110 protein-coding genes (2 of these 110 cut by a window edge) are annotated in these 111,411 nt (G+C 67.4%); 45 read left to right on the top strand and 65 right to left on the bottom strand.

Going from position 1 to position 111,411, the window contains the following annotated elements:
- Window positions 1-855 carry the 3' portion of a L,D-transpeptidase family protein gene (locus tag D1604_RS00835; RefSeq protein WP_119411803.1) on the top strand. Its footprint begins 192 nt before the window's first position, so the window shows 855 of its 1,047 coding nt (coding positions 193-1,047); its start codon lies beyond the left edge, outside the window; its stop codon occupies window positions 853-855.
- On the opposite strand, the gene D1604_RS00830 is transcribed toward D1604_RS00835, so the two are convergent.
- From D1604_RS00830 to D1604_RS00790, 9 genes are all read right to left on the bottom strand, one after another.
- Window positions 852-1,304, bottom strand: a complete 453-nt coding sequence (locus D1604_RS00830) for a nucleoside deaminase (RefSeq protein WP_119411802.1) — start codon at window positions 1,302-1,304, stop codon at window positions 852-854. The genes D1604_RS00835 and D1604_RS00830 overlap by 4 nt on opposite strands.
- Window positions 1,305-1,309: 5 nt before the next feature.
- Window positions 1,310-1,951 carry a guanylate kinase gene (gene gmk, locus D1604_RS00825; RefSeq protein WP_119411801.1) on the bottom strand — a complete coding sequence of 214 codons (642 nt, stop codon included), beginning with the start codon at window positions 1,949-1,951 and terminating at the stop codon, window positions 1,310-1,312.
- Entirely contained in the window at window positions 1,941-2,840 is a 900-nt protein-coding gene (locus tag D1604_RS00820; RefSeq protein WP_119411800.1) for a YicC/YloC family endoribonuclease, read from the bottom strand. Before D1604_RS00820 ends, gmk begins: the two co-directional genes overlap by 11 nt.
- Window positions 2,837-4,045: an endolytic transglycosylase MltG gene (gene mltG / locus D1604_RS00815; protein ID WP_119411799.1), complete on the bottom strand. Its 1,209-nt coding sequence runs from the start codon at window positions 4,043-4,045 to the stop codon at window positions 2,837-2,839. Before mltG ends, D1604_RS00820 begins: the two co-directional genes overlap by 4 nt.
- A gap of 1 nt (window position 4,046) precedes the next feature.
- The gene (gene fabF, locus D1604_RS00810) at window positions 4,047-5,327 is read right to left on the bottom strand and encodes a beta-ketoacyl-ACP synthase II (protein ID WP_119411798.1); all 1,281 of its coding nucleotides are present in this window, start codon (window positions 5,325-5,327) and stop codon (window positions 4,047-4,049) included.
- 118 nt (window positions 5,328-5,445) lie between these two features.
- On the bottom strand, window positions 5,446-5,685 hold the full coding sequence (locus D1604_RS00805) for an acyl carrier protein (RefSeq protein WP_003165440.1): 240 nt from the start codon (window positions 5,683-5,685) through the stop codon (window positions 5,446-5,448).
- A gap of 186 nt (window positions 5,686-5,871) precedes the next feature.
- Window positions 5,872-6,612, bottom strand: coding sequence for a 3-oxoacyl-[acyl-carrier-protein] reductase (fabG, locus tag D1604_RS00800; protein ID WP_119411797.1), 741 nt, complete (start codon window positions 6,610-6,612; stop codon window positions 5,872-5,874).
- 107 nt (window positions 6,613-6,719) lie between these two features.
- Window positions 6,720-7,664, bottom strand: coding sequence for an ACP S-malonyltransferase (fabD, locus tag D1604_RS00795; RefSeq protein ID WP_119411796.1), 945 nt, complete (start codon window positions 7,662-7,664; stop codon window positions 6,720-6,722).
- A 214-nt stretch (window positions 7,665-7,878) separates the two neighbouring features.
- Window positions 7,879-9,306 carry a purple acid phosphatase family protein gene (locus D1604_RS00790; protein WP_199683603.1) on the bottom strand — a complete coding sequence of 476 codons (1,428 nt, stop codon included), beginning with the start codon at window positions 9,304-9,306 and terminating at the stop codon, window positions 7,879-7,881.
- A gap of 301 nt (window positions 9,307-9,607) precedes the next feature.
- Here D1604_RS00790 and rpsF point away from each other — a divergent pair, with 301 nt between their 5' ends.
- The 8 genes from rpsF to alr all read left to right on the top strand — a co-directional run bounded on the left by rpsF (window position 9,608) and on the right by alr (window position 17,409).
- Window positions 9,608-9,985, top strand: a complete 378-nt coding sequence (rpsF, locus tag D1604_RS00785) for a 30S ribosomal protein S6 (protein ID WP_024353035.1) — start codon at window positions 9,608-9,610, stop codon at window positions 9,983-9,985.
- An 11-nt stretch (window positions 9,986-9,996) separates the two neighbouring features.
- Window positions 9,997-10,272 (top strand): 30S ribosomal protein S18, encoded by a 276-nt coding sequence (gene rpsR, locus D1604_RS00780; RefSeq protein WP_003167100.1) that lies wholly within the window; start codon window positions 9,997-9,999, stop codon window positions 10,270-10,272.
- A 1-nt stretch (window position 10,273) separates the two neighbouring features.
- Complete coding sequence (gene rplI, locus D1604_RS00775; RefSeq protein ID WP_024353036.1) at window positions 10,274-10,858, top strand: 50S ribosomal protein L9; 585 nt, start codon at window positions 10,274-10,276, stop codon at window positions 10,856-10,858.
- Between the two features lie 385 nt (window positions 10,859-11,243).
- Window positions 11,244-13,649 (top strand): TonB-dependent receptor plug domain-containing protein, encoded by a 2,406-nt coding sequence (locus D1604_RS00770; RefSeq protein WP_119411795.1) that lies wholly within the window; start codon window positions 11,244-11,246, stop codon window positions 13,647-13,649.
- Window positions 13,650-13,821: 172 nt separating this feature from the next.
- Window positions 13,822-14,196, top strand: coding sequence for a hypothetical protein (locus D1604_RS00765; RefSeq protein ID WP_024353038.1), 375 nt, complete (start codon window positions 13,822-13,824; stop codon window positions 14,194-14,196).
- Window positions 14,197-14,245: 49 nt separating this feature from the next.
- The gene (locus D1604_RS00760; protein ID WP_024353039.1) at window positions 14,246-14,647 is read left to right on the top strand and encodes a hypothetical protein; all 402 of its coding nucleotides are present in this window, start codon (window positions 14,246-14,248) and stop codon (window positions 14,645-14,647) included.
- Window positions 14,648-14,767: 120 nt separating this feature from the next.
- Window positions 14,768-16,270 (top strand): replicative DNA helicase, encoded by a 1,503-nt coding sequence (locus D1604_RS00755; RefSeq protein ID WP_024353040.1) that lies wholly within the window; start codon window positions 14,768-14,770, stop codon window positions 16,268-16,270.
- 89 nt (window positions 16,271-16,359) lie between these two features.
- A complete protein-coding gene (gene alr / locus D1604_RS00750) occupies window positions 16,360-17,409 on the top strand; it encodes an alanine racemase (RefSeq protein WP_119411794.1) in 1,050 nt (349 codons plus the stop codon).
- 46 nt (window positions 17,410-17,455) lie between these two features.
- Here the strand turns inward: alr and D1604_RS00745 are convergent, their stop codons facing one another.
- Window positions 17,456-18,073: a Yip1 family protein gene (locus tag D1604_RS00745; RefSeq protein ID WP_119411793.1), complete on the bottom strand. Its 618-nt coding sequence runs from the start codon at window positions 18,071-18,073 to the stop codon at window positions 17,456-17,458.
- Window positions 18,074-18,234: 161 nt separating this feature from the next.
- Here D1604_RS00745 and radA point away from each other — a divergent pair, with 161 nt between their 5' ends.
- The 6 genes from radA to D1604_RS00715 all read left to right on the top strand — a co-directional run bounded on the left by radA (window position 18,235) and on the right by D1604_RS00715 (window position 24,474).
- Entirely contained in the window at window positions 18,235-19,608 is a 1,374-nt protein-coding gene (radA, locus tag D1604_RS00740) for a DNA repair protein RadA (RefSeq protein WP_119411792.1), read from the top strand.
- A 36-nt stretch (window positions 19,609-19,644) separates the two neighbouring features.
- A complete protein-coding gene (locus D1604_RS00735; protein ID WP_119411791.1) occupies window positions 19,645-20,181 on the top strand; it encodes a CvpA family protein in 537 nt (178 codons plus the stop codon).
- Between the two features lie 81 nt (window positions 20,182-20,262).
- The gene (purF, locus tag D1604_RS00730; protein ID WP_024353045.1) at window positions 20,263-21,768 is read left to right on the top strand and encodes an amidophosphoribosyltransferase; all 1,506 of its coding nucleotides are present in this window, start codon (window positions 20,263-20,265) and stop codon (window positions 21,766-21,768) included.
- A gap of 6 nt (window positions 21,769-21,774) precedes the next feature.
- Window positions 21,775-22,116, top strand: a complete 342-nt coding sequence (locus tag D1604_RS00725) for a VOC family protein (RefSeq protein WP_119411790.1) — start codon at window positions 21,775-21,777, stop codon at window positions 22,114-22,116.
- 263 nt (window positions 22,117-22,379) lie between these two features.
- Window positions 22,380-23,141, top strand: coding sequence for an SDR family NAD(P)-dependent oxidoreductase (locus tag D1604_RS00720; RefSeq protein ID WP_024353047.1), 762 nt, complete (start codon window positions 22,380-22,382; stop codon window positions 23,139-23,141).
- 37 nt (window positions 23,142-23,178) lie between these two features.
- A complete protein-coding gene (locus D1604_RS00715) occupies window positions 23,179-24,474 on the top strand; it encodes an O-antigen ligase family protein (protein WP_233551784.1) in 1,296 nt (431 codons plus the stop codon).
- Between the two features lie 23 nt (window positions 24,475-24,497).
- Here D1604_RS00715 and D1604_RS00710 read toward each other — a convergent pair whose 3' ends face one another.
- From D1604_RS00710 to D1604_RS00680, 7 genes are all read right to left on the bottom strand, one after another.
- The gene (locus tag D1604_RS00710) at window positions 24,498-24,845 is read right to left on the bottom strand and encodes a hypothetical protein (RefSeq protein WP_119411788.1); all 348 of its coding nucleotides are present in this window, start codon (window positions 24,843-24,845) and stop codon (window positions 24,498-24,500) included.
- Between the two features lie 62 nt (window positions 24,846-24,907).
- Complete coding sequence (gene der, locus D1604_RS00705) at window positions 24,908-26,533, bottom strand: ribosome biogenesis GTPase Der (protein WP_024353050.1); 1,626 nt, start codon at window positions 26,531-26,533, stop codon at window positions 24,908-24,910.
- A 31-nt stretch (window positions 26,534-26,564) separates the two neighbouring features.
- Window positions 26,565-27,986, bottom strand: a complete 1,422-nt coding sequence (locus D1604_RS00700; protein ID WP_119411787.1) for a PQQ-like beta-propeller repeat protein — start codon at window positions 27,984-27,986, stop codon at window positions 26,565-26,567.
- 24 nt (window positions 27,987-28,010) lie between these two features.
- Window positions 28,011-28,790: a tetratricopeptide repeat protein gene (locus D1604_RS00695; RefSeq protein WP_119411786.1), complete on the bottom strand. Its 780-nt coding sequence runs from the start codon at window positions 28,788-28,790 to the stop codon at window positions 28,011-28,013.
- A 146-nt stretch (window positions 28,791-28,936) separates the two neighbouring features.
- Window positions 28,937-29,359 (bottom strand): hypothetical protein, encoded by a 423-nt coding sequence (locus D1604_RS00690; protein WP_119411785.1) that lies wholly within the window; start codon window positions 29,357-29,359, stop codon window positions 28,937-28,939.
- The gene (locus tag D1604_RS00685; RefSeq protein WP_119411784.1) at window positions 29,349-29,906 is read right to left on the bottom strand and encodes an RNA polymerase sigma factor; all 558 of its coding nucleotides are present in this window, start codon (window positions 29,904-29,906) and stop codon (window positions 29,349-29,351) included. Before D1604_RS00685 ends, D1604_RS00690 begins: the two co-directional genes overlap by 11 nt.
- A 25-nt stretch (window positions 29,907-29,931) precedes the next feature.
- Window positions 29,932-30,312, bottom strand: coding sequence for a DUF6249 domain-containing protein (locus tag D1604_RS00680; RefSeq protein ID WP_119411783.1), 381 nt, complete (start codon window positions 30,310-30,312; stop codon window positions 29,932-29,934).
- Between the two features lie 186 nt (window positions 30,313-30,498).
- Here D1604_RS00680 and D1604_RS00675 point away from each other — a divergent pair, with 186 nt between their 5' ends.
- Window positions 30,499-30,735, top strand: coding sequence for a DUF2188 domain-containing protein (locus D1604_RS00675; RefSeq protein ID WP_119411782.1), 237 nt, complete (start codon window positions 30,499-30,501; stop codon window positions 30,733-30,735).
- Window positions 30,736-30,738: 3 nt separating this feature from the next.
- On the opposite strand, the gene D1604_RS00670 is transcribed toward D1604_RS00675, so the two are convergent.
- The 4 genes from D1604_RS00670 to D1604_RS00655 all read right to left on the bottom strand — a co-directional run bounded on the left by D1604_RS00670 (window position 30,739) and on the right by D1604_RS00655 (window position 32,315).
- Window positions 30,739-31,092: an ArsC family reductase gene (locus D1604_RS00670; RefSeq protein ID WP_119411781.1), complete on the bottom strand. Its 354-nt coding sequence runs from the start codon at window positions 31,090-31,092 to the stop codon at window positions 30,739-30,741.
- A gap of 126 nt (window positions 31,093-31,218) precedes the next feature.
- The gene (locus D1604_RS00665; protein ID WP_119411780.1) at window positions 31,219-31,410 is read right to left on the bottom strand and encodes a hypothetical protein; all 192 of its coding nucleotides are present in this window, start codon (window positions 31,408-31,410) and stop codon (window positions 31,219-31,221) included.
- Window positions 31,411-31,487: 77 nt separating this feature from the next.
- Entirely contained in the window at window positions 31,488-31,829 is a 342-nt protein-coding gene (locus D1604_RS00660) for an ArsC/Spx/MgsR family protein (RefSeq protein WP_119411779.1), read from the bottom strand.
- A 27-nt stretch (window positions 31,830-31,856) separates the two neighbouring features.
- A complete protein-coding gene (locus D1604_RS00655; protein ID WP_119411778.1) occupies window positions 31,857-32,315 on the bottom strand; it encodes a hypothetical protein in 459 nt (152 codons plus the stop codon).
- A 117-nt stretch (window positions 32,316-32,432) separates the two neighbouring features.
- Between D1604_RS00655 and D1604_RS00650 the strand changes: the two genes are divergently transcribed.
- The 4 genes from D1604_RS00650 to astB all read left to right on the top strand — a co-directional run bounded on the left by D1604_RS00650 (window position 32,433) and on the right by astB (window position 37,799).
- On the top strand, window positions 32,433-33,689 hold the full coding sequence (locus D1604_RS00650; protein WP_119411777.1) for a hydrolase: 1,257 nt from the start codon (window positions 32,433-32,435) through the stop codon (window positions 33,687-33,689).
- Between the two features lie 4 nt (window positions 33,690-33,693).
- Window positions 33,694-34,701, top strand: a complete 1,008-nt coding sequence (locus tag D1604_RS00645) for an arginine N-succinyltransferase (protein ID WP_119411776.1) — start codon at window positions 33,694-33,696, stop codon at window positions 34,699-34,701.
- Window positions 34,702-34,885: 184 nt separating this feature from the next.
- On the top strand, window positions 34,886-36,304 hold the full coding sequence (astD, locus tag D1604_RS00640) for a succinylglutamate-semialdehyde dehydrogenase (RefSeq protein ID WP_119411775.1): 1,419 nt from the start codon (window positions 34,886-34,888) through the stop codon (window positions 36,302-36,304).
- Window positions 36,305-36,467: 163 nt separating this feature from the next.
- A complete protein-coding gene (gene astB / locus D1604_RS00635; RefSeq protein WP_119411774.1) occupies window positions 36,468-37,799 on the top strand; it encodes an N-succinylarginine dihydrolase in 1,332 nt (443 codons plus the stop codon).
- Between the two features lie 244 nt (window positions 37,800-38,043).
- Here the strand turns inward: astB and phhA are convergent, their stop codons facing one another.
- Complete coding sequence (phhA, locus tag D1604_RS00630) at window positions 38,044-38,919, bottom strand: phenylalanine 4-monooxygenase (RefSeq protein WP_119411773.1); 876 nt, start codon at window positions 38,917-38,919, stop codon at window positions 38,044-38,046.
- Between the two features lie 201 nt (window positions 38,920-39,120).
- Between phhA and D1604_RS00625 the strand changes: the two genes are divergently transcribed.
- Window positions 39,121-40,230: a Ppx/GppA phosphatase family protein gene (locus D1604_RS00625; RefSeq protein ID WP_119411772.1), complete on the top strand. Its 1,110-nt coding sequence runs from the start codon at window positions 39,121-39,123 to the stop codon at window positions 40,228-40,230.
- Window positions 40,231-40,237: 7 nt separating this feature from the next.
- Here the strand turns inward: D1604_RS00625 and D1604_RS00620 are convergent, their stop codons facing one another.
- The 5 genes from D1604_RS00620 to gyrA are packed head-to-tail and all read right to left on the bottom strand — an operon-like array spanning window position 40,238 to window position 46,118.
- A complete protein-coding gene (locus D1604_RS00620; protein WP_119411771.1) occupies window positions 40,238-41,122 on the bottom strand; it encodes a peptidylprolyl isomerase in 885 nt (294 codons plus the stop codon).
- A gap of 32 nt (window positions 41,123-41,154) precedes the next feature.
- Complete coding sequence (locus D1604_RS00615; protein WP_199683609.1) at window positions 41,155-41,988, bottom strand: peptidylprolyl isomerase; 834 nt, start codon at window positions 41,986-41,988, stop codon at window positions 41,155-41,157.
- A gap of 26 nt (window positions 41,989-42,014) precedes the next feature.
- Window positions 42,015-42,500 (bottom strand): pantetheine-phosphate adenylyltransferase, encoded by a 486-nt coding sequence (gene coaD, locus D1604_RS00610; RefSeq protein ID WP_024353068.1) that lies wholly within the window; start codon window positions 42,498-42,500, stop codon window positions 42,015-42,017.
- Between the two features lie 54 nt (window positions 42,501-42,554).
- A complete protein-coding gene (locus D1604_RS00605; RefSeq protein WP_119411769.1) occupies window positions 42,555-43,358 on the bottom strand; it encodes an aminotransferase class IV in 804 nt (267 codons plus the stop codon).
- Window positions 43,359-43,364: 6 nt separating this feature from the next.
- Entirely contained in the window at window positions 43,365-46,118 is a 2,754-nt protein-coding gene (gyrA, locus tag D1604_RS00600) for a DNA gyrase subunit A (RefSeq protein WP_119411768.1), read from the bottom strand.
- 156 nt (window positions 46,119-46,274) lie between these two features.
- Here gyrA and D1604_RS00595 point away from each other — a divergent pair, with 156 nt between their 5' ends.
- The gene (locus D1604_RS00595; RefSeq protein ID WP_119411767.1) at window positions 46,275-46,886 is read left to right on the top strand and encodes a superoxide dismutase family protein; all 612 of its coding nucleotides are present in this window, start codon (window positions 46,275-46,277) and stop codon (window positions 46,884-46,886) included.
- A 6-nt stretch (window positions 46,887-46,892) separates the two neighbouring features.
- Here D1604_RS00595 and D1604_RS00590 read toward each other — a convergent pair whose 3' ends face one another.
- Entirely contained in the window at window positions 46,893-47,849 is a 957-nt protein-coding gene (locus D1604_RS00590) for a DMT family transporter (RefSeq protein ID WP_119411766.1), read from the bottom strand.
- A 62-nt stretch (window positions 47,850-47,911) separates the two neighbouring features.
- Here D1604_RS00590 and D1604_RS00585 point away from each other — a divergent pair, with 62 nt between their 5' ends.
- Window positions 47,912-48,478 (top strand): nucleoside 2-deoxyribosyltransferase domain-containing protein, encoded by a 567-nt coding sequence (locus D1604_RS00585; protein ID WP_119411838.1) that lies wholly within the window; start codon window positions 47,912-47,914, stop codon window positions 48,476-48,478.
- Between the two features lie 64 nt (window positions 48,479-48,542).
- Here D1604_RS00585 and ssb read toward each other — a convergent pair whose 3' ends face one another.
- The 13 genes from ssb to D1604_RS16050 form a co-directional block, all read right to left on the bottom strand.
- The gene (gene ssb, locus D1604_RS00580; protein ID WP_119411765.1) at window positions 48,543-49,037 is read right to left on the bottom strand and encodes a single-stranded DNA-binding protein; all 495 of its coding nucleotides are present in this window, start codon (window positions 49,035-49,037) and stop codon (window positions 48,543-48,545) included.
- Between the two features lie 91 nt (window positions 49,038-49,128).
- On the bottom strand, window positions 49,129-49,551 hold the full coding sequence (locus D1604_RS00575; protein WP_119411764.1) for a hypothetical protein: 423 nt from the start codon (window positions 49,549-49,551) through the stop codon (window positions 49,129-49,131).
- 2 nt (window positions 49,552-49,553) lie between these two features.
- The gene (locus tag D1604_RS00570) at window positions 49,554-50,222 is read right to left on the bottom strand and encodes a hypothetical protein (protein ID WP_119411763.1); all 669 of its coding nucleotides are present in this window, start codon (window positions 50,220-50,222) and stop codon (window positions 49,554-49,556) included.
- Between the two features lie 81 nt (window positions 50,223-50,303).
- The gene (locus tag D1604_RS00565; RefSeq protein WP_199683601.1) at window positions 50,304-53,015 is read right to left on the bottom strand and encodes a transcriptional regulator; all 2,712 of its coding nucleotides are present in this window, start codon (window positions 53,013-53,015) and stop codon (window positions 50,304-50,306) included.
- A gap of 249 nt (window positions 53,016-53,264) precedes the next feature.
- Window positions 53,265-54,176 carry a flagellin gene (locus tag D1604_RS00560; protein ID WP_119411761.1) on the bottom strand — a complete coding sequence of 304 codons (912 nt, stop codon included), beginning with the start codon at window positions 54,174-54,176 and terminating at the stop codon, window positions 53,265-53,267.
- A gap of 137 nt (window positions 54,177-54,313) precedes the next feature.
- Entirely contained in the window at window positions 54,314-54,595 is a 282-nt protein-coding gene (locus tag D1604_RS00555; RefSeq protein WP_024353082.1) for a flagellar protein FlaG, read from the bottom strand.
- A 92-nt stretch (window positions 54,596-54,687) separates the two neighbouring features.
- A complete protein-coding gene (locus tag D1604_RS00550; protein ID WP_119411760.1) occupies window positions 54,688-55,497 on the bottom strand; it encodes a flagellin in 810 nt (269 codons plus the stop codon).
- 259 nt (window positions 55,498-55,756) lie between these two features.
- Window positions 55,757-55,936, bottom strand: coding sequence for a hypothetical protein (locus D1604_RS00545; protein WP_119411759.1), 180 nt, complete (start codon window positions 55,934-55,936; stop codon window positions 55,757-55,759).
- 4 nt (window positions 55,937-55,940) lie between these two features.
- Complete coding sequence (locus tag D1604_RS00540) at window positions 55,941-56,363, bottom strand: hypothetical protein (protein ID WP_119411758.1); 423 nt, start codon at window positions 56,361-56,363, stop codon at window positions 55,941-55,943.
- Window positions 56,360-56,743: a M15 family metallopeptidase gene (locus D1604_RS00535; RefSeq protein WP_119411757.1), complete on the bottom strand. Its 384-nt coding sequence runs from the start codon at window positions 56,741-56,743 to the stop codon at window positions 56,360-56,362. Before D1604_RS00535 ends, D1604_RS00540 begins: the two co-directional genes overlap by 4 nt.
- On the bottom strand, window positions 56,740-56,997 hold the full coding sequence (locus D1604_RS00530; RefSeq protein ID WP_119411756.1) for a hypothetical protein: 258 nt from the start codon (window positions 56,995-56,997) through the stop codon (window positions 56,740-56,742). Before D1604_RS00530 ends, D1604_RS00535 begins: the two co-directional genes overlap by 4 nt.
- Window positions 56,994-57,185, bottom strand: coding sequence for a hypothetical protein (locus D1604_RS00525; RefSeq protein WP_119411755.1), 192 nt, complete (start codon window positions 57,183-57,185; stop codon window positions 56,994-56,996). Before D1604_RS00525 ends, D1604_RS00530 begins: the two co-directional genes overlap by 4 nt.
- Before the next feature lie 4 nt (window positions 57,186-57,189).
- Entirely contained in the window at window positions 57,190-58,677 is a 1,488-nt protein-coding gene (locus D1604_RS16050; protein WP_119411754.1) for a DUF2793 domain-containing protein, read from the bottom strand.
- A gap of 215 nt (window positions 58,678-58,892) precedes the next feature.
- On the opposite strand from D1604_RS16050, the gene D1604_RS00515 reads away from it, so the two are divergent.
- On the top strand, window positions 58,893-59,843 hold the full coding sequence (locus D1604_RS00515; protein WP_119411753.1) for an endonuclease/exonuclease/phosphatase family protein: 951 nt from the start codon (window positions 58,893-58,895) through the stop codon (window positions 59,841-59,843).
- Here D1604_RS00515 and D1604_RS00510 read toward each other — a convergent pair.
- The 6 genes from D1604_RS00510 to D1604_RS00485 are packed head-to-tail and all read right to left on the bottom strand — an operon-like array spanning window position 59,824 to window position 64,716.
- Complete coding sequence (locus tag D1604_RS00510) at window positions 59,824-61,032, bottom strand: CCA tRNA nucleotidyltransferase (RefSeq protein ID WP_119411752.1); 1,209 nt, start codon at window positions 61,030-61,032, stop codon at window positions 59,824-59,826. The genes D1604_RS00515 and D1604_RS00510 overlap by 20 nt on opposite strands.
- Window positions 61,029-61,703 carry a CoA pyrophosphatase gene (locus tag D1604_RS00505; protein WP_119411751.1) on the bottom strand — a complete coding sequence of 225 codons (675 nt, stop codon included), beginning with the start codon at window positions 61,701-61,703 and terminating at the stop codon, window positions 61,029-61,031. Before D1604_RS00505 ends, D1604_RS00510 begins: the two co-directional genes overlap by 4 nt.
- The gene (locus tag D1604_RS00500; RefSeq protein WP_199683599.1) at window positions 61,700-62,260 is read right to left on the bottom strand and encodes a DUF1285 domain-containing protein; all 561 of its coding nucleotides are present in this window, start codon (window positions 62,258-62,260) and stop codon (window positions 61,700-61,702) included. Before D1604_RS00500 ends, D1604_RS00505 begins: the two co-directional genes overlap by 4 nt.
- Window positions 62,261-62,308: 48 nt before the next feature.
- A complete protein-coding gene (locus D1604_RS00495) occupies window positions 62,309-62,821 on the bottom strand; it encodes a GNAT family N-acetyltransferase (RefSeq protein ID WP_119411749.1) in 513 nt (170 codons plus the stop codon).
- A gap of 51 nt (window positions 62,822-62,872) precedes the next feature.
- Window positions 62,873-63,646: an enoyl-CoA hydratase gene (locus D1604_RS00490; RefSeq protein WP_119411748.1), complete on the bottom strand. Its 774-nt coding sequence runs from the start codon at window positions 63,644-63,646 to the stop codon at window positions 62,873-62,875.
- Complete coding sequence (locus D1604_RS00485; RefSeq protein WP_233551781.1) at window positions 63,643-64,716, bottom strand: MBL fold metallo-hydrolase; 1,074 nt, start codon at window positions 64,714-64,716, stop codon at window positions 63,643-63,645. The genes D1604_RS00490 and D1604_RS00485 overlap by 4 nt, the downstream gene beginning before the upstream one ends.
- Window positions 64,717-64,828: 112 nt before the next feature.
- On the opposite strand from D1604_RS00485, the gene D1604_RS00480 reads away from it, so the two are divergent.
- From D1604_RS00480 to D1604_RS00465, 4 genes are all read left to right on the top strand, one after another.
- The gene (locus D1604_RS00480; RefSeq protein ID WP_233551780.1) at window positions 64,829-65,758 is read left to right on the top strand and encodes a hypothetical protein; all 930 of its coding nucleotides are present in this window, start codon (window positions 64,829-64,831) and stop codon (window positions 65,756-65,758) included.
- Window positions 65,759-65,866: 108 nt separating this feature from the next.
- A complete protein-coding gene (xth, locus tag D1604_RS00475) occupies window positions 65,867-66,652 on the top strand; it encodes an exodeoxyribonuclease III (protein ID WP_119411746.1) in 786 nt (261 codons plus the stop codon).
- A 3-nt stretch (window positions 66,653-66,655) separates the two neighbouring features.
- Window positions 66,656-67,198 (top strand): hypothetical protein, encoded by a 543-nt coding sequence (locus D1604_RS00470; protein WP_003169925.1) that lies wholly within the window; start codon window positions 66,656-66,658, stop codon window positions 67,196-67,198.
- Between the two features lie 75 nt (window positions 67,199-67,273).
- Window positions 67,274-68,194, top strand: coding sequence for a cobalamin biosynthesis protein CbiG (locus D1604_RS00465; RefSeq protein ID WP_119411745.1), 921 nt, complete (start codon window positions 67,274-67,276; stop codon window positions 68,192-68,194).
- A 178-nt stretch (window positions 68,195-68,372) separates the two neighbouring features.
- Here D1604_RS00465 and recN read toward each other — a convergent pair whose 3' ends face one another.
- Both recN and D1604_RS00455 read right to left on the bottom strand, forming a co-directional pair.
- Window positions 68,373-70,070, bottom strand: a complete 1,698-nt coding sequence (gene recN / locus D1604_RS00460) for a DNA repair protein RecN (RefSeq protein WP_119411744.1) — start codon at window positions 70,068-70,070, stop codon at window positions 68,373-68,375.
- Window positions 70,071-70,165: 95 nt separating this feature from the next.
- Window positions 70,166-71,047, bottom strand: a complete 882-nt coding sequence (locus D1604_RS00455; RefSeq protein ID WP_029673162.1) for an outer membrane protein assembly factor BamD — start codon at window positions 71,045-71,047, stop codon at window positions 70,166-70,168.
- 211 nt (window positions 71,048-71,258) lie between these two features.
- On the opposite strand from D1604_RS00455, the gene D1604_RS00450 reads away from it, so the two are divergent.
- The 4 genes from D1604_RS00450 (at window position 71,259) to pth (ending at window position 74,867) form a co-directional block, all read left to right on the top strand.
- Window positions 71,259-72,194 carry a ribose-phosphate pyrophosphokinase gene (locus D1604_RS00450; RefSeq protein WP_119411743.1) on the top strand — a complete coding sequence of 312 codons (936 nt, stop codon included), beginning with the start codon at window positions 71,259-71,261 and terminating at the stop codon, window positions 72,192-72,194.
- A 107-nt stretch (window positions 72,195-72,301) separates the two neighbouring features.
- Entirely contained in the window at window positions 72,302-73,366 is a 1,065-nt protein-coding gene (locus tag D1604_RS00445) for a hypothetical protein (protein WP_119411742.1), read from the top strand.
- Window positions 73,367-73,516: 150 nt separating this feature from the next.
- Window positions 73,517-74,134 carry a 50S ribosomal protein L25/general stress protein Ctc gene (locus tag D1604_RS00440; RefSeq protein ID WP_119411741.1) on the top strand — a complete coding sequence of 206 codons (618 nt, stop codon included), beginning with the start codon at window positions 73,517-73,519 and terminating at the stop codon, window positions 74,132-74,134.
- A gap of 127 nt (window positions 74,135-74,261) precedes the next feature.
- Complete coding sequence (gene pth, locus D1604_RS00435) at window positions 74,262-74,867, top strand: aminoacyl-tRNA hydrolase (RefSeq protein ID WP_119411740.1); 606 nt, start codon at window positions 74,262-74,264, stop codon at window positions 74,865-74,867.
- Between the two features lie 167 nt (window positions 74,868-75,034).
- On the opposite strand, the gene D1604_RS00430 is transcribed toward pth, so the two are convergent.
- Together D1604_RS00430 and D1604_RS00425 are read right to left on the bottom strand one after the other, a co-directional pair.
- A complete protein-coding gene (locus D1604_RS00430) occupies window positions 75,035-76,579 on the bottom strand; it encodes a DUF4139 domain-containing protein (RefSeq protein ID WP_233551779.1) in 1,545 nt (514 codons plus the stop codon).
- A gap of 75 nt (window positions 76,580-76,654) precedes the next feature.
- On the bottom strand, window positions 76,655-78,070 hold the full coding sequence (locus D1604_RS00425) for a DUF4139 domain-containing protein (RefSeq protein ID WP_119411738.1): 1,416 nt from the start codon (window positions 78,068-78,070) through the stop codon (window positions 76,655-76,657).
- A gap of 130 nt (window positions 78,071-78,200) precedes the next feature.
- On the opposite strand from D1604_RS00425, the gene D1604_RS00420 reads away from it, so the two are divergent.
- The 6 genes from D1604_RS00420 to D1604_RS00395 all read left to right on the top strand — a co-directional run bounded on the left by D1604_RS00420 (window position 78,201) and on the right by D1604_RS00395 (window position 85,230).
- Complete coding sequence (locus D1604_RS00420) at window positions 78,201-78,587, top strand: DUF2946 family protein (RefSeq protein WP_119411737.1); 387 nt, start codon at window positions 78,201-78,203, stop codon at window positions 78,585-78,587.
- 80 nt (window positions 78,588-78,667) lie between these two features.
- Window positions 78,668-80,758, top strand: a complete 2,091-nt coding sequence (locus D1604_RS00415) for a TonB-dependent receptor family protein (RefSeq protein WP_119411736.1) — start codon at window positions 78,668-78,670, stop codon at window positions 80,756-80,758.
- The gene (locus D1604_RS00410; protein WP_119411735.1) at window positions 80,758-82,152 is read left to right on the top strand and encodes a PepSY-associated TM helix domain-containing protein; all 1,395 of its coding nucleotides are present in this window, start codon (window positions 80,758-80,760) and stop codon (window positions 82,150-82,152) included. The genes D1604_RS00415 and D1604_RS00410 overlap by 1 nt, the downstream gene beginning before the upstream one ends.
- Before the next feature lie 14 nt (window positions 82,153-82,166).
- Window positions 82,167-82,658, top strand: coding sequence for a copper chaperone PCu(A)C (locus D1604_RS00405; RefSeq protein ID WP_119411734.1), 492 nt, complete (start codon window positions 82,167-82,169; stop codon window positions 82,656-82,658).
- Window positions 82,659-82,731: 73 nt separating this feature from the next.
- The gene (gene ychF / locus D1604_RS00400; RefSeq protein ID WP_119411733.1) at window positions 82,732-83,829 is read left to right on the top strand and encodes a redox-regulated ATPase YchF; all 1,098 of its coding nucleotides are present in this window, start codon (window positions 82,732-82,734) and stop codon (window positions 83,827-83,829) included.
- 129 nt (window positions 83,830-83,958) lie between these two features.
- The gene (locus tag D1604_RS00395; protein ID WP_119411836.1) at window positions 83,959-85,230 is read left to right on the top strand and encodes an O-acetylhomoserine aminocarboxypropyltransferase/cysteine synthase family protein; all 1,272 of its coding nucleotides are present in this window, start codon (window positions 83,959-83,961) and stop codon (window positions 85,228-85,230) included.
- 75 nt (window positions 85,231-85,305) lie between these two features.
- Here the strand turns inward: D1604_RS00395 and D1604_RS00390 are convergent, their stop codons facing one another.
- The 5 genes from D1604_RS00390 to petA form a co-directional block, all read right to left on the bottom strand.
- Window positions 85,306-86,907 (bottom strand): M28 family peptidase, encoded by a 1,602-nt coding sequence (locus D1604_RS00390; protein WP_119411732.1) that lies wholly within the window; start codon window positions 86,905-86,907, stop codon window positions 85,306-85,308.
- Window positions 86,908-87,013: 106 nt separating this feature from the next.
- On the bottom strand, window positions 87,014-88,663 hold the full coding sequence (locus D1604_RS00385) for a M28 family metallopeptidase (protein ID WP_119411731.1): 1,650 nt from the start codon (window positions 88,661-88,663) through the stop codon (window positions 87,014-87,016).
- Window positions 88,664-88,808: 145 nt separating this feature from the next.
- Window positions 88,809-89,684: a cytochrome c1 gene (locus D1604_RS00380; RefSeq protein WP_024353116.1), complete on the bottom strand. Its 876-nt coding sequence runs from the start codon at window positions 89,682-89,684 to the stop codon at window positions 88,809-88,811.
- 5 nt (window positions 89,685-89,689) lie between these two features.
- Window positions 89,690-90,988: a cytochrome b gene (locus D1604_RS00375; RefSeq protein ID WP_024353117.1), complete on the bottom strand. Its 1,299-nt coding sequence runs from the start codon at window positions 90,986-90,988 to the stop codon at window positions 89,690-89,692.
- Between the two features lie 17 nt (window positions 90,989-91,005).
- On the bottom strand, window positions 91,006-91,560 hold the full coding sequence (gene petA / locus D1604_RS00370) for a ubiquinol-cytochrome c reductase iron-sulfur subunit (protein WP_024353118.1): 555 nt from the start codon (window positions 91,558-91,560) through the stop codon (window positions 91,006-91,008).
- A gap of 195 nt (window positions 91,561-91,755) precedes the next feature.
- Between petA and D1604_RS00365 the strand changes: the two genes are divergently transcribed.
- Window positions 91,756-92,211 carry a tRNA (cytidine(34)-2'-O)-methyltransferase gene (locus D1604_RS00365; RefSeq protein ID WP_119411730.1) on the top strand — a complete coding sequence of 152 codons (456 nt, stop codon included), beginning with the start codon at window positions 91,756-91,758 and terminating at the stop codon, window positions 92,209-92,211.
- A gap of 166 nt (window positions 92,212-92,377) precedes the next feature.
- Here D1604_RS00365 and D1604_RS00360 read toward each other — a convergent pair whose 3' ends face one another.
- Window positions 92,378-93,664 (bottom strand): dipeptidase, encoded by a 1,287-nt coding sequence (locus tag D1604_RS00360; RefSeq protein WP_119411729.1) that lies wholly within the window; start codon window positions 93,662-93,664, stop codon window positions 92,378-92,380.
- A 251-nt stretch (window positions 93,665-93,915) separates the two neighbouring features.
- Between D1604_RS00360 and hemF the strand changes: the two genes are divergently transcribed.
- The gene (gene hemF, locus D1604_RS00355) at window positions 93,916-94,770 is read left to right on the top strand and encodes an oxygen-dependent coproporphyrinogen oxidase (RefSeq protein ID WP_373561193.1); all 855 of its coding nucleotides are present in this window, start codon (window positions 93,916-93,918) and stop codon (window positions 94,768-94,770) included.
- A gap of 10 nt (window positions 94,771-94,780) precedes the next feature.
- Here hemF and D1604_RS00350 read toward each other — a convergent pair whose 3' ends face one another.
- Together D1604_RS00350 and D1604_RS00345 are read right to left on the bottom strand one after the other, a co-directional pair.
- Window positions 94,781-97,300: a hybrid sensor histidine kinase/response regulator gene (locus D1604_RS00350; RefSeq protein WP_233551777.1), complete on the bottom strand. Its 2,520-nt coding sequence runs from the start codon at window positions 97,298-97,300 to the stop codon at window positions 94,781-94,783.
- A gap of 70 nt (window positions 97,301-97,370) precedes the next feature.
- A complete protein-coding gene (locus D1604_RS00345) occupies window positions 97,371-98,087 on the bottom strand; it encodes a type 1 glutamine amidotransferase (protein ID WP_119411727.1) in 717 nt (238 codons plus the stop codon).
- Window positions 98,088-98,179: 92 nt separating this feature from the next.
- Here D1604_RS00345 and D1604_RS00340 point away from each other — a divergent pair, with 92 nt between their 5' ends.
- Window positions 98,180-98,488, top strand: coding sequence for an antibiotic biosynthesis monooxygenase family protein (locus tag D1604_RS00340; RefSeq protein WP_119411726.1), 309 nt, complete (start codon window positions 98,180-98,182; stop codon window positions 98,486-98,488).
- Here the strand turns inward: D1604_RS00340 and rlmJ are convergent.
- Entirely contained in the window at window positions 98,485-99,306 is an 822-nt protein-coding gene (gene rlmJ, locus D1604_RS00335; RefSeq protein ID WP_119411725.1) for a 23S rRNA (adenine(2030)-N(6))-methyltransferase RlmJ, read from the bottom strand. The genes D1604_RS00340 and rlmJ overlap by 4 nt on opposite strands.
- 108 nt (window positions 99,307-99,414) lie before the next feature.
- Here rlmJ and D1604_RS00330 point away from each other — a divergent pair, with 108 nt between their 5' ends.
- Window positions 99,415-99,759, top strand: coding sequence for a hypothetical protein (locus D1604_RS00330; RefSeq protein ID WP_119411834.1), 345 nt, complete (start codon window positions 99,415-99,417; stop codon window positions 99,757-99,759).
- Window positions 99,756-100,757, top strand: a complete 1,002-nt coding sequence (locus D1604_RS00325) for a DNA topoisomerase IB (protein WP_233551775.1) — start codon at window positions 99,756-99,758, stop codon at window positions 100,755-100,757. Before D1604_RS00330 ends, D1604_RS00325 begins: the two co-directional genes overlap by 4 nt.
- A 16-nt stretch (window positions 100,758-100,773) precedes the next feature.
- Here the strand turns inward: D1604_RS00325 and tdh are convergent, their stop codons facing one another.
- The 3 genes from tdh to D1604_RS00310 are packed head-to-tail and all read right to left on the bottom strand — an operon-like array spanning window position 100,774 to window position 103,940.
- Window positions 100,774-101,820 carry an L-threonine 3-dehydrogenase gene (tdh, locus tag D1604_RS00320; RefSeq protein WP_025978110.1) on the bottom strand — a complete coding sequence of 349 codons (1,047 nt, stop codon included), beginning with the start codon at window positions 101,818-101,820 and terminating at the stop codon, window positions 100,774-100,776.
- Window positions 101,820-103,010 carry a glycine C-acetyltransferase gene (locus tag D1604_RS00315; protein ID WP_119411832.1) on the bottom strand — a complete coding sequence of 397 codons (1,191 nt, stop codon included), beginning with the start codon at window positions 103,008-103,010 and terminating at the stop codon, window positions 101,820-101,822. The genes tdh and D1604_RS00315 overlap by 1 nt, the downstream gene beginning before the upstream one ends.
- Window positions 103,011-103,061: 51 nt before the next feature.
- On the bottom strand, window positions 103,062-103,940 hold the full coding sequence (locus D1604_RS00310; protein ID WP_119411831.1) for a DUF4232 domain-containing protein: 879 nt from the start codon (window positions 103,938-103,940) through the stop codon (window positions 103,062-103,064).
- A gap of 143 nt (window positions 103,941-104,083) precedes the next feature.
- On the opposite strand from D1604_RS00310, the gene D1604_RS00305 reads away from it, so the two are divergent.
- Window positions 104,084-106,207: a TonB-dependent receptor domain-containing protein gene (locus D1604_RS00305; protein WP_233551773.1), complete on the top strand. Its 2,124-nt coding sequence runs from the start codon at window positions 104,084-104,086 to the stop codon at window positions 106,205-106,207.
- Window positions 106,208-106,440: 233 nt separating this feature from the next.
- Entirely contained in the window at window positions 106,441-109,287 is a 2,847-nt protein-coding gene (locus D1604_RS15990; protein ID WP_119411723.1) for a TonB-dependent receptor, read from the top strand.
- Window positions 109,288-109,327: 40 nt separating this feature from the next.
- Here D1604_RS15990 and mce read toward each other — a convergent pair whose 3' ends face one another.
- Both mce and scpA read right to left on the bottom strand, forming a co-directional pair.
- On the bottom strand, window positions 109,328-109,750 hold the full coding sequence (gene mce, locus D1604_RS00295) for a methylmalonyl-CoA epimerase (protein ID WP_119411722.1): 423 nt from the start codon (window positions 109,748-109,750) through the stop codon (window positions 109,328-109,330).
- Window positions 109,747-111,411, bottom strand: the 3' portion of a protein-coding gene (gene scpA, locus D1604_RS00290; protein ID WP_119411721.1) for a methylmalonyl-CoA mutase. 507 nt of this gene lie beyond the right edge of the window; only the last 1,665 of its 2,172 coding nucleotides appear in the window; the start codon falls outside the window, past its right edge; the stop codon is at window positions 109,747-109,749. The genes mce and scpA overlap by 4 nt, the downstream gene beginning before the upstream one ends.

Raw genomic sequence — 111,411 nt, 5'->3', positions numbered from 1 at the left:
CAGCCCGCGCGGCCGGACGCGGCCACGGCGCGCGCGCAGATCCTGCTGGACCGCGCCAACTTCTCGCCCGGCGTCATCGACGGCCTGGGCGGGGACAACACGCGTCAGGCCATCGCCGCCTTCGAAAAAGCCGCCGGCCTGCCGCAGGACGGGGTGCTGGACGCCGAGGTCTTCCGCCGCTTGACCTCAGGCGACGACGGCCGCGTCCTGACCGACTACACGATCACCGCCGCCGACCTCAGCGGCCCCTTCATCGGCCAGGTTCCGGCCAGTCTGGCGGACATGGCCAAGCTGAAGACGGTCGGCTACGCCACGCCGCTGGAGATGCTGGCCGAGAAGTTCCACATGACCGAAGGCCTGCTGCAGGCGCTCAACCCCGGCGTCGACTTCGGCAAGGCGGGTCAGACCATCATCGTGGCCGCCGTCGCCCAGACCGACCTCGCGGCCGAGGTGGCCCATATTGTCGTGGACAAGGCCGAACGCTCGGTGCGGGTCTATGACGCCTCGGACAAGCTCCTGGCCTTCTATCCGGCCACCATCGGCAGTTCGGCCCGCCCGGCGCCCTCGGGCGAGCTGTCGGTCGTCGGCGTCGCGCCCGAGCCGAACTACACCTACGATCCGGACCGGGTCAGCTATGACCGGGGCGACCGCAAGGTCATCGTGCCGCCGGGGCCGAACAATCCGGTCGGCTCAGTCTGGATCGACCTGTCGCGCGACACCTACGGCATCCACGGCACGCCCGACCCGTCCAAGGTCGGCAAGACCTTCTCCAGCGGCTGCGTGCGCCTGACCAACTGGGACGCCGAACAACTGGCCTCCAAGGTCAAGCCCGGCGTGCGCGTAACCTTCCGCTAGGCGGCGTAAAGCTCCGCCGCCGTCCGTCCCGGCACGTCCAGTTGCGTCAGCGGCAACGGCGGCGGGTCCAGCCTCACGCCCAAGGCCTGATAGGTCGCCGCGCTTGAGAAACCGTAGGGCTCGGCGTCTTCATTGCTGAAGGCGTACCAGACAGCGCTGACCCGCGTCATCACGGCCGCCGCCAGGCACATGGGGCACGGGTGCCCGCTGGCGTAGAGGACCGCGCCCGATAGATCGACGCCGCCCAGCGCCGGTCCCGCCTGACGCAGGGCTTCCATTTCGGCGTGTGAACTGGGGTCGTTCGTCGCCAGCATCCGGTTGACGCCGCTGGCGACCAGCGAGCCGCCCTTGACCAGCACCGCCCCGAACGGCCGACCGCCCGCCTTGACGTTGTCCAGCGCCAGGTCGATCGCCTGAGCCAGCCAGCGGCGGTGTTCGGCCTCGCTCATGCGCGTCAGACCACTTCCTTCAACAGGGCGGCCTTATAACCGTCGACCCACAGGTTGCGGCGACGGCAGCTGCGCTCAGCGTGATAGATGTGCGCCAGTTCGGCATAGGACCTATCAAAGTCCTCATTGACCAGCACATAGTCGAACTCGTCGCAGTGCTCGATTTCGCCCTTGGCGTTGGCGACCCGGCGCTCGATCACATCCTCGGCGTCCTGAGAACGCGTCACCAGACGGCGGCGCAGTTCCTCAAGGCTGGGCGGCAGGATGAAAACCCGCACGGCGTCGCCGGGGCATTTGGCGGCCACGTCGCGGGCGCCCTGCCAGTCGATGTCGAACAGGACGTCGCGCCCCTCGGCCAGCGCCCTTTCGACCGGGGCGGCCGGGCTGCCGTAGCGGTTGCCGTGCACATCGGCCCATTCCAGGAAGGCGTCGGCGTCGATCAGGCGCTGGAATTCCTCAACCGAAACGAAGTTGTAGTCGCGCCCGTCCACCTCCCCCGGACGGATGTCGCGCGTTGTCATGGAGACCGACAGCTCCAGCCCCTTGTGATCGGCCATCAGGCGGCGGCACAGCGAGGTCTTTCCGGCCCCCGACGGACTGGCCACGATCAGCAGGACGCCACGGCGGGGGGTGCGGTTATTCGACATTCTGAACTTGTTCTCGAAGCTGCTCGATGACGGCCTTCAACTCCAGGCCGATTCCGGTGAGGGCGGTCGTAGCGGATTTCGAACAGAGGGTGTTCGCCTCGCGCATGAATTCCTGCATCAGGAAGTCGAGTTTTCGACCGGCGGGGGGTTGCTGCAACAGTGCGCGGGCCGAGGCGACGTGGGCCGTCAGCCGGTCCAGCTCCTCGCGCACATCGGCCTTGGTCGCCAGCGCCGCAGCCTCAAGGAAGACGCGCTCGTCCAGGCCGGGTGCATCGGGCGCCAGTTCGCTGATGCGGCGCGTGAAGCGGTCGCGGATGGCCTCGACCTGAGCCGACGCCTCTAGTTCGGCGCGCGCGACCAGAGCCTCGATGGTCCCGACGAAGTCGTGGATCACCGGCGTCAGTTGCTCACCCTCGCGCTGACGCGACGCCTTCAGCGCATCCAGCGCCTGTTCGACCGTGGCGGCCATGGCGGCCTCAAGGGCGGCGCGACCTTCGGCGTCCTCGTCCTCTTCGGCGACCTCGATGACGCCGCGCAGGGCCAGAAGGCCGTCGGCCGAGGGCGGGGTCGCTCCTTCCTCCGCCAACTGGTTCGCCAGCCGCAGATAGGTCGCCAGCACCGCCTCATTAACGCGCGGCGCGGGCTCGGTTCCCTCGGCGCGTTTAGCCTGAAGGCCCAGCGTCACCTGCCCGCGGTTCAGCCGCGCCTGAGCCGCGGCCTTGGCCAGCCGTTCCAGATTATCGAAGCCGTGCGGGCCGCGAAAACGCATCTCCAGCGACCGGCCGTTGACCGAGCGCGCCTCGACCGTCCAGGTCCAGCCGTCCAGCGTCCCGTCGGCCCGGCCGAAGCCCGTCATGCCCGAGATCTCGCTCGAAATAGAGTTGCTCATCGTCCAGCCTCCGTCGGCACGCGAATGACCTTGGCGCCCGGCGGAATGGCGATGGCCGGGCCTGCGGCTTCATCCGTCATCGGCGCAGGCGACGTCTCCGGCGCGGTTTCGCCCGCCGCCAGACCGGCCTTGCGGCGCTCGATCTCGCGCCAGCGGGCCACGTTCAGCAGATGTTCCTGATAGGTGCGGGCGAAGACGTGGCCGCCCGTGCCGTCGGCGACGAAGAAGACGTATTCCGAACGCGGCGGGTTCAGCACGGCCTTGATCGCCTCTTCGCCCGGATTGGCGATGGGCGTCGGCGGCAGACCGTCGATCAGATAGGTGTTCCACGGCGTCGGCTTGCGCAACTCCGACAGCAGGATGCCGCGCCCCAGCGGCCGCCCCTTGGTCACGCCGTACACGATGGTCGGGTCGCTCTCCAGCCGCATCCCCAGACGCAGGCGGTTGGTGAAGACGGCCGCCACCTCGGGCCGTTCGGAGGCGATGCCCGTTTCCTTCTCGACGATGGAGGCCAGGACGACCGCCTCTTCCGGCGTCGTGACGACCGTGGCGGGCGAGCGGGCGGCCCACAGCGTCTCCAGCTTGGTCTTGGCCGCGCGCTGCATCCGGGCGACGACGGCGGCGCGGGTTTCGCCGCGCGTGACCTCATAGGTTTCCGGCCACAGGCTGCCCTCGGGCGGAACCTCGACCTCCCCGATCAGGACCGGCTGTTTCATGAGGATGTCGACCGCCTGGGCGCTGGACCAGCCCTCGGGCAGGGTCACGTAGTGGCGAACCGACTTGCCGTCGACCAGCAGGCCCACCACCGTCGCCAGAGAGGCGCCCGACGGCACCTCATATTCGCCCGCGCGGATCTTGCGGTCGGCGCCGGTCAGGCTGATCGCCGCGCGGAACAGGTCGGTCGAGCGGATCACCCCCGCCGATTTCAGATTGGCCGCAATGGCCGGAACGCCCGCCCCGGACGGCAGGGTGACGATGGTCGCCTCCCCTTCCGCCGCCCTCGGTCCCGGCCCCCAGTAGACGGCCCAGAACGCCACCAGCGCGGCGACCAGAAACAGACCCAGCGTCCCGGCGGCGGTGATCAGCCCGACGCCCAACCCTATCTTGGGACCGCCCTTTGCGCCTCCGCCCCCGCTTCCCTTTTTCGGAACGCGCGACTTGGGAATGCGAACCTTGGGGGTGCGGCGGGACGGAGCCTTGGCCAAGTCAGTCGACCTTCTTGAAGATCACAGAGGCGTTTGTGCCGCCGAAACCGAAGCTGTTGGACATGGCGACATCGATCTTCCTGGCCTTGCCCTTGTGCGGAACCAGGTCGATCGGCGTCTCCATCTCCGGGTCGTCCAGATTGATGGTCGGCGGCGCCATCTGATCGCGGATGGCCAGGACCGAGAAGACGCTCTCGATCGCCCCGGCGGCGCCCAGCAGGTGGCCCGTCATCGACTTCGTGGACGACACGGCCAGGTCCCTGGCGTGGTCGCCGACCAGCCGCTCGACCGCCTTCAGCTCGATCCAGTCGGCCATGGTCGAGGTGCCGTGGGCGTTGACGTAGTCCAGGTCGGACGGCTGCATGCCGGCGCGCTTCAGCGCCGCCTTCATGGCCCGCAGGCCGCCGTCGCCGTCTTCCGACGGAGCGGTGATGTGATAGGCGTCGCCGCTCATGCCGTAGCCGACGACCTCGGCGTAGATCTTGGCGCCGCGCGCCTTAGCGTGTTCGTACTCCTCCAGCACCATGATCCCGGCTCCTTCGCCCATGACGAAGCCCGCATGGCCGCGATCATAGGGACGTGAAGCCTTCTCCGGCGTGTCGTTATAGGCGGTGCACAGCGCCTTGCAGGCCAGGAAGCCCGCGATGCCGATCGGCACGACCGAGCTTTCGGCGCCGCCCGCCACCATGACGTCCGCGTCGCCAAGGGCGATCATCCGGGCCGCGTCGCCGATGGCGTGGGCGCCGGTGGCGCAGGCGGTGACGACCGAGTGGTTCGGACCCTTCAGGCCGTGGCGGATCGAAATCTGGCCCGACGCCAGATTGATCAGGGCCGAGGGGATGAAGAAGGGGCTGACGCGGCGGACGCCCTGTTCCTTCAGGATGATGGCCGTGTCCGCGATGGGGCCCAGGCCGCCGATGCCCGAACCGACCATGACGCCAGTCGCTTCCTTGTCGTCTTCCGTTTCGGGCTTCCAGTTCGCATCGGCCAACGCCTCGTCCGCCGCTGCGATGGCGTACAGGATGAAGTCGTCGACGCGCTTGCGGTCCTTGGCGGACATGACCTGGTCAGGATCAAAGACGCCGGGCTGGTCCGCCTCGCCGCCGCCGCGCCCGTCGACGCTGGGCACTTCGCCCGCGATGGTGCAGCCGTAGCCCTCGGTGTCGAAGGCGGTGATCGGACGGATGCCCGAGCGGCCTTCCAGAATGCCCTTCCAGACGTGCTCGACGCCCGTGCCCAGAGGCGTAACCAGGCCGAGGCCCGTGATGACGACGCGGCGCATGGTTCGCGCTCCTTCTTGGTCAGAATCGTAACCAGAAACACTAATGGCCGCCGGACGGTCCCGCTAGGGGTCCGTCACGGCGGCCATCAGCTGGTAAGTGCGACGAATCGCAGCCGGATCAGGCGGCCAGCTTCTCGTCGATGAACTTCACCGCGTCGCCGACGGTCTGGATGTGCTCAGCCGCGTCATCCGGGATTTCGACGTCGAATTCTTCTTCGAAGGCCATGACCAGTTCGACGTTGTCGAGCGAGTCAGCGCCCAGGTCGTCGATGAAGGAAGCCTTCTCGGTGACCTTGTCCGGATCGGCGTCCAGGTGGTCGATCACGATCTTGCGGACGCGTTCGAGGGTGTCGGACATGAGTGTCTCTCTTGCCTGTTTGAAATCGCCGTGATGGCGGGTCGTGGGTTGTTTCGCCGTGTCACGGCTGCCTGCCGGGATCAAGCCTCAATGAGACTCACCCCCGAAAGACGTCCGTGCCCTTTAGCACAGGGTGCGGAAGTGGAAATAGTCTGTTGCGCGTCGTGATGACACTTCACGCTTCGATCAAATCATCGCCATGCCGCCGTTAACGTGCAGCGTCTGGCCGGTGACATAGGCCGCTTCATCCGACGACAGATAGACGGCGGCCGAGGCGATTTCGTCGCCCGCGCCCAGACGTCCGGCCGGAATCTTGGTCAGGATGGCCTCGCGCTGCTGGTCGTTCAGCACGTCGGTCATCGGCGAGGCGATGAAGCCCGGCGCGATGCAGTTGACCGTGATCCCGCGCGAGCCGACTTCCTGGGCCAGCGACTTGGAGAAGCCGATCATCCCGGCCTTGGAGGCGGAATAGTTGGTCTGACCGGGGTTGCCGGTGACGCCGACCACCGAGGTGATGCCGATGATGCGGCCCGAACGGCGCTTCATCATCCCCTTCACCGCCGCGCGGGTCAGGCGGAAATAGCTCTCGAGGTTGATCTGGATGACGGACTGGAAGTCCTCGTCCTTCATCCGCATCAGCAGGCCGTCCTTGGTGATGCCCGCGTTGGCGACCAGGATGTCCAGCGGCGCGCCCGCCGCTTCCTCCGCGCGCGCAACCAGACCGTCGACCGAGTCCGCGTCCGACAGGTTGGCGGCGGCGAAATGCGCTCGCTCGCCCAGTTCCTTGGCCAGATCGGCCAGAACGGCTTCACGCGTGCCGGACAGAACGACAGTGGCGCCTTGCGCGTGCAGGGCGCGGGCGATGGCGCCGCCGATGCCGCCGGTGGCGCCGGTCACGAGGGCGGTCTTTCCCGAAAGATTGAACATTGAAATCTCCGCTCATCCCCGCGGAGGCGGGGACCTAGGCTTTAGCTTCAAGCGCCGCATCTCGTTCCCAAAGAACTGGGTCCCCGCCTCCGCGGGGATGAGCGGCTTCAGATGGTTTTCGCGAAGGCTTCCAGCTCTTCCGCCGTATTCAACGCCAGGGCCTCGGCGTCGGGAGCGATCCGCTTGGCCATGCCGGTCAGCACCTTGCCCGAGCCGACCTCGACGAAGCGGGTCACGCCGCCTTCAGTCGCCATCCACTCCATGCTCTCGCGCCAGCGCACGCGGCCCGTCACCTGCTCGACCAGCAGGCGACGGATGACCTCGGCGTCGGTTTCCGGGCGGGCGGTGACGTTGGCGACCACCGGCACGACCGGCGCGATGATCTTAGCGTCAGCCAGAGCGGCGGCCATTTCATCGGCGGCGGGCTGCATCAGAGGGCAATGGAAAGGCGCCGAAACATTCAGCGGAATGGCGCGCGCGCCCAGCTCCTTGGCCTTCTCGATGGCCAGATCCACAGCGGCCTTGTCGCCCGAGATGACGACATTGCCCTTGTTGTTGTCGTTGGCGACGACGCAGACGCCCGCCGCCGAACCGGCCTTGGCGGCTTCTTCAGCCAGCGCCAGATCGGTCTTGGGCCCGATCAACGAGGCCATCGCGCCCTTGCCCACCGGCACGGCGCGCTGCATGGCCTGACCGCGCAACTTCAGCAGACGGGCGGTGTCAGAGAGGCTGATCGCGCCTGCCGCCGCCAGGGCCGAATATTCGCCCAGCGAGTGACCGGCGACAAAGGCCGCCCGCGTCACATCGACGCCGAACTCGACCTTCAACACCCGCGCTGTGGCGACCGAGACGGCCATCAGGGCCGGCTGGGCGTTCTCGGTCAGGGTCAGCTGATCTTCCGGCCCTTCGCGCATCAAGGCGAACAGCTTCTGGTTCAGGGCGTCGTCCACCTCGGCGAAGACCTCGCGCGCGCTGGCGAAGGCGTCCGACAGGGCCACGCCCATGCCCACCGACTGGCTGCCCTGACCGGGAAAGAGAAGCGCGAGGCTCATCCGGGATCGTCCGTCATCCGTTGAATCAAGCCGCGAGGGGTAGGCGAATCCCTCCCCTACGGCAAGAACCCCAGCGCTTTCGCGCCTCCGCTCATCCCGGCGGACGCCGGGACCCAGTCCTTTGGCTTCAAGGCGGCGCGGCTGACAGGACAGACCTCAGATTGGCGCTCTCACTGGGTCCCGGCGTCCGCCGGGATGAGCGGATATTTAGCCCTCAGTCCTTCCCGCGCGCCGTGCAGGGTCGGTCGTCCGGTCCCGCCGCGCCGTTGCAGCGACGCTGGGCCATCAACGTCTCTTCCGTTTCGACCAGACGCTTCGTCCCGTCCGCCTGCCGCTCCAGCGTGAAGGCGTCATACAGCCCGCCCGTCGCTGTGAAGGCGCGGAACGACAGACGATCCGCCTCGACATCGATCAGTTGATACAGCTCGGTGTTCTCGGCCGCGCGCACCGGCTGTGTGTCGGCCCGGTCGTTCAGCCCGTACATCTTCGACCCCGTGACCGAGACCACATAGACCGGCCCCTGCGGGCGGCCCGCCGCGCTGTCGGCGCGCGAGGCCACGGCCCCGGCCGGGTTGGAGACGCGGCCGTAGCAATGGTCGTGCCCCTGCAGCACCAGATCGATGTTGCGGGCGTCGAAGATCGGCTTCCAGGCGGCCTTCAGCTCCTCGGTGTCCTCGGGCCGGGCGCAGGTGTAGATCGGCTGGTGGAACAGGGCGACGTTCCAGCGCGCCGAGCTATCGGCCAGCACACGATCCAGCCAGCGCGTCTGGCTTTCCCCGGCGCCCAGATCGATCGCCGCCGTGCCGTCCAGCACGATGAAGCGCACGCCCTGATAGTCGACATAATAGCTGGTCGCCTTCACCCCCTCGGCGCCATTGTCCGGCAGGGCGAACTGCAGCGGCCAGTGCGGGCCCAGAACGCGCGATTCCTCGCCATTCGGCAGCACATGATCAACGTACTCATGGTTGCCGCTGGCGGGCAGTTGCGGCGTCATGGCGAAGGCGCGGCCGCCCGCCTCGGTCCATTCGCCCCATTCGTCGTCGTGAACCTTTTCCTCGCGCTGCGCCACCAGATCACCCGCGTGAACGACCAGCGCCGCCGGTCCCGCCTCCTTGAAGGCCGAGCGGATCACGCGCGAGCCGATCTCCAGAATGTCGTTCTGGGTGTCGCCCAGATAGATAAAGCGGAACGGCGCGAACTCAGCCTTCGCCGTGCGGAATGGCAGCCACTCGCTCCAGCCGTCGGCGGCGCGCACGCGATAGACATAGCGCGTGTCCGGTTTCAGCCCGTCAAAGCGCGCCTGATGATAGAGGGCGCGGCCGTTCTCATTCTCGATCGGCGCCGTGGTCCCGGCCACGGTGCGGGCGGCGAAGGCCAGCAGCGGGCCGTCGATCTCCTCGGCGATCTGGGCCTCTGCGGCGGTCTGGCGCACATCGGTGCGCCAGGCGACGGCGGCGCCGCGCGCAGCGTCGGCGGCGGGGCTCAGCACAATGCGGTCGGCCCACCCCTTGGCCGCCCAGCGCCCGTTCGGCGCGTGCAGCGGCGCAGGCTTCGTCGCCTCCGCCAGCACCATGGAGGGCGCAGCGGACAGCAGGGCGGCAGCAGCCAAGGACGCGACCTTGCAGGCGACGGACAGCTTCATGTTGGATGTATCCCCGAACCGATATGATCCCTGTTATGGATTAACGGGCCAGTGCGACGGTTCGCCGGGGGTTTTGTGAAACTCCTGCGAGGAATGCGCCGCGCACGATGCGATGGGGCCCCTGCCCGCGCCCTGCCTTGCCCTGACAGGCTTTTTCCCGTATAGGCGCGCCCTTTCCAGGGCTTCGGTCCTGCTGCGGAACGTCAAAGGGCCGGGAAACTCCCGTCCGCCGCATCAGGAGCCATCGTGGACGAACTCACCCGGTTCGTTCGCGCCGATGTCCGCCAAGGGAGAATACCGCATGGCTCTTTACGAGCACACGGTCATGACGCGCCAGGATATCTCGGCGCAACAGGCCGAAGCGCTGAACGACACCATCAAGGCTCTGATCGAAGAAGGCGGCGGCTCCGTCGCCAAGATCGAGTACTGGGGTCTGCGCAACCTGACCTACCGGGTCAAGAAGAACCGCAAGGCTCATTATTCGCTGATGGCCGTCGACTGCCCGCCGGCCGCCATGGCCGAAGTCGAGCGCCAGCTGTCGATCAACGAAGACGTGCTGCGCTGGCTGACCATCCGCGTCGAGGAACTCGACCTGGAACTGTCGCCCCTGCTGGCCCGCCGCGAACGCGAGCGTGACCGCAGCGCCCCGCGCGGCGAAGACGCCGCGGCTTCGGAATAAGGAACCGGATCATGACCGATACGACTGCCCCCATCCCGGGCGCTCCGGCCGGCTCCGGCCCGGCCCGTCGCCCCTTCTATCGTCGCCGCAAGGTGTGCCCGTTCTCGGGCGCCAACGCGCCGAAGATCGACTACAAGGACGTGAAGCTGCTGCAGCGTTACGTTTCCGAACGCGGCAAGATCGTGCCTTCGCGCATCACCGCCGTTTCCGCCAAGAAGCAACGCGAACTGGCCAAGGCCATCAAGCGCGCCCGCTACCTGGCCCTCCTGCCGTACGTGGTGAAGTAAGATGAAGGTCGTTCTGCTGGAACGCGTCGAGAACCTCGGCGCCATCGGCGACGTCGTCACCGTCAAGGACGGCTTCGCCCGTAACTTCCTCCTGCCGCGCGACAAGGCGCGTCGGGCCACGGAAGCCAACCTGAAGGCCTTCGAAATCGAACGCGCCGCCATCGAGCAGCGCAACGAGAAGAACAAGGCCGAGTCGCAGAAGATCGCCGACAAGATCGACGGTCAGAGCTACATCATGATCCGTCAGGCCGGTGAAACCGGCCAGCTGTACGGCTCGGTCGCCGGCCGCGACGTCGCTGAGGCCGTTCGCGCCGAAGGCGGCAAGGTCGAGCGCTCGCAGGTTGTGCTGAACACGGCGATCAAGACGCTTGGCGTCCACGAGGTGCTGGTCCGCCTGCACCCCGAGGTCTCGGCCACGGTCAAGATCAACATCGCCCGTTCGGCTGACGAAGCCGAGCGTCAGGCCAAGGGCGAGGACGTGATCCGCAGCCAGTTCGACGACGAGCGTCAAGCTGCTGATCAGGCCGCTCAGGAGCTGCTGGAAGGCGGCGCCGGCCAACAGGAAGGCTTCGGCGACGAAGCCTGATCCTGTCGCTTCGGCGAGATGATCCAGGGGCGCTTCCGCAGGAAGCGCCCCTTTTTCTTTGCCCGGCCCCCTGCCTGCGACAGGACGAAACCGTCGCCTACCCTTAGCTTTTCTAACTGACCTTTGAAGTAATCTCGATACCCGACGCCGTCTTCGCGCCGCAGTATCGCCGCGTCTCGTCACATTCGACGCGCCGGAGCCGCCATGTCTTCAGTCCAGTCCCGCCCGACGTGGGAGCCGCGTTCGCAGGCCGCTCCCTGTCGCGATTGTGACTGATTTCGGCCCTCGGAAACTTCTCGTTAGCCTTACCGACGCAGGCTTGGACCGTCGCGCTTTCAGTATGCGGCGCTTTCCCCGCGTCCAACCAGAAAAGCTGATCTCTCCCATGCCCATCGTTTCGTTCCGCCGCCCCGCCCTGCTGGCCGCCGCGTCCGGCGCCGCCCTCCTGATCGCCGGCGCCGCCCAGGCCCAGAGCACGCCCGACAACGCCACCTCAGTGGACGACATCGTCGTCACCGGCACCCGCGCTCCGGCCCGTTCACGCCTCGACACCCTGGCGCCGGTCGATGTGGTGACGGCCGAGACCCTGCAGAACCGCGGCACGACCGAGTTCGCCGCCGCCCTGGCCCAGACCGTGCCGTCGCTGACCTTCGCCCGTCCGACCGTGGTCGACGGCACCGACTCGGTTCGTCCCGCCACCCTGCGCGGCCTGTCGCCTGACCAGACCCTGGTGCTGCTGAACGGCACGCGCCGCCACGCCTCGGCCCTGGTCAACGTCAACGGCTCGATCGGGCGCGGCTCGGCGGCTGTCGACCTGAACGCCATTCCCAGCGGAGCCCTGGACCGCGTCGAGGTGCTCCGCGACGGCGCCTCGGCGCAATACGGTTCCGACGCCATCGCCGGGGTGGTCAACCTGCGCCTGAAGGAAGCCCGCGAGGGCGGCGGCGCCAGCGTCACCTACGGCCAATATTTCACCACCGTCGAGGCCGCGCGCGGCAAGCGCGACGAGACCGACGGCGCCACCACCACCGTTTCGGCCTGGCAGGGACTGGGTCTGGGTTCGGACGGCTTCCTGACCCTGTCGGCGGAATATCTGAACCGCGAACCGACCAACCGCTCGGACATCGACCCGCGCGCCGCCGCAGATGGCGCCATCACCGCCCGCGCGGGCGACCCTGATGTCGAGCAATGGACGGTCTTCGCCAACGCCGGCAAGCCGCTGAACGCAGACTGGGAGGCCTTCGGCTGGGCCGGCTATCAGCACCGCGACAGCGAAAGCGCCGCCTTCCCGCGCCTGCGGGACAATGTGAACAATGTGTCGTCCATCTACCCTGACGGCTTCCTGCCCAAGATCGCGGTGCAGTCGAAGGATACCTCGGCCGGGGGCGGCGTGCGCGGCGACATCGCTGGCTGGAACGCCGAGTTCAGCCTGGTCTACGGCCGCAACGCCCTGGCCTTCCGCACCGAGGATTCTCTCAACGCGACCTATGGCGCCGCTTCGCCGACCAGCTTTGATTCCGGCGGCCTGACCTATGACCAACTGGTCTTCGGCGCCGACTTCTCGCGTCAGTTCGACGTCGGGCTGAGCGGTCCGCTGAACTTCGCCTGGGGCGCTGAAGCGCGCAAGGAGAACTACAAGATCGAAGCCGGTCAGGCGGAATCATGGAACCGCGGCCCCCTCGGAACAAACACGAGCCTGGCAGGCGGCGCTCAGGGCTTCGTCGGCTTCCAGCCCTCGAACGAGGTGAACGAGGATCGCGACGCCTTCGCCCTGTACGCCGACGTTGAAATCCCCCTGACCGACAAGTTCACGGTCGAGGGCGCCGTGCGGATCGAGGACTATTCCGACTTCGGCGACGCCCAGACGGGCAAGCTGGCCGCGCGTTATGACTTCAGCCCCAACTTCGCCCTGCGCGGTTCGGTCTCGACCGGCTTCCGCGCACCGTCGCTGCAGCAGAGCTTCTTCACCTCGACCTCATCCGTCATTCAGGACGGGGCTGTGGTGGAGACCGGCACCTTCCCCGCCACCAGCTCCGTGGCCTCGGTGCTGGGCGCGCGTCCGCTGAAGCCTGAGACCTCGACCAACTACACCCTGGGCGCGGTGATCCGGCTTGGAAACTTCGACCTGACGATCGACGCCTACCGCATCGAGATCGAGGATCAGATCGTCCTGTCCGAACTGATCAACCGCAGCTTCTCGACCCAGGTCGCCGGGCTGCTTGATCCGCTGGGCATCCAGGCCGCGCGTTTCTTCCTGAACGGCGTGACGACCGAGACTGAAGGCGTCGACATCGTCGGCCGCTATCGCCTGCGCACCGAGACGGGCGGCGACTGGGACTTCACCGTCGCAGCCAACGTCAACGATGTCAGCGTGACCAAGGTCCCGACCTCCTCTTCGGTGCTCAACCCCGTGCCGACCCTGTTCTCGCGTCAGCGCATCGCCACCATCGAAGAAGGCACGCCGGATACGAAGGTCTCGGCCTCGGCCGACTGGAATCTGGGCCGCTGGGGCGCGACAGCGCGGGCGACCTATTACGCCAGCGTGCTTCAGCCCGGCTCAACGTCGGCCAGCGACTATTCGACCGGCGACAAGACCACCATCGATCTGGAAGGCCGCTTCCAGATCAGCGACCGCGTAGGCCTGGCGATCGGCGTCGATAACGTCTTCGACCAGTATCCGGATTTCGTGCCGGCCGATCTGAACAGCAACGGCGTGCTGGGCTTCCCCTACTACTCCCCGTTCGGCTTCAACGGCCGCTACGGCTACGCCCGCCTGAACCTGAAGTGGTGAGGCCGCGCGCCTGAAGGCTTCCTCCCTGGCCTTTGAGCGCGCCTCCATCGTCAGGCGCGGCGTGCGTCGCAGCCGCCGCGCCTGACGAAAACTTAATGTCCGACGGCGTTCATCGCTCATGGTTCTCTCGCTATCCGCAAGCTAGGCTTGAGCGCCTGACGAAAGGGAAGCCATGAAAGCCGCTGCAATCGCCGTCGTCGCCGCCCTGACCCTGTCGGCCCTGCCCGGCGCAGCCGCCGCCATGTCGGTTCAGGAGTTCCTGACCTCGGCCAACCGCATCCCGCGCAATCCGACCGCCCTGCTGCGTTCAGACACGCGGCGGCTGATGAACGAGATTAGAGGGGCCTTCCAGGCCGTGCGCGACGATCAGGCCGCCGCCAAGACCGCCGGCCGCCGCCCCGCGACCTGCATCCCCGACGGCAAGATCAGCCTGTCGGCAGAGCAGATCCTGGACCGCTTCAACGCCATCCCCGCCCAGCGGCGCCACATCAGCGTCAACCAGGCCGTCCGCGAATGGATGGGCGAACGCTATCCCTGCCCGGCCTGACCGGCGCCCGCACTTGCACTGCGGCGTCGGCGGGCGCATTTATTCCCTCATGTCGCGTTTCGCTCTCGCCCTCATCGCCGCGCCTCTGGCTTCGGTGACGCTGTTCGCCTCCGCTCCCACCGCCCAGGCCCAGTCGTCCGACATGACCGTCCAGCAGTTTCTGACCATCGGTCAGAACATCCCGCGCAACCGCGCCGTCGCCATGATGCGCCCGGACACCCGTCGCCTGATCCGCGAAGTCACCGGCGCCGTCAGCACGGTGAAGGCCGAGCAGGCCTCGGCCGTCTCGGCCGGTCGCCGCCCGGCCCACTGCATCCCCGCCTCCGGCACCGGCATCACCCCCGAGACGCTCGTCGCCCGCTTCGAGACCATGCCCGAGGCGCGGCGTCGCGTCACCGTGACCCAGGCCGTGCGCGACTGGATGGTCGAACGCTACCCCTGCCGCAGCTGACGGCCCCTCACTGATCCGACAGCGGTTTTCCGCGCCCGTCCACAGGCGCAGGCGACTGTCCACGACGACGACCGCGCCCGCGTCTGACGCAGGGCGCGCCTATGGCTATTGATGATGTCGATGAACGCCTTCGCCCCCCTGCCCTATGATTCCGCTAACGACCCCGTGCAGGTGTCGTCCATGCCCCATAACCTGGAGGCGGAGCAGGCCCTGCTGGGCTCGCTGATGTTCGACAACGCCGTGTTCGAACGCCTGTCGGACCGGCTGCGCGGCAGCCATTTCTACGAGCCCTTCCACCAGCGGCTGTTCGACGCCATCGAGGACCACATCCGTCAGGGTCTGCTGGCCGAGCCGACCATTCTGATGGAGCGCTTCAAGCAGGATCCGGCGTTTCAGGAATTCGGCGGCCTGCGCTATCTGGCCGATCTGGTGGACCGGGCGCCGCCCGCCGCCAACGCCCCGGACTACGCCCGCGTCGTCTATGACCTGGCCCTGCGCCGCGACCTGATCCGCATCGGCGGCGAGATCATCAAGGAGGCGCCCAACCCCGAAACGCCCGCCGACGAGCAGATCGAACAGGCCGAACAGACCCTGTATTCGCTGGCCGAGACGGGCAAGCCGTCGTCGGGCTTCGTGTCCTTCTCACAGGCCCTGTCGGGCGCTGTGGAAATGGCGGGCGAGGCCTATCAGCGCGAGGGCAAGCTGGCCGGTCTGGCCACCCGGCTGGACGATCTGGACCAGAAGCTGGGCGGCCTGCACCCCTCCGACCTTCTGATCCTCGCGGGCCGTCCCTCCATGGGCAAGACGGCGCTGGCGACCAACATCGCCTTCAACGTCGCGCGCAACTATCGATGGGAGCCGACCCCGGACGGCGGGCGCAAGACCGTCGACGGCGGCGTGGTCGCCTTCTACTCGCTGGAAATGAGCGCCGAACAACTGGCCATGCGTATTCTGGCCGACGCCTCGGGCGTATCCTCGGACAAGCTGCGCAAGGGCGAGATCGACGCCTCGGACTTCGGCAAGATTCGCGACGCCGCCATCGAGATCGGCGAAAGCCCGCTCTACATCGACGCCACCGGCGGCCTGTCCATCTCCAAGCTGGCGGCGCGCGCGCGGCGGCTGAAGCGGATGGAAAACGGTCTGGACCTGATCGTGGTCGACTACCTCCAGCTCGTCACCACCGGCGACAACAGCCAGAAGAACCGGGTGCAGGAAGTCTCCGAAATCACCGGCGGCCTGAAGGCTCTCGCCAAGGAGCTGAACGTCCCCATCATCGCCCTGTCGCAGCTGTCGCGTCAGGTCGAGCAGCGCGAGGACAAGCGGCCGCAACTGTCCGACCTGCGGGAATCCGGCTCGATCGAGCAGGACGCCGACTGCGTCATGTTCGTCTATCGCGAAAGCTACTACCTGGGCCGCGCTGAGCCGCGCGAAGGCACCGAAGAACACCTGAAGTGGCAGGAAGACATGGACCGCCTGCAGCATCAGGCCGAGGTCGTCATCGGCAAGCAGCGTCACGGCCCCATCGGCATCGTCAAGCTGGCGTTCGATTCCAACACCACCCGCTTCGGCAACCTGGCCCACGACGGCCGCTACGGCGGCGCCTATGCGGATATTCCGGAGTAAATGCTCCACCCTCCGGTCGGGGCCACACGCGTGTCGCTAGGACATAAAAGCCGGTAGCGCCGCCCGAGCAGCGGCCTATAACCCTTTTCATGACCTCCCCCGTCCTTGCTCCCGCTGTCCTCAATGTCGATCTGGACGCGCTCGTCCGCAACTATCGCACCCTCGAAACCGTGACGGGCCGTCCGGTCAATCCGGTCGTGAAGGCCGACGGCTACGGCCTGGGCGCCGCCGCCGTGGCCCGTCGGTTGATGGCCGAGGGCGCCCGCACCTTCTTCGTCGCCCGCGCCGCCGAGAGCGTGCGTCTGCGCGAGGCGATCGGGCCCGAACCGGTCATCTATATTCTGGACGGCTGCCACGGCGATGGCGCGGCCATGCTCAAGACCTCGAACCTGCGGCCCGTCATCAACCACCCGACCCAGCTTCAGACCTGGCTGGCGGCGGGCGGCGGCGCCTGCGCCCTGCAACTGGACACCGGCATGAACCGGCTGGGCTTCCGCGTCGAGGACGCGCCTGAACCGTTCGAGGGCCTCGAACTGGTGATGACCCACCTGGCCTGCGCCGACGAGCCGTCGAACCCGCTGAACCGCGCCCAGCGCGACGCCTTCGCCGCAGCGGCCCAGCGCTACCCGGGCGCGACGCGCTCGCTGGCCAACTCGGGCGGCTGCTTCCTGGGACCGGACTTCGCCTTCGACGTGGTGCGCCCCGGCATCTGCCTGTACGGCGGCGGCCCGGAAGGTCGTCCTCATGAAAAGATCGCCCCCGTCGCCAGCCTGATAGCCCAGGCGGTGCAGGTGCGCGACGTGCCCGCAGGCGAAACCGTCGGCTATGCCCAGGGCCACAGGGCCGACAGACCCATGCGCGTGGCGACTGTCGGCGCCGGCTACGCCGACGGCGTGCTGCGCTCCTACAGCCCCAAGGGACAGGTCCTCATCGCAGGCGAGATGCGGCCGATCATCGGCCGGGTGTCGATGGACGTGCTGGCCGTCGACGTAACCGGCCTGGACGTCAAGGCGGGCGATCCGGTCGAGATCTACGGCGCCAACCGCCTGATCGACGATGCGGCCACGGCGGCAGGCACCATCAGCTATGAACTGCTGACCTCGATCACGCCACGCGTGCCGCGCGTCTACAAGGGCTGAATAGCAAAGGGCCGGGGCGCACCGCCCCAGCCCTTCATCTTCAGACTTAGCTCAGGGCGAAGGCCGTCGCGCCCACGCCGACGATGACGAAACTGGCGATGACCGCTGCGACCAGCGACCAGACGATCGCCCACAGGATGATGGCCGCCACGACCACGACGATGGTGTAGCCCAGCGCCTTTTCGGCCGTCGTCTTCATCAGCACCGGCAGGCCCAGATACATCAGATAGAAGCCGTAAAAGCCGATCAGAAGCGCCAACCAGCCCAGCGTCGGGATGATGTTCAGCACGCCCGCCACCCACATGGGCGTCATGGAATAGACGGCGACCTGCATCGCCTTCACCCGGTCCTTGGTCCCGCCAAAGGTCGGCGCCAGGGCATCGATGATCATGCCCAGGATGTAAACGCTGATCAGGCTCAGCACATAGCTGAGCGCGCCCGCCAGCACCGGTCCGACCAGTCCGCGATGACCGAAGGCGATCTGGCCCACGACGGTCGCCACCGCCGGAATGGCCGCCAGAATGACGGCGTAGTTGGTGAACAGCCCCTTGATGGTCGCGCTCTCGGCGTCGATCACCGGCCATTCGAACTTGGGCCGCGTCAGGATGAACTTCACCCGCGAGACGAGGGAGGGATCGACGGCGGGGGGATTTTCCAGGGTCATTCGTTTGCCTTCCGGGCGGTTGAGTCGGATCACGGCCTTATCATGGCAGAATGACGGCTGTGTGGACGCCTGCGCAACCCCGCAGTCTCCCTATGACAGTTTTGGACGCATCGCGGTCCAACCCGCCTGCCCTCGGCCGTCTGATCTGCTAGGTCTGTCTCATGGCGCGCGACTCTCTTCTCTTCGTCTGCAAATCCTGCGGGGCGGTTCATTCCAAATGGGCCGGGCAATGCTCGGCCTGCGGCGAGTGGAACGTGCTGGTCGAGGAGTCCAAGGCCGCCCCGCCGGGCGCCATGAAGCCCGCCTCGACCGCGCGCGGGCGCGGGGTGCAGTTCGAGACGCTGCAATCCGACACGCCTGAGCCGCCGCGCATCGTCACCGGGGTGACCGAGTTCGACCGCGTCTGCGGCGGCGGCGTCGTGCCCGGCTCGGCCATCCTGCTGGGCGGCGACCCCGGCGTCGGCAAGTCGACCCTGCTGCTGGAGGTCACGGCCAAGGCCGCGCGCAACGGCGCCAGGGTCGCCTATATCTCGGGCGAGGAAGCCATCGAGCAGATCCGCGCCCGCGCCAAACGCATGGGCGTGGCCGACGCCGACGTGGCCCTGGCCTCCGCCACCGCCCTGCGCGACATACTGACGACGCTGAAGCGCGATCCGTTCGACATCGTCATCATCGACTCCATCCAGACGCTGTGGAGCGACGCCCACGACGCCGGGCCGGGCTCCATCACCCAGGTGCGCGCCTGCGCCGCCGAACTGGTGCGGCTGGCCAAGAACGGCGGTCCGGCCATCGTCCTGGTCGGCCACGTCACCAAGGACGGCCAGATCGCCGGGCCGCGCGTGGTCGAACACATGGTCGACGCCGTCCTCAGCTTCGAGGGCGAGCGCGGCTATCCCTTCCGCATCCTGCGCGCGGGCAAGAACCGTTTCGGCGCCACCGACGAGATTGGCGTGTTCGAGATGGGCGACGCCGGCCTGCGTGAAGTGCCCAACCCCTCCGCCCTGTTCCTGGGCGAAGGCAAGGACCGGGCGCCGGGCGCCGCCGTTTTCGCCGGAATCGAGGGGTCTCGCCCTGTTCTGGTGGAAATACAGGCTCTTGTCGCGCCTTCTGCATACGGAACGCCAAGACGCGCCGTCGTCGGTTGGGACTCCGGTCGCCTCGCCATGCTGCTGGCGGTGCTGGAGGCGCGCTGCGGTCTGGGGTTCGGCGACAAGGACGTCTATCTGAACGTCGCGGGCGGGATGCGGATCAACGAGCCCGCCGCCGATCTGGCCGCCGCCGCCGCCCTGATCTCATCGGCGCTGGACATGCCCCTGCCGCAGGGCTGTGTCGTCTTCGGCGAGATCGGCCTGTCGGGCGAGGTCCGCGCCGTCGGCCGGGCCGAGGCCCGCCTGCGCGAGGCCCAGAAGCTCGGCTTCGAGCGCGCCCTCGCCCCGCCACAGGCCAATGGAAAGGTGAAGAAGGGCGACGTCGCCCTGACCGTCGTCACCCGCCTGACCGACGCGGTCGAGCGAATCTCCCAGAACCGCTATTAGGGCGCGTTCCCCATCCTCCTTGAGGCCGCAGAGCGCGTGACCGGCTACGACGTCTTCGTGATCCTGGCCCTGCTGGCCTCGGGCGCCGCCGGATGGTTCCGGGGCGGCATGCGCGAGATCACGGCCCTGTTCAGCTTCCTGCTGGCGGCGCTGCTGGCCCTGATCACCCTGCCGTGGACGGCGCCGGTCGGGCGCTCTCTGGTCGATCCCGACTGGGCAGGGTCGGTGCTGGCCGTGGGGCTGGTCTTCGTCATCCTCTATTTCGGCCTGCGTTTTATCGGTTCAGCCATTTCGCAGGGCGCGCGCGGCCATGCGCTGGGCGTGCTGGACCAGACGCTGGGTCTGGCGGTCGGTCTGGTTCGCGCCCTCGCCCTGATCGGGGCGGTCCACCTGATCATCATGGGCGCCATGCAGGACAACCCGCCGCGCTGGCTTTCCGAGGCCGCCACAGCCCCCGTCAGCGAAGGCGCCGCCCGCGCCATCCAGATCGTGCTGCCGACGCTTGGAAAGGGCGCCGACGCCCTGACGCCCGTAGTCGGTTCTTCCGTCCGCGAAGGGTTTTCGTCGCAATGAGCCTTGCCCCCGACGCATTCGCAGACTACGTGCGCGTCGCCGCCCATTGAGTTATCTTCCCCCGGTCATCGGAGCCTGACGATGCGCCACCATATCGCCGAACCCGTCGTTCACCGTGAGCATTGGCGTGAGCCGGGCGATGACCAGCTTCGCCTCGAATGCGGCGTCTGCGGCGTCTGGGGGGCGCCGAAAAACGAAGCCTCGTCCATCGTCGCCCTGGGCTTGCATGCCCTGCAGCATCGCGGGCAGGAAGCCTGCGGCATCGCCAGCGTCCACGACGAGCTCTTCTATACCGAGCGGCATCAGGGCCTGGTCGGCGAAGCCTTCGGCAATGCCGAACTCAGCAAGCGTCTGCCAGGCACGGCCGCCATCGGCCACACCCGTTACTCGACCGCAGGCGGCAGTTTCCTGCGCAACATCCAGCCGATGTTCGCCGACCTGGACCAGGGCGGCATCGCCATCGCCCACAACGGAAATCTGACGAATTTCAAATACCTGCATGCGCAACTTGTCTCTGAAGGTGCGATTTTCCAGTCCACGTCGGACTCCGAGGCCATCCTCCACCTGATCGCCCGCAGCCGGAAGGCCAAGATCGTCGATCGCTTCATCGACGCCCTCAGCCGGATTGAGGGCGGCTACGCCCTGATCGCTCAGACCCGGCTGAAGCTGATCGGCGCGCGCGACCCGCTGGGCATCCGGCCGCTGGTGCTGGGCAAGGTCGGCGAGGCCTGGGTGCTGGCGTCCGAGACCTGTGCGCTGGACCTGATCGGCGCCACCTTCGTGCGCGATGTCGAGCACGGCGAGGTCGTGGTCATCGACGACGAGGGCCTGACGTCGATCAAGCCCTTCGCCGCGCGCGCCGCCCGTCCCTGCCTGTTCGAATACGTCTACTTCGCCCGCCCCGACTCGGTCGTGAACGGCCGCGCCGTCTATGAGGTCCGCAAGGAGATGGGCCGTCGCCTGGCCCGCGAACATGTGGTCGAGGCCGATGTCGTGGTGCCGGTGCCCGACTCGGGCGTCCCCGCCGCTCTCGGCTATGCGCAGGAAAGCGGCCTGCCCTACGAGATGGGCATCATCCGCAGCCACTATCTGGGCCGCACCTTCATCCAGCCCAGCCAGGGCGCCCGTCAGAAGGGCGTGCGGATGAAGCACAGCCCCAACCGCGCCGCCCTGGAAGGCAAGCGCGTCGTGCTGATCGACGACTCCATCGTGCGCGGCACGACCTCGCTGAAACTGGTCCGCGCCGTGCGCGCGGCGGGCGCCAGGGAGGTGCACCTGCGCTCGGCCAGCCCGCAGATCCTCTACCCCGACTTCTACGGCATCGACATGCCCGAGCGCTCGCAGCTGATGGCCGCCACCCACAGCATGGAAGAGATGCGCGCGGTTCTCGAGGTCGATTCGCTTGGCTTCCTGTCCATCGACGGCCTGTACGACGCGCTCGGCGCCGGGCCGCGCGATCCGGCGAGCCCGCAGTTCACCGACCACTACTTCACCGGCGATTATCCGACCCGCCTGCTGGACCGCGAGATCGAGGAAGGCGGCCGCGATCCGCGCGGGAAGCAACTTTCTCTGCTGGTGACCGCTTAAGGCTGGATGATCCAGCTCGGCTACTTCACGCTCGACACCCCTGACGTCGACAAGGCCCGCGCCTTCTATGCGGGCCTGTTCGGCTGGCGCTTCGACGACGCCTCGTCCAGCCCGACCTACGCCCATGTGGCCCAGTCCGATCCTGCATTCGGCATCACCAAGGGCGAGCAGAAGGCCTTTCCCAACCTCTATTTCCGCGTCGACGACATAGAGGCGGCCTGCGCCCGGGTGGTCGAACTGGGCGGCCGATGCGCCGTGCCCGCCGAAAGCCCGTCAGGCCTGTCCGCCGTCGTCAGCGACGACCAGGGGGTCAGCTTCAGCCTGTGGCAGCCCGCACCGGGCTACTGAAGATCAGGCTTCCCTCTCCCGGCGGGAGAGGGCTTGAGCGCACGGCGGCGCAGCCGTCGTTCTGGCGCGAAAGGGTGAGGGGCTTGTCCTGTCCGTCGGCGCAAGCCGTCGCACTACGGCCTTCGGCCGACTTATGCTGCGAACCCTCACCCTTTTGCCTTGACCAATCGCCTTCGGCTCTTGGAGGCTCAAGCCCTCTCCCATTGGGAGAGGGAAGCTGTCGCGCCCTTCCACCCTGCGTCCGGCCGCGCTATCAGCGGGCCATGTCCGAGAATGCTTCCCTCCCCCTCGCCAATCGCGTCGCCCTGGTCGTCGGCGCCTCGCGCGGCATCGGCCGCGAGGCCGCCCTCGCCCTGGCCAAGGCCGGCGCCCACGTCATCGCCGCCGCCCGCACCCAGGGCGCGCTTGAGGAGCTGGACGACGAAATCTTCGCCGCCACCGGCCAGCACGCCAGCCTGGTTCCGTTCGACCTCGTGGACGGCGGCGCCATCGACCGTCTGGGCGGCGCCCTGTTCGAGCGGTTCGGCAAGCTGGACATCTGGGTTCAGGCCGCCGCCACAATGGGCCCATCGGGCCTGACCCCGGTCGCCCACGCTGAGCCGCGCGAGTTCGCCAAGGTCGAGAAGATCAACTTCACCGGCGTCTATCGCCTGATCCGCTCGCTGGAGCCTCTGTTGCGCGCCTCCGACGCCGGTCGCGCCATCCATCTGACCACCAGCGTCGCCAGCCAGCCGCGCGCTTTCTGGGGCATGTACGCCGCGACCAAGGCGGGCGCCGAAGCCCTGGTCAAATGCTGGGCGGACGAGATCGAAAGCACGCCGGTGCGCGCCTGCATCGTCGATCCGGGCCGGATGCGGACCCAATTGCGCGCTCAGGCCTTTCCGGGCGAAGATCCCGAAGTCCTGCCTCATCCTTCAGAGATCGGCCCCCTGATGGTCGAACTGGCCCGCCCCGACTTCACCCCGCCCCTGACGGTCAGCTTCAAGGAATGGAAGCAGGGCCTGTCGGCGGCCGCCCTGGTCTGACACCCGGATGTCCGGGGGAGCGGGCGCAGAAGACCAGATGATCCTGGCCCCAGCGGAGAAGCGTCCCTCGCTTCCGCTCATCCGCGCCGCCCCTCTGGCCGATATCGTGGCGGTCATCGCCTCGATCGGCCTGATCCTGACCTATGTCGGCTTCTGGAGCGCGCCGCTGACCGGCTATGGCGCGCGATCGGCCGACTTCCTGCGCAACTTCTATTATCCGGCCTATCTGCTGGCGCTGGTGCTGGTCTGTATGCGCCCCGGCCGTGCGTTGAAGGGGATGCTGCGCTCGCCGCTGCTGATCGCTTTGCTGCTGCTGACGGCCGCGACCTATTTCTGGTCGATCATGCCGGACCTGACGGCGCGGCGCATTCCCGCTCTGGTCTTCACTACTCTGGCCGGCGTGGCGCTGGCGTCGCGCTGGAGCTGGAAAAGCCTGACCGAAATCGTAGCCGGGACGCTGGCGGTGCTGGCGGTGATTTCCTTCCTGTTGGGCCTGTTGCTGCCCGACATGGGCCGGATGCAGGAACTCTTCCCCGGCGCCTGGCGCGGACTGTGGCTGGAAAAGAATTCGCTCGGCAACGTCATGGTGAAGTCCGCCGTCTTCATGATCGCCGCGGGCATGATGGCGCCGGAACGACGCAAGCTCTGGTTCGGCCTCGCCCTCCTGCCCGTCATGCTCATCATCCTGTCGACATCGAAAACCGCCCTTGTGGTGCTGTTCCTGTCGATGGCCGCCATGGGCTTTGTAGCGATCGTGAAATCCGGTCCGCTGCGCGCCGTCATCGCTACCTGGCTGGCGGTCGTAGTGGTGATCGGCGCAGGCCTGCTGATCGCAATGGAGACGGATACCTTCTTCGCCCTGCTGGGCAAGGACGCCACCCTGACCGGCCGGACCGAAATCTGGTCCGGCATCATGCAGCAGATGTCCGAGCATCCGTGGCGCGGCTTCGGCTATGGCGCGGTGTGGGACGACCCCAGCTTCACCGGCCCCAAGGCGTGGATCGGCTATCAGGCCCACTTCATTCCCGCCGACGCCCACAGCGGCTGGCTGGAGCTCTACATCGCCCTGGGTCTGGGCGGCGTCATCCTGTTCGCCCTCTTCCTGCTGCAGATCTGGGCGCAGTCCTTCTGGGCCGCCTATACCAGCCCGGCAGGATGGCTGGTCCTGCCGATGATGACCTCCTACACCATCACCATGATGACCGAGAGCATCGCCATGAACTGGCATGAGTTGCGCTGGGTGGTCGTCGTCGCCATCGCGCTCAAGCTGGCCCTGGGCGACGAGCCCGAGGCCCCGAACCAAACCGCGCCAAGACGGCTATCGCGCAGGTAAGCTGTTACGGAATAAACGGGGCGTCAGCCCTGTATCAGACCCTCTGGCCCAGCCAGCTTACGTTCGCATATCGAATAGCGGTTGGCGGCCGCCGCATAGTCGGACAAGGCCGCCGTATAGTCGTTCAGCGTATCGACATAGGCGTTGAAGGCCTCGCCATAGGCCGCCAGTTCACGCTCGAAAGCCGCATAGACCGCCGGACGGCAGTTATGCCGCGCCCGCGCCTCATCGACACATGACGGCGTCGCAGGTCGCGTGGGCTTGACCGGGCGGATCACCGGCGGCGCTTCGGGCGCCCGGCACTCCGCTGTTACGGCCGCCGCTTCTCCGGCCTGGACGACGAGCGCCAGCATCAGAAACGCTGCAAGCATCAAACCCTCCTTCAACCCTGCAGACGCAGACCTGGCGAAGCCCGCATAAAAGAAGCGGCGCCTTAGCGCTTGGCGCCGCCCTTCTGACCCGTGCGGACGCGGCCCGAGCGCGACACCTGACGCGCCCCGCCGCGCGCGCCCTTGCCGACGAAGGCATTGGAGCCCGACTTCTTGGACGCGCTGGCCTTCAGCCCGCCCAGCGGCTTCACCTTGGGCTTGATCCCAGCCTTGGCCTTCTGCTCCAGCGCCTTGCCGGGCAGGTTGGACAGCTTCTCGGCCTTCTCGGCCTTGATCACCCGACGCGGCGCCGTCTTGGCGTCGCCCTTGAACCGTTCCGGCCCCGACTTGGCGCCGCCCGCGGCATAGGGGTTGGCCGAGCCCGACTTGACGTTCAGGCGGATGGGCGTGCCCTGCAGGTCGAAGCTCTCGCGGATCGAGTTGACCAGATAGCGCTTGTAGTGATCCGGCATCGCCTCGGCCCGGCTGGCCATCAGCACGAACGTCGGAGGACGCGCCTTGGTCTGGGCGATGTATTTGGGCTTGATGCGCTTGCCGTCCACGGCGGGCGGCGGGTGTCTCTGCGTCGCCAGGGACAGCCAGTCGTTGAGGTCCTTGGTCTTCACCTTGACCGACCAGGTGTCATAGGCCTCCAGCACGGCGGGCATCAGACGCTCGACGCCCCGACCGTTGAACGAGGACAGGGCGACAAAGGGCGAACCGCGCAGTTGCGGCAGCTTGTCGTCGGCCAGACGCTTCAGCTCGGCCAGACGCGCCTGAGGCTCTTCCTCCAGATCCCATTTGGCGGCGACATAGACCAGCGCCCGCCCTTCCCGCTCGACCAAATCGGCCAGTTGCAGGTCCTGGGTGTCGAAGGCGTCGTCCTTGTCCATCACCATGATCACCACCTCGGCGAAGGTGATGGCGCGTATGGTGTCGGCGACCGACAGCTTTTCCAGCTTCTCCTGGACGCGGGCCTTGCGGCGCATCCCGGCAGTGTCGATCAGGCGGATATTCTTGCCTTCCCAGACCCAGTCCACCGAGATGGAGTCGCGCGTGATCCCGGCTTCCGGGCCGGTCAGCAGGCGGTCATCGCCGATCAGGCGGTTGATCAGAGTCGACTTGCCCGCGTTCGGTCGGCCGATCACGGCGATGCGGATCGGCTTTTCAGGCTCGTCGACTTCCTCGATGAAGATGTCTTCGGACGCCGCCACGACCGCCTGATACAGGTCAGCCATGCCCTCGCCGTGCTCGGCCGAGATCGGCACAGGCTCGCCGAAGCCCAGGCCGTGCGCCTCGCCCACGCCGCCGCCGCTCTCGCGGCTTTCGGACTTGTTGGCCAGCAGGACGATGGGCTTGTGCACCTTGCGCAGGCGATCGGCGAAGATGCGGTCCAGCGAGGTCACGCCTTCGCGCGCGTCCATCATGAACAGGATCAGGTCCGCGTCCTCGATCGCCGCCTCGGTCTGCTCGCGCATCCGGGCTTCCAGGCTTTCGTCGGTGACGTCCTCATACCCCGCCGTGTCGATCAGGGTCAGGTCCATGTCGCCGATCACGCCGTCGGCGTAGCGGCGGTCGCGGGTCACGCCGGGGCGATCATCGACCAGCGCAAGGCGCTTGCCGACGAGACGATTGAACAGTGTCGACTTGCCCACATTGGGGCGGCCGACGATGGCGACCTTCAGAGCCATGTCGGCCTTCTAGCTTAAATCGGGGGAAAGGTCAGCGGATGCTGACCAGCTGACCCTTGTCGGTCAGGACATACAGGGCGCCGTTATAGGCGGCCGGGGCGATATAGGCGGCCGAACCCAGCTTCAGGCTGGCGGTCTGCGCGCCGGTCTTCGGATCGAAGGCCACCGCCTCGCCGTCCGAGTTTACCAGCACCAGACGGTTGGACGCCAGGATCGGACCCGACCAGACCGGACGCACGGTGCGCTTGCCGAAGCCCAGGAAGCCGCCTTCCTTGCGCACCCGGCCCTCGTTCAGGTCGCGGGTCCAGTAGACCTGCCCCGTCTCGCGGTTGACCACGGTCAGTTCGCCCGACTTGGACACCACATAGAGCACGTCGCCGACCGGCAGGGGCTGGTTCACGCCCGCCACCGGCAGGGACCACTTCGGCTGGCCGCTGCGCAGATCCATCGACTGCAGCACGCCCGACTGGCTGACGGCGTAGACCTGGCCGCGGCTGACCACCGGGCGACCGGCGATGTCGCGCAGTTCCGACAGGGCGCTGGTGCGGCTGGTGCGCGACAGCACCTGCTCCCACACTGGCTGGCCGTTCGAGGCCTGCAGGGCCACGATCTGGCCCGAGGAGAAGGGCGCCACCACCGTACCGCCGCTGACCGCCGGGCTGGAGGCGCGCATGATGCGGGCCGGCTCGGTGATGCCGCGATAGGACCAGTCCTGCTGCCCGTTGGCCACGTTGAAGGCCATCAACTGGTTGTCGACGTCGACGACATAGACCCGCTGGCCCGACACCGTCGGCGCGCCGTGGATCGGCAGATCGACCGGGGTGCGCCACAGCTCGGCGCCCGTATTGGCGTCGAACGCCGTCATCACGCGATAGCCGGACGAGACGAAGACCTTGCCGTCGCTGACGGCGAGACCGCCGCCGAAGCCGCCGCCGCCCGCCCCGCCGCCAAGGCCGACGCCCAGGATGCGACGCCCGCGATCGACTTCCTCGACCTTGACGCTGGCCTTCCAGGCCACCTGACCGGTGCCGGCGTCGACGGCGGTCACGCCCGCCTCGCCGTCCAGCACGAAGATTTTGCCGCCGTCGGCGACGACCGGCGACATCACCTGATCGGTGCGCCCCGATCCGGCGCCGATGTCACGACGCCAGGCGACGGCGAAATCCGGCGCGGCGATGACGTGTTCAACGGCGTTTTCGGCGTTGCCGCCCGGCTGGCTCCAGCTGGTGACCGCCTGCGGGCCGGGCAGGAAGAAATCGCGGCCCGACAGAGCGGCCGAAGGCGTCAACTGCTGTTCGAACTCAAGAATGGAGATCCGCTGACCTTCGCTGGCGGTCGCCACCGGATCCTTGCCGCCGCCCAGACCGAACGGCAGGGCTTTGCGAACGGTGCCGCAGGAGGCGACGGTCATCGCCAGACCGCACAGCAGAGCGACTTTCAGGGTTTTGTTCATGCGAATCGTCCCGAAGGCGTCAAATCAAGGGCGAGCGGCCGGAGCCGCAGCGGCGGGAGCGGCGTCGGCCTCAGCGACCGGCGCGGCCGGAGCCCCAGCGGCAGCCGCGGCGGTCGTCGGCAGGGCCGCAGCGGCCTTGACGATGGCGGCCAGGCTGGCCGCCGTGCCGGTGTCGATCGCCTGAACGGCCGCCTGGGCGCGCTGACGCACCGGGTCGGGCACGTCCTGCCCCAGTTGCAGTTGGACGAAGGCCTGACGCGCCTCGGCGGTCTTACCGTGCTGCAGTTGCGCCATCGCCAGCGCTTCCTGGGCGAACGGCTGCAGCGGGCGCTTGTCGCCGGCCAGCGGCTCCAAACGCTTCTGCACGTCTTCCAGCGAACCGGTGTCCATCACCAGGAAGGCGGCCTTCAGCGCGGCCATGTCCGACAGGATCGGATCGCGCGTCGCCTTGGCGGCTTCGTCGAACAGGGCGACGGCTTCAGTCGTCTTCTTCTCGGCCAGCGCCAGACCGCCCTGTTGCATCAGGGCCAGGACCTTATAGCCGCCGCCGACCTTGGCGGCCTCGGCGAAGGCGGCGTCGGCTTCGGCCGACTTGCCGGACTGCAGGGCTTCGACGCCCTTTTCATAGGCGGCCGAGGCCTTGTCGGCCTGCGAGCTCACATAGGACTGCCAGCCCCACCAGGCCAGCGCCGCGACCAGGGCGACCGCCAGAACGCCGCCCAGAACGGGCAGCCAGGTGCGGGCCAGACGCCGATAGCGTTCGGAGCGAAGCTCCTCCTCGACCTGTTCGAAGACATCAACCACGAAGCGTCGCCCCAAAAAATGCAGCCAAGGCCGAACATTAAAAACGCCGCGACCCTAGAGGTTCGGCGTCATCGCCGCAACGCAGGCGTTGGGCGCGAAACGGCTTTTTCCAGCCCTAAGCCGGGACTGGGGCGGGAAAACGGCGCTCAGATCTGTTGCGACAGCTTCACCGCCCCCGCCGCCAGCAGGGCGACCAGCACCCCGGCCGTGGCCCAGAACATCTGCATCCCGCCCATTGAGCCCATCGCGCTGAGCGCCGCATCGCCCAGTCCTGACCGCTCCAGCAGCGACTGAATCGCCAGCCCGCCCTGAGCGCCAGCCGAATCGAGCGACCCCGCGCCCGCCTCGGCGGTGAAGCTGTTCGGACCCAGATGGAAGTTGACGTTCAGCAGTTCGCGCACGGCGATCACGCCCCCCGCCAGCCCGGCCACGGACAGGGCCATTGAGCGGAACCGCGACGCCTTGTTCAACCGCGCCGCCACATCGGCTTCAAAGAAGACCGAATCGGGGAACTGCGGCGCCTGGGCGAACAGGCGCTCGATCGCAGGATCGAATTCATCAGCCGACATGGGATGCGCTCCCGAGTGCAACCGGCCCCGGCTGGAGCCGGGCCCGAAGTTTATCCAGACCACGCTTGACATGAGATTTCACCGTTCCGAGCGGCAAATTCATGGCCGCGGCGATTTCCGGGTGCGACAGCCCCGCGCCATGGCACAGGGAGACGCACAGGCGTTCAGCCTCGCTGAGCCCCTTGAGCGCCTCGTCCAGATCGACGCGGCCGATGCTGTCGACAACAGGCGCGACATGTTCCGTTTCGCTTTCAGCCACATAGCGCGCCTCCTTCGAGATACGCTTTAGGTAAAGGCGCGCGGCGATGCGCTTGATCCAGGCGGCGAAGGTGCCCTCGCCCCTGAACTCGGCGCATTTCTCGAACGCCAGCAGAAAGGCGTCCTGGGCTACATCGTCGGCCAGCGCCGGCTGGGCGCCCATGCGGCGCAGAAGGCCCCGCACCGCCGAGCCATGCCGACGAACCAGCTCGCCGAACTCGCGGCGGCCGCCGCCGGCCGCCAGCCCGGCCAGCTCGACATCGTGCAGATCGCGTAAAGGTTTGGCCATGACGGCTTCCCTGCCCCGATCCGCCTTAACCCTTGTTCTTGTTAAAGAAGCTCAGGATGATGAACGCCAGACCGATCATGCCCGGGATCGCTGCGCCGCCCGCGATGGGATAGAAGGCGTCTATCTCGGCGAAGCTGACCGCATAACCCAACAGGGCGATGCCGATCGCCACCGACAACAGGATCACCCCCGCCCGCAGGTCGCGATGCGCCGTCTGAACCGGCTTTGCATTGTCCTTGCTGATGGCCTCGATGACTTCAGGCGGCAGCGCCTGCCCCTTTTCGATCGAGGCGCGAAGCGTGGCCTGCATCTCGCGCCGCTCACGGCTCTTGAGCCACGTCGGCACCAGAACGATGCCTGCGATCATCGCAAAGAACCCGAGGGGGATGAGAATTCCAGGATTCATAATGTCGACCTTTTGGATCCCTGTTAGGCCGAACCTGATATGGCGGCCTTCTGATCACAAGAGGCGGCGATGATGGCCTACGGATGCAGTCGCGCGCATGAACTCTTCGTAATGCGTCACCACAGCGTGACTCGACACGCTCCGGGCCGCGTTCAACGGTGTCGCCAGACCCTTCGGAGGCGCCGAATGAACATCACCTATCGCATCGTCCGACACGACGGCGGCTGGGCCTATCAACTGGGCGACAGCTATTCCGAGACCTTTCCCAGCCACGCGGCGGCGCTGGCGGCCGCCTCGGCGGCGGCGCGCGAACAACGCGTGCCGGACCGCACCTCCTGGATCGAGTATGAAGACGCCTCGGGCCAGTGGATCACCGAACGCGCGGATGGCCACGACCGCCCCGACACGGTCGTCGAGGACTGACCCTCAGCCCTTCAGGGCGTCGGCGTAGATATCCGGCTTGAAGCCCAGCAGCGTCCGCCCGTCGCCCAGATCCAGCACCGGCCGCTTGATCATCGACGGCTGGGCCACCATCAGGTCCACCGCCTTGGCCGCGTCGATATCGGCCTTGTCGGCGTCGGACAGCTTGCGGAAGGTCGTGCCCGCCCGGTTCAGCACCTTCTCCCAGCCATGCTCGGCCACCCACCGCTCCACCTCGGCGCGATTTGCGCCTGCGGCCTTATAGTCATGGAAGTCATAGGCCACGCCGTTCTGATCCAGCCAGACGCGCGCCTTCTTCATCGTGTCGCAGGCCTTGATGCCATACAGGGTGCGGGTCATGGACGAACTCCAAGCGTGACAGACACCCGGGGTCTGGCATCGAAGCGCGGAGGGGTCAATTTGGGGGCGCGTGGAAGGTCGGCTTTGCGAGCCATTGCAGGCAGCCAGAGCGTCCTGTCCCTGTGACTACTGAGGCTGGTCGGACGCTCCAAAACGCTTGACCAGGATCAGCGTCGACTTGCCCGCCAGCAGCAGCCCGACCAAGCCGAGGAGGACCGCCCACTCAGAGCCTGAAATCAAGGCGTAGGCGATCAATGCCAGTCCCAGCGCGATAGCGATGAAGAAGGCCAGAGATGGGGCTCGATCTATAATGCTCATGTATCGACGATACCGAGCGCCGGTTCGGGGAGCAACGTCCGCTCCCCTCCCATAACCGACATCAGCAATTCGCGCTCTCAAAGCACCCCCAACACCGCCTCCACCGGCCGCCCGATCGCCGCGCCCTTGGGCGTCTCCGCGATCGGACGTTCGACCAAAATCGGGCTTTCGATCATCGCGGCCAGGATCGTCGCCTCATCCGCCTCAGCGGCCAGAAGTTCGGCGGCTTTCGCCTCCTTCTTGCGCAGCAGGCCCTTCAGCCCGCCGCCCGTCCCGCGCGCCAGACGGTTCAGCGTTTCGGCGTCCCAGCCGGTCTTCAGATACTCGACCACCGTCGGTTCGATCCTGCGTTCACGCAGCAGTTCCAGCGCCTTGCGCGAGGTCGAGCATTTCGGGTTGTGATAGAGGGTGACGGTCATGGACGAACTCCTGTCTGTGCTTTGGACCTAGGCCGTGGGGCCGTCTTTCGCCAGCGCCGTCGCCCCGCGCAGGCCTCCGATGTGCAGCAACAGGCACAGGATCATGGCGGCGCCCGCCACGCCGAAGCTCCAGCCCGGCAGGCCCGCCGTGCCCAGCGGCGCGCCGACCATCAGGCTGACCGACAGGGCGCTGAGCTCATAGATGGCCCACACCATGCCGAACCCCGGCAGCAGCCGGTTCGGGCGGCGCCATTGCACCCGCCCCAACAGAAAGGCGATGACGGCGAAGAAGACGGCGAAACCCGCCGTCGTCCCGCGCATGGCTTCATGCTCGAGCGCCCCCATGAACCAGACCAGGGCCGCCTGCATCAGGCCGACCGCGCCCCAGATCCAGAAGGCGATGGCGCTGCCGCGCGCCAGCGCCGCCGCCGTCTCGGCCGAATCGACCGGGGCGAAGGGTTGAGGCGGTGCGATCCGACGGTTCATGCGCGACTCCCTGACTGAGGCGGCGAAACTATCCCGCCGGGCGCCGAAATCCCAAGGGCGTGAGAGAGATATCGCCCCGCCTTCACCTTTTTCCCGCGCACGTCTAGGCTCGCCGCCATGCGGATCGAACCTCAGGATCAGGCCGTGCTGGACCACGTCGCGGCCCGTGGCGACGCCATTGTTCAACGCGCCATCGACTGGTCCAACATCAACTCAGGCAGCCGCCACGCCGAAGGGCTGGCGCGGGTTCTCGACATTCTGGAGGCGACAGCGCGCGCCGCTTTCGGCACAGCCACGGTCGAGCGCGTGCCGACCCAGGGCTCGACCACCGTCGCCGACAGCGGCGCGGTGATCGCCGAAAGTTACGCCGACTGCCTGAAGATCACCGCTCGGCCCGAGGCGCCGCTTCAGGTCGTGCTGACCGGCCACTACGACACCGTCTTCCCCGCCGACAGCGCCTTCCAGAGCGTCATCACGCGCGACGACGGAGCCCTGAACGGGCCCGGAATCGCCGACATGAAGGGCGGGATCAGCGTCATGCTGGCCGCGCTGGAAGCCTTCGAGACCCATCCCGACAAGGCCCGCGTCGGCTGGACCGTGCTTCTTTCTCCGGACGAAGAGATCGGCTCCCCCGCCTCGGCCCCCCTGCTGGCGGAACTGGGCGCGCGCGGCCACGTCGGCCTGACCTATGAGCCCGCCCTGTCCGACGGCACGCTTGCGGGCGAGCGCAAGGGCAGCGGCAACTTCCACCTGATCGTCACCGGCAAGGCCGCCCATGCGGGCCGCGCCTTCCACGAGGGCGCCAACGCCGTCGCGGGCGCCGCCATCATCGCCGCCCGCCTGCACGGCCTGAACGGCCAGCGCGAGGGCGTCACCGTCAATGTCGCCAAGATCGCAGGCGGCGGTCCGCTGAACGTCGTGGCCGACAACGCCGTCATCCGCTTCAACGTCCGCGTGCCGGACGCCCAAAGCGCGACATGGATCGACGAGGCGGTGCGCGCCATCGCCGCCGAGCCCCCCTTCCCCGGCCTGTCTCTGGACCTGCACGGCGGCATGACCCGCGCGCCCAAGCCGATGGACGCCAGCCAGACCGCCCTGTTCCACGCCGTGCGCGACGCAGGCGATCTGCTGGGCCAGACCATCGCCTGGAAGCCGTCGGGCGGCGTCTGCGAGGGCAACAACCTGCACGCCTCGGGCCTGCCCAACGTCGACACCCTGGGCGTCGTCGGCGGCGACATCCATTCGGATCAGGAATTCGCCTGGCCCGCCAGCTTCGTCGAGCGCGCCCAGTTGTCCGCCCTGATCCTGTGCAAGATCGCCTCGGGCGAGATCGACGCCCTCAAACTGAAACAGCTCCGACTGGAGACGATGTAACCGCATGCTCGTTGTTCGCCCCGCCGGTCCCGCCGACCTCCATCACCTGCTCGAACTGGCCATCCTGTCCGGCCCCGGCTTCACCAGCCTGCCCGAGGACGCCGATGTCCTGAGCGAACGACTGGAACTCAGCAAGGCCAGCTTTGAAGGCAAGATCGCGCCCGAAGAGGCCTGGTACACCCTGATGCTGGAAGACGGCGACACGGGCGACATCGACGGCATCGGCTCGGTCAAGGCGACCGTGGGGCTGAAGCGGCCCTTCTTCAGCTTCCGCGTGGTCAACAACACCGTCCAGTCGCCGTCCCTGAACGTGAAGCTGAACCACCAGACCCTGGTGCTGGTCAACGAGTGCACCGGCTGGACCGAGGTCGGCTCCCTGTTCCTGAAAGCCGACCGGCGCAAGGGCGGCGCCGGGCGTCTGCTCAGCCAGTCGCGCTATATGCTGATCGGCGCCCAGCCGGACCTGTTCGCCGACAATGTGCTGGCCGAACTGCGCGGCGTCTTCACGCCCGACGGCTACTGCCCCTTCTGGGACCATGTGGCGCACAAATTCTTCCCCATGGATTTTGACGACGCCGATCGCATGACTGGCTCGACCGACAAGCAGTTCATTCTCGACCTGGCGCCGCGCCACCCCATCTACATCGACCTGCTGCCCGAACCGGCCCGCGCCGTGATCGGCAAGGTCCATCCTCAGGGCGTGCCCGCCATGGCCCTGCTGGAATCCGAAGGCTTCCGCCCCAACGGTCTGGTCGACATCTTCGACGCCGGGCCGACCGTCGCCTGCGGCCGCGACAACATCCGCACCGTGCGCGACGCCCGCGTCCTGACCGCGTGCATCGAGAAGGAGGTCGAGGTCGACCTGCCCTCCCTCGTCTCGACCGACAGCGTCGCCGCCTTCCGCGCCGTCCGCGCCCGCGTCCTGGTCGACGGCGATCTGGCCCGCATGACTCCCGATGTCGCCGCCGCCCTGAAGATCAAGGACGGCGCTACGGTGCGGGTGAAGTCGTGACGATCCCCACCGCCTTCTCCCTTCTCCCCCCGGGGGAGAAGGTGGCTCGCGCAGCGAGACGGATGAGGGGGACGCCAGTCCCGCGCTCGACCCTCGCCGCCCTCGCGCCCGTTTCCGCCCTCCCCCTCATCCGAGCGGCTCCGCCGCCCACCTTCTCCCACAAGGGGAGAAGGGGAGAAAACGCATGACCCACTTCACCTCCACCAACCCCGCGACCGGCGAAACCGTCTGGGAGGGCGAAGCCGCCTCCGTCGAACAGGTCGGCGCCGCCGTCGAGGCCGCCCGCGCCGCCTTCCCCGACTGGGCCGACCGCCCGCGTCAAGACCGCATCGACGCGGTCAAACGCTATCAGGCCGTGCTCAAGGAACGCGCGCCCGAAATGGCCGAGGCCATCAGCCGCGAGACCGGCAAGGCCCTGTGGGAGACGAAAACCGAACTGGCCTCCATGCAGGGCAAGGTCGACATCTCGATCCGCGCCTATGACGAGCGCACCGGCGAGCGGTCGAACGACACCGCCTTCGGCCGCGCTGTCCTGCGTCACCGCCCGCACGGCGTCTCGGCGGTGCTCGGCCCGTTCAACTTCCCCGGCCACCTGCCCAACGGCCACATCGTCCCGGCCCTGCTGGCGGGCGACACCGTGGTGTTTAAGCCGTCCGAGGAAACGCCCCTGACCGGCCAGCTGATGGCCGAGTGCCTTGAGGCCGCCGACCTGCCCAAGGGCGTGTTCAACATGGTGCAAGGCGGGCGCGAGACCGGCGCGGCCCTGCTGGATCAGCCGATCGACGCGCTGATGTTCACCGGCTCGGGCGCGGCGGGCGCGCACTTCCGGCGCAAGTTCGCCGACGATCCCCACGTCATCCTGGCGCTGGAGCTGGGCGGCAACAACCCGCTGGTCGTCTGGGACGCGGCCGACGCCGAAGCGGTCGCGGGCATCGTGGTCCAGTCCGCCTTCGTCACCACCGGCCAGCGCTGCTCCTGCGCACGCCGCCTGATCGTGCCGGAAGGCGCGCAGGGCGACGCCATTGTCGAGGCCGTCGCCGCCCTGTCGGATCGCCTGAATTTCGCCCCGTGGGACAGCGACCCCGAGCCCTACGCCGGGCCGCTGATCTCGGAAAAGGCGGCGACCGCTGCGCTGGCCGCCCTGCAACAACGCATCGACGCGGGCGCGAGCGTGATCCGCGCCTCTGGCCCCGTCGACAACCTTCCGGGCGCCTTTGTGAAGCCTGCGATCATCGACGTCACCGGCGTCGCGGTCGAGGACGAAGAGATGTTTGCTCCCTTCCTGCAGGTGCTGCGCGTCCCAAGCTTCGACGTCGCCATCGCCGCCGCCAACACCACCAAATACGGCCTGTCCGCCGGTCTGGTCAGCGACGATGAGAAAAAATGGGATCGCTTCATCAACCGCATCCGCGCGGGCGTGGTGAACTTCAACCGTCCGACCACGGGCGCGGCGGGCGACATGCCCTTCGGCGGCCTCGGCGCCAGCGGCAACCACCGCCCCAGCGCCTACTACGCCGCCGACTACTGCGCCTATCCGGTCGCCAGCTTCGAGGCCGGCGCGGTCAAGAACATCGAAAGCGAGATCAAGGGCCTGCGGGGATGATCACACGCTCAACTTCTCCCTCCCCTTCATGGGGAGGGTGGCTGAGGCGAAGCCGAAGCCGGGTGGGGGCGGCGAGGCTGATCACGCGCCGCGCCCAGAACCACCTGGCCCTCCCCACCCGGTCGCTGCGCGACCACCCTCCCCATGAAGGGGAGGGAGAGGGTTGACCGCCATCGAAGCCAACGCCGACGGCCTGATCGGGCCGACGCACTCCTACGCCGGGCTGTCGCCGGGCAATCTCGCCTCCAGCCTGAACAAGGGCGAGGCGTCGAACCCGCGCGCGGCCGTCCTTCAGGGCCTCGACAAGATGAAGACCCTGGCCGACCTGGGCCTGCCCCAGTTCGTCCTGCCCCCGCATGAGCGGCCGAACATTCCCTTCCTGCGCGACCTCGGCTTCTCCGGGTCCGACGCCCAGGTGCTGGAGCGGGCGTGGAAGGACGCCCCCTCCTTCGCCGCCGCCGCCTGTTCGGCCTCGCCCATGTGGGCCGCCAACGCCGCCACGGTGACGCCCAGCGCCGACGCCGCCGACGGCCGCGTCCAATTCACGCCCGCCAACCTCGTCACCAACCTGCACCGCAGTCTGGAGCACGATCAGACCAAGCGTTCGCTGGACGCCCTCTTCCCCGACGCCAGCCGTTTCGCCGTTCATGACGCCCTGCCCTCGGTCGCCCATCTGGCGGACGAAGGCGCAGCCAACCACGTCCGCCTGTGCCGCGATCACGGCGAGGCGGGCGTCAATCTGATGGTCTGGGGCCGCGAGGCCTGGGAGCATTGGGACGGTCCCTACCCCGCCCGCCAGACGCGCGAGGCGTCCGAGGCGATCATGCGCCGCCACGCAGCGTCCGGCGCCATTCTGGCGCGTCAGGGCAAGGCCGCCATCGCCGGAGGAACCTTCCACAACGACGTGGTCTGCGTCGGGGCGCTGGACACCCTCTTCTTCCATGAGCAGGCGTTTGAGGACACAGACGCGACCAAGGCCGCCATCCGCGCCGCCGCCGTCGGCTTCGAGCCGCAGTTCGTCGAGGTGTCGGCCGTCGACCTGCCGCTGGCCGACGCCATCAGCTCCTATCTGTTCAACTCCATGCTGATCCGGGTTCCGGGCCAGGACCGCCTGACCCTGATCTGCCCGACCGAAACGCGCGACAACCCGCGCAGTCATGCGGTGGCGCAAAGCCTCGCCGCTTCCAACGGCCCGATCGGCCATGTCGAATACGTTGATGTGCGCCAGTCGATGCGTAACGGCGGCGGCCCCGCCTGCCTGCGTCTGCGCGTCGTCCTGACCGAGGCCGAACTGGCGGCGACCAATCCCGCCATGCGCCTGACCGACGCCCTGCACGCCCGCCTGTCCGACTGGAGCCGCCGCTGGTATCGCGACAGCCTGACGGCGCGCGACCTGGCCGACCCCGCCCTGCTGGACGAGACGCGCGGCGCGCTGGACGAGCTGACGCAGATCCTCGACCTGGGCGGCGGCTTCTACCCGTTCCAGCGCACTTAAGCCCTTAGCCCACAATCGGAGACGGAAGAGGCGACAGAGGCGCCTGCAGCCATCGCAACACGGCCTCCCAATCCCTGAAAAACATGGGCTTTGCGGGCGTCCCGGAGGCCTTAGCCCGCCCGCCCTTCACCGCGCGCCATCATCGCCTCCCCGCCCGCGCCGCGAAGGAGATTTCAGACGATTCAGACGAATTGGACTCTGTTTTTTCTCCCTCCCCTTCATGGGGAGGGAGAAGATGCGCCGTCTATGCCGCGAACCGCCCGCCCTTCCTGGCGTAGGCCTGAGTGCCCTGCGTGAAGACCTTGTCCGTCGGCAGCACAGCCTCGATCGGCAAGGCCTCGGCGCCCTTCAGCCGCTCATAGACCGGTCCGAAGTCCTGCAGCGTCACCGTTTTCAGCGCCTCGATGCTGTCGATGACGAAATAGACCTGCTGGAAGTCGTCGATGCGGTACAGGGTCTTCATCACGCGCTCCAGGTCGAAGCCCAGCCGGTTCGGCGAGGGGTCGTCAAGGCTGAAGACGCTCTCGGTCGCCGACGACACGATGCCCGCGCCATAGATGCGGAGTTCGCCCGCCTCCTGCATCAGACCGAACTCGACCGTGTACCAGTACAGGCGCGCCAGGTTCGGCAGCATCCCCAACGACGCCGCCCGCTGCCCGCCCTTGCCGTAGGCCTCCATATAGGCGGCGAAGTCAGGGTCGGTCAGCATCGGCACATGGCCGAACACGTCGTGGAAGATGTCCGGCTCCTGCAGGTAATCCAGTTGATCCGGCTTGCGGATGAACTGACCCGAGACGAAGCGGCGGTTGGCCAGGTGGTCGAAGAAGACCTCGTCCGGCACCAGTCCCGGCACGCAGACCACGGTCCAGCCGGTCAGGGCCTGAAGCTTGGGATTGATAACGTCGAAGTCGGGGATGCCGCCCGCGTTCAGGTCCAGCGCGTCCAGACCGCGCAGGAAGGCTTCGCTGGCGCGACCGGGCAGGATCTTCATCTGCCGCTCGTACAGGGTGTTCCAGGTCTGGTGCTCGACCTCGGTATAGGCCGACCAGTTCTGGGGGATGGTCCAGTCGGCGGCGGCGCCTTCCGGCGGCTGCTCGAAAACGTGCTCGAAGTCGGACATGGAACGCTCCTCACGGCTCTGATGGCCTTTCGGGGTAGATTAGCGCGGCGGTTCGCAGTCGTCACGCATGACTGTTGCAACGCTGGACCAAGCCGCCTCATTCGTCACCGCATGCGACGACGGACTGGCGCGACAGGGAGTCGCGGTCTAACCTGTCGGGGACGGGCGCCGCTTCGGACCGCCCACATGAAAGCTCGGCCCATGCCGGAGACCCCTGGCGCGCCTGAACGGCGCGACTCGCGGTCCCTGCCTCGGCGTTCCCGCAGCGGCGGGAGCATCGATCGAGACGCCCCTCTGTACGGCGCGCTCGACCTGGGGACCAATAATTGCCGCCTGCTGATCGCGCGTCCGGCGCGTGACGGATTTCGCGTGGTGGATTCCTTCAGCCGCATCGTGCGCCTGGGCGAAAGCCTGTCGCGCACGGGCCGTCTGGACGACCGGGCGATGGACCGGGCCTATGACGCCCTGGCCCTGTGCGCCGAGCGTCTGGTGCGCAAGGGCGTCGACCCCAAACGCCTGACCGCCGTCGCCACCCAGGCCTGCCGCATGGCCGAAAACGGCCCCGCCTTTGTCGAGCGCGTGCGGCGCGGCACCGGCCTTCGCCTGCGGATCATCGACCCTGCAGAGGAAGCCGCCCTGTCGGTCGCGGGCTGCCTGAACCTGTTCGATCCGCGCGCCGAGGCGGTGCTGGTGATCGACGTCGGCGGCGGCTCGACGGAACTGTCCTGGCTGATGAAGGGCGCGCGCGGGATTGAAACCGTGGCGTGGATGTCGGCGCCGCTGGGCGTCGTAAGCCTGGCCGAACGCCACCCTGAACCCAAAGACGGAACCAGCGAATGGTATGAGGCCATGGTCGCGGACTTCGGCGCCGCCATCACCTCTGGCGGACCGGGTCCTGAATTCCTGGCCCGTATCGAGGCGGGGCGCGGCCATATGGTCGGCACCTCGGGCGCCATCACCAGTCTGGCCGGGATTCATCTGGGGCTGAGGCGATACCAGCGCGATCTGGTCGACGGCCTGTGGATGACGCGCGGCGACTGCGAAAAAGCCGCCGACCGCCTGATCGCGCTCGGCCCCGCAGGACGGGCGGCGGAAAGCTGCATCGGGCCGGACCGCGCCGACCTGGTCCTGGCCGGGGCCGCTATTCTGGAGGCCGTCCAGCGCGCCTGGCCGTGCGAGCGTGTCCGCGTCGCCGATCGCGGCCTGCGCGAAGGGCTTCTGTTGCAGAAAATGCGCGAGGATCGGCAGCAGAAGCCGCGCCGTCGCAGGCGGCGCAAGCGCGGCGGCGGAAACAGCGGCACCGCTGAATAGGCGACGCCTAATCCACCTCGACCGGCAGCTCGATATCGCAGGCCGAGAAATCCGCCCCTCTGGCTGCTCTGGTCCTCTCGACCAGGGTGCGGAAACGGGCGCTGTCTGCGCTCAGCACACGCACGGACGGTCGTTCGCCCTCCGCCAGGTCGCCCGCCACGCGCACCCGCGTCATCCGGTCAGGGTCCGTGACGATGCCGTCCGGATTGGGGCTGAACTTCAGAGCGCGCACCACGTCCAGTCCCGACACGACCCGGCCCCAGATGGTGTAACGCTTCTCCAGCGCCGGATAGGGCTGGCGCATCAGGAAGAACTGGCTGTTGGCGCTGTCGGGCGCGTCGTCGCGGGCCATGCCCGCCACGCCCGGACAATACAGGCCCCAGGCGTGAACCTTGCGATCCACTGTCGTCGCCATCACGGCGTCGGGCTGAGTCTGGACCGGCAGCGACTGCATAAAGCCGATCAGCGCGCCCGCCGGCGCAGCCACGGGAGCAAAAGGCGTCTGGGCGTCGCGGCGGAAGGTGAACTCGGCCTTCAGGTCCGGATGCCAGCTCTGGCCCTCGCCGGTGCCGAGCGGATCGCCGGTCTGCGCCATGAAGCCGTCGATGACCCGATGCCAGGGTATGCCGTCATAGAAGCCCGCCTTGGTCAGCAGGCGAATGCGGGCGACATGGCCGGGCGCCGCCTCGGGCGTCATCTCGACCAGGATACGGCCCTTGTTGGTGTCGATGATCAGCAGATTGTCCGGCGCCACAGAGCGCCAGTCGCGGGCGGCGATGGCCGCCGCCCGGTCCTGCTCATCCGCAATCGCCGCAGCGTCCTGAGCAGCGGCCGAACTCGCCAGCATGGCGGCCAGCAACGCCGCCCCGATAGTGTGAACTCCCCGCTTCATGTCCCCGCCCCTCCCCGAGCGTGGCGCGCGGCTCAGCCGCCCTGCACAGGCGGCTGAACGTCGCAGATGGTGAAAGAGGCGCCTTTTTCAGCGCGCGCCGCCTCGACGGCGGCGTTGAACGGGGCCGAACCGGGCACGGCCACGCGCATCGTCGGCCGCTCGGCCTCCGGCATGGCCGAGGCCAGACGCACGCGACCCATCGCGTCGGCATCAGGTCCGACGGCGCCGTCGCCGGCGTCATTGCCCTTCTTGAGCGACTTCACCACGTCCAGCCCCTGAAGCACGCGTCCGAAGACCGTGTAGGAGCCGTTCAGATTATCGTTCTGGCCGGTCATCAGGAAGAACTGGCTGTTGGCGCTGTCGGGGGAACCGGCGCGCGCCATGCCCGCCACGCCAGGGCAGAACAACCCTTGCGCCGAGGTCTTGAAGTCGGCCGTCACGAACATCTGGGCGTCCGGCTGGGTCACGATGGGAATGGAGCCCATGACGCCGCGCAGGCCCGGCCCGCTGTTCTCAATCGGGGCGAAGCCGCTGTCGCGCCCGCGCCGGAAGGTGAACTCGCCCTTCAGATCCGGCAATTCGCTGCCGCCCTCGCCCGTGCCCTTGGGGTCGCCGGTCTGGGCCATGAAGTCGGGAATGACGCGGTGGAATTTCAGCCCGTCATAAAAGCCCTGACTGGTCAGGGTGCGGATGCGCTCGATGTGGTTCGGCGCCGCGCGCGGCTCCAGCTCCACCAGGATGCGCCCCTTGGCCGTGTCGATCACCCACAGGTTCTCGGGCGACACCGTGCGCCAGTCACTAGACTGGCTGGTCGCCTGCGCCATCGCAGCTCCGGCCAGCAGGGCAGTCGCCGTCGCCAGCGCCATCACAGACTTGATCTTCAAACCCGACCTCAATCCTTCTTGACCTTGGCCAACACGCTCGCGGCGACCGCGGGGCTGACGAAGCTGTCGATCCGGCCGTCCAGCCGGGCGATTTCCTTCACCAGTCGCGAGGCGATCGCCTGATGCCGCGGATCGGCCATCAGAAACACCGTCTCTATGTCGCTGTTGAGGCGCTGATTCATCGCCGTCATCTGGAACTCATACTCGAAATCGGCGACCGCGCGCAGGCCGCGCACGATAACGCTGGCGTTCAGTTCCTCGGCGAAGTGCATAAGCAGGCTGGAAAACGGCCGCACCTCGATGTCGGCGTTGAAGCGCGCGACCTCGGCCTTGATCATCTCGACCCGCTCTGCGGTCGAGAAGAGAGGGCCCTTGTCGTCGTTCTGGGCCACGCCGATGACCAGACGGTCCACCAGCTTGACCGCCCGCCCGATAATATCGAGATGACCGTTGGTAACCGGATCGAAGGTGCCCGGATAAAGTCCGATACGCATGGCCAGCGGCCTCCCCATCGTTTGGGTCCGTTTAGCAGGTGCGAAATGAACGGCCTAGATTTTCTGACGCGGCTGTGATCGCCAAAGGGCGCCTATTTGTTGCACTGCATCAGCCGCACCACTGAAAACATGGTCGTCGATGGCGGCGATCCCGGCCGCAGGCGTGGCGCTGTTGCACAGAAAAGCCCCATCAAAGCGGGATAGATCGCTCAGCCTCACCACCGCCTTGCGCTGCGGCGATCCGGCGCGCTCCAGCGCGTCGCGGATCAGGGCCTGCGCCACGCCGTCCAGCATGGGCGCGTCGGGCCAGACCACCGCATCGCCCTGAATAAAACCGATATTCCACAGCGAGCCTTCGCAAATCCGGCCTTCTGCGTCCGTGAACAGGGCGTCGTCATAGCCCGCCAGCCGCGCCGTGCGCCGCGCCCTGAGCAGGCCCATCGTGGCGACATGCTTCAGATGCGGCGCCTCGCGCCCATAGGTCTGGCTTTGCAGGCGCACGCCGTGCGGCAGAGGCGACGGCGGCGACGAGACGCTGATCATCACCTGCGGCGCGCCGATCCAGTCCGGCTGGCGCAGGGACAGTTCGCGGGAGAACAGGCTGATGCGTAGCCAGGCTCCAGTCCGCCCGGCCAGAGCCGACCGCATCAGATCGCGCAGGCGCTGCTCGGCGACGGCCTCGCCGAACAGTTCCAGCGCCGAACGGTTCAGACGGTCCAGATGCCGGTCCAGCCCGCGCACGCCGCCCTGCTCCACAACGAAGGAGGTCAGGGCGCCGTAGTTGATCAGGGCCTGATGGCCCAGATCCTCAAGCCCGGCAGGACGGCCGTCGATCCAGAGCTCAGGAGCGACGGCCATACAGGATCAGGCCTCGCCGCCCTCGACCGCCGGGGCGTCGCCCGCGTCGCCGTCTTCATCATCGCCGCCGGAATCGGCCAGACGTTCGACCGAGACGACCTTCTCGTCCTTGCCGGTGCGGAAGATGGTCACGCCCTGGCTGGAGCGGCCGACGATGCGGACCTGTCCGACCGGAGTGCGGATCATCTGGCCGCCGTCGGTGACCAGCATCAGATCGTCCGACTCCTCGACCGGGAAGGCGGCGGCCAGACGCGTGCCTGCACGACCGCCCAGGCCGTGGGCCGTCAGCCCCTGCCCGCCACGACCCGTGCGACGATACTCATAGGCCGAGGACCGCTTGCCGAAGCCGGTTTCCGTGACCGTCAGGATGAACTGCTCTGCCGCGCCCAGTTCGGCGATGCGCTCCACGGCCAAAGCCGCGTCTTGGGCGGCGTCACCCGCATCCTCTTCGTCCGCCTCGACCGTGACGCCTTCGTCCTCTGCATCGGCGCCGGACAGCGCCTTGCGCATGGCGTTGGCGTGTTTGACGTAGGCGGCGCGTTCCTCCGGCGTCGCATCGACGCGACCGAGGATCGCCATCGAGATGACCGTGTCGCCGTCCTGCAGGCGGATGCCCCGCACGCCGGTAGAATCGCGGCCCTTGAACACGCGCACATCGTCGGCCTTGAAGCGAATGGCCCGGCCCAGCGCGGTCGTCAGCAGCACGTCGTCCTCGGCCGTGCACAGGCCGACCCCGACCATGCCGTCGCCGTCTTCCAGCTTCATGGCGATCTTGCCCGCGCGGTTCACTGTGGCGAAGTCGCTCAGCTTGTTGCGGCGCACGTCGCCCGACCTAGTGGCGAACATGATGTCGTAGTCGCCCCAGGTCGCCTCATCCTCGGGCAGCGGCAGCACGTTCATGATGCTGTCGCCCGGCTCGATCGGCAGCAGGTTGACGAAGGCCTTGCCGCGTGACTGCGGATTGCCCAGCGGCAGGCGCCAGGTCTTCAGCTTATAGGCCTTGCCGTTGGTGGCGAAGAACAGGACCGGCGTGTGGGTCGAGGCGCTGAACACGCCGGTGATGGCGTCCTCGTCCTTCATCGACATGCCGCTGCGGCCCTTGCCGCCGCGATGCTGGGTCCGATAGGCGTTCAAGGCGACGCGCTTGACGTAGCCCGAGTGGGTGACGGTCACGACCATGTCCTCGCGCGGGATCAGGTCTTCGTCCTCCATCTCGGCGTCGCCTTCGCCGATGAGGGTGCGGCGGTCCACGCCGAACTGCTCCCTGACCAACAGCAGGTCTTCGCGGATGATGGCCAGGACGTTCTTGCGGTCCGACAGGATGGTCAGATGGCCCTGAATGGTGTCGGCCAGGCTGCGCGCCTCACCGAAGATGTCGTCGCGGCCCAGGCCGGTCAGACGCGATAGCGTCAGGGCCAGGATGGCGCGGGCCTGCTCGTCGGTCAGACTGATCTTGTCGCCTTCAACCAGCACGGTGCGCGGGTCGGCGATCAGCTCGACCAGGGCCATCATATCCCCGACCGGCCAGGCCTTGGCCTGCAGCCGCTCGCGCGCCTCGGCGGGGTCAGCCGAGCTGCGGATGATGTGAATGACCTCGTCGATGTTGGCGACAGCGACGGCCAGACCGACCAGGACGTGGCCCCGATCCCGAGCCTTGGCCAGCTCGAACTTGACGCGGCGGACCACCACTTCCTCGCGGAACTCGAGGAAGGCTTCCAGCAGGGCGCGCAGGCCCATCTGCTCGGGTCGCCCGTGGTTCAGCGCCAGCATGTTGACGCCGAACGAAGATTGCAGCGCCGTATAGCGATACAGCTGGTTCAGGATCACATCGCCCGAGGCGTCGCGCTTCAACTCGATGACGATGCGCATCCCGGCGCGGTCCGACTCGTCGCGGACGTCGGCGATGCCTTCCAGACGCTTCTCACGCACCATTTCGGCGATGCGCTCGATCAGGGTCTGCTTGTTCACCTGGAACGGCAGTTCGGTGATGATGATGGCGTCGCGATCCTTGCGGATTTCTTCGACCGAGGCCTTGCCGCGCACGATGACCGAGCCGCGCCCGTCGCGCAGGGCGTTGCGCGGGGCCGTGCGGCCCATGATCTCGCCGCCCGTGGGGAAGTCAGGACCCGGCACGATGTCCAGCAGGGCGTCGTCTGAGACGTTCGGATCGTCCAGCAGGGCGACCGAGGCGTCGATCACTTCGCGCAGGTTGTGCGGCGGGATGTTGGTCGCCATGCCGACGGCGATGCCGCCCGCGCCGTTGACCAGCAGGTTCGGAATCCGCGCCGGCAGGACGACAGGCTCCAACTCCTTCTCGTCATAGTTCGGCTGGAAATCGACCGTGTCCTTCTCGATGTCGGTCAGCAGGGCCACGGCGGCCGGGGCCATCTTGGCCTCGGTGTAACGCATGGAGGCCGGCATATCGCCGTCGACCGAGCCGAAGTTGCCCTGGCCGTCGACCAGCATCAGCCCCATCGAGAAGTCCTGGGCCATCCGGACCAGGGCCATGTAGACAGAGGCGTCGCCGTGCGGGTGGAAGCGGCCCAGCACGTCGCCGACGACGCGGGCGCACTTCGAGTACGACCGCTCGGGCGTCATGTTCAGGTCGTGCATCGAGTACAGGATGCGGCGATGCACAGGCTTCAGACCGTCGCGCGCGTCCGGCAGAGCGCGGCTGACGATCACGCTCATGGCGTAGTCGAGGTAGGAGCGCTTCAGCTCATCCTCGATGGTGATGGTCGAAATATCGCCCGGCGCCATGGGGGCGGCGTTTTGGTAACTGTCGTCGGTCAAGGAAATCAGGCTTTAAATGGCCGGAATCGGAACGTGATCCGCTGTTCCGGTTTCTATCATCCGGGGGCCGTGGTGGCAAAGAAACGCCGCTGAAATCCCCATGCCGAAAAGGACAGGAAAGCCATGCGTTTAGCCGCTTCGAAAATGATCGCTCCCAGCGCCCTCGCCGTGGTGCTCGTCGCCGGGGCCGCCTGCAGCCAGAACCCGGCGACGCCGCCGGCTTCAGAGGCCCCGCCGGCAGCCCCGGCCGAGGCCGCCGAGCGTGCTGCGCCGGGCCAGACGGCGCAGGTCGCCATCATCAACGGCCAGGGCGCCGAAACGGGCAAGGCGACCCTGACTCAGGGAGCCACAGGCCTGCTGATCAAGGTCGAGGCCACGGGCCTGACGCCCGGCTGGCACGGCATCCACATCCACGCCACGGGCCAGTGCGAGGCCCCCTTCACCTCGGCCGGCGCCCATATCAATCACGGCGATCCCCAGAAGCCGCACGGCCTGCTGAACGCCGACGGGCCTGACGACGGCGACCTGCCTAACGTCTTCGCCGACGCGAAGGGCGCCGTGAATGCCGAAGTCTTCACCACCCGCGCCCGTCTGGCGGATGCCGGTCCGGGTCAGTGGCTGCTGGACGACGACGGCTCGGCCCTGGTGATCCACGCCAACGCCGACGACCACTCCAGCCAGCCGATCGGCGGCGCGGGCGACCGCGTGGCCTGCGCCGTCATCAAGGCGCAGTAAGCAGACCTAAACCTTGGCGGGGGCGCCGGCGCGAAGGCCGCGCTCCCCCAGGGCCACCGTGACCACGCCGAGCAGAGCGATGGCGACACCCGTCAGGATCTGCGGCGTCAGCACGTCGCCCATGAACAGGCCGCCGATCATTATCGACACCAGGGGCGAGCCCAGCAGATAGGGCGTCACCCGCCCGGCCTCGCGCCGCTGGACCAGCCAGAACATCAGGCTGGTGGCGAACACGGACGAAATCACCCCCGCCCAGATCAGCGTGCCCCATACCAGCGGCGTCGCGGCCTTGGCCGCTTCCCACTGCCCGTTCTCGAACAGGGCCGACCCCAGGGTCAGCACCGGAAATGCCATCAGGGCCAGCAGGCCCTGCATCTTCAATGGCGGGATCGAAGTCGTCCGGCGCGCGATCACCGTCGTCAACGCCCAGGCCGATGCGCCCAGCGCGCCCACCAGAATGGCCTTCCAGTCGTTCAGGGCGTGGGGATCCAGCGTCATCCACGCCACGCCTGCAAAGGCGATGACCAGGCCGACGGCGGCCATCCTCGAAATCCGCTCTCCCAGCATCAGGAAGGCGAACAGGGACGTCAGGGGAATCCACAACTGGGTGGCGATGGTCACCGGGCTGACGTCATGAGCCAGCCAGAAGGCCAGGTAGATCAGCCCATAGTGGATCGGGCCGCCTACCACGGCGATGATCAGCAGGCTTTTCCAGTTCGGGAACGGCGGCCGCACGAACCAGACCAGACAGGCGGCGGCGATGGCGAAGCGCAAGGCGCCCGTCATCAGCGGCGGAAGCATCTCGGTGGCGACCTTGGCGGCGGCGTTGTTCACGCCCCAGATGACCAGAACGGCCACGATGGCGGCGATTTCAAGCGGCGTCAGCGCGTGCGGGGAGGAGGAGGAGCTGGACACGCCTCCATGCTTGCCACAAGGCGCGACGTTTTGCCTCTCACGAAGCATGACCACAGGTTACCCCGCCGCATGTCATGCCCCACGACCGCGAACCGGCTATAGAAGCCGCCATGAAGATTCCTGCCCTGCTGTCCGCCCTCGCCGTCCTGACCGCCTGCATCGGCGCTGCGCCTGTGAGCGCCGAGCCGACCGTCGTGGTTTCGCCTCAGCCCCTGCCCATCGACAACGACCGTCCGCGCGTCTTCCTGGGCGGCAGCATCGACATGGGCGGCGCGCCCGACTGGCAGGGGGCGCTGACGCAGGCCCTGTCCGACATGGACGTCACCGTACTGAATCCTCGCCGCCCCGACTGGAACCCCGCCTGGCGGCCCGAAGCGGACGAGCCTGAATTCCTGCGTCAGGTCGAATGGGAGCTGGCCGCGCTGGAAAGCGCCGACGTCATCGTCATGTATTTCGCGCCTGGCACGCAAAGCCCGATCAGCCTGCTGGAAATGGGCCTGCACGCGCGCGGCGGAAAGCTGATCGTGCTGGCTCCCGAAGGGTTCTGGCGCAAGGGCAATGTCGACATCACCGCCCGCGCCTATGGGGTGCGTCAGGTGCAGAGCATGGACGAACTGACCGCCGCCGTCCGCCAGTCCCTGACCGAAGCCGCCGAGAAAGGCCGCTTCGCACGCTGACCCTCCATGAAAAAAACCGCGCCCCAGCTGGGACGCGGCCTTCATATTCCGGCTGGGGCGAACCTTAGAACGGAATGTCGTCGTTCAGGTCGTAGCTTTCCTTCGGACCCGAGGGCTTGTTGGCGCCGCCGGTCGAGAAGCCCGAGGAATAGTCGTCGTCGCGACCGCCGCCGTAGCCGCCGCGATCACCGCCGCCCTGGCTGTCGCCACGGCCGCCCAGCATGGTCAGCTGGCCGTTGAAGCGCTGGATGACGATCTCGGTCGTGTATTTCTCGACGCCCTGCTGATCGGTCCATTTGCGGGTCTGCAGCGAACCTTCGATGTAAACGGTCGAGCCCTTCTTCAGATAGTTCTCGACCACCTTGACGATGTTGTCGTTGAAGATGACCACCGAGTGCCACTCGGTCTTTTCCTTGCGCTCGCCGGTCGACTTGTCGCGCCAGGTTTCCGAGGTGGCGATGCGCAGGTTGGCGACGCGGTCGCCGTTGTTCAGCGAACGGATTTCCGGATCGCGGCCCAGATTGCCGATGAGGATGACCTTGTTGACGCTGCCCGCCATGACGAATGTCCTTTTATGTTCTTGCGCCGAGTCCTAGCGGATTTCGACGAGATGTTCCAGTTTTGTTCACGCCCAATTCCGGGCGCTGAAATCAGTTCGGAGCGACCGCGACCGGGCTTCCGTCGATCTGGCGCTGAATCGCACCGGGAATGGCCAGGCGGCCGTCCCCGGTGCGCGCCAGGGCGAAGAACCGGGGGCCGTCCAGGCTCTTGCCGAACTTGACCCCCGCGCGGTCGATGAAGATGAACTGCCCCTGATAGGCGCCGACCATCTCGGTCTTGCTGCCGCCCATACGCAGGAATTTCAGACGCATCTCTTCCAGTCGCGCGGCGCAGAACTCGATCTGCGGTTGGTCGCGGGCGACGACGTTGAAGCGCACGCCCCCGCCCTCGGCGTCCTGTCCCATATGGTAGCAGACGCCCGTCCCGCCCGGCGCCTCCGCCTTCTTGGCGCAGGCGCTCAGAGCCGCAGACGCCGCGACAATCGCCAGCAGGGTGATCGAAGCGCGGCACATGCTCACAGCTCCGGGAACTGACATTGGCGGTCCTGCTGGGCCAGGGTGCGGAAACGGTTGTTGTCGGTCGACTGCTCCACGCGGCGCGGGACCAGACGCAGGGTCGTGTCCCCCCACCGCCCGTAACGCGCCTCGCCCGGCGCGACGCAGGTTCCCGAATAGAGAGCCTGAACACAGGCCGCCAGGCTCATATTGCCCGACACCTGGCGCCATTCCGAACCGGTGTGACGCAGGCAGGCCGTGCCCGAGGTCGAAGGCGCAGCGCGCGTATCCTCGGCGGCGCCCGGCTGGCCCGCAGGGGCGATCTCGACCGCCGGGGTCGAAGGCAGTTCCGGCGGCGGCGCGAAGGAGGCCGTCGGCGCCGCGACGAGCGAGCCGGAAGCGTCCAGCCCCACATCCAAGGCGCTGGTGGCCACGCCGTTGCGCTTGGCGCAGTCGGCCAGGGTGGCCAGGCCGACGAACTGGCCATCCACGAAGCAGCGCAGTTCCCGGGTCGGCTCCAGCGTCGGGGCCTCGGCCACGTCGATGGTCAGTCCGCCCTTGGACGCAGGCGGCGGCTCAGATGGCGCGCCCTTGCCGCCGCTGAAGACCAGGGCGGCGGCCACGGCGCCGACGACGGCCAGGCCCGCGCCGACGATCAGAACCGTACGATTGTCTTTCGAAAGGGCCATGCAGCTCTCAACGCGCCAAAGAAGGCCCCACTAACCCCGAGCGCCCCACAGCCGTCAACCGAAAGCGCCCTCAACCCCGGCTTAGCCTGTGAGTCTCGCCAGAGCAGCCTGATAGTTGGCCAGCTGCGCCTGCAGATAGGCCGGAGCCTGGCCTGTCACCTTGGGCTTGTCGCTTGCCGGATCCAGGGCGCGATAGGCGTCGCGCATGGCCTTGATCGCCAGTTGCACCTGATCCCGCGACTTGGCGATGGCCTCTGCGCTGGACAGGTTCAGCAGCGGCGACAGGTCGATCCCGAAGGTCTTGGTCTTGTCCTGCGTCTTGCCGATGAAGCCGGGCGTCAGGCCCAGTCCCGCCAGGGCGTCTCGTCCCGCCTCGCCCGGCGTCAGAACAGCTCCGGCCCTCCCGTCGGCGCTGGTGATGGAAAGGCGCTGGACCCCGCCGCTGGTCACCCGTGCGTCGCCGTCCATGCCGGTCACATAGTCGCGGTCGGTCTTGATCGTGACCTTCAGATAACGCCCCGACGCCATTTCGATCTTGCGCGCCAGCGACTGCAGCGTGTCCTTGGCGTCGATCGTCACGGCCGTCTTCCGGCCGGTCAAAGGGTTCTGCACATAGAACCGGTCGCCCGCTCGGACGGCCGTCGCATCCACCAGGGTCTTGGACTGGCTCTGGCTGATCTCGCCCTGCGGCAGGCCCAACCGATCCAGCACGCTGGCGCCGCCCGAAGACACGGTCAGGGCCAAGGGCTTGGCCTGGCCGTCAGCCGCCGTCCATGTCTGGCTCCACTCTACCTGCCCCGCCTGCACGTCCAGTCGCGCCAGATAGCCGCGCGAGGGGTCTTCGGCCTTGGCCCCGATGGCGCGATCCGACACGCCGGTCAGCCAGACCTTGCCGTCGTGCACCTTAACGTCGGCGGCGGTGTCGTCGCCCGCCCCGCCGTAATAGGTCACCCGATCCGCGCCCGAGGCGGCCAGGTCCGTGGACAGGACAGCGACAAAGGCGTCCTGACCTCCGGCATGAGCATTGGCGACCTGGCCCGCATTCAGGGCGCCGTTGCCGGTCGCGCCCGAGATGATCAGTCGCCCGTCCGCCACCGCAAGGCCAGCGATCTCGCCGCCCGAAGAGGAGCCCAGATTGCGCACGCTCAGAAGCTCGGGCGCGCCCGTCGCGCCGATACGGAAATGACGCACGACAAAGGCGCCGTTCTCGACGCCCGCCGTGTAGAGATTGTCGCCGTCGACGGTCATGGCCTGGACGTTGTCGTCGCCGGCCGTGCCGAACTGGGTCGCCCCTGTCGCCGTCGCCGTAATCGGCGCCAGACTGTGGACCTGACTTTCGCTGAAGGCCTGAACATAGCCGTCCCAGCCGCCCACGGCCAAGGTCCCCGGCATGGCCGACTTGGCCCGCCCCGCCACATAGACCCGCCCGTCGGCGCCGAAGGAGACGGCGGTCGCTTCATCCTCGGCCTTGGCGCCGCGCCTCTGGGTCCACTGTTCGCGCCCCTGAGAGTCGAAGACGGTGACGAAACTGTCGGCCGTCGTGGCGGAGGCGCCTGCCTCGCCGGGCACAAGGGCGCCGATCACCGATCCGGCCACGGCCACCCGCCCGTCCGCATCCACGGCGATGGCGTAGCCGCTGGCCTTGGACGCCGCGCCCAGAGCGCGACTGACGACCACATTGCCCGCCGAATCCAGTTTCATCAGAACGACGTCGCCCTGCCCCTTGATCGGCTGGGTCGAGGCGCCGGCGCTGACATCGGCCACAATCCACATCGAACCGTCCGGCCCGGCCGCGCTGGCCCGCACCGTCTCGACGCCGTCCGGCAGGGACGAGACGCCGCTGCGGCCCTCGACCCAGAACCCGCCGCCGGAGCCCGCCACCGGATTGCCGTCCGGGTCGAACTTCAGCACCTCATGGGCGCCCTTGCTGCCTGCGCCCTGTACGACCTGAATCGAATCCCGCGCCTCGGCGGGGGTGAAGCTGATCGTCTCCAGCGAGACGCCGGCGACCGTCAGTCCCCAGCGCGCCGGCCCGGCCGGAAGGGTGATGGTCTTGTCGCCCGCCTTGACCGTGCGCGGCTCGGCCTCAATCGTCTGCCGATGGATGCGGGTCTGCACGCCCGCCTCTTCCAGCTTGCCGTTGATGTGCTGCACCACCGCATCCATCGTACGCGGCGTCGCCCCCATCTCAGCCAGGTCGATATCGACCGTCTGGCTTCCGGTCGTGGTCTTCACCGTGATGCCGAAACGCACGTCGCCTTGGAAAGCCGCGACCTCGTCGGTCAGGGCGCCGTCGTGAATCGGGCCGGTCAGATATTTGGGATTGTCGCGCGGCACCGCCGCTGTCGACTGGCTCTGCGAGGCCGAGACGCCCTGAACCACGCGCACGCCTTCGAACTGAGCGGAATTCAGGAAATCCATCACCTCCGTCATGCCGGAAGCGAACCGTCGAGACAGTTGCTCGGATTCCATACGGGTGACCCCGCGCTCGCCCGCGCGGTTCGTCAGGGCCTCAAGCATGGTCAGCCCCTGATACAGGGCGAAAATCTTGCGGTAGTCGCTTGATGAGACGCCCTTGACGTCAAGAACGGCATTGTCCTCGTTGACGAGCTTTCGCCCGCTCAAGGCCGTACGCAGAAGGTCCGACTGGCTGGGCTTTTCCTTGCCGCTCAAGGTCCACGGCGCGGTCGGTTGCGTCTTCGACTTGGGCGCGGACTGTGCGGACGACGAGGCGCCCGCTCCTCCGGCGAGACCGTAAAGGCCCAGCAGATAGCTGTTGTTGATCACCGCCACGAAAGCCTCCGCAGGCCAGCTTGCCGCAGGCACGGTAACGAATTGTTTAACCCCCGCACGCAACCGCCCCGCGTCAGCCGCAGTTCACTCTTGTCTGCAGCCTGATGTGGAGATGTTCATGTCGCGCGTACGCTGGCTTTTAATGCGGCTGATGAGCCTTTACGGCCTGATGCCCCGCCCCGCCCCGCGCCGCCGGCGTCCGCCCGTCACTCTGGGCTATGGGCCGACCCGGCGAATGGGTTAGCGGCTTCAGCCCTTGAACAGCGACAGGATGATCTGCGGCGCCTGGTTGGCGATCGACAGAGCCTGAGCGCCGAGTTGCTGCTGCACCTGCAAGGCCTGCAGACGTGCGCTTTCACGCGCCATGTCCGCGTCCACCAGATTGCCGACGCCGACTTCCAGCGAATCCATCAGCTTGGTGACGAACAGGGTGTGCTTCTCGATCTGCTTGGACTGAGCGCCCAGTTCAGCGAGCTTCGAACTGGCGGCCGTGAGGGCCGCTTCGACAAAAGTCAGGGCCTCTGCAGCGTTTTCGGTCGTATCCAGCAGTGGCAGACCGGCAGGACGCGCCGTCACTGGAGGTGTAGCTCCGGCATCCGCCGTGCGAGCCGGTAGATCCAAACCCAGCCCTCTAAGGGACATGTCCTGCCGGTTCATCGTGATGGTTTCAGATGCGTCGGCGTTCGCCAGGAAGTTCAACGGCGTCAGCGGGCTCGGCGTAGGCGTCACGCCCGGCACCTTGCCGTTCAGGATATTCTCGCCATCGAATGAGGCGTTGTCCGCAAACGACTGCAAGGACTTCAGCAGCGACTGAAACTCATCGTTGTAGGCCTTGCGCGTCGCGTCCGACGCCGACGGGTCGGCCGCCGCGGTGGCCTTCTGACGAAGTTCGACGAGGATATCTGAAATCTGCTGACCGGCCGCCAGGGCCACATCGGCGACCGAGGTCGCCCGGTTCAGGCTGGTCTTGACCGATTCCAGGGCGTTCATGTCGGCGCGCTGGTTCTGGGCGATGGCCCAGGTGGCGGCGTTGTCCTTGGCGCCCTGGACCTTCAGCCCGGTGTTCACCCGGCTCTGGGTCGCCGCCAACTTGGAGTTGGTGGCGTTCAGGTTCTGAAGCGCGATAAGCGCCGACGCATTGGTGATTACGCTGTTGGTCATGGCCGTTCTCGCCTCAGATCCGATTCTGGCGAGTAGTAATGACGCTGATTCCTGAGCGTATGGTTAACGGCGCCGCAACGCCTGTTAACGCCGCCCGGCGCCGCCGAGGGGCGTCAAGCCGCCTTCCGTCGCGCCGCTCAGATCTCGGTCTTGATGATCTTGCCAACGTCATAGGCCGGGCTCTGACGCAGCTTCAGGACTTCTTCACGAGGGAACTGGCGAACCACCTCCCCGGTGACCCGATCCAGGGTCTTATAGACGTAGCCGGTCGACTCGCGCTCGATCGTCAATCGGTAACGACCTGCGTCGTCGCTATCTTTCTGCGCGCCCTGCACAGGTTGCTGCGCCTCGATAGCGCCGCCCTGGGGCTCGCGATCAAGGTAGGTTACGCTGGACACTCCCGCGACATTGTCAGCCATATCCTTTCGCGCGGACGCGCCGCGCCTCCCGTATCAAACGACACGAGAAAGGGGCGAACCTTGCGGCCCGCCCCCTTCCTAATCGCGTCGGATTAGCGGAACAGGCCCAGCAGGATCGAGCTGGACTGGTTCGCGATCGACAGCGCCTGCACGCCCAGCTGCTGCTTGGTCTGCAGAGCCGTCAGGCGAGCGCTTTCCTTGGCCAGGTCGGCGTCGACCAGATTGCCCACGCCGGTTTCCAGAGCGTCCTGGAGCTTGTTGGCGAAGGTCAGTTGACGATCCATAGACTTGGACTGGGTGCCGAGGGTCGCGAGAGAGGTCGTGAAGGACGTGATCGCTGCCTGGACGTCATCCGCCGTCATGTTGGTTAGATCGAGGTCTGCCCAGTCCGTATCAAATCCGAAGGAGAACTCGCTGGTCGCCTCAAGACCCGTCCGGACCTTCGGTTGATTGGTGGCCCCACTCGCATCAGTCGTGAAGAGATTCACGCCATCAAAGGTGGCGCCCGCCAAGGCATCAGTGATCTCTTGCTTGAGGGCATCATAATCAGCCACATATGCGTCATATGAGGGATTGTCCGTCGGTGGGGTAGTGCCAAAGCCCTCGATGGCAACTGCGAGAGACTTCATCTCCGTCAGAGCGGCGACGACGGTGTCACCCGCGGCCAAAGCAACATCCACAATGGATTGACCACGCTGGATAGACTGCTTGACCGAATCCAGAGCCGCCATATCGGCGCGCTGGTTCGTGGCAATGGCGAAAATAGCGCCATTGTCCTTGGCGGTGGCGACGTTGAATCCCGTATTGACTCGGTTCTGGGTCTTGTTCAGCGCCGCATTGGTCGCGTTCAGGTTTTGCAGCGCAACGAGGGCGCCAACGTTCGTGTTGATGCTATTAGCCATTTTGGCTGTCCTTTGTCTTCAGACGATGTCCGACGCCATTTTGGCTGCCGGGAGCTTTCTGCTCGGAAGGTCAGGCCGCAAGTGGCGGGCCAACAGAGCGTCGCTGGTTCCAAAAGCCAGCGCATTGATTTTTCAATGTTAGATTCTGGAAACCATATCAAAACGCCCGGCACTTCCTGCCGTCAGCGAGTGCAGGCGGCAATAAGTGCCGGGCTTATCGGCAAAAAATGCCGCCCACTGTCCTATCGAAAAGACAAACTCACGGACGGGAATGCACCCATGCGTCGATCAGGGCGCGTTCGGCCTGAAGCGTCTCAACCGCCAGTCGCCGCGCCGCATCGCACGTCAGGATCTGCCCGCCGCGCCGCACATAGGCCGCCTCCAGATCCGCCGTCGTGGCCGCCTCGGGCAGCACCGCCAGATCACAGGGCCGCGTCACGGCGTCAGGAAGGATCAGACGCGGCGGTGCAGCCGGCGACGGCTGGGGCGAGGCGGCACAGCTCGCGGTCATGATCGCGCAGGCGCTGAGCGCGAGCGGGGTCCAGAGGCGTATCGGCGTCATCGGCGGTCCTTGCTCGGGTTTCGGCCGTCGCGGTCGCCCGCGCCACGGCCTCGGCATGATGGTGAAAGGCGTCCAGAACCGCGACCTGGCGACCGCGCGCGGCGGCCTCCAGGGCGCGGGCGGCCGCCAGGGCCTCGGCCTGATCCGCGCGGCGCTGAACAGTTTCAAGACGGCGCGCCTGCAGATGCAGCGGATCCCACCGCACCCCGAGGCCTCGCCCGACGATCAGGATCAGGACCACGACGACGCCGAACGCCGCCAGCCAGCCCAGCGGCGTCAGGGTGCGAAGAACGCCGCCGCTCATGGATAGGCCCCCCGGTCCAGTTCGAAATGCGGGCCGTCGCGCAGACGCGGCCAGTCGCCACCCCAGATCAGGGGTATGCCCCGCCCTTTCGCCGCCGCCTTGAAGGCCTCGGCGATGCGCGGATAAAGCGGCCAGTCCCAGCGGACCTGCCCATCGACCCAGGCGGCCACATCGATGGCATGCCCGGTCAGGTGGCGCGAGTTCAGCGTCCGGCTGGCCCCTGCCCGCACCAGTTCCGCCTGACGCGCCGCCGTGCGCAGGCCCTCGGTGACCATGAAATCCACCGGCGTCAGCTCGATTGCGGCCTCGACCACGGCCACCAGGTCGGGATGCACCCCCTGAAGCGCCGCTCGCGAGCGTTGCGAAAGCCGGAAGCTCATGGCCGCCCGCCCGCGCGCAGACGCATCATATTGACGATCTGCTGGGCGCTTGGCGCCACCAGATAGAGCAACAGCATCAGGGCGATCAGTCCCATCAGCCCCTCGGCGATGCGCGGCAGGTCCGAGGCCTCAGCCCGGCTCACCGCCAGCCGCAGCAACAGCCACAGGGCCAGGCTGGCCGCATAGACATAGATCCGCCGCCACAGCCAGCGGCCCTCAGCGAGATCATGCGTCGGTTCTTTGAGCGTCATCATTGGTCGTCCTCCGGATCAAAGGGCGCGGCGGAGACCCGCCAGTCGGCGCCCAGATGGTCGAAACAGTCGTCGGCGCTGAGCCGGTCAGGCGCGGACCAGGTCTCCTCGTCCGGCAGTTCAGGCAAAGGAGGCGCGGCCTCGTCCCACTGCTCCACAGTTTGAATGATGCGATGCAGGCGCTGGGTCATGACGTCACCCGATCGCCGTCAGCCGGACCAAGCCGGGCGCGCCCGCGCCGCCTGCGCCCGCCGCCGTCACGCCCGCGCCGCCCCCGCCGCCGCCGCCGCCGTAAAGGCCCCCGTCGCCCCCTGCACGCCCGGCTCCGGACGCCTGAGCGCCGCCCCCCGCGCCGCCGCCGCCCGCCCAGTGCAGATCGTTCAGAGGCGCGTTCTGTCCGGCGTTTCCGACGCCAGCGCCGCCCGCCCCGCCGGTCGCCTTGACCGACAACAGGCCGCCATCGCCCCCGGCGCCGCCCGACTGGATGATATTCGCCGCGCCGACGCCCCCTCCGCCGCCGCCGCCGCCCGGTCCATCAGGCCGCGCGCCGGACTGGCCAGCCATGCCCATCGCCGTGACCGAAGAGGCTCCGCCCCCATTGGATGCCGTCAGGCCGCCGCCGCCGGCGCCGCCAAGCCCGGCCGCTGACGCGCCGCCCGCCCCGCCGCGTCCACCCTCGCCGGTCAACAGCGTCACGCCGCCCAGCGTGATGCGGCTATCGGCGCCCGGCGCGCCCGCAGCGGCCGAGCCGGAACCACCGCCCCCGCCTGCCCCGACGACGATGCTCAATCCGGCGCCTAGCGCCTCGACAGGCCAAAGGGCGCTCATCACCCCGCCCGCGCCGCCGCCGCCGCCGCCGTGGCGGCTGGTCCCAGCCGGACCGGCCAGCCCGGCCCCGCCTCCTCCGCCGCCGCCGACGCAGACCGCTTCGACCCAGCGCGCCCACTCCGGCGGGGACCAGGCGCCGCCCGCCGTCAGGGTGGTGGTCTCACGCCGCGTCGCGCCGCGGGCGAACCAGGCGCGGCCGGTGTGCCGGTCGGCCATCAGCACCTCGCGCCAGGTCCCGCCGTCCGCGCTGACCTTCAGCCGCAGGTCGTCATCGCCGATCAGGCCCAGTTCGGCCCGGCCGCCCCAGCCGCTCTGGAACAGCAGGGACAGCACGTCCGCCGATGTCTGCTTGTTGAAGGTGAAGCGCAGGTCGCCGTCGCCGCCGCTCTCGCTTTCCAGCGCGGTCCACAGGGCCTTGTTCGCCCGCACCGTCACCACGTTGGTCGCATCCGCCGTGGCGTTGACGCCCAGGCGGGTGATCTGCTGCAGTTCGTCCGGCGTCGCGGTCTGAAGGGGCGTCCAGTCGCCATTACGGCGCACGACGATCTCTTCGCTGTCCAGCACCACGGCCAGATGTCCATCCGGCGTGGGCGCCACGGTCCAGCCGCCCATCTCATGACGCATCAGCGCCCCCGCCGCCCGGCCCGACCAGTCATCGCCCGTCGCGCCTTCCGGCAGAATGTAGAGGTCGCCGTCCGACGCCTCGGCCGGTTGGGTCGCCGTGGTGCGGCTGACCACCGCCGTCTGGGTCAGGGCGTCCAGAAAGGTCAGCGCCTCGTTCAGAGTGACGTGCTTCTGCAGTTGTCCGGCCGCCAGATAGGGCAGGCCCAGCCGCGCGCTGGCGTCGATGCTCATGTTCAGTCTCCGTGGATCAGGAGATGTCAGTCTGTGCAGCCGCCCCATGCAGGCGCGTCGATCGGGTCGAGGCGTCGCCAAAGCCGGGAATTTTCAGGCATCGGCGTATTCGGTCGTGATGGCCGCGCCGTTTCTGCGTGCGGAACGGCCGCCTCGACAGCGCCCGGATCGGCGGCTAACCGGATCAGCCCACTCCCGCCGTTCGCGACTGCTTCATGACCCTGTTTCAGGCCCTGACGCGCCTGGCCGCCCTGGCCGTTCTGGCGCCGCCCGCCGTGGTCGCCGTCTCGGCGCTCAGCCGCATCGGCCACCGGCTGCCTGATCTGCTGACGCAGTTCACCGCTCCGGCCCTGATCGCGACGGTGGCGGTGTGCGGGGCCTTCCTTTTGCTGAGACTGTGGGACATGGCGGCGCTGGGCGGGGTCGTCGCAGGACTGCTGCTGGTCGCCGTCTGGCCGCAGTGGTCGCCGCCGCGCGGGATGCCTGCCGATGGCGCCGAAACGCTCACCCTCTATTCCGCCAACCTGTGGGCGCGGAACAATGATGCGGACGCGGTCGCCCGCTCCATCGCCGCGGCAGACGCCGACATCGTCATGCTCATCGAGCTGGGCGACGGCCCCAACGCCCGGCTGGACGAGGTTCTGGCGGGCTATCCCCACCGCGTCGCCACCCCGCGCAAGGATCGGCCCAGCGGCGCGGCGCGCTCGGTGATCGCCTCGAAACGGCCGCTGCACCGCGTGCGCGACGCCGACGGTCAGGGGCTGGCCGCCCTGGTCGCCGAGGCCGAGACGGCGCTGGGCCCGATCAATCTGATCGCCGTCCACATGACCCGCCCCTGGCCCTTCCAGCATCCCTATGGCCAGATCAGCCAGGCCGAGCGGCTGGCTGGACTGCGTCACGGACTGACGGGGCCGGTCGTCATCGCGGGGGACTTCAACAGCGTCTCCAGCGGCCGCATCGGCCGTCAGATCAAGGCGCAAACCGGCCTGATCCCCGCCCCGGCCTGGCCCGGCACCTGGCCCGCCGTGGCGCCCTCGCCGCTGGGCGTCACCATCGACCATGTATGGCGCTCGCCCGATCTGGCCCTGCTCGAACGGCGGCTGGGCGACAAGACCGGCTCGGACCACCGCCCCGTCATCGTCGAGCTTACGCGGGCGACGCAATAAGCGCCTTCAGCCGCGCCTCATGACCGTGGTCGGGGAAGTCGTCGGCGATCCAGCCGTCTTCAAAGGCCTTCAGGACGCGGCCTGTCTCGGGCCCCGGCTTCAGACCCAGTCGCGCCAGATCACGCCCGCCGACCGGCAGCTTCGGCGGCGTCCAGTCGGCCGCGAGGGCCAGCAACGCCTGCATCCTCGCCGCCTCGGCGCCCCCCGCCCAGGCGCGCCTGACGCGATCCTCGAACGCTTGCCGCCCCTCGCGCCAGATGACGGCGCGCGCGCGCGCGTCGCTTATATCCGGGTCAAGCGGCGTGCGAACGGCGGCGATCAGCCGGTCCTTCTGGGCGTTGGACAGCCGCAGCCGGTTCGCGGATGCGCGCACCGTCTCAACGTCCGCCGGCAGCAGGGCCGACAGGCGCAGCACCGGGTCCGGGCTGACCCCGACCATCGCCTCGAACAGCGTCAAGCCTTCGGGTTGCGGCAAAATACGGCCCAGCACACCCGCATCCTGCATCAACCGCACCGCCGGGCGCGGATCGGGCGCGGCCAGCAGCTTGAGCATCTCCTTCGACACCCGCTCGGCCGACAGCCGCTCGACCCCTTCGGCCAGGGCGGCGCAGGCGGCCACCGCAGCCGCATCCGGCGCGCCTCGCCCATACCAGGCGAAGAAGCGATAGAAGCGCAGAATGCGCAGATAGTCCTCTTCGATGCGCTGTTCCGGCTCGCCGACGAAGACGATCCGTCCCGCCAGAGCGTCGTCATAGCCCGCGCCCGTCGGATCCAAGATCACACCGTCGGAGTCGGCGTAGAGGGCGTTCAGGCGGAAATCCCGCCGCGCCGCGTCCTCGGCCCAGTCGTCGGTGAAGGCGACCGTGGCGCGCCGTCCGTCGGTCGAGACATCGCGGCGCAGGGTGGTGATCTCGAACGGCTGGCGCTCCGATATGGCTGTCACCGTGCCGTGCTCCATGCCGGTCGGCACGCTCTTCAGCCCGGCCGCCTTCAGCGCCCTGACCACCGCCTCGGGCGTTAGCACGGTGGCGATATCCACGTCGTCGATCGGCGCGCCCAGCACGGCGTTGCGCACGCAGCCGCCGACGAAGCGGGCGCAGTCCGCCCCGCCCGCCGCCGCCAGAGCCGCCATCACCGCACGCGTGGCGTCGGCCGTCAGCCAGTCCTGCCCCTCAAGGACGCGGCTCATCCCACGCGCTCGCTCGCGTCGGCCTCGGCGGCCTGATGCGGCGCGGTTTCCTCGCCATAGAGGCGGTTGAACAGCCCCTTCAGAATGCCCGCCGTCACGCCCCAGATGTAGCGCTCGCGATAAGGCATGGCCCAGAACCAGCGGCGCGGCCCGTTCTCCTGATCATAATAGTCGCGGCGATGGTTCACCGGATCCATCAGGAAGTCCCACGGCGCCTCGAACACCTCGGCCACCTCGGCGGGCGACGGGGTGACAGCGGGCGGCGCCGTCAGCCAGCCGACCACCGGCGTCACCAGAAAGCCGGTGCCCGTCTCATACGGATCGCCCAGCCCCAAGGGCTCGACCACGGCCGGGTCCAGCGCAATCTCCTCACACGCCTCACGCAAAGCCGCGTCCAGCGCCGTCTCGCCCGGATCGAGTCGTCCGCCCGCAAAGGCGATCTGCCCCGTATGGCTGGCCAGACTGTCGGATCGCCGCGTCAGCAGGACGCTGGGGCCGTCCTCGCGCGCGATGATGGGGATCAGCACCGCCGCCGGTCTCAACTTGACCTTCGGACGGCTGAAATCGGGGTTCAGGTCATAGTCGGACCGCACCGCCCCACGCTGCGGCGACCACGCCGATACCGGGTCCAGCCTCTGTTGCAGCCGCGACTTCAAGCCGGAACAGGTCAAAGCCCCGCCCCTTCCGGCCCCAGCGGAAACGTCACCCCGCCCGAGCGCACGGCCAGGCGCCCGTCCGCCTCCTGCGCCCGTTCGACCAACTCATAGAAGACCGGCCGCGCGATCCGCGCCCACAGATCGCCGCGCACATGAACACGCGGCGCAGGCTCGCCCGTCGTCGCATCCGTCTCGACGATGATGGCGTGGTCGGGACCGGCGGCGGCCTCGTCGCCCTGATCCGTAGTGAATACCAGCGCCTCACCCTCTTCGCGCACGGTCACGGCGCGGAACGGCAGATCCTCGACCGCGATCTTCAGCTTCTCGACCGGCGTGACCAGGTGATAGCCGTCCGGATCCTTCCTCAGCACCGTCGAGAACAGCCGCACCAGCTCGGCCCGGCCAATGGGCGATCCTTCATGCATCCACACCCCGTCGGCGCGGATCAGGATGTCGATCTCGCCGCAATGCTCGGGATGCCACAGATGAACGGGCGGCAGCCCCCTGCCCGGCGCCTGACGGGCAGCCTCGGCCACGCCTGTCAGACCCGAGGATGTCGGTGGGTTCGTCATGTCTGAACTATGGGATGCGTCGCCCTGCAAAGGAAGGCCGCGCCCGGCTCAGGCGTCGGGGCGCACCGCTCCGACCGGCGCCGCATCAGTGAAAGGCAGCCACATGACCCGGCGCTGGTCCACCGGCCCCGGCAGCACGGCGTCCGGCGCCGGCTCAAACCCGAAGCGCGAAAAATAGGGCGGATCGCCGACCAGCAGAATGCCGTCCAGCCCCAGCGCCTTCGCCTCTTCGATGCAGGCGCGCACCAACTCGCCGCCCAGGCCTGTGCTGCGGCTGGCCTTGTCCACGGCGATCGGCCCCAGAAAGACCGAGCGCGCCTCGCCCGTCAGGACCGACCACAATCGCACCGAACCGATCAAACGGCCGTCTTCATGCAGGCAGAAACCGGCCGCCAGCGGAGCCCGCTCGCGCAGACGCTCGGCCGTCTTGGCGAAGCGGCCGGGGCCGAAGGCGGCGATGACCAGGGCGTCGACAGAGGCCGCATCGGCCGTCGTCTCACGGGTGATCCGCCCCGCGATCTGCGGGTCGTCTGAAGGGGCGGAGGCGGGCGCGGCGTTCATGCGCGGCCCGTAGTCCCCCGCGCCCCTCGAATCAATCGCGATTTCGCGACATCAGCCCAGTTTGGAGAAGTCCGGAGCCCGCTTCTGGCTGAACGCCATGAAGGCCTCCATCGCCTCGGGACTGCGCATCTGAGAGCCGAACGCCTTGGCTTCCATCTGCATCACGCCCCACAGGTCCTCGGCGTCGCGCATCAGGGCCTTGGTCTTGCGGATAGAGTTGGGCGCCCGCGCCGCCAGCTTGCTCGCCAGATCCGCCGCCGTCGTCTCGACCTGATCGGCCGGAACCGCGCGGTTGGCCAGCCCCCAGGCCAGCGCCGTCTTGCCGTCGATCGCCTCGCCCAGGGCGAACAGTTCAAACGCCCGCTGATGCCCCAGCACGCGCGGCAGCAACAGCGACGACGCCGCCTCCGGCGCCAGCGCCAGATTGACGAACGGCACGGACAACAGGGCGTCTTCGGCCGCCACCACCATGTCGCAGTGCAGCAGCAGCGTCAGGCCGATCCCCACCGCCCGGCCGCGCACCGCCGCCACGGCAGGTTTGTCCAGATCAGCCAGCGCCTTCAGGAAGCGGAACACCCCCATCTCGACCAGATCGCCTTCGGTCTGGCCCAGGGAAATGAAGTCGGCGATATCGTTGCCCGCCGAGAAGGAATCGCCCTCGCTTCGGAACAGGATGACTCGGACGGCGTCGTCAGCTTTCGCCTTCTCCGTCGCATCGGCCAGCGCCGTATACATCGCTTGCGTGATGGCGTTCTTCTTGTCGGCGCGGTCGAAGACGACCGTCAGGACGCCGCCCTCCAGATGGGTCCGAATATGTTCGCTCATTGGCCTATCTCCGAAAGGCTCCACCAGTCCACGCCGTCCCCGTCCCGCTCGCGGCGGACACGTCCCTGGCGTTCAAGATAGTTCAGGTGCGCCAGCGCCTCGCCGGTCGCCATGCCCAGCACGGCGTCGCCCACCGGCCGCGCGAACAGGGCGCCGAACACGTCCACGGCGCGGCACGGCGTCCGCAGCGTCTTCTCCAGCCGTTTCAGCGCCACCTCATGCCCGCGCATCAGCGCTTCCAGCCGCAGGGTCACGCCATAGAACGGCTCCCCATGCGACGGCAGCACCAGCAGATCGCCCGGCAACCGTTCCTTCAGCGCCGCCAGCGACCGGAGCCAGTCGCCCAGCGGATCGGCCTGCGGCTCCGTCGGCCAGATCGAGATGTTGGAGGAAATGCGCGGCAGGATCTGATCGCCGGCGATGAAAACGCCGTCCTTCTCGCGCCACAGACAGACGTGTTCAGGGCTGTGGCCCTCGCCGACCACCACGCGCCATTCGTCGCCGCCGATGATCAGCGCCTCGCCATCCTGCACCCGACGATAGTCGCGCGGAAAGTCCTGCACCATGCGGCCGAAACCGCCATAGCCGTCGCGCCAGCGCGCCACCTGCTCGTCCGACCAGCCAGCCGCCCGATAGAAGGCCTCAGCGCTCGCCGGAGGCCCCAGGGCCTCGTCGCCGATCAGCAGTCGCGCGGTCACATACTCAGTCCGCGACATCAGCAGCGGCGCGTCGAACCGCTCACACAGCCAGCCCGCCAGCCCGATGTGATCCGGGTGCATATGGGTACAGATGACGCGCGTGATCGGCAGCTCTCCCAGCACGCCCTCCAACGCCGTGTTCCACCCTTCGCGCGACGCATCCGTCGCCAGCCCCGCATCGACGATCGCCCAGCCCTCGCCATCTTCGATGGCGTAGAGGTTGATGTGGTTCAGCGCCATCGGCAGCGGCAGGCGCAACCACAGGACGCCAGGCGCCACGACGGTCGCTTCGCCCGCTGCGGGCATCGCCAGGGCGGGATAGGTCAGACCGCGCTCCGTGCGGGTTCCTGCAAGGGTTTCGCCGTCAGACAAGTCCGTCTCCAATCGCAACTATGGTTCTTATGACGGATTCCAGGTCGCGTCTATTCTTGACCCGAGGCGTCAGCGCGGTCAGGGATATGCAACTTTCTCAAGGAGCGCCCCCGTGTCCCGTAATGCTCGTACTATGATCGCTGTGACCGCGGCGGTCCTGATCTCCGGCCTGACCTCGCCCGCCTTCGCCCAACGCTCCGCCCAGGATCAGGACGGCGTCCGGGTCACCGAGGCGCAGAGCCGCACTTCACGCAACCGCGAACGCCAGCCGCGCAACCAGCCCAAGCCGCCCAGCGCCGAAGAAATTCAAGCCGGCGCCCAGGCCGTGCTGACGGCGACCAACACCAACTGCCAGATGACCGAGTCCAAGCTGCTCGGTCAGTCCGCGGCCAAGGAGTCGCTGTACGAAGTGTCGTGCGCCACCGGCCCCGGCTATCTGCTGCTGACCTCGACGCCGCCGCAGGCCACGGACTGCCTGGTGCTGGCCTCCTCGGCCGAACAGGCCCGCGCACGCGACCCCAACGCCGATGTCGGCTCGCAGTGCACCCTGCCCGCCAACGACAACGCCATGGCCGTCTTCACCGCCTTCGCTCAGGAAGCCGGTCTGACCTGCACGGTCGACGAGGGCCGCATCATCGGCGCCAAGCCGGGCGGCGCGGTGGTCTATGAAATCGGCTGCGCCGGCGTCGACGGCGCCCAGATCAACAAGAGCGGCGCCGGCTGGGAAGTCGTGGACTGCCTGGAACTGGCCTCGGCCGGTTCGACCTGCCGCTTCACCACGGAGCAGGAGCAAGCCGCCACGGTCAAGGCCATGCTGGCCGGGTCGGACGCCGCTTCGTGCGACGTGACCCAGGTCCGCTACATGGGCAAGAACGCCAACGGCGCCTTCTATGAGGCCGCCTGTAACGGCGCCGACGGCCTGATCGCCCGCGTGAACACCGAGAACGCCGTGCAGCAGGTGTATCCTTGCGAAACCGCCTCGCAGATCGGCGGCGGCTGCAAGCTGACGACCACGCCTCCGGCCGCAACGCCGAACAGCTGATCCCGCTTTCAGCCTGAAGTTTCAGACGCCGCCGGAGCGATCCGGCGGCGTCTTTGTTTTGCGCGCCCCTCTTCCCGAACGAAGCGGCTCACCTTAGCCTTGCGTCCCATGCGCATCGCCACCTGGAACGTGAACTCGGTCAACGCCCGCCTGCCTACGGTGCTGGAGTGGATTCAGGCCGCCAATCCCGACGTCGCCTGCTTCCAGGAGATCAAATGCGTGGACGAGAAGTTCCCGCGCGAGGCCTTTGAAGACCTGGGCTACAACGTCGAGACGCACGGTCAGAAGAGCTACAACGGCGTCGCCCTGCTGTCGAAGTATCCGCTGTCGGACGTGCGGCGCGGCCTGCCCGGCGATGATGCCGACGAACAGGCCCGCTACATCGAGGCCCTGATCGAGGCGCCCCGGCCGATCCGCGTCGCCTCCATCTACCTGCCCAACGGCAATCCCATCGGGACGGAAAAATTCACCTACAAGCTGGCGTGGTTCCAGCGGTTGCAGAATCACGCGCGCGAACTGCTGGCTCTGGAAGAGCCGCTGGCCCTGTGCGGCGACTACAACGTCATACCCGAGGCCGAAGACGCCAAGAACCCCGCCGCCTGGGCCGAGGACGCCCTGTTCCAGCCGCAGAGCCGCGAGGCGTTCCGTGCGCTGAAATGGCTGGGCCTGGCCGATTCACACGAACTGGGCCGCGAACCCGCCGGAACCTTCACCTTCTGGGATTATCAGGCAGGAGCCTGGCGTCGCGACCATGGCATCCGCATCGACTTCGCCATGCTGTCGCCTCAGGCCGCAGACCGCTTCCGCGCCATCGAGACGCACCGCGACGCGCGCGACATGGACAAGCCCAGCGACCATGTCCCCGTCGTGGTTGATCTGGATCTGGAGGCCTGATCCATGGGCGACACGTTCAGGGCTATTCTGCTGATCGCCCTGATCGCCGCCTTCCTGACCACCGGCGTCCTGCTGTTTTCCTGGTGGATGGAGTCCGAGCGGCGACTGCGGCGGGCGATGAAGAAGGCGCTGGGCGCCCCGGCCGACACCGTGGCTCTGTCGGCCCATGAAGGCCGCGCGGCCGGGCTGGACCTCGAAGGCGGCCAACTGGTCGTGCTGTGGAACCGGGGCGCAATGGGCCTTGTCTACGCCTTCGAAGAAGTGCTGGGCGCAGAGATCATCGTCGACGGCCATGTCGTCGCCCGCGTCCTGCGCGGCCAGATGCGCAAGGAAATCGACCTGGACGCGCCCGACGCCGAACTGGTCGTGTTGCGGCTGATCTTCAGCGACCCGCACAACGCCGAGTTCGAGCTGGCCCTGTGGAACGGCACGCGCACCGCCCCGGCTTCCGAAGCCGAAAAGACCAGCGGCGCCCGCTCGCCGGGCGAGGGTCTGCGGCTGGGGCGCCGCTGGTTGTCGCACGTCGAAGCCCTGATGCAACGCTGATCGCCCTTCACGGCTTGAGTCCGGGCGGCTAGAACCCCTCGTCCTGCTTTTTACTTTCTTTCATCAGGAGCCCCCGTGGCCCGCCTTTTCGACGCCTACATCATCGCCAACTGGACCGCCGCCGAAGGCAAGAAGCTGGGCGAACAGACCCTGTGGGTCGGCGTCGCCAAACGCGACGTGCGCTTCCGCCTCTATGCCGAGACGCACAACGTCGCCACGCGCGCCGAGGGCGAGAAGCTGATCGCCGACCTGCTGGCCGAACACCGCAAGCGCGGCGACCGCGTGCTGGTGGGCTTCGACTTCGACTTCGGCTTCCCGGCCGGGACGGCTGCACGTCTTAAGCTGGACGGCCGTCCGTGGGACGCGATGGGCAAGTTCCTGGCCGCCAACATCGTCGACAAGGCCGATAACGCGAACAACCGCTATCAGGTCGCGGCCAAGATGAACCGCCTGATGACGGACGAGCCCTGGCCCTTCTGGGGCGCGCCCGCCAGCCAGGCCCAGCGCTGGCTGACCACGACCAAGCCGCCCGAAGGCGCCGGCGCCGACATCCCCGAGTTCCGCGCCACCGAACTGGCCGCGCGCAAGGACAAGCTGCCGCCCAAGAGCGTCTGGCAGATGCACGGCGCGGGCGCCATCGGCGGCCTGACGCTGGTTGGCGCGCCCATGCTGCGCCGCCTGCTGGACACTCTGGGCGCCTCGGCGGCCGTCTGGCCGTTCGGCACCGGCTGGCGCGAACTGACCGAGGCCGACATCGCGCCCCTGTCGGCCGTCGTCGTCGAGGTCTGGCCCGCCCTCTATGAAGCCAAGCGCGGCGTGAACGCCGAGGGCGTCAAGGAATACAAGACCCAGGCCCAGGTCCGCGCCGCCGCCGAAGCCTTCGCCCGCATGGACGACGCCGGAGAACTGCAAAAGGCGTTTGCGCCGCCTGCGAGCGCCTCGACTGAACTCGTTGAGAAGGTCGAAAACGAAGAAGGCTGGATTCTGGGGGTCTGACCCTTCTCCCCTTGTGGGAGAAGGTGGGCGCCGGAGGCGCTCGGATGAGGGGTGTCAGCGCATCGGTTATGAAAACCGTGCGGACACACAATCATCAAGTTTCTAGAAGACGGAGTCGACACCCCTCATCCGTCAGGCTCCGCCTGCCACCTTCTCCCACAAGGGGAGAAGGAAAGGGTCAGCCGATCAGCACCCGCGCCGCCGCGCGCGCTTCATCGGTGATCTCGGCGCCGGACAGCATCCGCGCGATCTCTTCCTGACGGGGGCCTTCCTGCAGCACGTCGATGGAGGTCCGCGTATGGCCCTCCACGTCGGCCTTACGCACCTTCCAGTGGGCGTGGCCGCGCGCCGCGACCTGCGGGCTGTGCGTCACCACCAGAACCTGCGCCCCGCGCGACAGGCGTTGCAGGCGTCCGCCGACGGCCTCGGCCACGGCGCCGCCGACGCCCTGATCCACCTCGTCGAAGATCATGACCGGCTGGCGCTGGTCCTCGCGGCTAGCCAGGGCCGCCTTCATCGCCAGAGCGAAGCGCGCCAGCTCCCCGCCCGAAGCCACCGTATCCAGCGGGCCGAAGGCGGTCCCGGCGTTGGTCGCCACCTCGAACCGCACCGTCTCGACGCCCAGCGGGCCGCGACGCCCTTCGACCGGCTCCAGCGTCACGCGGAAGCGGGCGCGCTCCAGCTTCAGCGGACCAAGCTCGTCCATGACGGCGGCGACCAGACGATCACCCGCCGCCTCGCGCGCCGAGGTCAGCAACAGGGCGGCGACGTCATAGGCTTCGATCGCCGCAGCGACGTCGCGGCGGGCCTTGGTCAGGGCCTCTTCCCCGTCCTCGATCAGGCGCAGTTGCTCGCGCAATTTCACCCGCAGCGCCGGCAAAGCCTCGACCGTCGTGTTCAGTTTGCGTGCGGCGGCGCGCAGGGCGAACAACCGCTCCTCAGCCTTGTCCAGACGGCCCGGCTCGAAGTCGAAGGCGTCGGCGGCGGTGTCGACGCAGGCCACGGCCTCGGTCGCCTCGACCAGCGCCCGGTCCACCGCCTCGGCGGCCTGGGCCAGTTTGACGATGATGGGGTTGTCGCCCTCGGCGCCCGCCTGCACCGCCCGCTGGCGCGCGTGTTCCACTGCGCGCAGGGCCGAAGCCAGACGCTGGCTCAGTTTGTCGCCGCCCAGCAGATTGCGCGCGTCGGCCAGATCGGCGACCGCCTTTTCCGCCGCGCCGAGGATGGCCCGTTCGCCCGCCAGTTCCGTCTCTTCGTCCGGCTTGGGGTCCAGGGCGTCCAGATCCGCCAGATTCAGAGCGATTTCCTCAGCCCTGGCCGCCGCCTCGGCTGCGGACGCCTCAAGCTCGTCCAGATGAGCCTGCGCCGTTTTCAGGCGCTCGGCCGCCCCCGCCACGCCCGTCAGCTGCGGCTGTAACCCGCCATAATTGTCGAGCAGGGTGCGGTGCGTCTTCCAGTCCAGCAGGCCGACCGTCTCATGCTGGCCGTGCACTTCGACCAGCAAGGCGCCGATCTCGCGCAGAGCCGTCACCCCGGCAGGCTGGTCGTTGACATAGGCGCGGCTGCGGCCGTCGGCCGACACCACCCGGCGCAGGATCAGGTCTTCGCCCGGCGCGACCTCGAAACCGCGTTCGGCCAGCAGGGCGATCAGGGCTTCATCATCAGGCGCCGTGAAAACAGCCGTGGCCGAGGCCTGTTTGGCGCCGTTGCGCACCAGTCCGGCGTCGGAGCGGGCGCCCAGCGCCAGGCCCAATGCGTCAAGGATGATGGACTTGCCCGCACCGGTCTCGCCCGTCAGCACAGTCAGGCCGTCCTCGACCTCCAGGTCCAGGGCGTCGACAAGAACGATGTCGCGGATCGAGAGCGTGGTCAGCATGGACGATCTGATTCTAGGTTTCGCCGCATCCTAGCCGGAAACAGAACAGGAACGCAGCGACTTAATCACCGCACGCCTGTTTTGCTGCGACCGGATCAGGCGCCGCCGGGAATCAGGCGTTGCAGCCAGGATTCGCGCTTGCCCTCAGGCTTGACGTCAAGGCGCTGACCCCGCTCGTTCAGCAGGGCGTAGGCCTCGGCGTACCAGGGGCTGCCCGGATAGTTGTGGCCCAGGACGGCGGCGTTGCGCGTCGCCTCCTCGGTCAGGCCAAGACTCAGATTGACCTCAACCAGACGGTAGAGCGCTTCGGGCGTATGCGAGGTGCGCTGGAAGGCCTCGTTGTTGATCACCGCCTTATAGCGGTTCAGGGCGCCCAGCGGCTGATTGGCGCGCTGATAGAAGCGGCCCACGGCCATTTCCTTGCCGGCCAGCTGGTCATTGACCATGTCGATCTTGACCCGCGCATCGGTGGCGTAGGTCGAACCGGGATAGCGGCGCACCACATCGCGCAGGCCCGCCAAAGCGGCCTCGGCGTAACCCTGGTCCCGGCCCACGTCGACGATCTGCTCGAAGTTGCAGACGGCCTTCATGTAGAAGGCGTAGCCCGCCGAGGGATTGCCGGGGAACAGGGCGATGAAGCGGTCGGCCGCCGCGATCGCGTCCTGATAGGCGTTGTTCTGATAATAGGCGTAGACCTGCATCAGGATCGCCCGGCGCGCCCATTCCGAATAGGGGTGCTGGCGTTCGACTTCCTGGAAATAGTCGACGGCGTCCATCCAGCGCCTGGACTGCAGCCGCTGATAGCCCGTGTTGTACAGGGCCTCGACCGGACGCTCTTCATAGGCCAGGCGCTGGCGGGGCTTGGTGCCCGAGCAGGCCGAGACCGTCAGGACCGCAGCAGCAGCCGTCAGCAGGATCAGGCCGGACCGGGTTTTCGAAGCGAGCCGAGTGTTCGAAGCAGGCAAGTGCGACCTCATCAAGATGCCTTCGGGACGCGGACACGCGACACGCGCCCTCGTTAGCAGGATGCGTCCTCTATAACAGCGCCCGCGTCCAAGCCAATCGGCTGAAATCGAAGATACGTCCGGAACACGGCTGGACGCCGCCCCGTTCGCCGCCTAGAGAGCGCGTCCAGAAACGCCTCCGCGACTATTGGCGGGGCGATGACGGCGAAAGGATGACCGGTCAATGAAGCTGCTCGCAGGCAATTCGAACCGGACGTTGGCCCAGGCCATTGCTTCCCATCTGGACATGCCGCTGACCAAGGCCCAGGTGAAGCGTTTCGCGGACAATGAAGTGTTCGCCGTCGTCGAGGAAAACGTGCGCGGCGAGGATGTCTTCATCATCCAGTCGACCTCCTATCCGGCCAACGACAACCTGATGGAAATGCTGATCATGACCGACGCGCTGGTGCGCGCCTCGGCCAAGCGGATCACGGCCGTCATGCCCTATTTCGGCTACGCCCGTCAGGACCGTAAGACCGGGGGCCGCACCCCGATCTCGGCCAAGCTGGTCGCCAATCTGATCACTCGCGCGGGCGCCGACCGCGTCCTGACTATGGACCTGCACGCAGGCCAGATTCAGGGCTTTTTCGATATCCCCACCGACAATCTGGTGGCCACGCCCGTGCTGGCGCAGGACATCAAGGAAAACTATCCGCGCGGCGATGATCTGATGATCGTCTCGCCCGACGTCGGCGGCGTGGTGCGCGCCCGCACCCTGGCCAGCCGCCTGGACGCCGACCTGGCCATCGTCGACAAGCGCCGCCCCAAGGCGGGCGAGAGCGAGGTCATGAACATCATCGGCGACGTCGAAGGGCGCCGCTGCATCCTGTTCGACGACATCGTCGATTCGGGCGGTACGCTGGTGAATGCGGCCAAGGCGCTGATCGACCGGGGCGCGACCGAGGTTTCGGCCTATATCAGCCACGGCGTCCTGTCCGGCCCAGCAGTGGACCGCGTCACCAACGGCCCGCTGAAGGAGCTGGTGATCACCGACTCCATCGAACAGCCTGACGAAGTTTTGAACTGCTCCAAGATCCGCCGCGTGTCCGTGGCGCCGTTGATGGGCGAGGCCATTCGGCGCATCGCCAACGAAGAGTCGGTCTCCAAGCTGTTCGATTAAGGTTCGGCTAACCATTCCCTCGGCGATATAAGGGCCTGTAGTCTGAGGCGTCACGCGCCTCGGACGCTTGTCCAAGTGCGTATCGCTTAATCAAGGGAAGACCGCCGATGACCAAGGCCTTCTTGCGCCACGGCCTCTCTGTCGCCGCCGTCGCCGCAGCCGCCGTTCTGGCCAGTTGTTCGACGCCGGAACCGGAAGCCCCGCCTCCGCCGCCTCCCCCGCCGCCGCCTCCGGCGCTAGCGCTGAATCAGAGCGTGGCCGAGGCCGCATCGGTCTATGTCGCCTTTGTGCGCGAAGTCCGCTCGATCCAGGCCGGTTTCCCTGACGCCGAGACCATTCAGGCGGCTGTGCGCAAGGGCGCCGCCGTTGAGGCGAGCCAACTGTCGCGCGGCATGATCGCCTATGGCGCCATCCTGGCCCTGCAGTCGCCCGAGTATGTCGCCGGCGTTCGCCAGTACGCTGCTGATCCGGCCCAGCGCCAACAGATGGTGGCGCGAATCGTTGCCGATCCCGCCTACGCCGCCACCCTGCCCGGCGCCGAATCAGCCGCAGGCCTGATCGCCAGCACCATGGGCAAGGACGCCGAAATCATGACCGCCCTGGCCGAGGCGGTCGAGACGGACGCCTATACGATTCAGGAGCGCACCGACCCGCGTCGTCGCTGGGCCACCCAGCCTGTCGCCGACCGCAACGGTCGGCTGGAGAGCGCCAAGTCCCTATCGGCCGTGCCTCGCCTGCCCTCGGCCGAAGATAGCGCCCGCCTGTTCGCCGCCGCCAACAGCGGCTCGGGCCTAAACCTGTCCGCCGCCCAGCGCGGCGCGCCCTTCACCCCGGCCATCGTCAACTCCCTGGCCATTGCGGCCCTGGCGGCGCTTGGCGCGGCGGGCGAGGACGCCAAGGCGAACACCGACGCCCTGACGACCGAATCGAACAATGAGTTCTGCCTCAGCATGTCCAAGCTGATGCTGTTCCAGTGTCTGGCGGCGGCCAAGCCGAACTATGAGGACATCTTCTGCGCCGGTCGCCACATCGTGCGCGACATGGCTCAGTGCACGGCCCAGTACACAGGCCCCATGCCGACCATCACTGTGGCCGTCCCGCCTGCGGGCGCGCCCACGCCGATGGCGCAGGCGCAGAACCAGTCGACGCCGACGCCTTCGCCGCACGGTTGAGGCTGAATATCGCTGCGGGCTGAGCCGGGGCGGTTGCGTCCGCCCCGTGTTCCGTGTAATAGCCCGCCCTCTTGAATTCGAAGGGTTCATGACCCCGCCGCGCGGGCCCCGGTTCCGCGCAGGCGTTTACTTGTATTGAAGGCGAGCCCGATGGCCGAGATCATTCTGAACGTTGATGTCCGCGAGAACGTGGGCACCGGCGGCGCCCGCGCCGCGCGTCGCGACGGCGCTGTGCCCGGCGTCCTGTACGGCGGCGACAAGGCCCCGGTGGCCATCTCCGTGAACGAACGCGAGTTCCGCAAGTCGCTGTACACCGGCAAGCTGATCGGTCACCTGGTGACCCTGAAGCATGGCAAGGAATCGCAGCCGGTCATCGCCAAGGACATCCAGTTCGACCCGGTTAGCGACCGCCCGCTGCACTTCGACCTGATGCGCGTCGGCGCCAAGGAAGAGATCAAGATCGAAATCCCGGTCGCCTTCGTCAACGCCGACGAAGCCCCCTACACCCGTCAGGGCGGCATGCTGGAAGTCGTGCGCCACACCGTCGAGATCATGGTCCGCGCCGACCGCATCCCGTCGGAACTGGTTGTCGACCTGAAGGGCCGCGAAATCGGCGAGAACATCCGCATCTCGGACATCCAACTGCCGGAAGGCGCCGCGCCGACCATCGCTGACCGCGACTTCATGATCGCCGCGATCAAGAACTCGGCCGCTGGCCAGTCGGACGCCGGCGACACCACCGCGGAAGCCGAAGCCGAAGAGGCCTGATGTTTCTTCCCCTATCGCCCAGCGCGCGGCGCAGGGCTGCTTGAGGGGTTTGAACAACAAGACACAGCCCCGCCGGGTTCATCCGGCGGGGCTTTTCTTTGTCTGAACCTCGGGGCATGAGGACCGCATGATCATCATCGCAGGCCTGGGCAACCCCGGCGCCAAATACGAAAAGAACCGCCACAACATCGGCTTCATGGCCGTGGACGAGATCGCCAGCCGCTGGCGCTTCGGCCCGTCGCGCGCCAAGTTCCAGTCGATCGTCGCCGACGGCGAGGTCGATGGGACCAAGGTCCTGCTGATGAAGCCCCAGACCTATATGAATGAGAGCGGCCGGGCCGTGGGCGAGGCGGCGCGTTTCTACAAGGTGAAGCCCGAGCACGTCATCGTCTTCCACGACGAGATCGATCTGGCGCCCGGCCGCTTCCGCATGAAGCAGGGCGGCGGCGCAGCGGGCCAGAACGGCGTGCGCAGCCTGATCAGCCACCTGGGCGCCGACTTCCGCCGGGCCCGCATGGGCATCGGCCACCCCGGCGAGCCGCAGTTGGTCATGCACCACGTCCTGGGCGACTTCCATAAGGCCGACAAGCCGTGGCTGGATGCGCTGCTGCAAGCCTGCGCCGACGCCCTGCCTTTCGCGGTGAACGGCGACGACGAGCGCTATCAGGGCGAAGTCATGCGCCTGGCCCCCGCGCCGAAGTTCAGCCCCAGACAGGCGGCCAGGGGGGAGTAGTACAAAGCCTCTCCCTCCCCTTCATGGGGAGGGTGGCTGAGGCCGTAAGGCCGAAGTCGGGTGGGGGCGGCGAGAGGCTATTCAGGCGCTGAGGGTCGATCGCCTAGCCCTCCCCACCCGGTCGCTGCGCGACCACCCTCCCCATGAAGGGGAGGGAGAAACACAGCTCAATCCGTCGTCGTCCACGCCGCCTTCAGCGTCGCCGCGCCGTTCGCGGGCACGGTCAGCGTCCACACCGGATAGCCGGTGTCGTCAATCCGACTGCGCACCGACTGGCTGCGGATGCGGAAGCCGCGCTGCAGGGCGGCGTTGGCGACCAGTTCCACGGTGACGGCCTCAGAGCGGGCGTTGGTGACCGTGGTCTCAATTTCTGAACGCTGGGTCGTCACCGCCTCCCGTCGGGAACTCTCGCTCTTCACCAGCCGCGTCTGCACCTGCACATCCGGCGACTGACCGAAGTGCAGCCGCACCGGCAGGCCCACGCCCTTGTCTTCGAATCGGTCCTGACCGGCCAGCAGCACGCCGCCCGCGCCATCCGGCTGCATCACCGCCACCGAGCCGCCCGGCAGGGCCACGCCGAGCCCCGCGCGGGTCTCATTACGCAGCTTCAGGACCACGCCCATCGGACGGGATTCCTCGTCCTGATCCAGCAGTCCGGCGCGATAGACCCGCTCATAGGCCACGCTGTCGCGCTCTAGGAAACGCACCTGCTTGGTCTGGCGCGCCGCGACGGTCGTCGGTTCGGGCAGGGAGTAGATCTTGTAGTCGCCCAGTTCGCCTTGCCGGGCGATCCGGCTTCCGGTCACAACCACTGCATCCATCGCCTCATTGGCGACCATCCGCAGCATGGGAGCAGAAGGCGCCGGAGGCGGCGGAGGCGGCGGTGGCGGAGGAGCCCCGCCATAGCCCGCGAACTGTCCCGATCCGAACGTCGTCGTGCCCTGTGGCCAGCACTGGTTCTGCTGATAACGGACCAGAGGCTCGACCGGCGTGGTGCCTGCATCCTTCCTCAGCGTGCCCGCCACCACCTGCACCGGGGCGTCGGGGAATCCCGTGCCGCCGAAATTGGCCAGCGTCACCCACCCCGTCAGATCCAGCGTGCCGTCCGTGGGGTCCAGACGCGCCACATAGTCGGCCGACCACTGAAGCCCTGTCGTCAGATAGGCCAGCGTCACCGTGTGCCGCCCCGCCCGCTCCGCGCGTGTGCGCACGGACAGGGTCGGCTGGTCGCCCAGCCCCTCGGGCACGCGGTCGAACACGACCCTCTCGGTCAGGCCTGAGCAGTCCAGCGCCTCAAACTGGCCGTCGATCTCCAGCACCGTCCCTTGGGCGCCCGCACGGATCACAGCGGCCTTTTCAACCTGTTCGCCGGTCGCCGGATTGGTGCGGACGACACGCACCACCTCGCCCACCGACTTTTCCATCAGACTAGCGGGCGACAGCAGGTCGAAGTCGGCGTTGCGCTCGACCACAGGGGCGGGCAGCCCCTCCATCATCGCGCTCTGCGGCACGACGCCGGTGGCCAGTCCGCGAAAACGGATGATCCCCTCACCCGCCGGAAGATCGACCGTGCGCGTCTCCACGATCAGAGCAAGACCCTCACGGTCCAGGCCGCTCCCCGGCCGGCGCGAACGCGCCATCAGTTGCGTCGTATCAACGGGTCGCCAGTCACGATAAATGACCACCGTCGCTCCGTCGGGACGCGCGGACACGCTTTCCGTCTGCGCCCAAGCCGTGGGCGCCAGAAAGCTCAGCGCAGTGGTTATCGCCAAAAGGCGGCGCATGGTTCAGCCGCCCGTCGTGATGGTCGCGGTCAGCCTGGTCTCGCCGTTGGCGGGCACCGGCACGCGCCAGACGACGGTGCGCGCATCGCGCATCTCGCCCTCGATGCTCTGGTCCGTCAGTTCGGTGTCGCGGCCCAGACCACGCTGGCGCACCTCGACCGTGACCGCCTCAGGCCGGGCGTTGCGGACGGTGTACTCCATCACATAGCGGGTGCGGAAATAGTCGACCAACCGCTTGGACACCCGCTCGGACGACACCAGACGCGGCTGCACCGTCACGTCGAAGGCGTCGCCGGTCGTCACCACGATCTCGGACCCGGCGGGCGAGTGATCGACCTGGCTTTCGCCGATGAAGCGCGGCTCGCCCGCCTCATCCTTCACATAGACGCGGATGACGCCCGCAGGCAGGGCGCGCGCGGCGGCGCCTGATCCGTTGGTGAAGATGACCCCGACCTCGGCCGCGATCGGCTGTTCGGCGGTGGAGAAGCCGTTGATGACCCGCAGATAACGTTTGGTCGCCGGCACGCCGGCCGCGTCGATCAGCCCGACCTGCTTGGTCTGGTTGTTGGCGACCGTCACGGCCTCAGGCAGCGGATAGACATAGACGTCAGCCAGAGCGCCTTCTCCGCCCGACTGGGTTCCATTGCCGCGCACGCCGGCGCCGCGAACCGGCTGGCGCGGATTATAGCCGCCCTGATTGCCGATCAGATTGACGTCACCCGCCACCACCCGCGTCTGGGCGTTGCTGAAGGTCGCGCCGGAGTTGTTCGTCAGCGTCACCCAGCCGGTCAGGTCCAGCTTGCCCGCCTTCTCGTCGAAACGGGCGACATAGTCCGCCTTCCACGTCAGGCCCGAGGTCAGATAAGACAACGTCGTCTCGCGCCGCCCTGCCCCTTCGGCGTCCAGGGTGACGCTGAGCGTCGGGCGCGGGCGCAGGTTCTGCGGCACCCGGTCGAATATGACGCGCGTCGGCACGCCGTCGTCGCGCAGCACCTCGATACGGTCGCCGATCTGCAGCACCACGCCTTGATTCGCCGCCAGCACGCGCGCGCGCTCGGTCGTTTGCGCCCCCGAGCCGGGGTTGGTGCGGATGATGCCGATCTCATTGCCGACAGCGCTTTCCATCAGCTTGCCGGGCGTCAGCAGGTCATAATCGAAGTTCTGCTCGACCACCGACAAACCGCGCCCCGACAGCCCCACCGTCTCGGGCCGGATGCTGGCGGATACGCCCGGAAACTCCTGGCGAGAGCGTCCGGCGGGCACGTTCAGGTTCCGCACGTCCTCAACCAGGGCGATGTTCTGATTATAGACCGTCAGGGAGACGCGGTCGGGACCGCCCGGCCCCTCCTCCACCTGTTGCGCGTTTGCGGGCGCCGCGAGAAGCAGGGCGAGAGCGAAGGGTCCGATGGCGCGGATCATGCGTATCCTCGATGGCTATTCGACCGCCACGCTGGCACGGGTAAAGCGGCATTGTCGAGGCGCCGCGCGACCGTCGGTCGCTCCGCATGGTCTGGCTTCCCCGCATGGGAAGGTTTAAGGGGCCTGCATCGTGACCCGCTCTCAGGCAGAAAACTGGTCGACCTGGCGCTCGCTGGCCTTCCTGGCCGCGACGTTCGCCATCGTGATCGGCAGCCTGATGCCGTTCGCGGCTCTGGCGGCCTCCACGCCCGGCCAGCCCATCGTCATCTGCTCGGCCGACGGTCCCCAGACCATCCAGTCCGGCGGCGTCGATGGCCCGATCAAGGCCGAGATGGGCGCCAAATGCGCCGCCTGCGTCATGCCTCTGCTGGCCGCCTTGCCTGCGCCTCCTGCGCCGGAGCCGTCGCCGGTCGTGCGTCTGTCGCAGGCCGTCGTCTACGCCCCCTTCATCGCCAGCCCGCCGCCCCCCGCCCAGGCTCCGCCGCGTCCGCCGTCGCGCGCGCCGCCTCACGCCTGAAAACCAGAAACCCCTGCCGCCTCGCCCGCGTCCAATAGCGACGCCTGCGACTGCACCTCTGTTTTCAGGACTTCAGTTTCATGTTTCTCAAGACCGCTGCGGCGCCGTGCGCCCTGCTGATCGGCGCCTGCCTGGCGCCCTCCCTCGCCCATGCCTACGACCTGCCCGGCGCTGACAGCCCCACCGTCGTCGACAGCATCATCGTCACCGGCCGCCGCAACGCCGAAGACCCGACCGTCGTGGCCGAGGCCCGCGATCGTCTCAGCCGCACCCCCGGCGCCGTGGCCGTGGTGTCGGCCGAAAGCTACTCCGACCGCTTCGTGCAGAGCTTTTCCGACACTCTTCGCAATGTCCCCGGCGTTCTGGCGCAAAAGCGGTTCGGCGAGGAAAGCCGTCTGTCGATCCGCGGCTCGGGCATCGCCCAGGGCTTCCACCAACGCGGCGTCCTGTTCGCCCAGGACGGCGTGCCCTTCGCCGACGCTGACGGCTTCTCCGACTTCCAGAGCGTGGACTCCCTCAGCGCCCGCTATGTCGAGGTGTGGAAGGGCGCCAACACCCTGCGCTTCGGAGGCGCGCAGTTGGGCGGGGCGATCAACCTGATCACCCCCACCGGCCGCACGGCGAACCAGCGCGCCCTGATGCAGGTCGAGGGCGGCAGCTACGGCTTCGTGCGCGCCCACGGCGCCGTCGCCGAGACCTATGGCGACTGGGATGTCTACGCCGCCGCCACCGCCATGCAGGGCGACGGCTGGCGCGACCACAGCCAGCAGTCGCAGGGGCGCCTGACGGTCAATGCGGGCCGCTCATTCGGCGAGGACCGCGAGGTGCGCCTGATCGCTCAGGCCGCTGACATCAAACAGGACATGCCCGGCTCCCTGACCCTGAAACAGGCGCTGGAGAACCCGCGCATGGCCTCGGCCAGCGCCCTGTCCGGCGATCAGGCCCGCGACCTGACGGTCAAGCGGCTGACGCTGCAGACCCGCTGGCGCTTCAATGAATCCACCCTGTTCGAGGGCGCCATCTGGGGCTGGGAGAAGTCACTCTATCACCCGATCTTCCAGGTGATGGATCAGGACAGCGCCACGCGCGGCGCCTTCGCCCGCATCGACTGGACCGGCAATGTCGGCGGCCTGCGCGCCGACGCCTTCTACGGCTTCTCGTGGCGCGAGGGAGAAGTCGAGGCCCTGCGCTATGTGAACCTGGCGGGCCAGCGCGGAGCCAAGACGGCTGATGCGCGTCAGAACGCCTCCGGCCTGGACGTCTTCGCCGAGGGGAGGCTGTTCGTCACCGACCAACTGGCGCTGGTCGCGGGCGGCTCCTGGGGACGCGCCACGCGCGATTATCTGGACCGCATGACCCCGGTCAACGACGCCAGCCGGGACTATGAGTGGTTCTCGCCGCGTCTGGGCCTGTTGTGGGAAGCCGAGGACGGCGCCCAGATCTTCGCCAACATCACCCGCTCGGTCGAGCCGCCGACCTATGGCGCCCTGGTGCAGGCGCCGCTGACCGGCTTCACCCCGGTCGAGGTTCAGGACGCCTGGACCGGCGAGATCGGCACGCGCGGCCGTCGCGGGCCTCTGGCCTGGGATCTGGTCGCCTATCGCAGCCGGATCGAGGGCGAGATGCTGAACTTCATCACCGGCCCCGACATTCCCGCCGCTACCTTCAACGCCAGGAAGACCATCCACCAGGGCATCGAGGCCGGGCTGGACTGGACCCTGCCGGTCGAACTGGCGGACGGGTCGCTGATGCTGCGTCAGGTCTATAACTGGAGCGACTTCCGCTTCGATGGCGACGTCCTCTGGGGCGACAACCGCCTGCCGGTCGTGCCCGAGCACCAGTATCGCGCCGAGCTGACCTGGCGCCATCCGACGGGCGTCTTCGTCACCCCGTCGGTCGAGTGGCGGCTGTCCAGCCCCTACGTCGACTACGCCAACACCATGAAGGCGCCGAGCTACGCCGTGCTGGGCCTGACGGGCGGTTTCAACATCAACGCCAACGCTTCAGTCTACATCGACGCGCGCAATCTGACCGACAAGCGTTACGTCGGCGAGTTCACGGCCATTACTGACACTCGCCCCATCGCGCCGAACATGCCGCCGCCGTCCACGGCCGTCTTCTTCCCCGGCGAGGGCCGTTCGGTCTTCGTCGGCCTGCGGCTGGCCTACTGATGGGCCGTTCCGCCTCAAAACAGGCCAAGGCGCCGGACGTGATGTCCGGCGCCTATCGGGCCGTCTGGCGCTGGCACTTCTACGCGGGGGTGCTGGTCATGCCGTTCCTGATGCTGCTGACGCTGACGGGCGGCCTTTATCTGTTCAAGGACGAGATCGACCACGCCGTCTATCGCTCCATGATCGAGGTTCCGGCCAGCGCCCGGCAGGCTGATCCCGATCAGTGGCTGGCCGCCGCCGCCCGCGCGGGCGAAGGCCGGGCGGCGAACGTGCTGGTCCCTGACCGCGCCGATCAGGCCGTGCGCGTCCGCGTCGACCGGCCCGACGGCGCCCAGCGCACCGTCTTCGTCGATCCGCATACGGCCACGGTCACCGGCATCACCGCCTATGGCGGCGTGACCGAGACGATCAAGAAGCTGCACTCCCTCAGCCTGTTCGGCGGCCCCATCGGCACGGCGCTGAACATTCTGGTCGAGATCGTCGCGGGCTGGGCCATCATCCTGTGCGCCACCGGCATCTACCTGTGGTGGCCGCGTCGCCGCGCCGGCGCCGTGCTGAAGCCCAGCGAAACCGACGCCCGCCGCCGTCCCTTCTGGCGCGATGTCCACGCCCTGACCGGCTTCTACGTCGGCGGGGTGATCATCTTCCTGGCGGTCACAGGGATGCCGTGGTCGGCCGTCTGGGGCGATCAGTTCATGGGCGTCATGCGCGGCACCGGACTGGGCCGCCCGCCCGCGCCCGCCGCCGCCAGCCCCTGGAGCCACGCCAAGCCTCACGACGCCCCGGCGGGCGTGGGCTGGACGCTGGAGAACGCCGTCCTGCCCGCCGACAGCCACGCGCATGGCCACTCACACTCAGCTCCCAGTCTAACGCGCGTGCTTCAGACGACCCACGAACAGGGCCTGCCCCGGCCCTTCGCCGTCAGCATCCCCCAATCCCCCGACCTAGCCTGGACCGTCGCCCGCCAGGCCCGCAAGGCCGAGGACGCCCGCAGCCTCTATGTCGACGGCGTCAGCGGGGCTGTGAAAGCCGACCTGCGCTGGAGCCAGTTCGGCGTCATGGCCAAGGGCTTTGAATGGGGCATCGCCGTCCATCAGGGGATGCAATACGGCTGGATCAACCGCATCGTCATGCTGATCGGCTGCATCGCCGTCTGGCTGCTGGCGATCAGCGGCCTGATCATGTGGTGGAAGCGCCGCCCGCCCAGCCTGTCGCGCCGCAGCTCCGGCGCCCCGTCCGCTCCGCCCGGCCCGCGCGCGAGAATCGCCGTGCTGTGCATCGTCATCCCCCTATCCATCCTCTATCCCTTGACGGGACTGAGCCTTGTGGCCGCCCTGCTGCTCGACCGAGCGGTGCGTGCGTTCACCGGGTCCAAGCCCGTCGCAGCCTCTTGATAAGGAGCTTCAACATGAAACGACTGTTCGCCCTGACCGCCCTGTCGGCCGCCGCCCTCACACTCGTCGCCTGCGGCCAGCCCGCCGAGAAAACGGCCGAGGTCGTCGACGCGACGGTCGCCCCCGGCACGGTCCAGGTCGCCGACGCCTGGTGCCGCCCCACGCCCAACGGCGCCAAGGCCGGGGGCTGCTATCTGACCCTGACGGCGGGTTCCGACGACCGTCTGGTCAGCGTCTCGACCGCTCTGGCCCAGTCGGCCGAGGTGCATGAGATGAAGATGGAGAACGGGGTCATGAGCATGGGCCACCTGGCCGACGGCCTGCCCCTGCCCGCCGGAACGCCGGTCGAGCTGAAGCCGGGCGGCAACCACATCATGCTGATGGGCCTGCGCGATCCTCTGGTCGACGGCCGGATCGCCTCCTTCACCCTGACGTTCGAAAAGGCCGGTCCGATCAGCGTCCACGCGGCGATCAAACAGCCCCCGGTAGTGGATTCGGAGGAGTAAGCCTCTCTCTTGAAGGCGCGAGCCTGACAAACCGGCCCGAACCGGCTAAAGGCTCGCGCTCACGAGGAATACCATGGCCCTGAAAGTCGCGATCGTCGGCCTGCCCAACGTCGGCAAGTCCACCCTGTTCAACGCCCTGACCAAGACGGCGGCGGCCCAAGCGGCCAACTACCCGTTCTGCACCATCGAGCCGAACACCGGCGACGTGGCCGTGCCGGAACCGCGCCTGAACATCCTGGCCGGCATCGCCGGGTCCAAGGAGATCATCCCCTCGCGGATCACCTTCGTGGACATCGCGGGTCTGGTGCGCGGCGCCTCCAAGGGCGAAGGCCTGGGCAACCAGTTCCTGGCCAACATCCGCGACTGCGACGCCATCGCCTTCGTCGCCCGCTGCTTCGTCGATGACGACATCACCCACGTCGAGAACCGCATCGACCCGATCTCGGACCTCGAGATCATCGAGACCGAACTGATGCTGGCCGACCTGGAGAGCCTCGAGCGTCGCCGCGTCCAGATCGAGAAGCGCGCCAAGGGCGGTGACAAGGAATCCCAGCTGAACCTCAAGCTGATCGACGCCGCGCTCGAAAAGCTGCGCGACGGCAAACCCGCGCGTCTGGCCGAGGTGTCCAAGGAAGACCGCAAGGCCTGGGACAGGCTGCAGCTGCTGACCGCCCTGCCCGCCCTTTACGTCGCCAACGTCGAGGAAGTTTCGGCCGACAAGGGCAATGAGCTGTCTGATCTGGTCGCCAAGCGCGCCGCCGAGGACAACGCCAACTCGGTGGTCATCTCGGCCCAGATCGAGTCGGAAATCGCCGTCCTGGACGACGAGGAGCAAAAAGAGTTCCTCGAAACCCTGGGTCTGGAAGAGCCCGGCCTGAACCGCCTGATCCGCGAGGCCTACAAACTGCTGGGCCTGCAGACCTACTTCACCGTCGGGCCCAAGGAAGCGCGCGCCTGGACCATCCCCGTCGGCGCCACCGCGCCGCAGGCGGCGGGCGTGATCCACACCGACTTCGAAAAGGGCTTCATCCGCGGCGAAACCATCGCTTTCGACGACTATGTCGCGCTGAAGGGCGAAGCGGGCGCCAAGGAAGCGGGCAAGATGCGCGCCGAAGGCAAGGCCTATATCGTCAAGGACGGGGATGTGATGCATTTCCTGTTCAACAACTAGGGCGTTTTCTCAGGTCAGTTAGAAAATCTGACCGACCTGATAGAATTGCTGAAAACTTATGCCCTTGCGGGTATCGCCGAAGCCCTGGATGAATCAGCCCGACTGACGCTGAAATTCTCCAGGGAAGCCATGAAGTTCGACACCCTCGCCGTGCACGCGGGCTATGCGCCCGATCCGACCACCAGATCGGTGGCCGTGCCCATCTATCAGACCACCAGCTACGCCTTTGACGATACCCAGCACGGGGCCGACCTGTTCGACCTGAAGGTGGCGGGCAACATCTACACCCGCATCATGAACCCGACCTCGGACGTGCTGGAGCAGCGTCTGGCGGCGCTGGAGGGCGGGGTCGCGGCCCTGACCGTGGCCTCGGGCATGGCGGCCATCACCTATGCCATCCTGACTATCGCCGAGGCTGGCGACAACATCATCGCCACGGGCGCCCTGTATGGCGGCACCTACAACCTGTTCGCCCACACCCTGCCCCAGTACGGCATCGAGGTGCGCTTCATCGACGCCGACGACATCGCGGCGGTGGCGGCCAATACGGATGAGCGGACCAAGGCGGTCTTCTGCGAATCCATCGGCAATCCGCTGGGCAATGTGGTGGACTTCGCCGCCCTGGCCGACGCCGCCCACGCGCAAGGCCTGCCGCTGATCGTCGACAATACCGTGCCGACCCCCTATCTGACGCGGCCGATCGAGCATGGCGCCGACATCGTCGTCCACGCCCTGACCAAATATATCGGCGGCCACGGCACCAGCATCGGCGGGGCCATCGTCGACGGCGGAACCTTCCCCTGGGCCGAGCACAAGGAACGCTTCCGCCGCCTGAACGAGCCGGAAGTCAGCTACCACGGCGTAGTCTATACCGAGGCCTTCGGCCCAGCGGCCTTCATCGGCCGGGTGCGTACGGTGCTGTTAAGGAACACCGGCGCAGCCATCTCGCCGTTCAACAGCTTCCTGATCCTGCAGGGGCTGGAGACGCTGGCCCTGCGCATGGACCGCCACGTCGAGAACGCCACGGCCGTCGCCCAGTGGCTGAAGGCGCACCCCAAGGTGGACTGGGTCAACTATGCGGGCCTGGCCGAGCACAAGGATCACGCCCTGATCCAGAAATATTTCGGCGGCAAGGCCTCGGGTCTGCTGACCTTCGGGGTGAAGGGCGGCCGCGAGGCGGGCGGCCGCTTCCAGGACGCGGTCAAGCTGTTCACCCGTCTGGTCAACATCGGCGACGCCAAGTCGCTGGTCTGCCACCCGGCCTCGACCACCCACCGCCAGCTGTCGCCCGACGAGCTGAAGAAGGCGGGCGTGACCGAAGACACCGTCCGCCTGTCGGTCGGCATCGAGCACATCAACGACCTGATCGCCGACCTGGATCAGGCGCTGGCGGCGGTCTGACCGTCAAAGGCTGACATGAGAAGGCCCTCTGCCCGGCGATGGACAGAGGGCCTTTTTCTTGCGCGCAGGCGAGTTCTACTGCCGCGCCGCCGCGCTGCGGTCGCGGACCTGGCCGAACTCCGACGTCGGCTTCCAGGTCGGCCACCCGTCGCCGTTGGCGAGTTCTAGCCCCAAGCGATACAGCAGGGTCAGATTCTCGACCGCTGATCGAAGATCCCAGTCCGCCGACCATTCGTCGCTGGGACGGTGATAGTCGGCGCCGAACTTGGCCTTCCACGCCGCCAGTCCCGCCTCGCGTCCGCCCTCGACCCAGTCCACGCCGTGCCACGGCATCAGGGCCGGAACCCCGGCGCGGGCGAACGGGAAGTGGTCGGAGCGGTAGTAGAAGTTCTGCTCCGGCTGGCCGTCGTCGGAGACATAGCGCCCCTCCTTCTCGGCCAGGGCCTGCAGGTCGTCCTCAAGGCTGTTCTGCCCCTTGCCGAAGATCGGCACGTCCTTCGTCGGGCCGCTGAGAGGCAGCATGTCGATGTTGATGTCCGCCACCGTCGTCTCCAGCGGATAGACCGGATCGGCGACATAGGCGTAGGCGCCCAGCAGGCCCATTTCCTCCGCCGCCATATGGGCGAAGACGATGCTGCGTTTCGGCGTCGGCGCGGCCTTCAACTGGCGGGCCATCTCGACCACGCCGATGGTGCCCGAGGCGTTGTCCCAGGCGCCGTTGAAGATCTTGTCGTCGCCGGCGGTATTCTCATTGACGCCGACATGGTCCCAGTGGGCCGAATAGATGATGACCTCGTTCGGGCGCTCGCTGCCGGTGATGCGGGCCAGCAGGTTGTGGGTGCGCAGGATTTCGACCGTCTCCTCGGCCGCGGCGGTGATCCGCACATCCAGCAGAAAGGCGCGGAAATCGCCGGTCTGGAGCCGGGGCTTCAGCGTCGCCAGATCCACGCCCATTTCGGCGGCTGCATCACGGTTGACGGCGCCGCTCAGAGTCAGTTCGGCCGAACCGGGCGTCAAGGTTCGGGTCCGCGTCGCCCCGCCCGTTTCGCGGCGCCACGCAGAGGCGCCCGCGTCGCCGTCGATGATGGTCAGAACAGCGACCGCGCCGCGCCGCTCGGCCTCGTCGGCCTTATAGGCGGCGGACTGATAGTTGGTGGCGTAGGGGCCATTGAACAGTTCGCCGTCCGGCTCGCCCGCCACGACCAGGACGACCGCCCCTGTCACATCCAGATCACCATAGTCGTCCCAGCCCCGCTCGGGCGCATGGATGCCGTAACCGGCGAAGACGACGGGTGCGTTCGCCACCTCACCGGCCGCCGCATCGTTCATCGCGCGCAGGGTGAAGTCCGTGCCCGCGATCAGGGCTCGCCCCTGAGACGTCGCGCCAGACCAGGTCAGCGTCGGCAGGCCCTTGGGCGTCAGCCGCTTCAGGTCGATGATCTGCAGCCATTGGCCATCAGGACCGCCTGGCTCCATCCCCATGGCTTCATACTGAGCCTGCAGCCAGTCGAGCGTCTTCTTCTCGCCCTCAGTGCCCGGATAGCGGCCCTGGAAATCGTCGGCGCTGATGATGCGTATCTCATCCGACAGGCGCTGGGCCGAAAAGTCCTGAGCCGAGACCGCGCCCGCGACCAGCAGCAGGGCGGCGGCGACGCCGCGAATGAAGCGGTGGTGCATGGCGATTCCCTTCAGCCTCCCCCACGAGGCCCGTTTTGATAGTCATAGGGCGGCCTCTTGCGAGGCCGCCCCTTACATTTTCGTCATGTTCGTCGCGAAAGACGGATCAGCGGCGCTGAGCGGCGCTCTTGGCGCGCTCGGGGCCGAACTCCGAACCGGCCTTCCATTCGGGCCAGTCACGGCTGTTAGCCAGGTCCTGGCCGACCTTGAACATGACCTCCAGGTCCTGAAGCATGCCGGCGTAGTCCCAATCGGCCTCCCACTCATCCGCCGCCTGGTGGTAGCGGTTGGCGCGATAGTCGGCGGCCTTGGCCTGACGCGGCTCGATCGGCGCATCGACGAAATCGCCGGTCGACGACAGATAGGCCATCGGCACGCCCTTCTTGGCCAGCGGGAAGTGATCCGAGCGGAAGTAGATGCCCGCTGCGGCCCCAGCATCACCGACGAAGCCGCGTCCCTGCGCCGCCGCCGCCGCGATCACCGGCTCGTCCAGCTCCGAATGGCCATAGCCGGTCACGCCCAGCTTGTTCATGCGGCCGAACACGGCGGCCGAGTCCAGGTTGAAGCCGCCGACGGTCTTCTCCAGCGGATACAGCGGGTTTGCGGCGTAGAATTCCGACCCCAGCAGGCCGCTTTCCTCGCCGGTGAAGCTGATCATGACGATGGTGCGTTCCGGCTTCGGTCCGGCCGACCACTGACGCGCCAGTTCCAGCAGGCCGGCCGTGCCCGATGCGTTGTCGATGGCGCCGTTGAAGATGCGGTCGCCGTTGGCGTCCGGCTCGCCCATGCCGATGTGGTCCCAGTGGCCGGTGTACAAGATGGTCTCGTCCGGATGGGTCGAGCCTTCCAGCTTGGCCACGACGTTGTGGGTGACGATGCGGTCGGTGGCGACGTCAAAGCTGGCGTCGACCGTCGCGCCCTTCAGCTCAACCGGCTGGAAATCGCGGCTGCGCGCCTTGATCTTCTCCTGCTCGAAATCGAGCCCGGCGCGGCGGAACAGATCGACCGCCAGATCACGCTGGATCCAACCTTCCATCGCCACGCGTTCGGACGCCGGATCAGCGCGCACGATGTCGAACTGCGGCACGCCCCACGAGTTGGCGACCGTGGTCCAGCCATAGGAAGCAGGCTTGGTCTCGTGCACGATCAGCACGCCGGCAGCGCCCTGACGCGCGGCTTCCTCGAACTTGTAGGTCCAGCGGCCGTAGTAGGTCATGGCCTCGCCGCCGAAGGTGTTCAGCGACGGGTCTTCAAAGTCGGCGTCGTTGACCAGGACGACGATGACCTTGCCGCGCACGTCGGTCTTGAAGTCGTTCCAATCACGCTCGGGCGCACTGATGCCATAGCCGACGAAGACCAGCGGCTTGTCCTTCAGGTCGACCGCAGCGCCCGGCAGGCGCGTCGTCATGGTGACTTCCTGGCCCTGCGTCAGCGACTGGCTCCAGTCGCCCAGTTTCAGCCGGCCCGCCACGTTGGAAACGGCGAAACGGTTCAGCCCGACCGCCTGGGTCCAACCGCCGTTCTCACCGCCCGGCGCGAAGCCAGCGGCGGCGTACTGGCGGCTCAGATAATCGATGACCTTCTGCTCGGCCGGGGTGGCGATGCCGCGCCCCTCGAAGCTGTCATCCGACAGGACGCGGATATCTTCGGAAATGCGCGCGGCGTCGAAGGCCGGCGCGGTCTGGGCCTGTGCGGCGGCCGCCGCGCCCAGGGCGGCGGCGAAGGCCAGAACGGCGATGGAAGATGAAATACGCATACAGGCTCACCCCTCGGAGAATTCGATGCTGGGACCGTAGTCAGCCCGCTCGCAGGTGTCGACTGCCGAAAGGCGCTGAGCAGCCATGAAAAAACCCGCCGGATCGCTCCGGCGGGTTCTTTCGTTTCGATCAGACGATCGCGCCTTAGTGGGCGACGCCCTTCCAGATGCGGCGGTAGCTGGCGTAGGTCACGCCCGCGAAGGCCAGCAGGAAGATGATGACGCCGAAGCCCATCTGCTTGCGCTCGACCATCTTAGGCTCGGAGGTCCAGGCGATGAAGGCGGCGACGTCCTTGGACATCTGATCCACCGTCGCCTCGGTGCCGTCGTCATAGGTGACTTGGCCGGCGCTCAGCGGCGGCGGCATGGCGATGAAGCCGCCCTTCGGCACGTCGCCCTTGCCGGTCCAGAACGGGGTCATGTCGCCAGCCATATAGGGGTTGTAGTGCTGGGTCTCGGTCATCTTCAGACCCGCCGGCGGAGCGGAATAGCCCGACAGCAGCGAGTAGATGTAGTTGGCGCCGTCGTGACGCGCCTTGGCCATGACCGACAGGTCCGGCGGCATGGCGCCGCCGTTGGCCGCAGCCGCAGCCGTCGGGTTCGGATAGGGGTTGGGGAAGCGGTCGGCCGTGGTGGCGTCGCGCATCAGGGCTTCGCCCGTTTCCGAGTCGATGTCGCCGACCTGGATTTCCTTGGCCAGCGCCTTCACGACCGGGTTGTCGTTCGGGTTCGGATACTTCGGATTCCAGAACGGGCCGTGCTTATCGCCCAGGTTGCGGAAGTGCACCATATCCATGCCGTGGCAGGAGGCGCAGACTTCGCGATAGACCTTATAGCCGCGTTGCAGCTGGCCCTGATCGAAGGTGCCGAACGGCCCGGCGAAGCTGAAGCCGCCGTCGCGCGGATGCTTGGCGCCCCCGGCGGCCATCGCCGGAGCGGCGATGGCGACCAGGCCGACAGCGGCCGTCACAGAGACAAGGATCTTGCGGAAGGACACGGTCTTTTTCTCGTTGCTCATCATCGCGCTCACGCCTTCTCGGCTGCGGTCGACGGGAGCACGGGCTCCGAGATCGTCGCCGGGATCGGCAGCGGCTTTTCCTTCAGTCCCACGAAGAACATGATCGGCCCAAGGAAGGCGAAATAGTACAGCGTGAACAGACGGGTCAGCCACAGGTAGGAGTTCAGCTGGCCGTCGATCAGGTTGAAGCTGGGCATGCCCGGCACGACAGGCGCGTCCGGCAGTTGCGCGCCGCACCAGCCCAGTCCGAAGCAGACGAACAGGAAGATGATGAAGAAGGTCCGCATCGTCGGGCGGTAACGCATCGAGCGCACCTTGGACGTATCGATCCACGGCAGGACGAACAGGATGCCGATCGCCGCGAACATGGCCACCACGCCGCCGAACTTGTCGGGGATGGCGCGCAGGATCGCGTAGAAGGGCAGCATGTACCACTCAGGCACGATGTGCGCCGGAGTCTGCAGCGGGTTGGCCGGGATGTAGTTGTCGGCGTGGCCCAGGGCGTTCGGCTGATAGAAGACGAAGACCGCGAACAGGATCAGGAACAGGATGATCGCGAAGCCGTCCTTGACCGTGAAGTACGGGTGGAACGGCAGCATGTCCTTCTTGGCGCGGTCCTTCGGGATCAGGATGCCGACCGGGTTGTTCTGACCGGCGGCGTGCAGGGCCCACAGGTGCAGCACAACGCAGCCGGCGATGACGAACGGCAGCAGGTAGTGCAGCGAGAAGAAGCGGTTCAGCGTCGCATTGTCGATCGCCGGGCCGCCACGCAGCCAGATCAGGATCGGCTCGCCGACGACCGGAATGGCGCCGATCAGGTTGGTGATGACCTCAGCGCCCCAGAAGGACATCTGGCCCCACGGCAGGACGTAGCCGAGGAAGGCGGTGGCGATCATCAGGAAGAAGATCACGCAGCCGACGATCCAGATCATCTCGCGCGGCGCCTTGTAGGAGCCGTAGTATAGGCCCCGCAGCATGTGCAGATAGACGGCGATGAAGAACATCGACGCGCCGTTGGCGTGCACATAACGGATCAGCCAGCCGCCGTTCACGTCGCGCATGATGCGCTCGACCGAGGCGAAGGCCATGTCGACGTGCGGGGTGTAGTGCATGGCCAGGACGATGCCGGTGATGATCTGGGTCATCAGGCAGAGCGCCAGGATGCCGCCGAAGGTCCACCAGTAGTTCAGGTTCCTCGGGGTCGGCAGGTTCGCATAGTCCATGCCGAAACGGATGATCGGCAGGCGCGTGTCCATCCACCGCTCGACAGCGGTTTTCGGGACGTAAGTGGATTCGTGATCGCTCATGGTTCCTCTGTCCGTCCTCAGCCGATCTTCACGCGGGTGTCGGACATGTATTCGTAGTTCGGCACGATCAGGTTCAACGGCGCCGGGCCCTTACGGATACGCCCCGAGGCGTCGTAGTGCGAACCGTGGCACGGGCAGAACCAGCCGCCGTACTCGCCGGCGTTGAAGGTCGGCACGCAGCCCAGGTGGGTGCACGAGCCGATGACGACGAGATATTTCTCGTGACCGGCCTTGGTGCGCTCGGCGTCGGTCTGCGGCGGGCTGCCCACGGCGCCCTCGTCGATGACCTTGGTCAGCTCGGCCGGAGTGCGATAGCGCACGAAGACCGGTTTGCCCTGCCACTTGATGACGACCTGCTGGCCTTCCTGAACCTTGGTCAGATCGAATTCGATCGACGCCAGGGCCAGGGTGTCGGCCGCCGGGTTCATCTGGTTGATCAGCGGCCACGCCACCATCACGCCAGCACCGGCCGCAGCCGCACCTGCCGCAATGTGGATGAAGTCGCGGCGGGTGGCGTCGCCACCCCCGTGTTGGCCGTCAGGCCCGTCAGCATTCACGACCGATTCGGCCACGCGTTTCACCTCTGCATCGCCGGTCGTCCGCCCCAAGATGGAACGTCAACCGAATGGAACCCTTTGTGCGAAGGCAAACCCCTGCCCGTCCGGCCTTGGTTTCGGCTGCTTCAGACAAGTCGCGAAAGCGATTTGCGAAACAGTCGCAACAAAAGCCGCGACAAGGCCCCGCCCCGCGCGTATGAGGGCCTTAGAATGCGTCTCGCCCTTTTTCAACCTGACATCCCCCATAATGTCGGCGCCTGCATCCGTCTGAGCGCCTGTTTCGGCGTGGAATTGCACGTCATCGAGCCCACGAGCTTTAATTTCGACGATCGGGCGATGAAGCGGGCGGCTCTGGATTACGGGCCTCTGTCCCATATGACGCGCCATGCCGACTGGGAGACTTTCCAGCGCGACCGCGCGCCGGGTCGGCTGGTGCTGTTCACGACGCGCGCGGCCGAGGCGCTGACGGATTTCGTGTTCCAGCCCGACGACGTCCTGCTGTTCGGCAAGGAGAGCGCCGGATCCCCCGACTACGTGCACGCGGCGGCCGACGCGCGAATCTATATTCCGATCCGGCCGGAAGCCCGGTCGCTGAACCTGTCGGTCAGCGCCGGGATCGGCCTGCATGAGGCGTTGAGGCAGATGCAGGGGTTGCCGAGGCGATAGACGCCACGCCTCTCCCTTCCCTTCATGGGGAGGGTGGCTGAGGCCGCCAGGCCGAAGACGGGTGGGGCGGCTTGGCTATTCAAGCACCACGCCCAAATCACCTTGCCCTCCCCACCCGGTCGCTACGCGACCACCCTCCCCATGAAGGGGAGGGAGAGAAGCTGGCTTACTCCGGCGCGCCGTCGTCGGGCAGCTTAGCCAGGCTCGGTCGCTCAGCCCGCTTGGACTCAGCCACCCGCTCCACCGCCCGCATGACGCGCAGCAGGTTCTCGCCTGAAATCTTGCGGATATCCGCCTCGCTCCAGCCTCGGCGCATCAGTTCGGCCAGCAGGCGCGGATAGCCGTCCACCCCCTCCAGGCCGACCGGCAGGCTGTCCACCCCGTCATAGTCGCCGCCCAGACCCACATGGTCGATGCCCGCCACGTCGCGGACATGCTGAATGTGAGCGATCACATCCTCCATCGTCGCCTTGGGCGCCGGGTTGGCGGCGTTCCAGGCATCCATGCCCGCCTTCACCGCGGCGGGATCGCCGGGGTTGAGGGCCGTGAGCCGCGTCATCTCAGCTGCCCGCGCCGCGCCCGAGGCCCGCACCGCCTCGCTGATGAAGCCCGGCACGAAGGTCACCATGACAATGCCGCCATTGCCAGCCATCTGGCGCAGCACGGCGTCGGGTACATTGCGCGGATGGGCCGTCACCGCTCGCGCCGAGGAGTGAGAGAAGATCACTGGCGCCGACGACACGCGGATGGCGTCGACCATCGTGTCCTCGGACACGTGGCTGAGGTCGACCATCATGCCCAGACGGTTCATTTCCCGGACCACATCCTCGCCGAAGGCGTTCAGCCCGTTCCACTTGGGCGCGTCGGTGCCGCTGTCGGCCCAGGTGGTGCTCTTGGAGTGGGTCAGCGTCATGTAGCGCGCGCCCGAATCATAGAACTCGCGCAACAGGCCCAGGGAATCGTCGATGGAATAGCCGCCCTCCATGCCGATCAGGCTGGCGATCTTGCCCGCGCGGTGGATGCGGACCAGGTCATCGGCGGTCGTGGCGATTTCAAAAGTCTCGGGATAGGCGGCGGCGATACGCTTGACGGTGTCGATCTGCTCGAAGGTGGCCTTGGCGGCCTCCACCGGCGCCATGCTGGCCGGGACATAGACCGACCAGAACTGACCGCCCACGCCCCCGGCGCGCAGACGCGGAATATCCGTATGCAGGCGCGTCGACGCCGAAAGATTCGCATTCAGATCAACGCCGTGCGGATCATTCCCAAAGCCCTGCCGCAAGGCCCACGGCAGGTCGTTGTGCCCGTCGATCAGCGGCGTGCGCTTCAGAATCTGCATTACCCGCGCCTCTTGCAGCTGGGTTTGAGCCAAGACCGGTCCCGCCAGAACGGCGATGGAAGCGGCGGCCAGCAGACTGGCGCGCAGTCTGGCGTTCAGGGCGATGCGGATCATGGTTTCCCCTCTTTGATACTAGTCCCGCCCGGTCGCCATCGGCGTTGCTTCTTGCGGGTGCGGCAGGCTGGCACAGCCGGACCGCGGAGGGAACCGTTCGTATACCGCCCTGACGCCAAGGGATTGTGATCTGGATCAAGGCCCCCTCGCCTCGCCTGCGGCATCAGGCCGTCGTCCGCGCACCCCGCCGGACTGTTCAGAAAGGCCGCGTCATGGTTGAAGCCCTCATGATCCAAGCTGACCCCGCCCTGATGATTGAGCGCCGCGAGCGCGCCCGCGTCTGGTTCGAGACCCTGCGCGACAAGATCCACGCCGGTTTCGAGGCGCTCGAGGGCGCTGCGCCCCCTGAACTGTTCGCCGGAGAGCCCGGTCGTTTCGTCCGCACGCCCTGGGATCGCCCCGAAGGCGGCGGAGGCGTCATGGGTATGATGAGCGGCCGCCTGTTTGAAAAGGTCGGCGTCCACTGCTCGACCGTCCACGGAACCTTCCCCGCCGACTACGCCAAGAACGTGCCCGGCGCCGAGGAAGACCCGCGCTTCTACGCCACCGGCATCAGTCTGATCTGCCACCCGGTCAGCCCGCGCGTACCCGCCGTGCACATGAACACCCGCCTGATATCGACGACCAAGACCTGGTTCGGCGGCGGCGGCGACCTGACGCCCGTGCTGGATGTCGATCGCCGAGACGATCACCCCGACACCGCCGACTTCCACGCCGCCATGAAGGGCGCCTGCGACGCCTTCAATCCGGCCTGGCACGCCAAATACAAGCAGTGGTGCGACGAGTATTTCTTCCTGCCCCACCGCAACGAGCCGCGCGGCACCGGCGGCATCTTCTACGATCACCACGACAGCGGCGACTGGGAGAAGGACTTCGCCTTCACCCAGGCGGTCGGCGAGGCCTTCCTGAAGGTCTACTCTGAAATCGTCGCCCGCCGGATGCAGGAGCCCTGGACCGACGCGGAGCGCGAGGAACAGCTGATCCGTCGCGGCCGCTACGTCGAGTTCAACCTGCTCTACGACCGCGGCACCATGTTCGGCCTGAAGACCGGCGGTAATGTGGACGCCATCCTCAGTTCCATGCCGCCCGTGGTGAAGTGGCCCTGAGCCGCACGGATCAGGCCGGAACCTGATCCGCCTCATGCATGACGGCCGCCTCGATCGCCTCGGTCAGGGCGGCCACGGTCAGGGGCTTGGTCAGGTGGCCGTCAGCGCCCGCCGCCTGCCCGGCCTCGACGTGCTCCCTCAGCGCATTGGCGGTCAGCATCAGCACGGGCGTGCGCGGCGCGTGCGTCGCCCGCTCATGCTCGCGAATGGCGGCGGTGGCGGTCAGGCCGTCCATGACCGGCATCTGCATATCCATCAGCACCAGATCGAAGCCATCTCGCCTGAAGGCCTCCAGCGCCTCAGCGCCGTTCTCAACGCTGACCAGATCGACCGGCATGGCCTCCAGCATGACCTGAACCACCAAGCGGTTGGCCGGATGGTCGTCGGCCAGCAGCACCTTCAGGCGCTCATGGCGCGCGATGGAGCGCGCGGCGGGCGCAACAGTCTGAACCTCAGGCTCCGGCGCAGGAGGCAGAGACAGTTCGAACCAGAACCGCGCGCCTCCGTCCGTCGGCGATTCGCAATCGAGACGCCCGCCCATCAGCCGCACCAGATCAGCCGAAATCGCCAACCCTAAACCGCTGCCCCCGAACCGCCGGGTAATGGAGCCATCCGCCTGCTGGAAACGATGGAAGATTCGCTGCTTGAACTCTTCGTCGAAGCCGATGCCGGTATCCGAAACCATGAACGAAGCCCGCCCATCCGCAGCGAGACGCGCTTCAAGCCGCACCTGACCTGTTTCGGTGAACTTCACGGCGTTACTGACCAGATTGGTCAACACCTGCCGCAGGCGCACCACGTCGCCGATGAAGGCGGCGTCGAGAACGGGGTCCAGTTCAAGCGCAAGGTTGACGCCCTTCTGCATGGCCATAGGCGTCCACAAGGCCATGATTTCGCGCAACATGACGCCCAGATCGAAGGGCGCCGGGTCCAGCCTGATCTCGCCGGTCTCAACCCGAACCGTGTCGAGAATATCCGACAGCAACCGCTCCAGGGTGACGCCGGACGACCGGATGATGTCGACCAGTTCGCGATCCTTGGGCGTCAAATCCCGCCGTGACAGCACGTCGGTCATCGCTACGACGCCGTTCAAGGGCGTGCGGATTTCATGGCTCATATTAGCCAGGAACTCGCTTTTGGCCTGACTGGCCTCTTCGGCGCGAAGCTGGGCTGCGCGCAGGCGCCGGGACTGGCGTCTCTGCCAGATGACGACGAACAACGCCGAAAGGACGAACAGGAGGCCGATGCCCATGATCCAGTTCTGACCACGGATGACCGCTCGCTGAAGCTGGGTATTGGCCCGCGCGGTCTGCAACTGACGACGGCGCTCGGCCAACTGTTCCTGCATGTCGCCGGTGACCTGATGGATGCCGGCGCTGAAGCGCTGCGCCGCCTGCACGGCGCGGCGCTGTTCATAGTCGCGCAGCACGTCAAAGGCCTCGGCCGCCCGCCCGGACGCCCTCAGCACCTCCGCCTCCACGAGGCGCTCGCGCGGATCGACGATGCCGTCCGGCGCAAGCTCGCGCAGGCGCTCCAGGTCGCGCCGGGCGCCTTGGATGTCGCCCATACGCGCCCGCGCCACGCCGCGCAGCGGCAGGATGTCCAGCGACAGGAAGGCCTTGCGGTCAATAAGCCTAGCGTGAGGCGCCAGGCATTCCAGCACCTGGGCCGACAGCTGCCGCATATCGGCCACCGCAGCGCACAGGGCCGCGTCATAGGCGCGAATGGCCGCAATGCCGGACCGCTCAGCCAAGCGGTGGTGCGCCGCGTAGTAATGCTCGGCCCGCGCCAGGTCGCCGACCTGAACCGACATCCGCGTCAGATTGTACAGGCTGTCGAAATCCGGGCGGGGATATGCCGGGTTGGAATAGTCGATTTCAAACCGATGGAAAGCAGCAGCCGCCCCGGCCACGTCGTTGAGCTTCATCAGCCCCATACCGGTCACTTCCCACACCCCGGCGCGAGCGGTGTCGGCGAAAGGGTCCTCGACCGGAATTTCGGTTTCAACGGCAGCCAGAAGACGCAGTCCCTCGCCGACCCGATCCTGATCCATCAGAGCCAACGCGTACAGCCGAGCGGCGTGCGCCTTGACGAACCAGTCGCCAGTCGTCGACGCTGCGCCCTCCATTTCAGCGGCCACAGCCAGATCGCCCTGGTCATAGCGCGCTGTCAGCTCATTGAGATGCGCGATCGCCAGATAGCGACTATCGTTCGCTGCCCTTGCCTGCGCCGCCAAGCGACTATTCCACAGAGCGGCCCGCTCGAAATCGCCCTGATTCAGAAACGTCCAGGCGACATGGTACAGGCGATTCAGCCCCTCGCGGTCGCCTCGCCTGAGGGCCTGATGACCAAAAGCCTCAAGGGCGTCGAAGTCCGTGCGCATCGCCCGCTGCTCGACCGCGCGAGCCAGTTCGACGGTCGCCGGAGGAGGCGCCGTATCGGCCTGTATGGGCGGCTCGGCGACAGCGACAGAGGCCGCCGCAACGCCCGCGAGAACGAAGCCCCTGAACAGAACACGGCGCTTCAACATCTTCCTCCCGCCTGACATGGGCGCGACAGTGGGGGCGAGATATTGAGCAAGGCTTATCGCCCCGCCGCAATCAGGCCTTATTTTCCTCTGCGTTCGATACGCCCAGATAGTTGCGGATCCAAGCGCCCAGTATCGCCCTGTCGTTGGCCTGCTGCAGGCTGGCCTGCGCCTCGTCCACCAGATGCTCGGCGATCCGTCCGCGCCGCCCTTCGGTCAGGGCTGCGGCGAAGGCAGGGTCAAATTCCGGATGGCACTGGAAGCTGATGGCGTCGTCCCCCCAGGCCACGCCTGCATTGGGCGTGAAGGGGCTGGCCGCAATCACCCGCGCATCGTCCGTCAGGGCGATCACCTGGTCCTGGTGAGAGGCGGGAATAGATAAGGTCCCAGCGGGCGGCTGCATCCATGCCTCGTCGCCGGTGACCTCATAGGTATGCAGGCCCACGCCCCAGCCGCGCCCCGACTTTTCGACCCGGCCGCCGAACGCCTGAGCCATGATCTGATGGCCGAAGCAGATGCCCGTCAGGCGCGTCTTGCCGCGCGCATCGCGCAGCCACTGCGCCAGCGGCTCGATCCACGGCAGATCCTCATAAACGCCCGCCGCAGAGCCTGTGACGATGACTCCGGCGAAGGCCGCAGGGTCATCCGGCAGTTCGCCTGCCTGAACGTCAAAGCGGCGCGTGGCCACCCCGTCGCCCAGCAGGGCGCGGAACTGATCGACATAGTCGCCGTATCGGGCGGCCAGATCCGCTGGCGGTCGCCCGGTCTCAAGAATGGCGATGACGTTCATGCTCGGTTTTCACTCCCGCAGACGCACGATGAAGGAGGCGTCAGCCCCTGGATTGGGGTAGAAGATCAGCCAAGGCAATGGGACGAACCGTCATGACCGCAACCGATGATCCGGTCGTGCTGATCAACATCTTCAAGTGCGACCAGCGCCACCTGGACGAACTGATCGAGCGCCTTGCGGCGCTGGCGAAGGTGCAGTCCGGCCTGCCCGGCTTTGTCTCGGCGACCCTGCATCGCGGACTGAACGGCCGCGTCGCCGCCAATCATGCGGTCTGGGCCAGCGCCACGGACTGGAAGGCCATGACGCGCCACCCCCAGATCGTCGCCGCAATGGGTCCGATTCTGGCCATCGCGACCTTCGAGCCTCACCTCTATGAACCGGGCGAAATGACGAGCGTCTAGCCTGCCCGCCAGACCTCAGCCCGCGCCCCGGCGTCGCCCAGCGCCTGAACCGTCCAGCCGCAGATTTCAGCCGCCGCCGCTTCGGCCCCCGACGGCGCATTGACCACCGTCATCGCGCAGCCGTTCATCTTCATCGGATTGTTCAGCGGCCGCAGGCGCGCCTCGGCGACCAGCACCCGCGCCAACCCCGCCTGTTCCAGCCGCCGGATGAAGCCGTCGAACGTCTCCAGGTCCTTCAAGGGCGTCCAGATCGCGACGCACGCCGTCGGATCCGCGCGCACCACCGCCGCCGCCGTCTCGGCCGAGCGGACATAGTCGTCAGGCCGCTCGAACGGGGGATCGATCAGCACCAACGGCGCCTTGACGCCTCTGGCCGCGCGCACCGCCTCTTCATAGCCGTCGCCCGCCCGTCCCGTCGCGTTCGGCCATGCGGCGAGCGACTCGGTCAGCAGGGCTTCGACAGGCGGGTTCAACTCGAAACCGCGATAAGAATCCTCTGCCCGCAGCGCCCGCGCCGTCAGCACCGGCGAGCCCGGATAGAACCGCACGCCGCCCTGAGGATTCAGCGCGGCCACTTCGGCGGCCAGCGCCTCGATCAGCGGGGGCCGCGCCTCGGCGGTCATCAGCCGCGCCACCCCGGCCTCGGCCTCGCGCGAGCGCTGGGCGTCGCCCGACAGATCATAGAGGCCCGCCCCCGCGTGGGTGTCGAACACCGTCACCGGCCCCCTGGCCTGGCGATCCTTCAGCAGCCATAGCACCAGGGCGTGCTTGACCAGGTCGGCGAAGTTTCCGGCGTGAAAGCTGTGACGATAATTCATGCCGCTCCGTCCCTCGCCTGCGCCTTCAGGTCAAGCCATCGGCGAGACTCGGCTAAGGAACCGCTCGACGCGGCCGCCGTTGCCGTATGCCGCCCGAGAAGAGCCATGATGATCGACCACCCGGTCCTGTCCGATGAAGACCGCACGCCCGGCGCCGCCATCGCCAAGGCGGCCCGGCAAGGCCTGGCCCTTCGTGAACAACATGGACGCGGCGGGACCGAGGTCGGCGTTCGCCGCGCCGAACAGCTGATGTCGCGCACGCCGCTCAGCGATCGCGACATCAAATCCATGTACAGCTATTTCGCCCGTCACGCCGTGGACAGGCACGGTCGCCATTGGGCCGATCCGATCAAGCCCTCGGCGGGCTACATCGCCTGGAACCTGTGGGGCGGGGACGAGGCCCGCGACTGGATCAACATCCTGCGCGCCCGCCTGCGCGAGGTCGGCGTGTGACGTCCCCTCATCCCCCACCGCCGAAAGGGCTGACCTGGTGCAGCGATGACAGCCCGGGGCTGACGCGCCGTCGCTCCGGTCGCGGCTTCTGCTATCGGGATGCGGACGGCGACCTGATCCGGGAAACCTCCACGCTGGACCGTATCCGCAGCCTGGCCATCCCGCCGGCCTGGACCGATGTGTGGATCTGTCCGCGCGCCACCGGCCATATTCAGGCGACGGGGCGCGATGCGCGCGGCCGCAAACAGTACCGCTATCACCCCGACTGGACGGCTCATGCATCTGAAAACAAGTTCGAGCGCCTGCCCGCCTTCGCCCGCGCCCTGCCCCGTCTGCGACAGCGCGTAGAGGACGACCTGTCGCGGCGCGGCCCGTGTCGGGAAAAGGTGCTGGCCACCGCCGTGCGCCTGCTTGAGATCACCCTGATCCGCGTCGGCAACGCCCAGTATGCGCGCCAGAACCGCTCCTATGGCCTGACCACTCTCAGCAAGCGCCACCTGGATGTGGACGGCGCCGCCCTGACCTTCGCCTTTCGCGGCAAGAGCGGGATCGAACACAGCGTCAGCGTCCGCGACCGACGCCTCGCCACGGTGGTCCGGGCGCTGCGGGATCTGCCCGGTCAGCAGTTGTTCAAATACCGTGATGCGGACGGCGCCCTGCATCCCGTCACCTCGGACGAGGTCAACGCCTATATCCGCGAGGCGGCGGGAGAGGAGTTTTCAGCCAAGGACTTCCGCACCTGGGCCGGTACGGTGTCCGCCGCCCGCGCCCTGCGCGACGCCGAGGCCCCGACCTCGGCCGCCGACGCCAAACGGAAGGTGACGATCTGCATCAAGGCTGTGGCGGGTCTGCTGGGCAATACGCCGACCGTCTGCCGCTCGTCCTACGTCCACCCTGCGGTCGTCACCCTGTTCGAACAGGGGCGGCTGGCGCAAAGCCTGCCGAAGTCAGAAGCGGCCTCTTTCGAGACCGCCCTGATCAAGCTGCTTGCGGCCTGATCCAGGCCGCCCCGCCTCAATCGGCCCAGTTCAGGACGACCTTGCCCGACTGGCCCGACTTCATGGCCTCGAAGCCCGCCTCGAAGTCCTGATACGGCATCTGGTGGGTGATCAGCGGCGTCAGGTCCAGACCGGCCTTCAGCAGGCCCAGCATCTTGCGCCAGGTGGTGAACATCTCACGCCCATAGACGCCCTTGATGGTCAGGGCCTTCAGGATGATCGCGCCCCAGTCCGTCTCCATCGGCTTGGAGGGAATGCCCAGCATCGCCATGCCGCCGCCCATGATCAGGGTGTCGACGCACTGTTTGAAGGCGATGGGCGAGCCCGACATCTCCAGCGCCACGTCAAAGCCGACCTTCAGGCCCAACTCGTGCATCACGTCGCGCAGGTCTTCCTTGGTCGTGTTGACGGTGCGCACGCCCGGCGCGACCTTTTGCGCAAGTTCCAGCCGGAAGTCATTGATATCCGTCAGGACTACGGTGCGCGCGCCCGCATGACGCGCCACAGCCGCCGCCATCATGCCGATCGGACCGGCGCCGGTGACGATGACGTCCTCGCCCAGCAGGTCGAACTGCTGCGCCGTGTGCACGGCGTTGCCGAACGGATCGAGGATCGAGCCGATCTCATAGGGCACGTCGTCGGGCAGTTCGATCACGTTGAAGGCCGGGGCCACCACATATTCGGCGAAGGCGCCCTGACGGTTGACGCCGATGCCGCGCGTGTCGGGGTCCAGATGGAAGTGACCAGCGCGAGCCGCCTCGGAGTTCAGGTCGATCACGTGTCCCTCGGCCGAGACGCGCTGGCCCACCTTCAGGCGGCGATCCACGTCCTTGCCGATAGCAACGATCTCGCCCGAGAATTCGTGGCCGGTGATCATCGGCACCGGCACGTTCTTCTGAGACCATTCGTCCCAGTTCCAGATGTGGATGTCGGTGCCGCAGACGGCGGTGCGGTGCACCTTGATCAGCACGTCCTCGTCGCCCGCGACGGGGATGGGGGCGTCGATCAGTTCCAGCCCTTCGGCCGGTTTCGTCTTGGCCAGGGCCTTCATGGTGTCGGTCATCAGATAACTCCCAATTCCTTGCCGGCCGTCGTGAACGCCGCGACCGCTTGATCAATCTGCTCGAAGGTATGGGCCGCCGACATCTGGGTGCGGATGCGGGCCTGGCCGCGCGGCACCACGGGGAAGCTGAAGCCGATGACGTAGACGCCCAGCTCCAGCAGGCGCGCGGCCATGTCCTGCGCCAGCTTGGCGTCGCCCAGCATGACCGGGATGATCGGGTGCTCGCCCGGCAGCAGGTCGAAACCGGCCTGCGCCATCGCCGAGCGGAAGCGCGCGGCGTTGGCGAACAGTTGCGTCCGCAGCTTGTCGCCTTCCTCGCCCGCAGCGATGCGGATGGCCTCCAGCGACGAGCCGCACACGGCGGGGGCCAGGGCGTTAGAGAAGAGGTAGGGCCGCGCGCGCTGCTTCAGCAGTTCCACGACGTTCGACCGGGCGCAGATGAAGCCGCCCATCGCCCCGCCCAGCGCCTTGCCGAAGGTGCCGGTGACGAAGTCGACCTCGACCCCGCAGTGCGCAAACGAGCCCTTGCCCTTGTCGCCCAGGAAGCCGGTCGCGTGGCAGTCGTCGACCATGATCAGGGCCTGATACTGGTCGGCCAGGGCGCGAATCTGGTCGATCTTGCCGATATAGCCGTCCATCGAGAAGGCGCCGTCGGTGGCGATAATGATGTTGCGGGCGCCGGCGGCGCGCGCCTCCTTCAGCTTGGCCTCCAGATCGGCCATGTCCGAGTTGGCGAAGCGGTAGCGCTGAGCCTTCGACAGGCGCACGCCGTCGATGATGGAGGCGTGGTTCAGGCTGTCCGAGACGATGGCGTCCTCGGCCCCGAACAGCGGCTCGAAGATGCCGCCGTTGGCGTCGAAGGCGGCGGCGAACAGGATAGCATCCTCAAAGCCGAGGTAGTCGGCGATGGCGCGCTCCAGCTCCTTATGGATTTCGAGCGTGCCGCAGATGAAGCGCACCGACGCCGTGCCCGCGCCCCACTTTTCCTGCGCCTTGATCCCGGCCTGGGTGACGCGCTCGTCGCCCGCCAGGCCCAGATAGTTGTTGGCGCAGAAGTTCAGCACGTCGCGGCCGTTGACGGAGATCACCGGCCCCTGGCGCGAGGCGATGACGCGCTCGGGCTTGGTCAGCCCCTGGGCGTCGATATCAGCCAGTTCGGCGGAAACACGGTCGTAGAAAGCCTGGTTCATATTCTGGGTCATGTTTGCTCCGCTACGCTGAATCTCGGCAGGTTTGAACCCCTAGCCTGCGGCGGGCGCAGCCGCCTGAGCCGAGGCCTCAGCGACGGGGCGCAAGGGGCTGACCTCAACCTGCCCGCCGCAGGGCGTGAAGGCCAGCGGCAGGGCGATAGCGCTCGCGGCCCCCGGCGCCGTGACCCGCACCGTCTTGGCCGAAGGACAGGTCGTCTCGCCCTTGTCCTCATGCGGGATGACGCTCCAGGCCAGATCGAACCAGGCGGCCTGTTGCGGGCGGATCTCCACCGGCGTCGGCGCGCGCCCCTGCGCGAAATAGTTGCCCGGCGTCTGCGCCGCCCGAACGCCCGTCAGCAGCTTGCCGTCGCCGTCCAACAGGCTGACGGAGGGATAGCCCGTGACCGTGCAGGCGGACGGGCCTGTATTCCTCAGCGCCAGAGTGGTCACGCGGTGACCCATGCCAGCATCGCCGCCTTCGACCGCCAGACGCAGGTTCTCGGCGGCGCAGGGTGCGCCCGAAGGCGGCGGCGCCACCGCCGCGACCGGGCGGCTGCAGCGCTCGATGATGACGCCGCCCGCCTGATCCCCCTGCCCCATACGGCTCAGCGTGCCGCTCTCCGTCTCTCCGCGGCTGGCTGTCCACCACTCCAGCCCCTGCCCCGCATAACGGGCGCCGCTGGCCGAGACGACGCTGGTCAGGGCGTAGTCCTTGCCTTCGTAGGAGACGCGGGCGGTCTGGGCGTCGGGGTAGGCGACAACGACCGTCTTGCCGCTTTCGCAGGCATAGCCGACGGCCGCCGCGTCCTGCGTCGCCGGGGCCTCGATCGGCGAGGTCGGCTCGGCTGGCTTTTCCTGCGAACAACCGGCGACCAGCAGGCCCAGCCCGGCGGTCAGGGCGATGGTCTGAAACGTAACGGTTCTGGTCATGGAGGCCCCCTTGAAACAGCGACCCTGCTGCAACGTCGCGGGCTTGTGAAGGCTCCTCCAAGACGAAATCGTCAAGGGGGTGGTTGCGTAATGATATACTATAACATATCAAGCCTCACATCATTGTAACGGGGATGCGTGACATGCGATTTCGGACCTTCCTGCTGACGGCCGCGGGGGCGGCGGCGGTAACCAACCTGGGCGTCGCTGCGCCTGCTTTCGCCGAGGATGTCGTACAGCGTCAGTCACAGGGCGATCCGCACGATCACGCCCCCCGCGCCGCCGACGCCTATGAGGTGGATGAGGTCGTCGTGCGCGCCCTGCCCCTGGGCCGCGCAGGCGACGACGTCGGCTCGCACGTCGCCCTGCTGAGCGGCGACGACCTGGTTCACCGGCGCCAGTCGACGCTGGGCGACACCCTCAGCAGCATCCCCGGCGTCAACTCCGACACCTTCGGCGGGGGCGCCAGCCGCCCGGTGGTGCGCGGCCAGACCTCGCCTCGCGTCAAGGTGCTGAGCGAAGGCGCGGGCCTGATGGACGCTTCCGAAGTCTCGCCCGACCACGCCGTCAGCGGCGAGCCCCTGCTGCTGGAAGGCGTCGAGATCCTGCGCGGCCCGGCGGCCTTGCTCTACGGCGGCGGCGCTATCGGCGGCGCGGTCAATCTGCTGGACAAGAAGATCCCGACCCGCATCCCGGCTGAAGGCGGAGAAGGCGTGGCCGAATATCGTCGCGGCTCGGTCGACAATGAGGAAGCCGGCGTGGTCGGCATGACGGTCGGGGCCGGAAACTTCGCCCTCCGCGTCGAAGCGGCGGCGCGCAAGTCGGACGATTACAAGGTTCCGGGCTGGGACGAACCGCGCCTGGACGGCTCCTATAATGAGACCTCGACGGCGACTCTGGGCGCCTCCTGGATCGGCTCGCGCGGCTATCTGGGCGCGGCCTATACGGAACAGACCAGCCGCTACGGCCTGGCCGGTCACAGCCACGAATATGAGGGCTGCCACCCTCACGGCGACCACCTCCACTGCGGCGGCGGCCACGATCATGGCCATGACGACCACGATCACGGCGACGACGACCATGGGCATGACCATGAAGGCGACCACGACCACGCCGCCCCCGAAGTCCGCCTGAAGAGCCGCCGGGTCGATCTGCGCGGCGAACTGCGCGATCCGCTGCCGGGCATTGAGAACGTACGTCTGCGCGCCGGTTACACTGACTATGAGCACAGCGAGCTGGAAGAAGGCGTCGTCGCCACGACCTTCACCAACAAGGGCTATGACGGCCGGATCGAGGCACAGCACCGCGAAATCGCCGGTTTCAAGGGCGTCGTCGGCCTGCAGTTGAGCAAGAGCGATTTCGCCGCCGTCGGTCTCGAAAGCTTCCTGGCGCCCAGCACGACCAAGAACACCGGCCTGTTCGTGATGGAGGAGTACGAGATCGGCCTATGGCACCTGGAGGGCGCCCTGCGTCAGGAATGGCAGGAGGCCTCGGCGCTCGGACTGGCCGATGTCAAACACAAGCCCTTCTCCATCTCGGGCGCAGCTGTATGGCACTTCACCCCCGGCTGGACGGGCGCCGTGTCACTGTCACGTTCGCAGCGCGCGCCCTCGGCTCAGGAGCTCTATGCCGATGGCGTCCACCTGGCGACCAACACCTATGAGATCGGCGATTCCGATCTGAGCGTCGAGACGGCCAATTCGATCGAACTCACCTTGCGCAAGACCGAAGGCTCCCTGACCGGATCGGTCAGCGCCTATCACTATATCTATGACGACTACATCTTCGCCCGAACGCTGGATCAATACGAAGATTTCCGTCTGATCCGCTACAGCCAGGCCGACGCGACCTTCACCGGCATCGAGGGCGAGCTGACGCAACAGTTCACGCCGTGGCTGTCGGGCACGGTCTTCGGCGACTACGTCCAGGGCGAGCTGAAAGGCGACGGCGGGAACCTGCCGCGCATCCCGGCAGCGCGGGCGGGCGTGCGTCTGGCCGCCTTCCAGGGACCGTGGTCGGGCGACGTCGAATACAGCCGCACCTTCAAACAGACCGACATCGCCGCCTTCGAGACCGAGACGCCGGGCTACGACATGGTCAACGCCACGATCGCCTATGACGTCGATCTGGGGCCGGTCCGCTCGCAGATCTTCCTGCGCGGGACCAATCTGCTGGACGAGACGGCGTTCAACCACGCCTCCTTCCTGGCCGAGACGGCGCCCCTGCGCGGGCGCAACCTGACGGTCGGCGTGCGCGCCCGCTTCTAGGTTTCTTCCACGCTGCAAAAAACAGGGGGCCGGATCCGACGGATTCCGTCCCTTCGTCCGTTGGACCCATGTCGGTTCTGACGGGACTAAGCCTCTTATTACAGGAGTTTAATTCCTGAGTGCGATTGCGCCCCTTTTCGGCGCACATTGTTCTCTATCTGAGCCGATGCGGTCGATGAGACAGGGCTTCGACCGCGAGCGTGCCTATTTCCCGGTTGCCTTTAGGACTCGACATGTCGCCAGTCGCCTTGCTGTTCGCCCTCGCCTCCCTGTCTCCTGCCGACACGGCGGCGGCCTCCTCCGCGCCCCCATCCTCGCCCGCCCCATCCTCGCCCAGCCAGGCCGCGCCCGCTCAGACTGCGACCCCTGTGCCGCAGGAAGAGATCGACGATGACGCCTATGACCTGGGCACGCTGGAGGTCGTGACGACCGCCCGGCGCGGCGCGGCTTTGGGCGATTACGAGCCGGAACTGGTCCTCGACGAAGAACAGATCAAGGCTTACGGCGCCAGCAGCATTCAGGAGCTGATGACCCTGCTGGAGCCGGTGACGCGCAGTTCGCGCGGCGGCTCGCCGGTCTTCCTGGTCAATGGCCGCCGCATCTCGGGCTTCCGTGAAATTCGCGGCATTCCGCCCGAGGCGATCGAGCGCACCGAAATCCTGCCCGAGGAAACCGCCCTGTCCTACGGCTACAGCGCCGACCAACGGGTGGTGAACTTCGTGCTCAAGGCCGATTTCCGCTCCCTGACGACTCAGGCCAGCGTGCGCCGCCCCGAGCAGGGCGGCCGCACCTTGACGCAGATCGACAACAACGTCCTGCGCATCGCCGGCAAGCAGCGCTGGACGCTGGACCTCGGCTATCAGAACGACAGCCCCCTGTTCGAGACCGAGCGCAACATCCGCCGCGACGGCGTTCCCTATGACCTGATGGGCAATATCACGGCGCCCGGCGGCGGCGAGATCGATCCCGCCCTGTCGGCCCTGCTGGGCCAGAGCGTGACGACCGCTTCGGTCGGCGCGGGCGCAGGCGGCGGCGCCGGCCTGGGCGACTTCGGCGTCGGGCCGCGCACCGACGACCTGACCGCCTATCGCACCTTGTCGCCCAAGCGCGAGAACAGCTCCATCACCGGCTCGCTGGTGCGTGACCTGAACCAGACCATGTCCCTGACGCTCAGCGGGGAACTGTCCGATACCACCAGCTTCTCCTATCTGGGCCTGCCGGGCCTCAGCCTCGCCCTGCCCTCGACCAGCCCGTATTCGCCCTTCGCCAGCGATGTGCTGCTGCACCGCTATGTCGATGCGCCGGGCGCCTTGGGACGGAGCAGCGACACCCTGTCGGGTCAGCTGGGCTTCCTGGTCGACGGCTATCTGGGCGACTGGCGCTGGACCGTGAACGGCGGCTATGACCGCGCCGAGACCAAGACCCGCACCGGACGCGGCCTCAACGACGAAGCCCTGCAGGCGGGGGTGACTGCGGGGGTCATCGACCCCTTCGGCGACCTGGGCCAGTTGCCGACCAATCCGTTCGACACCGCCCGCTCCGTCTCCAGCAAGTCCAGCATCGAAGGCGTCATCAACGGCACGGCCTGGGAAGGTCCGGCCGGATCGCTGACCTCGACCTTCAAGATCGGTTTCGACAGCCAGTCGCTCGATTCCGAGACCCTGCGCTTCTCTGAACAGGAACAGACCAGCGTCTTCTCCGAACGCTCCCTGTCGCGCGACCGCACCAGCGCCTCGGGCAACTTCAACCTGCCCATCGCCAACCGCGACCGCGAAGTGCTGGGCGCGCTCGGCAATCTGTCGGCAAATCTGAACCTGGCCTATGAGGACCTGTCCGACTTCGGCGGCCTTTCGGCCTATACGGTCGGGCTGAACTGGTCGCCGTGGGAGCCGGTCAACTTCAACGCCAGTTGGGCCGACGAGCAGAAGGCCCCGTCGATGTCGCAGTTGAACGACCCGACGCTGTCGACCCCCAACGTGCCGGTCTATGACTTCGCCACCGGCCAGTCCGTCACCATCACCCGGATCGAAGGCGGCAACCCCAACCTGTCCGAGGAGACCAAGCGCGTCCTGAAGTTCGGCGTCAATCTGACGCCGCTGAAGGACAAGGACCTGCGGTTCACGGCCAACTACACCCGCACCGAAACCGAAGGCTCCATCGCCTCCTTCCCGACCATCACGCCGGAACTGGAAGCCGCCCTGCCCGAGCGCTTCACCCGCGATCTGGACGGCAATCTGCTGTCGATCGACGCTCGGCCGCTGAACTTCCAGAAGGCCGAGCAACAGGAAATCCGCTGGGGCCTGAACTTCTCCACCGCCTTCGGCAAGCCTGACCCGGCGGCCATGGCCCGGATGAACGCCCGCAGCGGCGGCGGCCCGCGCGGATCGGGCGCGCCGGGCGGCGCTGGCGCAGGCGCTCGGCCGGGCGGCGGCGCTCCGGATGGCGCGCCGACCGTCATGCGGGTCGAGGGCGGTCCGCCCCCTGGCGGCGCTCCGGGCGCAGGCGGCCCTCCTCCGGGTGGAGCGGTGCGGATGCAGGCCGGCGGGTCGGGCGGCCCCGGCGGACGGGGTCGCGGCGGCGGCATGATGCCGGGCCAGGGCCGGTTCAACGTCTCGCTGTATCACACCTATCGCATCCAGGATGAGATCACGATCCGCGACGGCCTGCCCGTGCTCGACCTGCTGGACGGCGCCGCCATCGGCGCGCGCGGCGGCCAGTCCCGTAACGAAGTCCAGTTGCAGATGGGCGCCTTCAAGAACGGCATGGGCGGGTTCCTGAACGCCAACTGGAAGGAATCCACCCGTATCAACGGCGGCTCCTCGCCCGACGACGACCTCAGCTTCTCGGACCTGACGACGGTGAACCTGAACCTGTTCGCTGACCTGTCCTCGCGCGAAAACCTGGTCTCGCGCTATCCGTGGCTGAAGGGGACGCGCGTCAGCCTCGGCGTCGAGAACATCTTCGACCAGCGGCTGGATGTGCGCGACGGTCTGGGGAACACGCCGCTGTCGTATCAGCCCGACTACCTCGACCCGATGGGCCGGACCTTCCGGATCAGCCTGCGGAAGATCTTGTACTGATCAATGAAAAGGCCCGGTCTCACGACCGGGCCTTTGCCTTTTAGTGATCGCCCTTCGGCGTCTCCATCAGTTCGATCAGCACCCCGCCCATCTCCTTAGGATGCAGGAACACCACCGGCGTGCCATGCGCGCCGATGCGCGGTTCGCCCGTGCCCAGGATGGTCACGCCCTTGGCGCGCATTTCAGCGATGGCGGCATGAATGTCCGCCACCTCAAAGCAGACGTGGTGCTGCCCACCCTTGGGGTTCTTGGCCAGGAAGCCGGTAATCGGGCTGGTCTCGTCGAACGGCTCGATCAGTTCGATCTGGGCCGTCGGCGTGTCGATGAAGCAGACCTTCACCCCCTGCGCGGGCAGATCGAACGGCTCGCCGATCTTCGTCGCGCCCAGCACGTCGCGATACAGCTTGATCGACTCGGCGATAGAGGGCGTGGCGACGCCGACGTGGTTCAGGTTGCCGATCACTTCTTCGTCTCCCCCATGTTCTGGACTGGCGCGGGCTGAGCATAGCCCAGGCGCTGGTTCAGCTTCTCGATCAGGTCCACGGCCGTCTCGGCGATGACCGAGCCGGGCGGATAGACGGCCGCCGCGCCCATATCGATCAGAGGCTGCACGTCCGACGGCGGAATGACGCCGCCGACCACGATCATGATGTCCTCGCGCCCCAGCTTGGCCAGTTCGGCCTTCAGCTCGGGCACCAGCGTCAGGTGCCCCGCCGCCAGCGACGAGGCGCCGACCGCGTGGACGTTCTTCTCGACCGCATCGCGCGCGGCCTCCGCCGGCGTCTGGAACAGAGCCCCCGCCGTCACGTCGAAGCCGATGTCGCCGTAGCCGGTGGCGACGACCTTCTGGCCGCGATCATGGCCGTCCTGACCCAGCTTGGCGATCAGGATGCGCGGCGGGCCGCCGTCGTTCTCGACGAAGGCCGCAACCATCGAGCGGGCGCGGGCGACCTTGGGATCGTTCCCAGCCTCCTTGGCGTAGACGCCCGAGACCATCTTCACCGTCGCGATATGGCGGCCGAAGGCGGCCTCCAGCGCGTCGGAAATTTCGCCCACAGTGGCCTTGGCGCGGGCCGCCCGCACCGCCAGTTCCATCAGGTTCTCATTGCCGCGCGCGCCCTCGGTCAGAGCGTCCAGCGCGGCCTGCGTCGCCGCCTCGTCCCGCTCGGCCTTCAAGCGTTGCAGCTTCTCGATCTGACGGGCGCGCACTTCGGCGTTGTCGACCTTCAGCATAGGAATGTCGTCGACCACGGGGTTCAGATATTTGTTCACCCCCACGACCGTCTGCTGGCCTGTGTCGATGCGGGCCTGCGTCTTGGCGGCGGATTCCTCGATCCGCAGCTTGGGGATGCCCGCTTCAATGGCCTTGGCCATGCCGCCGTAGGCCTCGACCTCCTCCATCAGGGCGCGGGCCTTGGTCGCCAATTCCTGCGTCAGGCGCTCGACGTAGAAGCTGCCGCCCCAGGGGTCGATGACGCGGGTCAGGCCCGTCTCGGCCTGCGCCAGAATCTGCGTATTCCGCGCGATCCGGGCCGAGAAATCGGTCGGCAGGGCCAGGGCTTCGTCCAACGCATTGGTGTGCAGGCTCTGAGTCTGGCCGCCCGCCGCCGCCATGCACTCGACCATGGTGCGCGGCACATTGTTGAACACGTCCTGCGCCGCCAGCGACCAGCCCGAGGTCTGGCAGTGGGTCCGCAAGGACAGGGACTTGGGATTGACGCCGCCTTCGCGCTTGACCGCCTCGGCCCACAGCAGGCGGCCGGCGCGCATCTTGGCCACCTCCATGAAGTAGTTCATGCCGATGGCCCAGAAGAAGCTCAGGCGCGGTGCGAACCGGTCGATCTCCATGCCCGCCGCCTTGCCCGCGCGCAGGTATTCGATCCCGTCCGACAGGGTGTAGGCCAGCTCGATATCCGCCGAGGCCCCTGCCTCCTGCATGTGATAGCCGGAGATGGAGATGGAGTTGAACTTGGGCGTTTCCTTCGCCGTCCACTCGAAGATGTCGGCGATGATCCGCATCGAGGGCGCAGGCGGATAGATGTAGGTGTTGCGGACCATGAACTCCTTCAGAATGTCGTTCTGAATGGTCCCGGTCAGCTTGGCGTGATCGACGCCCTGCTCCTC

Origin of the sequence: Brevundimonas sp. LPMIX5 (genome assembly GCF_003576505.1) — a bacterium.
Classification (GTDB): domain Bacteria; phylum Pseudomonadota; class Alphaproteobacteria; order Caulobacterales; family Caulobacteraceae; genus Brevundimonas; species Brevundimonas naejangsanensis.
This window is presented reverse-complemented; position numbering and strand designations above follow the sequence as displayed.

Excerpts from the sequence above, each read along its gene's own strand:
- D1604_RS00425 (WP_119411738.1), bottom strand. The coding sequence starts at position 78,070 with ATGATCCGCGCCATCGGACCCTTCGCTCTCGCCCTGCTTCTCGCGGCG.
- D1604_RS00310 (WP_119411831.1), bottom strand. The coding sequence starts at position 103,940 with ATGACCAGAACCGTTACGTTTCAGACCATCGCCCTGACCGCCGGGCTG.
- D1604_RS00685 (WP_119411784.1), bottom strand. The coding sequence starts at position 29,906 with ATGGCCAAACCTTTACGCGATCTGCACGATGTCGAGCTGGCCGGGCTG.
- D1604_RS00450 (WP_119411743.1), top strand. The coding sequence starts at position 71,259 with ATGAAGCTGCTCGCAGGCAATTCGAACCGGACGTTGGCCCAGGCCATT.
- D1604_RS00700 (WP_119411787.1), bottom strand. The coding sequence starts at position 27,986 with ATGAACAAAACCCTGAAAGTCGCTCTGCTGTGCGGTCTGGCGATGACC.
- xth (WP_119411746.1), top strand. The coding sequence starts at position 65,867 with ATGCGCATCGCCACCTGGAACGTGAACTCGGTCAACGCCCGCCTGCCT.
- D1604_RS15990 (WP_119411723.1), top strand. The coding sequence starts at position 106,441 with ATGTCGCCAGTCGCCTTGCTGTTCGCCCTCGCCTCCCTGTCTCCTGCC.
- astD (WP_119411775.1), top strand. The coding sequence starts at position 34,886 with ATGACCCACTTCACCTCCACCAACCCCGCGACCGGCGAAACCGTCTGG.
- D1604_RS00470 (WP_003169925.1), top strand. The coding sequence starts at position 66,656 with ATGGGCGACACGTTCAGGGCTATTCTGCTGATCGCCCTGATCGCCGCC.
- D1604_RS00555 (WP_024353082.1), bottom strand. The coding sequence starts at position 54,595 with ATGGCTGACAATGTCGCGGGAGTGTCCAGCGTAACCTACCTTGATCGC.
- D1604_RS00650 (WP_119411777.1), top strand. The coding sequence starts at position 32,433 with ATGCGGATCGAACCTCAGGATCAGGCCGTGCTGGACCACGTCGCGGCC.
- rlmJ (WP_119411725.1), bottom strand. The coding sequence starts at position 99,306 with ATGAATTATCGTCACAGCTTTCACGCCGGAAACTTCGCCGACCTGGTC.
- der (WP_024353050.1), bottom strand. The coding sequence starts at position 26,533 with ATGGCTCTGAAGGTCGCCATCGTCGGCCGCCCCAATGTGGGCAAGTCG.
- D1604_RS00690 (WP_119411785.1), bottom strand. The coding sequence starts at position 29,359 with ATGTCGGCTGATGAATTCGATCCTGCGATCGAGCGCCTGTTCGCCCAG.
- D1604_RS00340 (WP_119411726.1), top strand. The coding sequence starts at position 98,180 with ATGACCGCAACCGATGATCCGGTCGTGCTGATCAACATCTTCAAGTGC.
- D1604_RS00455 (WP_029673162.1), bottom strand. The coding sequence starts at position 71,047 with ATGAGGTCGCACTTGCCTGCTTCGAACACTCGGCTCGCTTCGAAAACC.
- D1604_RS00515 (WP_119411753.1), top strand. The coding sequence starts at position 58,893 with ATGACCCTGTTTCAGGCCCTGACGCGCCTGGCCGCCCTGGCCGTTCTG.
- D1604_RS00660 (WP_119411779.1), bottom strand. The coding sequence starts at position 31,829 with ATGACCGTCACCCTCTATCACAACCCGAAATGCTCGACCTCGCGCAAG.
- D1604_RS00830 (WP_119411802.1), bottom strand. The coding sequence starts at position 1,304 with ATGAGCGAGGCCGAACACCGCCGCTGGCTGGCTCAGGCGATCGACCTG.
- D1604_RS00585 (WP_119411838.1), top strand. The coding sequence starts at position 47,912 with ATGAAGATTCCTGCCCTGCTGTCCGCCCTCGCCGTCCTGACCGCCTGC.
- D1604_RS00595 (WP_119411767.1), top strand. The coding sequence starts at position 46,275 with ATGCGTTTAGCCGCTTCGAAAATGATCGCTCCCAGCGCCCTCGCCGTG.
- D1604_RS00590 (WP_119411766.1), bottom strand. The coding sequence starts at position 47,849 with ATGCTTCGTGAGAGGCAAAACGTCGCGCCTTGTGGCAAGCATGGAGGC.
- D1604_RS00415 (WP_119411736.1), top strand. The coding sequence starts at position 78,668 with ATGTTTCTCAAGACCGCTGCGGCGCCGTGCGCCCTGCTGATCGGCGCC.
- D1604_RS00655 (WP_119411778.1), bottom strand. The coding sequence starts at position 32,315 with ATGAACCGTCGGATCGCACCGCCTCAACCCTTCGCCCCGGTCGATTCG.
- D1604_RS00710 (WP_119411788.1), bottom strand. The coding sequence starts at position 24,845 with ATGCTTGCAGCGTTTCTGATGCTGGCGCTCGTCGTCCAGGCCGGAGAA.
- D1604_RS00725 (WP_119411790.1), top strand. The coding sequence starts at position 21,775 with ATGATCCAGCTCGGCTACTTCACGCTCGACACCCCTGACGTCGACAAG.
- D1604_RS00615 (WP_199683609.1), bottom strand. The coding sequence starts at position 41,988 with ATGGCGCTGGCGACGGCGACTGCCCTGCTGGCCGGAGCTGCGATGGCG.
- D1604_RS00305 (WP_233551773.1), top strand. The coding sequence starts at position 104,084 with ATGCGATTTCGGACCTTCCTGCTGACGGCCGCGGGGGCGGCGGCGGTA.
- D1604_RS00820 (WP_119411800.1), bottom strand. The coding sequence starts at position 2,840 with ATGAGCAACTCTATTTCGAGCGAGATCTCGGGCATGACGGGCTTCGGC.
- D1604_RS00315 (WP_119411832.1), bottom strand. The coding sequence starts at position 103,010 with ATGAACCAGGCTTTCTACGACCGTGTTTCCGCCGAACTGGCTGATATC.
- D1604_RS00380 (WP_024353116.1), bottom strand. The coding sequence starts at position 89,684 with ATGATGAGCAACGAGAAAAAGACCGTGTCCTTCCGCAAGATCCTTGTC.
- ssb (WP_119411765.1), bottom strand. The coding sequence starts at position 49,037 with ATGGCGGGCAGCGTCAACAAGGTCATCCTCATCGGCAATCTGGGCCGC.
- D1604_RS00720 (WP_024353047.1), top strand. The coding sequence starts at position 22,380 with ATGTCCGAGAATGCTTCCCTCCCCCTCGCCAATCGCGTCGCCCTGGTC.
- D1604_RS00405 (WP_119411734.1), top strand. The coding sequence starts at position 82,167 with ATGAAACGACTGTTCGCCCTGACCGCCCTGTCGGCCGCCGCCCTCACA.
- D1604_RS00805 (WP_003165440.1), bottom strand. The coding sequence starts at position 5,685 with ATGTCCGACACCCTCGAACGCGTCCGCAAGATCGTGATCGACCACCTG.
- D1604_RS00385 (WP_119411731.1), bottom strand. The coding sequence starts at position 88,663 with ATGCGTATTTCATCTTCCATCGCCGTTCTGGCCTTCGCCGCCGCCCTG.
- D1604_RS00445 (WP_119411742.1), top strand. The coding sequence starts at position 72,302 with ATGACCAAGGCCTTCTTGCGCCACGGCCTCTCTGTCGCCGCCGTCGCC.
- D1604_RS00495 (WP_119411749.1), bottom strand. The coding sequence starts at position 62,821 with ATGAACGCCGCGCCCGCCTCCGCCCCTTCAGACGACCCGCAGATCGCG.
- D1604_RS00350 (WP_233551777.1), bottom strand. The coding sequence starts at position 97,300 with ATGTTGAAGCGCCGTGTTCTGTTCAGGGGCTTCGTTCTCGCGGGCGTT.
- D1604_RS00670 (WP_119411781.1), bottom strand. The coding sequence starts at position 31,092 with ATGACCCGCACCCTGTATGGCATCAAGGCCTGCGACACGATGAAGAAG.
- alr (WP_119411794.1), top strand. The coding sequence starts at position 16,360 with ATGACCTCCCCCGTCCTTGCTCCCGCTGTCCTCAATGTCGATCTGGAC.
- D1604_RS00345 (WP_119411727.1), bottom strand. The coding sequence starts at position 98,087 with ATGAACGTCATCGCCATTCTTGAGACCGGGCGACCGCCAGCGGATCTG.
- rplI (WP_024353036.1), top strand. The coding sequence starts at position 10,274 with ATGAAGGTCGTTCTGCTGGAACGCGTCGAGAACCTCGGCGCCATCGGC.
- gyrA (WP_119411768.1), bottom strand. The coding sequence starts at position 46,118 with ATGGCGCCGGGCGATATTTCGACCATCACCATCGAGGATGAGCTGAAG.
- rpsR (WP_003167100.1), top strand. The coding sequence starts at position 9,997 with ATGACCGATACGACTGCCCCCATCCCGGGCGCTCCGGCCGGCTCCGGC.
- tdh (WP_025978110.1), bottom strand. The coding sequence starts at position 101,820 with ATGACCGACACCATGAAGGCCCTGGCCAAGACGAAACCGGCCGAAGGG.
- fabD (WP_119411796.1), bottom strand. The coding sequence starts at position 7,664 with ATGAGCCTCGCGCTTCTCTTTCCCGGTCAGGGCAGCCAGTCGGTGGGC.
- D1604_RS00365 (WP_119411730.1), top strand. The coding sequence starts at position 91,756 with ATGCGTCTCGCCCTTTTTCAACCTGACATCCCCCATAATGTCGGCGCC.
- D1604_RS00745 (WP_119411793.1), bottom strand. The coding sequence starts at position 18,073 with ATGACCCTGGAAAATCCCCCCGCCGTCGATCCCTCCCTCGTCTCGCGG.
- phhA (WP_119411773.1), bottom strand. The coding sequence starts at position 38,919 with ATGTCCGACTTCGAGCACGTTTTCGAGCAGCCGCCGGAAGGCGCCGCC.
- D1604_RS00620 (WP_119411771.1), bottom strand. The coding sequence starts at position 41,122 with ATGAAGCGGGGAGTTCACACTATCGGGGCGGCGTTGCTGGCCGCCATG.
- D1604_RS00675 (WP_119411782.1), top strand. The coding sequence starts at position 30,499 with ATGAACATCACCTATCGCATCGTCCGACACGACGGCGGCTGGGCCTAT.
- D1604_RS00680 (WP_119411783.1), bottom strand. The coding sequence starts at position 30,312 with ATGAATCCTGGAATTCTCATCCCCCTCGGGTTCTTTGCGATGATCGCA.
- recN (WP_119411744.1), bottom strand. The coding sequence starts at position 70,070 with ATGCTGACCACGCTCTCGATCCGCGACATCGTTCTTGTCGACGCCCTG.
- D1604_RS00550 (WP_119411760.1), bottom strand. The coding sequence starts at position 55,497 with ATGGCTAATAGCATCAACACGAACGTTGGCGCCCTCGTTGCGCTGCAA.
- D1604_RS00755 (WP_024353040.1), top strand. The coding sequence starts at position 14,768 with ATGAACGCCTTCGCCCCCCTGCCCTATGATTCCGCTAACGACCCCGTG.
- D1604_RS00375 (WP_024353117.1), bottom strand. The coding sequence starts at position 90,988 with ATGAGCGATCACGAATCCACTTACGTCCCGAAAACCGCTGTCGAGCGG.
- D1604_RS00575 (WP_119411764.1), bottom strand. The coding sequence starts at position 49,551 with ATGTGCCGCGCTTCGATCACCCTGCTGGCGATTGTCGCGGCGTCTGCG.
- D1604_RS00715 (WP_233551784.1), top strand. The coding sequence starts at position 23,179 with ATGATCCTGGCCCCAGCGGAGAAGCGTCCCTCGCTTCCGCTCATCCGC.
- fabF (WP_119411798.1), bottom strand. The coding sequence starts at position 5,327 with ATGCGCCGCGTCGTCATCACGGGCCTCGGCCTGGTTACGCCTCTGGGC.
- D1604_RS00390 (WP_119411732.1), bottom strand. The coding sequence starts at position 86,907 with ATGCACCACCGCTTCATTCGCGGCGTCGCCGCCGCCCTGCTGCTGGTC.
- D1604_RS00360 (WP_119411729.1), bottom strand. The coding sequence starts at position 93,664 with ATGATCCGCATCGCCCTGAACGCCAGACTGCGCGCCAGTCTGCTGGCC.
- fabG (WP_119411797.1), bottom strand. The coding sequence starts at position 6,612 with ATGTTCAATCTTTCGGGAAAGACCGCCCTCGTGACCGGCGCCACCGGC.
- hemF (WP_373561193.1), top strand. The coding sequence starts at position 93,916 with ATGATTGAGCGCCGCGAGCGCGCCCGCGTCTGGTTCGAGACCCTGCGC.
- D1604_RS00790 (WP_199683603.1), bottom strand. The coding sequence starts at position 9,306 with ATGAAGCTGTCCGTCGCCTGCAAGGTCGCGTCCTTGGCTGCTGCCGCC.
- D1604_RS00525 (WP_119411755.1), bottom strand. The coding sequence starts at position 57,185 with ATGACCCAGCGCCTGCATCGCATCATTCAAACTGTGGAGCAGTGGGAC.
- D1604_RS00605 (WP_119411769.1), bottom strand. The coding sequence starts at position 43,358 with ATGGCCGTCGCTCCTGAGCTCTGGATCGACGGCCGTCCTGCCGGGCTT.
- D1604_RS00765 (WP_024353038.1), top strand. The coding sequence starts at position 13,822 with ATGAAAGCCGCTGCAATCGCCGTCGTCGCCGCCCTGACCCTGTCGGCC.
- D1604_RS00770 (WP_119411795.1), top strand. The coding sequence starts at position 11,244 with ATGCCCATCGTTTCGTTCCGCCGCCCCGCCCTGCTGGCCGCCGCGTCC.
- D1604_RS00665 (WP_119411780.1), bottom strand. The coding sequence starts at position 31,410 with ATGAGCATTATAGATCGAGCCCCATCTCTGGCCTTCTTCATCGCTATC.
- D1604_RS00625 (WP_119411772.1), top strand. The coding sequence starts at position 39,121 with ATGCCGGAGACCCCTGGCGCGCCTGAACGGCGCGACTCGCGGTCCCTG.
- radA (WP_119411792.1), top strand. The coding sequence starts at position 18,235 with ATGGCGCGCGACTCTCTTCTCTTCGTCTGCAAATCCTGCGGGGCGGTT.
- D1604_RS16050 (WP_119411754.1), bottom strand. The coding sequence starts at position 58,677 with ATGAGCATCGACGCCAGCGCGCGGCTGGGCCTGCCCTATCTGGCGGCC.
- rpsF (WP_024353035.1), top strand. The coding sequence starts at position 9,608 with ATGGCTCTTTACGAGCACACGGTCATGACGCGCCAGGATATCTCGGCG.
- purF (WP_024353045.1), top strand. The coding sequence starts at position 20,263 with ATGCGCCACCATATCGCCGAACCCGTCGTTCACCGTGAGCATTGGCGT.
- coaD (WP_024353068.1), bottom strand. The coding sequence starts at position 42,500 with ATGCGTATCGGACTTTATCCGGGCACCTTCGATCCGGTTACCAACGGT.
- ychF (WP_119411733.1), top strand. The coding sequence starts at position 82,732 with ATGGCCCTGAAAGTCGCGATCGTCGGCCTGCCCAACGTCGGCAAGTCC.
- D1604_RS00645 (WP_119411776.1), top strand. The coding sequence starts at position 33,694 with ATGCTCGTTGTTCGCCCCGCCGGTCCCGCCGACCTCCATCACCTGCTC.
- D1604_RS00510 (WP_119411752.1), bottom strand. The coding sequence starts at position 61,032 with ATGAGCCGCGTCCTTGAGGGGCAGGACTGGCTGACGGCCGACGCCACG.
- gmk (WP_119411801.1), bottom strand. The coding sequence starts at position 1,951 with ATGTCGAATAACCGCACCCCCCGCCGTGGCGTCCTGCTGATCGTGGCC.
- D1604_RS00490 (WP_119411748.1), bottom strand. The coding sequence starts at position 63,646 with ATGAGCGAACATATTCGGACCCATCTGGAGGGCGGCGTCCTGACGGTC.
- D1604_RS00330 (WP_119411834.1), top strand. The coding sequence starts at position 99,415 with ATGATCGACCACCCGGTCCTGTCCGATGAAGACCGCACGCCCGGCGCC.
- D1604_RS00395 (WP_119411836.1), top strand. The coding sequence starts at position 83,959 with ATGAAGTTCGACACCCTCGCCGTGCACGCGGGCTATGCGCCCGATCCG.
- pth (WP_119411740.1), top strand. The coding sequence starts at position 74,262 with ATGATCATCATCGCAGGCCTGGGCAACCCCGGCGCCAAATACGAAAAG.
- D1604_RS00440 (WP_119411741.1), top strand. The coding sequence starts at position 73,517 with ATGGCCGAGATCATTCTGAACGTTGATGTCCGCGAGAACGTGGGCACC.
- D1604_RS00530 (WP_119411756.1), bottom strand. The coding sequence starts at position 56,997 with ATGATGACGCTCAAAGAACCGACGCATGATCTCGCTGAGGGCCGCTGG.
- D1604_RS00500 (WP_199683599.1), bottom strand. The coding sequence starts at position 62,260 with ATGACGAACCCACCGACATCCTCGGGTCTGACAGGCGTGGCCGAGGCT.
- D1604_RS00540 (WP_119411758.1), bottom strand. The coding sequence starts at position 56,363 with ATGAGCGGCGGCGTTCTTCGCACCCTGACGCCGCTGGGCTGGCTGGCG.
- D1604_RS00535 (WP_119411757.1), bottom strand. The coding sequence starts at position 56,743 with ATGAGCTTCCGGCTTTCGCAACGCTCGCGAGCGGCGCTTCAGGGGGTG.
- D1604_RS00410 (WP_119411735.1), top strand. The coding sequence starts at position 80,758 with ATGGGCCGTTCCGCCTCAAAACAGGCCAAGGCGCCGGACGTGATGTCC.
- D1604_RS00760 (WP_024353039.1), top strand. The coding sequence starts at position 14,246 with ATGTCGCGTTTCGCTCTCGCCCTCATCGCCGCGCCTCTGGCTTCGGTG.
- D1604_RS00570 (WP_119411763.1), bottom strand. The coding sequence starts at position 50,222 with ATGGCCCTTTCGAAAGACAATCGTACGGTTCTGATCGTCGGCGCGGGC.
- D1604_RS00560 (WP_119411761.1), bottom strand. The coding sequence starts at position 54,176 with ATGACCAACAGCGTAATCACCAATGCGTCGGCGCTTATCGCGCTTCAG.